The organism is Lachnospira rogosae (ex Hitch et al. 2025) (genome assembly GCF_040096455.1).
In the GTDB taxonomy this organism is placed as follows: domain Bacteria; phylum Bacillota; class Clostridia; order Lachnospirales; family Lachnospiraceae; genus Lachnospira; species Lachnospira rogosae.
Genome location: NZ_JBBMER010000001.1, coordinates 288,358 through 403,700, shown reverse-complemented (window position 1 = coordinate 403,700; position 115,343 = coordinate 288,358). Strand labels below are relative to the sequence as shown.

The following is a 115,343-nucleotide window of genomic DNA, read 5'->3' as shown; positions in this document are numbered from 1 at the left end:
GCTTCAATAATAAAGATAGGCATTGATGCGTTATCAGGAGAGGAATTTATATGAAATTAATCAGTTTACATATTGATAATTTTGGACAATTTAATAATTTTGACTATGTATTTGAAGATGGCATTAATCAGATTGTAGAAGAAAATGGCTGGGGTAAAAGTACGCTTGCAGCATTTATCAAGGTTATGTTTTTTGGTTTTGATAACACCAGTAAAAGAGATGATTATGTTAATGAAAAAAGGCGGTTTAAGCCTTGGCAGGGCGGCTTATATGGTGGAAGTCTTGCATTTGAGATTGATAATAAGCAGTATACAATATACCGTACCTTTGAAGCTAAAGATAAGGACGATACCTTTAAGCTTGTAGATACTATAACGAAATTAGATTCATTTGATTATACTTCTGATATTGGTAAAGAGATATTTGAAATTGACAGTGATTCTTTTGAAAAAACAGCTTACATTTTTCAGAATAATTGTGAAAGCGGCAGTACAGGCGATATAGCGGCACTTCTTGGCTGTGACGCCGTAGATGATGTAGATGTTAATAATTATGATGAAGTAATCGGACATATGAATGATAAGATTAATTCGCTTAGTCCCAAAAGAAAGACCGGGCAGCTTTACAAGATGAAAGAGGATATTGAACGGCTTAAGGCAAAGCTTATGGGAAAGAATGAGCTTGAACAGGCACTACAACAGACAATTTCATTAATCACTGAACAGAAGAAGGAATATAACAGGCTTGATAAAGAGCAGACGTCTGTTTCAGATATTCTTGATAAAGCTTCCAGACGGAAAGATCTTTTAGCCTTTAAAGAACAATATGATATATATAATTCGCAGCTTGCAGAACGCTATACAGCTTATAAGCAGTATGAGGAAGAATATAGCAAACTTCCGTCTGTTGAAAAGTTAAGTATACAGTTCAGCAACTTAGATGAGCTTAATAAAATATCCATCCAGTTAAAGCACATTGAGTTGAGTTCGTCAGAAAAAGAACGTCTTGACAGCCTTGAAGAGAAACTTTCTAATGTTACAGACAAAGAGATTGATTATTATATGAAAGCATATAATAAAATGTCTTCACTATATCAGGATATTAAAGATACAAGAGCACACCTTACTGCTAATTATGAAGCTGTATATGATAAGCCGAAGAAATCTTCGCCTGCTATTACTATTGCGGCAGCTATTATTGGAATTATATTAATTGCTGCAGGTATTATAATTCCTTCGCTGGCAGTTATTACTTTTTTACTTGGTATTGTATGTATAATGGGAGGTATTGCTTATGGTCTTGTTAACAAAGACCGATACAAGAATAATATGCGTACCTATAATATCCGTAATGAACAATATGATATTATAAAAGAAAAGCTGGATACTCTTACTAAACAGTATAACAAGCTTCAGCACGATATTGATGAATGGATATCAGCGATAGTGCCAGAACATAATATTGATGATACATATTATGAACTTATGCAGTTAAGCCAGCAGAAGAAAGAACTTTCAATGCTTAGGGACAGAGAACTTAAATATAATAAAAGGTTGAAAGAGTATAATGTAACAGCTATAATTGGAAGTATTAATACATTTATGTCTGATTATATGGAACATACCGCAATACCTGATATTCAGGGCTTTGATAATGCTATTAATGAATGTATATCAAAGCTTAACAGTATAAGACAACGGATTAATTATATTGAACAGTACAGAAAGTCTTATATGGATGCTGACAATGCATTTAAGCGTTTCAGGCAGAATAATGTTAATTATGAACAGCAGTTAAGTATGCTTCGTGAACTAGATGATATGCCTGATTATGATATTACTGAACTTAATGCACAGCTTAATAATATAAGGTCTGGTATGGAATTGTGCAGTAATACTATTAACGAATATAACAGCAGGCTTAATTCCAAGGAAAATGAGCTTGATGAGCTGAGTTCGTATGAGAGTCAGTTAAATGGACTTGAAGCAGACTATGAAACACTCCTTGCCAACTATAATAATCTGTTAAAAGCTAAAGATTATCTTGAAAAAGCAAGGATTTCATATGCAAAGAAGTATCAGGCACCTGTAAATGCTAAGTTTAAAGAGTATTTTGATATTGTGTCTGATAATACAGACAGCAATATGTATAGTTTTGATATACATAATAATCTTTTAAAGAATGAAGCTGGGCAGTACAGGGAGATTAGGTTCTTAAGTTCAGGCTGTAAGGATTTGGCTGGAATATGTATGCGTTTTGCATTTATTGATTCAATGTATAAAGATAAAAAACCGTTTATAATATTGGACGATCCATTTGTAAATATGGATACATTTTCTATTAATAATGCACACAGGCTGATTGAAAAGCTTGCGAAGAAGTATCAGATATTATATTTTACCTGTCATAACAGCAGAACTATGAAATGAATAATTACGATTTAAGAGGTGTATATGCAAGATTTATTAAGAGTTGGTGTTATAACATCGACACACGGAATAAGAGGGGAAGTTAAGGTATTCCCTACAACAGATGACCCTGACAGATTTAAGAAATTAAAGGAATGTATAATAGCGGGCAAGCGTGGCAATGTCAATGTTACAGTGCAGTCAGTAAAGTTCTTTAAACAGTATGTAATTGTGAAATTTAAAGAATTTGACAACATTAATGATATTGAAATCTATACAAAATGTGATCTGCTCGTAACACGTGATAATGCAGTAAAATGTGAACCAGGCGAATATTTTATATGTGATTTAATAGGACTTCGTGTAATTACAGATGAGGGTAAAGAATTAGGCAATCTGACAGACGTAATTGAAACAGGAGCTAACAACGTATACGAGGTTACTTCTGATACAGGCAAAATATATTATCTGCCAGTAATAGACCAGTGTATATTAAGCCATGATATGACTAACAGGACAGTTACAGTTCATATATTAAAAGGACTGCTTGATATTAATTAACAGTATATTGATTAATAATATAATACATATTTTACTTTTGAGATATATATGCTACAATAAGCACAAGTGGGTTAATATGAATTGACATAATATATACATATAGTAACCCACAATAATTTATATATGAGGAGGAATCACTATATGATTCAGAAACGAAACATTGCAATGTACATCATTCTCTCGATTGTTACTTGTGGAATTTTTGGCATTTACTGGTTTATATGTCTTACTGACGACTCTAAGCTGGCAGCCAATGATAATGAGAGTGCTTCTGGTCCGGTAGCGTTCTTGTTAACAATTGTAACCTGTGGAATATACAGCTGGTACTGGGCTTACAAGCTTGGTGACAGAGTTGACTACGCTGCTAATTCAAGAGGAATAGGAGATGGCTCAAGCAATTCCAAAATTCTTTTTATTGTATTACAGCTTTTGGGACTGGGAATAGTTAACTACCTTATTGCACAGGATAAGCTCAATAAAATCTCAGATTATGATTCATTCAACGGCAATGGTTATAATGGATTTAATGGCGGTTACAGCAATAACAACTATAATTCTGATAATAATTCATTCAACAATTACAATGCAGCTTCTGATAGCTCATACAGCGGTAATACAGATAATTACTCATCAGATAGCAGTTATGCTGATAATGTATTTAACAATGCCAATAATGACAGTTCATCATATGGAAGCTCTGCCAGTGAAGAACCAGGTAACAGTTATACAGGTTCAGTGAATAACGCACCTTATGGTAGTCCGTTTGATAATGACAAGTCAGATAACTAAAATTTTATAAATTAATTAAATTTTGGCCTTGCATATTATTAGTATATATGTTATCCTTATCAAGTTGTGAAAAAGAGAGATGGTCCTCTGTTGTGTATATCACATTAAGAACGTCGGAATAATAAGGAGGTCACACATGAATACAATTATTAAGAACATCGAAGATGCTCAGCTTAAGGCTGAAGTACCAGCATTTAATGTAGGTGATACAGTTAGAGTATCAGCTAAGATTAAGGAAGGAAACCGTGAAAGAATTCAGGTATTTGAAGGAACTGTTTTAAAGAAGCAGGGTACAGGAGTTCGTTCTACATTCACAGTTAGAAAGATTTCTAATGGTATCGGTGTTGAGAAGACTTGGCCATTACATTCACCTATCGTAGAGAAGGTTGAAGTTGTAAGACGCGGTAAAGCTAGACGTGCTAAGTTATTCTACTTACGTCAGAGAACAGGTAAGGCTGCTAAGGTTAAGGAATTAGTTAGATAATTATTATTATCTCATTATAAAGAATGTCACTTGTTATGTTAATAGTAACAGGTGACATTCTTTTTTTGACACATAAAGATGTATTTTGTATAATGAATAGAAATGTATATTTGTATACTAAATCATAGATTGGAGGAGAATATGATTTCATATCATAGAAGATATCAGGAAAATACTACTTTACTTAACCTTTTAAAATATATATTTGATATTTTAATGGTTATATTAACAGCTTATGTGCTTGTTTCATTCAGCTGCACAAGAACGACTATACTTGGAGGTTCTATGGAACCTTCGATTAATAACGATGATACTGTGCTTGTTAATAAATTTGCATATGCAATAAAAGGTCCTAAGCGTTTTGACTGCATAGCATTTGAACCAGATTCTATCGGCTCTTCCAAGTTATATGTTAAAAGAGTTATTGGACTTCCTGGAGAAACTGTCCAGATTAAAGAAGGACACATTTATATTAATGGAGAATTACTTGAGAATGATATTACTGATACATATATTGTAACAGCAGGTATGACAATTAATCCTGTAAAACTTGGAGATGATGAATATTTCTGCCTTGGAGATAATCGTAACAACAGTGAGGATAGCCGTTTTTCAAGTATAGGAATGGTTAAAAGAAAGCATATTATAGGAAAGACGTGGATGGTGCTTAGTCCATTTGAAGATATTAAATTTATTAAATAGCATTTATTAAGATTAAAGTATGGATACTAATCAAAGTATCGATATTGATATGATATTAACACTAATTATTCGTATTAATTGTAGAAATGAGGTATAAAATGAACTATCAATGGTATCCCGGTCATATGACCAAAGCCAAAAGAATGATGGAAGAAAATATTAAACTTATAGATCTGGTTATTGAGATTGTAGATGCAAGAATACCTATAAGCAGCCGTAACCCTGATATAGACAGCCTCGCGGTCAATAAAGCAAGAATTATTCTTCTTAATAAATCAGACCTTGCAGATGATAAGATAACTAACCAGTGGATTAATTATTTTAATGAAAATAATATATACTGCCTTAAGCTTAATTCAAGAAATAATTCAGGCATTAAGCAGGTCAACGGTCTTATAATGACAGCCTGTGCAGATAAGATAGAGCGTAATAAGCAGAGAGGAATATTAAACAGACCAATAAGGGCAATGGTTGTTGGAATACCTAATGTCGGAAAGTCAACATTTATTAATTCCTATGCTGGAAAAGCTAGTGCCAAGACAGGCAATAAGCCGGGCGTTACTAAGGGAAAACAATGGATAAAGCTTAATAAGAATGTTGAGCTTTTAGATACTCCGGGTATTTTATGGCCTAAGTTTGACAATCAGGAAGTCGGCAAAAGACTTGCTATGATAGGTTCTATGAATGATGAGATACTTAATGTCGAGGAGCTTGCTATCGATACAATAAAATATATATATAGTGAATATTCTGATAATGTTATTGAACGCTACGGTCTTGATAAAGAAAAGACTGCCGCAAGTTATGATGAAAATGCTATCAATCCAGATAATTCAGTAGCGTTATATATTATGGAACAGGCGGCTGTTAAGCGAGGCTGTATCAAGAAGGGCAATAATATTGATTACGAGAAAATATCTAATATTATTCTGGATGATTTCAGAAGTGGACGATTAGGACGAATATCATTAGAAACCCCTTAAAAGATGCTTAGAAGATACTTAGAAGATAATGGAGAGAACAATGTCAGATAAGATTAAGACAACCAAAGAAGAACGTGAAGCTAAAAAAGCATTAAAGCTTGCACAGGAAAAAGAACGTATTGAAAATATGTGCGTATATGAAAAGGAATATGAAGCATTTTCTTATATATGTGGTATAGATGAGGCTGGAAGAGGTCCGCTTGCAGGTCCTGTTGTTGCTGGTGCGGTCGTTCTTCCAAAGGATTGCAGGATATTATATGTGAATGATTCCAAGAAATTAAGTGAGAAAAAAAGAGAAATGTTATATGATGTGATACTTAATGAAGCCGTAAGTGTAGGCGTTGGAATTGTATCACCAGAAAGAATTGATGAGATAAATATATTAAATGCAACTTATGAAGCTATGAGAGAAGCTATTAATAACCTCACGGTTAAACCCGATATATTACTTAACGATGCAGTTACAATACCGGGTGTTGACATTGAACAAGTACCTATTATCAAGGGTGATGCAAAAAGTCTTTCAATTGCAAGTGCCAGTATAATTGCCAAGGTTACAAGGGACAGGCTTATGTACCATTATGATGAGTTATATCCTGAGTATGGATTTGCCAAGCATAAGGGTTATGGAACAAAACTTCACACAGATGTTCTTAAAGAAATCGGACCTTGTCCTATACATAGAAAAACATTTATTACAAAAATATGTCCTTAAAATAAAATGGAGGCTGGCTTATGGATATTAATATACAACAATTACTAAAAACAACTCTGGGACAGACGAGCCAGTCATATGATGTTAATAACAACAGGGTTGAGCAGAATACTGCCTCTAATATTAATCAGGCACAAAATATTACCAATAACAGCTCGCTTATCAAAAACCTTATTGCTGGAAGCGTGCTGACAGGCTTTATAAGTGAATTAAATGACTCTGATGCTGTTATAAGCCTTAATGATGGTTCGCTTCTTTCTGCAACTTTAGCCAATCAGGGGGCAGTTAAGCAGGGAGAAGTTGTTACATTTATAGTCAATCAGGTAAAGGATAATCAGATTTCATTAAAAGTACTGCCTGCTGATGAACAACAGAATATGTTCATTGATAAAGCACTTGAAGCGGCAGGTCTGTATCCTACTGAGGAGAATACAGCTATGGTCAAAGAACTGTTATCCCTTAATATGCCGGTTAATACAGATATGCTTAATACTGTCAATAAATATATGGCACAGTTTCCGGATAGTGACATTAAGACAATTGCCAATCTTGTACGTCTTGATATGCCTGTAACAGAGGAGAATATCAATCTTTATAAGGCATATGAAACATTTAATGCCAAGCTTGACGGACAGCTTAGTACTATGGAGAATGCACTGTCTGATAATATAATGCGTGCATTTAGCGATTTCTCCCGTGATGATATACAACAGCTTAATACTGTCATTAATAGTATGTATGGAAATGCAGATGATAACACAAATGTTACATCAAAACTGGTAACAGAAAGCTTTTCCAAGGATTTTATTAACGAATTATCAAGACAATTAACAGAAAGCTCTAACGGTGATATTGCAGAGAAATTAAATGACCCTTCAACGACTACTAAAGATATGCTCAACGCTATTCTTAATAATAATAAAATAACTGACCCTGCATTTCTTCCAACCAATAAAGCGACATTTGACAAGCTTTTACATCAGTTTATCAATGAAACTATGCGTATAACACCTAAAGATGTTGCAGACACTCCTGATACGCTCACCAATTATTACAAGCGTACCAAGAAAGTAATGGAAGATGTCGAAAATGTATTAAAGAGCAGTAAAGCAGATAATGATCTGGCTAAAAATATGTCTGACATAAAAAGCAATATTGATTTTATGAATGACCTTAATAAGAATATGACATTTTTCCAGATGCCGCTTAAATTCTCTGATAGCGAAGGCAATGGGGATTTGTATGTATTTACTAACAAAAAATCACTTGCTAACAATCCGGATGAAGTAAGCGCTATGCTTCATCTGGATATGCCTAATCTTGGATCTGTTGATGTATATGTAAAGCTTAATCATACTAATGTATCTACGAATTTTATTCTTGAAACAGCGGAATTGCTTGATTTTGTATATGCTCATATTAATGAATTAAATGAACGTCTTGAACAGCTTGGTTATTCAACACATTTTGAGATGACCTTGTCTAATAAAGAAAATGACTTTGATTTTAATACAGACTTTATAGAAAAAGATGTACATTCGGACAATGGCGGACAGTATGTATTTGATATAAAGGCTTAGATATATAAAAGTATAAATATATATAATCATATATATAGTCATAAATATCTATAAAGTCATAAAAGTCTATGAAAGAGGGGCGTGAAAATTTATTTTTGTGCAGAAATGAGGATTAGGATGGATAAGGATAACAACAAACCAAAGATTGCGGTTGCACTTCAATATGAAAAAGGTGAGCAGGCACCTAAAATCCTAGCCACAGGAAAAGGGTATCTTGCTGATAAGATTATTGAAAAAGCTAAGGAAACTGATGTTCCAACATATGAGGACAGCAAGCTTGCCAACACATTGTCTAATCTTGAAGTAGGAGATATGATACCACCTGAATTATATACAGTAGTTGCTGAAATACTTGTATTCGTGGATAAGACAGATAAATTACGAGGCAAAATTAATGGCTGATAAGTCTAAGAACAATAGTAAGTTTAAGAGTAGCAGCATACTTGATGATATAAGTGCATTGCATAATATAAACAAACCTAAAAACAGCAGGGCTACAGGCTCTGAATATGAAACATTAGCTGCTGCATTTCTTGAACAAAACGGACATACAATTATTACAAGAAACTATAGAACCAGATATGGTGAGATTGATATAATATCAAAATGTAATTCAACGCTTGTGTTTACAGAATGTAAATACAGAAGTTCTTCAAAATTCGGCGACCCGCTGGAGGCTGTTAATCTTCACAAACAGCAAAAGATATGTCATACAGCTATGAATTTCTGTGTAAAATACGGGTATGTCAATTATCCGTGCCGCTTCGATGTAATAGCAATATATAAAGACGGAACAATAAAACATATAAAAAATGCGTTTGAATACTCTTGAATTTTATGATTAATGAATTAATGGAGGTGTCTATGCCTTACAGCATATTCAATTTAAAAAGATTAAATACAAAAGAGTTGTATCATAAACTTATAGAAAAATATGGTAATGAAGATAATTTTACGGATACAATTATAACGAATGTTTCTGCTGATAATGTGCCATACCTTACATTTAAGCCTTTTGTGAACAATCCTTATATAAGGCAGGCATTCTCTACACGTCTTGGCGGTGTTAGCAGAGGTATGTATGAAAGTATGAATCTGACTTTCAATCCAGTAGGACAGTATAGTGCTGACAGCTATGAAAATGTACTTGCCAACTTTAAATTAATGGCTGATACTATTGATATACCTGTTGAAAATATGGTGTATACCAAGCAGACACATACTACAAACATCAAAATTGTCGATAATTCCAATAAAGGAATGGGTATTATAAAAGAACGTAATTACGATAATATAGATGGAATTATAACTAATACTAATAATCTTTGTCTTGTATCATCATTTGCAGATTGTATTCCTGTTACTCTTGTTGATGCTAAAAAAGGTGTTATAGCAGCACTTCATTCTGGCTGGAAAGGAACAGTTGGCAATATATCACAGAATGGCATTGAATGTATGAAGGAAAGCTTTGGCTGTAATGAAGCTGATATTATTGCATTTGTTGGTCCTGGAATATGTAAGAACTGCTATCAGGTAAGTGAAGATGTTGCCATAGAATTTATGAAGGTATATTCTGCCGAAGAGACAGAGCTGATATTAACACCAGATGATGACAATAAATATACAGGCAAATACCATCTGGATTTGATAGCTGCTAATTATATCAACCTTATTAATGCAGGACTTCTCCCACACAATATATATGTAGCTGATGTATGTACAAGCTGTAATAAAGAGCTGCTTTTTTCACACAGGGCGAGTGGTGGAAGACGTGGTATTATGTGTAATTTTATATATATGCGATTAATCTGATATAAAAATGGTTAATTAAAAAACTTTCCATTCATAAGGAATTATATAATATAAACGATTACAAATTATAAATATTGATTATAAAAAATGAGCTGCCAAGCAGATGATTTATTAAATGCTAATCATTTAATATTAACTAATCATTCAGCGTATCAGCTCATTTTTATAATTCAGGCTTATTTATTATGTGTTCTCTTATATTCTTCCCTTAATCGTGCTTCCTCATTAACTCTCTTAGCCCGTCCCTTAGGACCCACCTTGGTAATTACCAGTAATATTACAAGAAGTATAAGTATCGGAACACCAACCGTAATAATATTAGAGAGAGTTTCTGTAAATACGGCATTCTGCAAAGGTGAATTCTTTACTTTCTGGTATTTGGCTGAGTTAATTATGCTTACAAGGTTATTATTCATATCATCGCTTACTTTATCAGTCTTGGACTGTATTGCATAAGTGTATATATACCCTCTGACAACCGTATAATATTTTCTGGTGTATACAGTAACATCATTAGATAATGAATAAACATCTGTCACAAAATATGGAATATCATTGATTGTGACAATGCTGGAATTAAGCAGTTCCTCTTTAATATTATCATTGTTGATAGATGACTGGGAGGCAACATATTCTTTATATAATGAATCAAGTGAATCTTCGTCTAATTCATTAAAGCTGCTAAGACTGTTGGAAGCTGTATTGCCATATATAACAACTTCATAATTAACATCTTCTGGAACAGCTTCAAGATAGATCTTATTGGCTATCATATTATTAGTTAATACAGCAGCCTCATCAACCCCAAGCTTTTCGAGGTATGAATTATTGTTAGTTGTTGTTCTTGTAAAACATATAAGTTCTTTTGGAACATCTACGACTAAATCTATATCAGCAAATTTAAAATGATTGGTATCTGCGGCACTAACATATGCCGAAGATAATCCTGATACTGAAAACAGAGTGACTGCCGAAATAACAACTGCTGCCAGCTTTTTTATTAAACCTTTATTAAACACGAAAAACCTCCCATAAATTAAGCATTTTCAATATTCCGTATAATAGCATAGTGCTTTACAAAAAGCAATTAAACTGTTATTATATTTTAGATTATGTATGTTAATTTTTCATAAAATAAGAAATTAAATCGGAGGCAGATATATGAGTAAACCAATAGTCGCTGTAGTAGGACGTCCAAATGTTGGTAAGTCAACATTATTCAACGATCTTGCTGGACAGCAGATTTCTATTGTAAAAGATACCCCTGGTGTAACCAGAGATAGAATATACGCTGAAGTTACATGGCTTGATAAATCATTTACTTTAATTGATACAGGTGGTATTGAACCAGATACAAGTGATGTAATTCTTGCACAGATGAGAGAGCAGGCTGAGATAGCTATTGAAACGGCAGATGTAATTATATTCCTTACTGATGTTAAGCAGGGACTTGTTGATTCAGATGCTAAAGTAGCAGATATGTTACGCCGTTCAAGAAAGCCTGTTATTCTGGCAGTTAATAAGGTTGATAACTTTGATAAGCTTATGCCTGATGTATACGAATTCTATAACCTTGGAATTGGTGACCCGCATCCAATATCAGCAGCATCAAAGCTCGGTCTTGGTGATATGCTTGATGAGGTTATCAAGCATTTTCCGCAAGAGTCTGAAACTGAGGAAGAAGATGAGCGTCCAAAGGTTGCCATTATTGGTAAACCCAATGTTGGTAAGTCATCAATTATTAATAAGCTCCTTGGAAAGAACAGGGTAATTGTATCTAATATTGCGGGAACAACAAGAGATGCGATAGATACAACTATAACATATAACAAGAAAGAATATGTATTCATTGATACTGCTGGTCTTAGACGTAAGAGCAAGATAAAAGAAGATCTTGAAAGATACAGTATTATAAGAACTGTTGCAGCTGTTGAAAGATGTGATATAGCCATTCTTGTAATTGATGCAACAGAAGGTGTTACTGAACAGGATGCTAAGATTGCGGGAATAGCCCACGAGCGTGGCAAAGGTATAATTATTGCTGTCAATAAGTGGGATGCCATAGAGAAGAACGACAAGACAATATATGAATTCACAAGCAAGATAAAAGATACTCTTTCATTTATGTCATATGCAGAGATTATATTTATATCAGCACAGACAGGACAGCGTCTTGGAAAGATATATGAGCTGATTGATACTATAATCGACAGCCAGACTATGAGAATCCCAACTGGTGTTCTTAATGAAATTCTTACAGAAGCTGTTGCTATGAAACAGCCGCCTTCAGATAAGGGTAAGAGATTAAGAATATACTATATGACACAGGTTTCTGTTAAACCACCGACATTCGTAATGTTCGTTAATGATAAGGAATTAACACATTTCTCTTATACAAGGTATATTGAGAACCGTATAAGAGAAGCGTTTGGTTTCAGAGGTACTTCAATAAGGTTTATTAACAGGGAACGTAAGGAGAAAGAATAATGCTTAACAGATTGATATGTCTTATTCTAGGATATTTTATTGGTGCAATTATCCAGACAGGTTTCTGGATTGGCAAGTTTAATCATATTGATATAAGAGATTATGGCAGTGGCAATGCTGGAACAACTAATACTATGCGTACACTTGGAAAGAAAGCCGGATTTATAACATATTTTATGGATGCTTTTAAATCCTGCATTACTGCCATAATCATACATTTTATATATGGCAGTAATTCAGATATATCAGAAATGCTTCTTATCCTTTATGGCGGATTTGGAGTTGTCCTTGGACATAACTTTCCGTTCTACCTTGGATTTAAAGGTGGAAAAGGTATTGCTGCTACATCAGGATTAGTAATAAGTCTTATACTTTTTCCTAAATATTGCTTTATGTTTACAATATTTGGAATGGTAACATTTGGATTAGTAACCAAGTTCTCAAGATATGTATCATTAGGTTCTATTACCGGCATAATTGGTTTCTTTATAGAATTTGTAATATGGGGGCTTGTTGGATGGCTTCCACTTAACAATAATGAATTCATAGAGGCTTCTATAGTTGTGTTATTATTCGTTATTCTTGGTGTTGCACGTCACAGTGGTAATATTAAAAGACTTATTAATGGAACAGAACGTAAAATTGGAGAAAAAAAGTAATGCAGTAATGGAGGATTATTAATGGTAAAGATAGGTGTATTAGGAGCTGGAAGCTGGGGACTTGGTCTTGCTATGCTTCTTCATAATAATGGACATGATGTAACAGTCTGGTCAGTATTTCCAGACGAGATTAATGAGCTTAACGCCACACGAGAGAATAAAAAATGTCTTCCAGGTGTAATATTCCCAGAAAGCGTAAAATTCTGTGCTGACACAGAAAAAGTTGTAACTGAAAGTGATGTGCTTATACTTGCGGTTGCTTCTCCTTATACAAGGTCAACAGCTAAAATCGTCGCACCATATGTTAAAGAAGGACAGTATATCGTTAATGTCGGCAAGGGTATTGAGGAGGAGTCTTTAAAGACATTATGTGAGGTAACAAAGGAAGAAATTCCACAGGCTGTAGTTGCTGTGTTATCAGGTCCAAGCCACGCTGAGGAGGTTGGAAGGGGAATTCCTACAACCTGCGTAATTGGTACAGCTAACAAGAAAGATGCAGAATATTTGCAGAATATGTTTATGAGTAATGTATTCCGTGTATACATAAGTCCTGATGTTCTTGGAATATGTATAGGTGGTGCATTGAAAAATGTAATCGCGCTTGCTGCTGGTATTGCTGACGGCTTAGGATATGGAGATAATACTAAGGCTGCACTTATAACAAGGGGGATTGCTGAGATAACACGACTTGGTCTTGCTATGGGTGCGGATTTTGCTACATTTTCAGGCTTGTCTGGAATAGGCGACCTTATTGTTACCTGTGCGAGTATGCACAGCCGTAACAGACGTGCCGGAATTCTTATCGGCAAAGGCTATACAACTAAAGAAGCTATGGATGAAGTACAGATGGTTGTAGAGGGTGTATATGCAGCTAAGGCAGCTAAGAAGCTTGCTGAAAAGTACAACGTAGAAATGCCAATAGTTGAACAGGTAAATCAGGTGTTATTTGATGGCAAATCTCCAGCAGATGGCGTTAAAGACCTTATGTTAAGAGATAAGAAAATCGAAGCCGGCAATGTTGAATGGCACTAAATTATTAATATACGAGAGGTTAATCATATGCGAGTTATTGCAGGTTCGGCCAGAAGTCTTCCTTTAAAAACTATTGAAGGAACAGATACCAGACCAACTCAGGATAGAATTAAAGAGACATTATTTAATATGCTCCAGTCAGATATTCCAGGATGTAAATTTCTTGATTTATATTCTGGAAGCGGTGCAATTGGAATTGAAGCCTTAAGTCGTGGAGCGGCTAAGGCTGTGCTTGTTGAGAATTCAAAAAAGGCAGTTGAATGTATTAAGGATAATCTTACGTTTACCAAGCTTGCTGATAAAGCAGATGTTATGGAAATGGATGTATTATCTGCAATCAACAGGCTTAAGGGCAAAGATGTATTCTCAATCGTCTATATGGATCCACCATACTCTAATGATTATGAGCGTGATGTATTAGCAGCCCTTAGAAATTCAGATATTATAGATGAATATACAATTATAATTGTTGAGGAAAAGCTTGATGCTGACCTTGACTATGCTGACGAATGTGGTTTTGATATTTACCGGGTAAAAAAATATAAGACTAATAAACATTTATTCTTAAGACTGAAGGGAAGTGCAGACTAAATGAAAAAGGCTATATATCCTGGAAGCTTTGACCCTGTTACATTAGGACATCTTGATATAATAAAGCGTTCAGCAGCACTTGTTGACCACCTTATCGTGGGTGTGTTAAACAACAGTACCAAAACACCATTGTTTTCAGTTGATGAACGTGTTAATATGTTAAAAGAAGTTACGAAAGACATTCCTAATGTCGAGATTTTAAGTTTCAGTGGACTCCTTGTAGATTTTGCAAGAGAGCATAATGTACAGGCTATAATAAGGGGACTTAGAGCCGTAACTGATTTTGAATATGAACTTGCTATGTCTCAGACTAACAGAGTAGCCGCTCCCGATATTGATACAATATTCCTTAATACAAGTCTTAAATATGCTTATTTAAGTTCAAGTATCGTTAAAGAAATGGCTATGTATGGCGGCGATATAAGTAAATTCGTACCAGAGTCTATTGTAGATATAGTGAGAGAACGATACAGCAGTAGTTATAATATTAAGGCAAATGAAAAGGGAGATATAAAATGAGTAGAATCGAACAGCTTATAAGCGATATAGAAAGCTACATAGATAATTGTAAATTTCAGCCATTATCTAATACTAAGATTATTGTAAATAAAGAGCAGCTTGAAGATATGCTGGCTGAATTAAGATTAAAGACACCTGAAGAAGTTAAGAAATACCAGAAAATTCTTAACAACAAAGATGCCATAATTGCCGATGCAAAAGAGCAGGCAGAATCTATTATTAATGCTGCACAGATACAGACAGAGGAACTTATTAATGAACACGAGATTATGCAGCGTGCATATGCACAGGCTAATACCCTTATAGAGCAGGCAAGTGCACAGGCACAGGCTATTCTTGACAGTGCAACAGAAGATGCCAACAGCATACGTCAGGGTGCTATGGACTATACAGATGATATGCTTGAGAAGCTTCAGTATATAATCGAAAAGTCTATCCGTGACAACCGTGAGAAGTACGACTCTTTATTGTCTGGTCTTGAAAATGTTCTTTCGATTGTCAATAATAATCGTAATGAATTAAAAGCACCTGTTGTACAGGAAGAAGAGGAAGCTGTAGATAACGCACCTGACCAGCCTGAAGACAGCACAGATGACTATGGTTATGAAGAAGAATTTGAGGATGAGGATATCCTTGAATAATTATAATATAAATACAAAAATATAATACCAATACAAAATATAATATATATAGTAACAATATAAGGCTTATGTAAGAAATATAATTTGCTGTATAGATTATATTAATGAATTTATATAATGCTAATCAGAATACATATATCAGTAATAATGATATGCCGGCTGTTGCGAGGCTTAACATTATTTTCTGGTATATGTATTTTTTTATGTTTATCCCGTTATTGTTATTAGATGTTCCAGTAATTCCTATTGTCTGCATTAATGTAGATATTCCGCCAAATGCATTGGCTGTCAATATAAATGCAGCCTTAACTGAAGCACTGATATCACTTGAAGCGATAAGATATATGCCGTTAGTTATCTCTAACAGAGAACATATAATCATATTGATATAATTAAATCTTCCAAAAAGTACATCTGTCATAGAGCATATGCAGGAAAATATAACAATATATCCACACATTTTTAATACATTATCAATTGATTTTATTATGGCATTGTCTAATACATTGAAGAAATTCTTATGTGAATTTATAGTGTGTTGTCTGCCGTTATTACACATATTATCCGTATGTTGGATATTATATGAATTTAAGTTAACTTTGTATCTGGTATTAGATGTCCTATTATAAAATATTTTTGCTGTGCAATTATTAATTGGTTCTTTATTACTATTTTTATTATTATTGTTATTCACTGGATATTTAATAAGCTGTACAGCACACAGAATTATTACAGGAAGATATACAGCAATAAGGAATTTTATTATTGTTATGGAGTTATTTATGGTGCCATAATATATGTATCCGATAACGAATCCGGGGCTTGATATATTACAGTATCCTGTTATATTATCAATTATTCTGCTGTCTGATTGTTTCTTATAATTAATGCAGTTAATAGCACCTATTGGAAATCCACAGAGCACACTTATAAATATAATAAATACAAGTCCCAGACGGCTGTTCACTGGCATATAATAATTAATACAGCCGGTGATAATCATAGCCACCAGCAATCCCGGCATAACACTCAAAGCCCATAATTTGATACCTTTAAGCGTTGCATTAATAATAATGTGTGGTGAACAGACAGTTACAAGAAATATTATAAGCATTATAAGAAATATCACATTATGGCTGTATTTCTTATGGTTTATTTTAGACGAATAACTATTATCACATCTATTGATTAATGAAAGTGTATATGTGTTATTGTGATTATTATTTAATTGTGGAGAATAAGCAGAATTCTTGATTTTACCCATATATTTATTTCCTGATAAGAAAGTCTTATTTGTCCGTTTAATATAATTTATTCTATTCATTACAACAGCCTGTTAGACATATTATTTAGTGAATAATAAAGTGAAAATGGAAAATATGAATAAAACGGACATTATAAATAATAAAACGAATCTGCTTATTATCACAATAGTATGTGCCTTAATATGCAGTATTCATCTTAATATTATAAGACACTATACGCGCATTGCGGCATATACGACATTAACCGTATCAGATGATAACTTCCGTGCAATGCAGGTGGAATGTGATTTGCAGGATATTATTAATAAGGCAGAACAGATGAATGTAAACCCTGCTGAGTTATTTATTGTGCTGTGTTGTATGAATGAATGTCATATAACGGACAATGCTGTTAAGCGGCTTACCGTGTCTGATTTTGACAAGGTCAAAACAATCTTCTGTAAGGAAAATGCTGCTGAATTCAAGCTTTTAAAACAAACCGCAACAGGCATACTATATGATATGGAATATTTTCCTGTGCCACACTCTTCAAAGACAGAGCAGTGGGTTAACTATGTTAATTCGTGGAATTATGAAAGAACCTACAAAGGTAACAGAACACACGAGGGGACTGATATATGTGCTGATATTAATAAAGATGGATTATATCCTGTTGTGTCTGTATGTGACGGAACAGTAACTAACGTCGGCTGGTTAGAGCTTGGCGGTTACCGGATAGGCATAACGTCTGCTAATAAAATATATTACTATTATGCCCACCTTGATTCCTATGCCAAAGCTTATAAAGCAGGTGATATAATTCATAAGGGAGAGCTGCTTGGCTATATGGGAAGTACAGGATACAGCAAAGTAGAGGGTACATCTGGCAAATTTCAGACACATTTACATTTTGGGATGTACATAACTGATAATTCAGGCAATGAAGTGTCAATCAACCCATATTGGATACTAAAATCTAATCAAAATAAGACTTTAATTTATGGTTATTAGTATCGTTATGTGCTATAATTATCGTCGGCTAATAGTGAAAAGATTTAAAGAATTTATGAAAATATATAATAGAAACGAGGACTTATATGGAAATACAGATGTGGAAAGAAATCCTTAACCCATACGAGCTTGCGGTAGAGGAGCTTCAGGTTAAGTTTAATCATATGGTTAAAGAATACCGACAGGCAGGCATATATTCTCCAATTGAACAGGTTTTAGGAAGGGTTAAATCTATATCCAGTATCTTATTAAAAGCCCAGAAGCATAATATAGACCTTAATGAAATTGAAGGACATATTCTTGACATCGCTGGTATAAGGCTTATATGCCAGTTTACTGATGACATATATAATGTAGCTGACCTTATAAGGGCAAGAAGCGATATGGAAGTCATAACTGAGAAAGATTATGTCAAGAATATCAAGGAAAGCGGATATCGAAGCTATCATATTATAGTCCAGTATAAAGTTGAAACTGTAAAGGGGACTAAGATAATTCCAGTAGAAATCCAGATACGAACACTTGGAATGAACTTCTGGGCTATAATTGAACACTCTCTCCAGTACAAATATAACGGCAATATTCCAAAGCACGTAAGGGAACGACTTACATCAGCCGCCGATGCCATATATACGCTTGATAACGAGATGATGAGTATTCACGATGAAATTATTGATGCACAGAATTATGTATCTACCAAAGCTAACATTGTATCCGACATACTTAATAATATACAAAGCCTTTATAAAGTTGCTAACAAGCAGGAAATCATCAGAATTCAGGATGAATTCTATGAGATATACCAGACTGATGATGTTGCCAGACTGCAAAGATTCAGCAGGCAGGTAGATATGATTGCAGAGAATTATAAAGCACAGAGTATATAAAATGTATAAAGAAAGAGGATTTTATGAATTTACCAGAGAAATATCTTAATTCAATGAAAGATATGCTTAAAGATGATTTTGATGATTATCTTGAAAGCTTTAATGATAAAAGATTATATGGACTTCGTGTTAACAACCTTAAGATTTCAACAGAAGATTTTCTTAAGATAAGTCCATTTAAGCTTACACCCATACCTTGGATTGAGAATGGCTTTTACTATGAAGAAACAGATAAACCGGCAAAGCACCCATATTATTACGCCGGACTTTACTATATTCAGGAGCCTAGTGCAATGACACCAGCTAATGTACTTCCTATTGATGAGGGCGATGTCGTATTTGATATGTGTGCCGCACCGGGAGGCAAATCAACAGAGCTTGCGGCAAAGCTTAATGGCACAGGACTTCTTATAACTAATGACATAAGCAATTCAAGAACCAAGGCACTGCTTAAGAATGTTGAAGTATCTGGTGTTTATAACCTTTGTGTGCTTAATGAAGACCCAGCTAAGATATCAGGAAGATTCACAGAATTCTTTGATAAGGTTCTTATAGATGCACCTTGTTCTGGTGAGGGTATGTTCAGAAAAGATAACAAACTTATCAAGGCGTGGGAACAGAGCGGACCAGAAGTATATTCTGCAATACAGAAAAGCATTATAATACATGGTGCGAAAATGCTCCGCCCAGGTGGAATGATGCTTTATTCAACCTGTACATTTTCTTCTCTGGAAGATGAAGAGAGCATTAAATATCTTCTTGATAACTGTCCAGATATGAAACTTGTTGATATTAAACCATACGAAGGATTTACTAAGGGCTTTACTGATATTGATAATGATAATAAGTATAATCTTGACAAATGTGTGAGAATATTCCCACATAAAATGCATGGCGAAGGACATTTTGTTGCACTTCTTAAAAAGGATAATCCAGATGACATTAATAATGCACATTATACAAGAGGATCATTTAATACTAAAATTCCAGATGAGTTAAAGGATTTCCTTGCAAATGTATCAATGGATATCGACACTAAATATATTAATATAAGAGATAACCGCGTGTACTATATTTCCAGGTATATGGCTGATGAAAAGGGTCTTAGAATAATAAGAAATGGTCTTTTGCTTGGTGAACTTAAAAAGAACCGCTTTGAGCCAAGTCAGGCACTTGCTATGGCACTTACAATGAGACAGTATAATAACTGCATTAACCTTAGCGTAGACGATGAACGTGTTGTAAGATATTTAAAGGGCGAGACAATTGACGTTGATGATTTTGCTGACAGCAAGGGCTGGGCATTGCTTTGCGTTGACGGATATCCTTTAGGCTGGGGTAAATCTAATGGCTCGCAGCTTAAGAATAAATATCTTGCCGGCTGGAGATGGATGTAGAAGGAAAGGACTTTAATGGTTATTAGATTAGACAAATATCTTTGTGATATGCAGGCTGGAACAAGAAGTGCCGTAAAAGACATAATCAGAAAGAAAAGGGTTACAATCAATGGCGAAGTTATCACTCGTCCAGAGATTAAAGTCGATATAGACAAGGATGTTGTAGCTGTTGATAATAACGTGTTAGGCTATTCAGAATACGAATATTATATGCTTAATAAGCCAGCAGGCGTTGTGTCTGCTGTATCTGATAAGGATTTTAAGACTGTCGTTGAACTTATAACTGATAACAAACGTAAGGATTTATTTCCGGTTGGAAGACTGGATAAGGATACAGAAGGACTTCTTATCATAACTAATGATGGTGATATGGCACACAGGCTGTTATCACCAAAGCACCATATTGATAAGACTTATTATGTTGTAGCAAAAGGCAGTATAGACAATAAATATATTGATGAATTTAAAAATGGGCTTGTTGTTGATAAAGATTTTACAGCAATGCCAGCAAAGCTTGAGATACTTCAATATAACAATCAGGATGATACAACATTTTTAAATATAACAATTCAAGAGGGAAAGTTTCATCAGATAAAAAGAATGTTTAAGGCAGCCGGTTCAGAGGTGCTTTATCTTAAAAGATTATCAATGGGAAAGTTACAGCTTGATGAAACACTTGAACCTGGAAAGTTCAGGCCATTAACCGGTAGTGAAATTGATTTATTAAAAAGCTGGAATTAACATTTGTGTCTGTGTGCACTTGACACAAATCAACCAGATACCTGTTAGATACATTGCAGTTATACTGCATTAAAGTGTGCACAGAAATGAGGATATATATGATACACGATTTTCTCCCCGTTTGCAGGGAAGATATGGAAAAAAGAGGGTGGGAGCAATGTGATTTCGTCTATGTTTCAGGTGATGCTTATGTAGACCACCCATCGTTTGGACCTGCTATTATATCAAGGGTATTGGAATCCTTTGGATATAAAGTTGGAATAATAGCACAGCCAGACTGGAAGAATAAAGATTCCATAACAATACTTGGTGAACCACGTCTGGGATTTTTAGTGTCGGCAGGTAATATGGACTCTATGGTAAACCATTATACCGTCAATAAGAAAAGACGTCATTCAGATGCCTTTTCACCTGGCGGAGTTATGGGATTAAGACCTGATTATGCGACAATTGTATACTGTAACTTAATTAAGCATGTATACAAATCAACTCCTATTATATTAGGTGGAATTGAAGCTTCATTAAGAAGAATGTCGCACTATGATTACTGGTCTGACAAAGTAAAACATTCCGTTCTTATAGACTCGGGTGCAGATATAATCTCTTACGGAATGGGCGAACATTCTATTGTTGAGATAGCTGATGCACTTAATGCAGGAATTGATGTAAAAGATATAACTTATATCAATGGAACTGTATACAAGACTAAGACATTGGATAATTTATCTGACTATATAAATCTTCCATCCTATGATGAGATTGTAAAAGATAAAAGAATATATGCTGAAAGTTTTTATACACAGTATAAAAATACTGATCCATTTACTGCAAAGATACTTGTAGAAAAAGCCAAAGAAAAACTATATGTCGTACAGAATCCACCAGCAAAACCGCTTACTACTATGGAGATGGACGATGTATATGCACTTCCGTATATGAGAGATTATCACCCAATGTATAAAGCAGATGGCGGAATACCGGCTTTATCAGAGATTAAATTCTCAATAACAAGCAACAGAGGGTGTTTTGGAGGCTGTTCATTCTGTGCCTTAACATTTCATCAGGGAAGGATAATTCAGGTAAGAAGCCACGAATCCATTGTTGATGAAGCTGTTACTATGACTAAAGATAGAGATTTCAAGGGGTATATACACGATGTCGGAGGACCTACAGCTAATTTCAGGCATACTTCCTGCGAAAAGCAGCTTACTAAGGGCGTATGTATGAACAGACAGTGCCTTTTTCCGGCTCCCTGCAAGAATCTTACAGTTGACCATTCTGATTATATTAAGCTTTTAAGAAAGCTACGTAAAGTGCCTGGCGTTAAGAAGGTGTTTATCCGTTCAGGAATACGTTTTGACTACTGTATGTGTGATGCGGATGATACATTTATTAAAGAGTTATGTGAACATCACATAAGCGGACAGTTAAGGGTTGCACCTGAGCATATATCAGATAATGTCCTTACGAAAATGGGCAAGCCTTCCAATGATGTATATGAAAAGTTCTTACAACGTTATAAGCGCATTAATAATAAGACAGGCAAGCAGCAGTTCGTTGTCCCATATCTTATGTCAAGCCACCCCGGTTCGACTATGAAGGAGGCAATTGAGCTTGCAGAATATATAAGGGATCTTGGTTATATGCCCGAACAGGTGCAGGATTTCTATCCAACACCATCAACGCTGTCTACCTGTATGTATTATACAGGCTTAGATCCTGCTACTATGGAGAAGGTATATACTCCTGTAAGCCATCACGAAAAGGAAATGCAGAGAGCCCTTATACAATACCGTAATCCAGATAATTACGATCTTGTTAAGGAAGCCCTTATTAAAAATGGACGTACAGACCTTATAGGATTTGGACCAAAATGCCTTATTCCACCAAGAAAAATATCCCATAACACAGGAGGAAAGAACTTTTCATCACGCAAACATAAGACTGTTAAAAATACCACAGCTTATAACAATAAGGGAAAACATAATAGTGCTGGTGTGGGTAAAAGAAGTTCCAATAATAAATCAAAATCTACTAAAAAAGGACATAAGTTATGAGTAAAAAAGAAAAAGGTGAGTTTGGTTATCTTAAATACAAAAGAAGTTTTAACCTGCTTCTTACTATTATTGCATTTTTAATAATTGCCGCAGTATTTGTAACAGGTTTAATAATCTTTAAATCAAGAAATAATTATATGACACTTGTGGCAACTGTTCTTGTGCTTCCCGGTGCTAAAATAGCAGTTTCTTATTTTATATTACTGCCACATAAGGTATGTGATAAGGAACTATATACAAGCGTAGAAGCTGCAAAGGGAGAGTTATCAGCTTTATATGATGTAATTGTCAGCAATAACAAAAAGCCCATTGGCGTATGTGCTATGGTCATATCTGACAACACAATAATTGCATTAAGCCATGATAAAACTCCGGATAAGTCATTATTTGAGACAAGCCTTAAAGAATTCTTAAAGAATGACAAGTTAAATGTGACTGTCACTCTTTATACAGAAAATGATACATTTATTAAAAGAGCAGCTAATATGGCAGTTAATTACGACAACAGCGATACGAATAAGAACAACCGTATGAAGTATGTAACTGAAAGCTGCCTTAATATGTGCTTATAATATGTGGAGTGTTGAATGAAAGAATTAATAATAGATAAATTAGGCGACAACCAGAGGCTTGATAAGTATCTTTCAAAGTATCTGTCTGCCGCAAGTAAAAGCTTTATATATAAAATGCTTAGAAAAAAGAATATTACACTTAATGACAAGAAGGCTGACGGAAGTGAGAAATTACAATCAGGCGACTCTGTCAAAATATTTTTTTCTGATGAAACACTTAATAAGTTCAGTGAAGGCAAAAGCTGCATATCTAATGCTGGCAGCAGACAGACCAATAATATGACAGACAAAGCTGCTGATAACACTGCTAATGAACCTGCTGTAAGAACAGATGGCAAACATACAGACAGCACGGCTGATAAATATTCCTACACAGCTTCTAAAAAAGGTCTTTCTATTGATTATGAAAAAATATACAAACCGCTTGATATTGTGTATGAAGATGAGAATGTCCTGTTTATTAATAAGCCTGTCGGTATGCTGTCACAAAAGGCTGATAAAAATGACTGCTCTTTAGTAGAATATATTACAGCATACCTGCTTCATAATAATTCTCTTACATATGAAGACCTTGCTATGTTCACGCCGTCAATATGCAACCGCCTTGACAGAAATACAAGCGGCATAATTGCGGCAGGTAAGACGATGAAAGGCTTGCAGGAGCTTTCATCACATTTTAAGGAAAGAACACTTACCAAATATTATATATGTATCGTGGCTGGAAAGGTTGATAAAAGACAACTGATTAAAGGCTATCTTTACAAGGATAAAAAGCTTAACAAAGTTACAATATGCCAGACGCTGCCAAAGGGCAGGGATACAAGTGAATATCTTCCAATCGAAACGGAATATATCCCTGTTGCATATTCTGATAATGCCACGCTTCTAAAGGTTCATCTTATAACCGGACGAAGCCACCAGATACGTGCCCACCTTGCAAGTATCAATCATCCGCTGGCAGGTGATTATAAGTACGGAAAAGCTTCTTTTAACAGAAGGTTCACTGACAAATACAATTGTAAAAGCCAGTTATTACATTCTTATGAGCTTAATATACCTGATATGGATATCCATATACATACGGATATTCCAGATATATTTTTAAATATATTAAAAGGAGAAAATATATGGCAGCCTGGAATTCAAGAGGTCTTAGAGGCTCTTCATTAGAAGAATATATTAATATGACCAATGAGAAATATCTTCTGAACCATTTAGGACTTATACAGAAGATACCAACACCTATAACGCCTATTAAGATTAATCAGGAGACAAGACAGATTACACTTGCGTACTTTGAACAGAAGAGTACTGTTGATTATATAGGTGTTATACAGGGAATACCTGTATGTTTTGATGCTAAGGAATGTGCTGCAGATACATTTCCAATACATAATATACACGAACATCAGGTTGAATTTATGAAAGAATTTGAAAGGCAGGACGGAATTGCTTTTATAATATTATTTTTTTCAGCAAGAGATGAGTTCTATTATTTGCCATTTTCTGATATAATAAAATTTTGGGAAAGAGCTAAAGCTGGTGAAAGAAAAAGTTTTACTTATGATGAGATTGATAAAAGCTTTAGAATCAATTCTGGCAAAGGCATTATGATTCACTATCTGGAAACGATTCAAAAAGACTTAGACAGACGGGAGCAGTAATTATGAAACATAATTATCTTGACAATTATGAATTAGTCAATGGATATGCACTTATTGACACGGATTTTTCGATTATCACAGCTAACGAGAAAATGTACAAATTTCTTGGTGCTGTGCGAAAGGCAGCAATCTCTGATGCGATTCATCAGGTAGATATTGATGATTTTATTAATGTGTCTAATAACCTGCGTATTGGGCAAAGTAAAAGTATGGTTCTGCGTATGAAAAGAGTTGATAACTCATACAGATGGGTTCTTATGGATATAAAAAGACTTTATATGTCCAATAACCACAAGAAAGAATACCTTGAACTTAATATATCTGATGTCATTGGTCTTAAAAATCATACTAATCATCTTAATGAAGATATAGGAATATATAGGAGAGTGCTATCAATAAATGATAAATTAGTCTACACCTATGAATATGATAAAGATTTATTTACCATATATAATTATGTTAATGACGATGCCATAGCTGTAATATCTTCAACTATTGATGATGTATATGAAAGAATTCTAAAAAAAGGACTTATACCAGCTGAGTCAATAAAAGAATATACTGCATATTTTAATAATATAAAAAATGCTAAGAGTGTGTACGAGCACCATTTTAGTATAAATGTTAATTATGGTGATGGATTAAAGCCTACCGGCTCATATATAAATGGCTCAACAATATACTCACAAAGAAAACCAATACGTTCAGTTGGAACACTTAAGCTTCCAGATGCCAATAATGTATTTTCAAAGACTACATATGATTATGAAGACTGTAATAAAATGCTTGGACGTGAGGGACTTGAGAAATATACGCTTAACAATATTTCTTATAATAAAAATTATAGATTTGCATTTATCAAGGTTCATATTGATAATATTACTGAATACAAGGATACCCATGGCAAAAAGGCTTATAATACAATTCTTGACATAATCAAAGAAACATTATTAAAGGTTGTAGAATACCGGGGTGTGGCAGGTAATCCTGATAATGAAACAGAATACGTTGTTATAGTTAAAAATCTTTATAATGAATCAGAGTTAAGAGCATTTATCGAATATATGAGGTCGCGTATTATATGGGAATGTAAAGCATTTGATGTCTCATTTATGCCGTTATTCTCTATAGGAATTGGACGATATCCTGATAACGGAACAGATTTTAAGGTTATAACTGATAAACTGATAAAAGCCACAGATATTGCTATATCAAAGGGCGGTAACAGATATATAATCTACAAGGAAGACATTCATGGAGAACTATAATATTGTATACAATCAGGCTTGACAGCCTAAAAGTCATTATGTATAATCTCTTTAACATATTATCACGTTACTTTAGTAAAGTGACACTGGTATAAATTTTACACGAATCGAGGATGATTATGAAAAAAGATCTGCTTCATACACCTGAAGGTGTACGCGATATATACAGCACTGAATGTGTTGAGAAGAAAATAATAGAAAACAAGCTCCACGATGTATGCCGTCTTTACGGATATAACGACATCCAGACACCATCTATTGAATATTTTGATGTATTTAGCAAGGAACGAGGCAGTGTGCCTTCTAATGAAATGTTCAAGTTATTTGACAGATATGGCAATACTCTTGTGTTAAGGCCTGATATGACACCTTCTATAGCAAGAGCAGCAGCTAAATACTTTGAGGATCATATTCTTCCTATTAAACTCTGCTATGTCAGCAATACATTTATTAATGTCAGCAAGTATTATCAGGGCAGATTAAAAGAGAATACAGTTATCGGTGCTGAATTAATAGATGATGCTTCAATTGATGCGGATTACGAAATAATCTGTATGGTAATTGACTGTATGAAGAATGCTGGGCTTACTGAGTTTCAGGTAGAGCTCGGCAATGTAGCTTTCTTTAACGGATTATTAAAAGATGCAGGAATTAAAGGAGATACATACGAAGAACTTCTTAATCTTATTAATGAGAAGAATTATATCGGTGTAGAAGAAATTCTTAATAATCTTAATATTGATAAGAATACAGCTAAGGTATTATTAGAGCTTCCACAGCTTTTTGGACAGGCAGAGGTGCTTGATAAAGCCAGAAGCCTTACTAATATTCCAGAATGCATAGAGGCTGTTGACAGACTTACCAATCTTTATGAGCTTCTTAAGATTAATGGCTACGATAAGTATGTATCCTTTGACCTTGGTGAATTAAGTAACCATACATATTACACAGGAATTATATTTCACGCATTTACATTTGGAACGGGCGAACCAATTGCAAGTGGTGGACGATATGACAAGCTTCTTGGACAGTTCGGCTGTGACAAGGCTTCTATTGGTTTCTCTCTTATAATTGACAGACTTATGGCTGCAATTAACAGACAGAATATAGAGATTGAAGTTGAATACAGCGGTGTGCTTCTTGTATACAGTGAGGATAAGCTTCAGGATGCTGTCAAACGTGCTAATGAATTAAGAAAAGACGGCATTAATGTATGTATGATAAGAAAGAATAATAATAAGTCTGAAAGCCAGTATATTGAATATGCAAAGGCTTCACAGCTTTCAGATGTTGTTTATATTTAACATGCACAGATTTAATCTGCTCTATAAAGAACAAGAATGGAGATTAGTATGAGATACATAACTATTGCACTGGCTAAAGGCCGTTTAGCTAAAAAAGCACTTGAGATATTTGAACATATCGGTGTAACTTGTGATGAGATGAAAGACGAGAACACAAGAAAGTTAATATTCACTAATGAAGAGTTAGGTATAAGATTTTTCCTTGCAAAGCCTTCAGATGTTCCAACATATGTAGAATATGGTGCGGCTGATATTGGTATTGTAGGCAAGGATACACTGCTTGAGGAGGGACGTTCATTATATGAAGTATATGACCTTAAAATCGGGCAATGTAAAATGTGTGTATGTGGTCCAGCCTCAGCCAGGGAGAAATTACAGCACCACGAACTTATAAGAGTTGCTTCCAAGTATCCTAATATTGCCAAAGACTATTTCTATAACAAGAAGCACCAGACAGTAGAAATCATAAAGCTTAACGGTTCAGTTGAGCTGGCACCTATTGTAGGGCTTTCAGAAGTTATTGTTGATATTGTAGAGACTGGTGCAACACTTAGGGAAAATGGTCTTGAAGTTCTTGAAGAAGTATGCCCATTATCAGCACGTATTGTTGTTAACCAGGTAAGTATGAAAATGGAGAACGAAAGAATTACAAAGCTTATTAATGATATAAAGAATTACCTTGAGAATAAATAATCACTAATAATTGTTTATATTAAATAATAAAATATACATTCAACGAATGGGATGGAGGACTATATGAGAATAGTTAAATTAACAGATGAAACTAAGAATAATATCCTTGAGGATTTATTAAAAAGAAGTCCTAACAGCTACGGAAAGTTTGAAGCAGCAGTTAATGATATTCTTTTAAATGTAAGAACTAACAAAGACGAGGCTCTTTTTAAGTATACTAAAGACTTTGATAAGGCTGACATTAATGCTTCTAATATCGTTGTAACTAAAGAGGAGATTGAGGAAGCCTACACAAAGGTTGACCCAGCTTTAGTTGATGTAATAAGAAAATCTCTTAAGAATATTAAGGAATACCACGAAAAGCAGAAGCAGTACAGCTGGTTTGACTCTAAGCCGGACGGAACTATTCTTGGACAGAAAGTAACTCCATTAGCAAGAGCTGGTGTATATGTACCTGGCGGAAAAGCTGCTTATCCATCATCAGTTCTTATGAACGTAGTACCTGCTAAAGTAGCGGGTGTTGAACAGATTATTATGTGTACACCTCCAGACCACGAAGGAAAGGTATATCCTACAACACTTGTAGCAGCTAATGAGGCTGGCGTTGATGTTGTATACAAGGCAGGCGGTGCTCAGGCAATTGCAGCTATGGCTTATGGTACAGAGTCTATTCCAAAAGTTGATAAAATATGTGGTCCGGGTAATATCTATGTTGCCCTTGCTAAAAAAGCTGTGTTTGGTTATGTAAGTATAGACTCTGTTGCAGGTCCTAGTGAAATTCTTGTAATTGCTGATGAGACAGCTAACCCAAGATATGTAGCCGCAGATCTTTTATCTCAGGCTGAACACGATGAGATGGCATCAGCAATCCTTATTACAACAAGCAGTGAGCTTGCCAATAAAGTATCTGCTGAGATTGACGGCTTCTTAAAGGAACTATCAAGAAGTGAGATTATATCTAAATCACTTGATAACTATGGTTATATTCTTCTTGTAGATGATATCAATGAAGCTGTTTCAGTTGCCAACGATATAGCATCAGAACATCTTGAGATTGTAACTAAAGATCCATTTAATGTAATGACTAAGATTAAGAATGCAGGTGCAATATTCCTTGGAGAATACAGCTCAGAGCCTCTTGGAGATTACTTTGCTGGTCCTAACCATGTACTTCCTACTAATGGTACAGCTAAATTCTTCTCAGCATTAAGTGTTGATGACTTTATTAAGAAATCAAGCATAATATCTTATTCAAGGGAAGCTCTTGAAGCTATACATAATGATATTGAGAACTTTGCGTCAGCAGAACATCTTACTGCACACGCTAATTCAATAAAAGTTCGTTTTGAATAAATCGGACATTATATGTGATGTTATGGGTAGGATATCTTTTTTGCCCTGACATCTTTAATATATAATTATATCAGAATCGAGGACGTATATATGTCAAATATGCAGGCAAGACAGGCAACAATTCATAGAAAGACAAGTGAGACAGATATAGAGCTTTTTCTGTGCCTAGACGGAGAGGGCAATGCACAGGTAGATACAGGAATAGGCTTTTTTGACCATATGCTAAAAAGCTTCGCAAAGCATGGTATGTTCGACCTTAACTTAAAAGTTACAGGCGACTTAATCGTTGACTGCCACCATACTATTGAAGATGTTGGTATCGTGCTTGGAGAAGCTGTTAAAAAAGCTCTTGGTGATAAGAAGTCCATAAGAAGATACGGTGATATTATACTTCCTATGGATGAAGCACTTATATTATGTGCGATTGATTTATCAGGAAGACCATATCTTGTATTTGAGTCACAATTCACTTCCGATATGGTTGGATATTTTGATACACAGATGGTTAAAGAATTCTTCTATGCCATATCATACAGTGCAGGAATGAACCTTCATATAAGAAAGATAACCGGTGAGAATGACCACCACATTATTGAGGGAATGTTCAAGGCATTTGCCAAGGCTTTAGATGAAGCTTGTATGAAAGATGCAAGAATTAAATCAGTATTATCTACAAAGGGAAGCCTGTAAATATAAATATTAAGTAAAGATTGGAGCATACAATGAGATTATACCCAGCTATTGATATTAAAGACGGACAGTGTGTAAGATTAAAAAAAGGTCTTTTTAATGATGTAACAGTATATTCAGATAAGCCTTATGAAATAGCCAGGGGCTTTGAACAGGACGGCGCTAAATTCATACATACTGTTGACTTGGATGGTGCATTAAAGGGGCGTGGCGTAAATGCTGACACAATCAGAAAGATAGTATCAAGTGTCAATATACCTGTCCAGATGGGCGGTGGAGTAAGAACACTTGAGAATATTAAAGAAGTTCTCGACCTTGGTGTATACCGTGTAATTATTGGTACTAAGGCAGTTGAAAATCCTGATTTCATAAAGCAGGCAATTGATAAATTCGGACCTGAACATATTGTTGTTGGTGTTGATGCCAAGGACGGGCTTGTAGCCGTTGAAGGCTGGGAAAAGGTAAGTGACAAGACTGCTCTTTCTTTAGCTTTGGCTATGAAAGATATGGGTGTCCAGACAATTGTCTATACTGATATATCTAAAGATGGTATGCTTCAGGGTCCTAATATTGAACAGACTAAGCTTTTATCTGATAAGACAGGAATTAATATAATCGCTTCTGGCGGAATGTCCTGTGTGCAGGATTTAAAGAATATCAATGATGCAGGTATCCACGGAGCAATAATAGGAAAAGCCTTATATGAGAACAGAATTAACCTTAAAGACGCTGTTGATATGTTTGAATCTGGAAGTTCTGTAATTGAAGCTTCTAAAAAGCTTAATACAAGCCTTTCATTTTCTGATTTCAAGCTTAACTCAGATGGTTTAATTCCAGTAGTTGTACAGGACTATGTCAATAATGAAGTGCTTATGGTTGCATATATGAACGAAGAAGCCTATAACCATACTGTTAATACAGGGGTTATGACTTATTACAGCAGAAGCCGTCAGGAGTTGTGGATTAAGGGTGAAACTTCCGGACATTATCAGTATGTAAGTTCACTTGACATTGACTGTGATAATGATACAATACTTGCAAAGGTACGTCAGATAGGTGCAGCCTGCCACACTGGCAATAGAAGCTGTTTCTACCGTAATCTGTACCTTAGAGATTTATAATTCATAGATGAGAGCAGGATATGACTATTAAATATATCATTACACAGATTAACGATAATATAATATATTCAAAATATAACAACGATGGCTGTCTTAGTCTTAATGTAGTAGACAAAGGCAGCTTAGTTGGTAATATATACATTGGCAGAGTTGAAAACGTTGTTAAAAACATCAGCTCTGCTTTTGTTGAAATTGAAAATAAAATTAAATGCTATTACCAGCTTGAAAATAATAAGAATAATATATTTCTTAATACAAAGAATAATAAAGCTGTCAACATTGGTGATAAGCTTTTAGTACAGGTAAGCAATGATGCCCATAAGACAAAGCCTCCTACAGCGACTTCCAAGATAGATATATCAGGACAGTATATTGTAGTGTCAAGTGATGTCAAAGGTGTGTCAATATCTAACAAATGCAAGAAAGCTTCTGTATGTATAGAAGCTTCTTCTGTTCTAAAGGACTATATTAAAGAACATCTTACAGCTTTTAATGATAAACTTCAGGCTTCAGGTACATTTTCTTATGGAATAATTATAAGAAGCAGTGCCGCTAATGCAGATATTAATACAGTACTTAATGAGGCTTACTCTCTTATAGACCAGTACGAACATATAATACAGAATGCTGTATTTGGAACATTTTACACTAAGCTTTATGAAAAAGAGCCGCCTATGGTAAGCGAACTCAGGCATCTTAGTGCTGATAATACAATCGAAGTCATCACAGATATTCCATATTATTATGATTTGCTTAATACACATTTTAAAGATAACAGCAATATGAGTTTACGATTATATGAAGATGAATTACTGCCTCTATATAAGCTTTATTCTGTCGAAAAGACATTATCAGAAGCATTATCCAGAAAAGTATGGCTTAAATGCGGAGGCTACATTATAATCGAACAGACAGAGGCTATGAGTGTTGTCGATGTCAATTCAGGCAAAAATGTTACAAAAGCAAAAAAAGAAGCTGATAAAGAGAACAACATTTTAAAGACTAATATTGAAGCTGGAATTGAAATTATAAGACAGCTCCGCTTAAGAAATATTTCTGGAATTATTATTATTGATTTTATTAATATGGCACAGCAGGAAAGCAGGGATAAATTATTATCAGTTCTTAAGGAATACGCCCGATTAGAAAGTATCCAGACTAATGTGGTTGATATTACACCTCTTGGACTTGTTGAAATGACACGAAAGAATAATGGCAAGACATTAAAAGAATTAATCAAAACCGGAGAGTGAATTTATGTCAGAGAATAATTTAACGAGCTATGAAAAAAGATATAATGCTGTATACAATTACCTTGATACGCATAAGGCACTAAAGAACATTCTGCTCTTATTATATAAAGTGCTTCCGTATGTTACTGCACTATCGTATATGGTTCTTATTGTATTATGTGCCAGATCCAAATCAACAATCGCAACACCTGCAATTGCTCTAAGCGTAGATGCAACAGGTTATGTTGAAACATCTAATGTATTTATTACAGCTAAACTTATACTTGCACCATTAACTTCATTTATATTTGTATCATTTATAAGAAAATGTCTTGATTCACCAAGACCATATACAAAATATAATATAACACCTATTGTAAAAAAAGATAAAGAGGGAGAGTCTATGCCAAGCAGACATATATTCTCAATCACTATTATTGCAATGTGCTGGTTATATATATACCAGCCTGTCGGTATTATACTTTTAGTTATGACACTTGTGCTTGCAGTATTAAGAGTTGTTATGGGTGTGCATTTTATTAAAGATGTTATTGCCGGAATTATATGTGGAATTATATGCGGATTTATAGGATTGTGGATTTTATAATTTTTTTAGAATTATTTTTTTAAGACTATTGACATTTGTTTACTGATACTATATTATATTCTAGTGTGCCGCTCAGTTAGGACATAAGCAGGTATTTTACCTCTCCAAAACTGGCGAGTAATTATTTTAGGAGGTGCCATATGTACGCAATTATTGCAACAGGTGGTAAACAGTACACAGTTTCAGAAGGCGATGTAATCAAGGTTGAAAAGCTTGGTGTTAACGCTGGCGATACTGTTACATTTGACCAGGTTCTTTTCGTTAATAACGGTGAAGCTAAGGTTGGTGATCCTACAGTAGCAGGAGCAACAGTTACAGCAAGCGTTGTTGAAGAAGGTAAGGACAAGAAAGTCATCGTGTATAAGTATAAGAGAAAAACTGGATATCACAAGAAGAACGGTCACAGACAGCTCTTCACTAAGGTTAAGATTGAAAAGATTAATGCTTAATTATTAATCGGATGTGAGGTGTGTTATCCATGACTCATATAACAATCTACAAGTCGTCTGCTACGAACAGGACTGTAGGCTTTAAGTCAGCAGGACATGCTGGCTATGCAGAAGAAGGTAGTGATATTATCTGTTCTGCAATTTCTGTATTGACTATCAATACGATTAATTCGATTGAGCAATTCACGGATGCCGTATATGATATGTCGGTTGATGATGAGGAGGCTAGTATTGATTACATAGTCACTTCTAATATCAGTGATACAACACAGGTATTGTTAGATGCCTTAGAACTTGGTTTAAGAACTATGGCTGCTGATAATCCTGATTACTTATTGATTACCGTCAAGGAGGTGTAATGTTATGTTGAATTTGAACCTTCAGTTTTTCGCTCATAAAAAGGGTGTTGGTTCTACAAAGAATGGTAGAGATTCAGAATCTAAGAGATTAGGTGCAAAGAGAGCTGATGGACAGTTCGTTTTAGCTGGTAATATTCTTTACAGACAGCGTGGAACAAAGATTCATCCAGGTGTTAATGTTGGTCGTGGTGGCGATGATACATTATTCGCACTTGTTGATGGAACTGTTAAGTTTGAAAGAAAGGGCAGAGATAAGAAGCAGGTTTCTGTTTATCCTGTTGCCTCAGAGAACTAATTAGTTTTTATAAGCTCCAAATCTTCGGATTTGGGGCTTTTTGTGAATTAGAGGGGATAATTAATTAACTAATTAATATCTAATTATTGTTTTAACCTATAAACAGGCAATATTTCTTTTAATATATAATACAAATATTGCTATACGATATTTCAGATATGATATTTCAGATTGGCTTATTTATATATTTATGTAATATAACAAGCGGCTTTTAGCAGCGTTAGAATGGAGATTAATATGTTTTCAGATAAAGTAAGAATATTTATTAAATCTGGTAAGGGTGGGGACGGACACGTAAGTTTCAGACGTGAGCTTTATGTACCTGCTGGTGGACCAGATGGCGGTAATGGTGGACACGGTGGTGACATCATATTTCAGGTAGATAAAGGACTTAATACACTTGGTGATTTCAGACATAATAGCAAGTATATCGCACAGAGCGGTGAAGAAGGCGGAAAGAAAAGATGTACTGGAAAGAACGGAGAAGACCTTATAATCAAAGTTCCTGAAGGTACTGTAATATATGATGACGAATCAGGCAAGGTAATTGCTGATATGTCAGGCGATAATATGAAAGAAACTATCCTTAAAGGTGGACGCGGCGGAAAGGGTAATATGAACTATGCCACAGCTACAATGCAGGCTCCACAGTATGCACAGCCGGGACAGGAAGCTAAAGAGCTCTGGGTAAGACTTGAATTAAAATGTATTGCTGATGTAGGTCTTGTTGGTTTCCCTAACGTGGGTAAATCTACATTTTTATCAAGAGTAACTAATGCACGTCCAAAGATAGCTAACTATCATTTCACAACACTTAACCCTAATCTTGGTGTTGTTGATATAGATGGTGGTAAGGGCTTTGTAATAGCTGATATTCCAGGTCTTATAGAGGGTGCTTCTGAGGGCGTTGGTCTTGGACACCAGTTCTTAAGACACATTGAGAGAACTAAGGTTATTATCCATATTGTAGATGCAGCTTCTACTGAGGGACGAGATCCTATAGCTGATATTAAAGCTATCAATGCAGAATTAGAGGCTTACAATCCTGATCTTCTTAAAAGGCCTCAGGTAATAGCTGCCAATAAGATTGATGCCATATATGATGACGGCTCAGGAACTAACCCTGTAGAGCTTATAAAGGCCGCATTTGAGCCGGAAGGCATTAAGGTATACCCAATATCAGCCGTAACCGGACAGGGCGTTAAAGAACTTTTATACGCAGTAAGAGAGCTTCTTGATAACTTCCCTGATGATGTAGTTATATTTGAGAAGGAATTCGATGTTGACGAACTTCTTGATAACTCAGATGATAATTACAATGTATATATTGACGAGAATGGCGTATTCATCGTTGAAGGTGAACGTATTGATAAAATGCTTGGTTACACTAACCTTGAGTCAGAAAAAGGCTTTAACTTCTTCCAGAAGTTTATGAAGAGTTCTGGTGCTATCGACCGACTTGAAGAACTTGGAATTGAAGAGGGCGATACAGTACGGGTTGGCGATTATCTTGAATTTGATTATTATAGAGCTTAATAGATTTTATTATTATAGAGCTTACTTAATAGAAATAATGTATGACACTATAAATATTTCATTGCATAATCTTATCACTGACTATGCAATGAAACACATAAAAGAAAGGAATTAACTATGACAAGCAAACAGCGTGCATATTTAAAGGGACTTGCTATGACTATGGATCCAATATTCCAGTTTGGAAAGAATAGTCTTACACCAGAAAATACCAAGGCTATAGCCGAGGCATTGGAAGCAAGGGAGTTAATAAAGATTAATGTTCTTCAGAACTGTGCTGATGATCCTAAGGAAATCGCACAGATTGTAGCTGAGAGAACACACTCACAGGTTGTTCAGGTTATCGGAAAGAAGATTGTATTATATAAAGAGTCTAAGGATAACAAGAAAATTGAACTTCCTAAGGATAATAAGAAGAAGTAATATCAAATTAAATAAATCATATTACAGAATTAACATAATGAGTTTTTAAGGAGGCTATATGTCCGGCATAGTTGGAATAATGGGCGGTACATTTAATCCTGTCCACAATGGACACATTGCGATTGCCAAAGCGGCACACGAACAATTCAATATACCATATATTCTTGTTATGCCATCATATTCGCCGGCTTATAAGGACAACAGCAATATAGTTTCTGCCACACATCGCTGTAATATGGTCAGCCTTGCTATTAAAGATTATGACTATATGGAATTATCAACATTAGAGATAGAACGTGGTGGCAGAACTTATACAGCCGATACATTAAAACTGCTGAAAGACGATTATGATAAGATATACTTTATAATCGGTGCAGACTCATTATTTACACTTAATACATGGTATAAGCCTGATTATATATGTGCCAACTGTCATATACTTGCCGCTAACAGGGACGAACACCCACTCGATGAGCTTATAAAAAGACGTGACTGGCTTATAGATAAGTATAATGCACATATAGACTTAATATCTTGCGATGATTACCCATTCAGCTCAACATTTATCCGTGATGAAGCGGCGGCAGGTCACAATATTTCGCCGTTTGTTGGAAATGCGGTTGCTGGATATATAGCCGACAATGGATTGTATAATAAAAAATTTTTTACGGCTTAAAAATAAAAGATACTAATATCAAAAAGATTTTTGCTGCAAAATGGTAATTTATAAATATAAATATATATTTATATATCAATGCACAGTAAACCATTTAATTATTTTACTTCTTTATTAGTGTACTAGAATGGAGATAAATGGTATGGATAATTCATATATTGAAAGCCTTAGAAAAGATGTTAAACGTGCTTTAAAGAGTGATAAAATGCGTTTCAGACACACTATTGGTGTTGCAGATACATCTGCCTGTCTTGCATCAAGATATGGTGTAGATATGCAGAAAGCGTATATAAGCGGCCTGTTACACGACTGTGCAAAATGTGTTCCAGACGAACAAAAAATAACCGAATGTGAACAGAATAATATAGAAATAACTAAGTCAGAATACGAAAGCCCTTATCTTTTACATTCAAAGCTTGGTGCATTTTATGCAGATGTAAAATATGGTATTAAAGATGAAGACATACTTGGTGCTATCAAATGGCACACGACCGGACATCCTGATATGACTATGCTTGAGAAAATCGTATTTGTAGCTGACTATATTGAACCATATCGCAACAAAGCGGCTAATCTTGATACAATCAGATATCTTGCATTTACTGATATTGACAAAGCTGTTTTACAGATATTAGATGATACAATTAATTATCTTAACAAAAAAGGCAATCCGATTGACAGCATTACTCTGGATACCTATAAATTTTATAAATGCAAATAAACCTTAATAATAATAGAAAATGATAACAGAAAGGACTAAATATTATGATAAAAGATACTTCAAAACAGATGGCAAAAGTAGCTGTAGAAGCATTAAAGGAAAAAAAGGGATATGATGTAAAAGTAATAGATATAAGTGAAATATCTATTCTTGCAGATTATTTCATAATTGCCAACGGAAGCAATGCCAATCAGGTGCAGGCTATGGTTGACAATGTTGAAGAGCAGATGTACAAGGCTGGCTTTGATGACCCTAAGGTAGAGGGTTACAACAATGCTTCTTGGATTCTCCTTGACTATAATGATGTTGTACTTCACATATTTGATGAAGAAAGCCGTTCATTCTATAATCTTGAAAGATTATGGCGAGATGGCAAAGAAGTTGATATAGATACACTCTAAAAATAAAAAAGCAAAAATAAAAGCTGTAAATTTATGATTGTCGGTATTATTTATCTATAACCATTCATAAATTTACAGCTTTTATAGTATATATAATATCATCAAGTGTATTACGCTTGATGATATTATATACATTATAATTATGATACTATATACAGTGTGTATTATGTACTATATTATGTGCAGATAATTAATCAACCTGCCATCTTATCAGACCTATAACCTTACCGACTATTGAACAATCATCAACTATAATAGGATCCATAAAATCATTCTCTGGCTGAAGTCTTATATGTCCGTCTTCTTTGTAAAATCTCTTTACTGTTGCAGAATCATCTATAAGTGCTACAACAATATCTGAATTCTCAGCAGTATTACACTTCTTAACAATAACGTGGTCGCCATTGTAAATTCCTGTATTAATCATACTTTCACCCTGAACAGTAAGCATAAAACACTCTTCATTAGGCATAAATTCCGCTGGAATAGGGAAGTAGCCAGTTATATTATCAACTGCCAGTAAAGGCTCTCCGGCAGCTACACGGCCAAGAATAGGTACATTAACTACCTCTCTGCGGGCAAGATTAAAATTATCATCTATAATCTCTATTGTTCTTGACTTTGTTGGATCTCTTCTTATGTAACCATTCTTCTCAAGAGATTCAAGATGTGCGTGTACTGATGATGTTGACTTTAAATTAACAGCAGCACATATATCTCTAACTGATGGTGGATATCCTTTATTCAATATCTGTGACTTTATATATTCAAGTATCTCAGACTGTTTCTGTGTTATTCTGCCATATGCCATATATTTACCTCCAAATCATATAACTATATACAATATAATAACATACATCTGTCCATAACGCAAACGTATTTTCAGAACATTTTTTCTGAATTTATGTTCGATTGATATTGACAAACAACTGTTCGCAATTTATAATTACCAATATAAAGAACATATGTTTTAAATGCATCAGTTGGAGGTAATATTATGAACAATTCAATAGCAGTACATAGCCATACAGATTTAATCAATATATATAATAATGAATGTAATAACTATAGTGAAAGTGTTAATAATAGACAATACAATATTGATAAGCGTAATAGTGATAACATATTCAATATTAAACATAACAGCTTAGGGCATAATAATTCTGATAATATATATTGCATATGTAATAATATTTTATTAAAGCTTATAATTCCAGTAATTATTCTGGCTGTAATAACACTTGGCTCTATTATGGTTAAAGCCTCTGAGACAGATACCAGACCATATTTAAAGAAGTATTATACAAGTGTAGAAGTAACTTCTGATGATACATTATGGTCATTAGAAGCTGATTATAATAATGGACTGGAAGACCGTAATACATACATTAATAATATTATGCAGCTTAATAATATGACATCTGATACTATAATTACTGGTAATCATCTGTTATTATATTATTATTCATCTGAACACAATTAGACTTTTAACATCTAATCTGATAGAATAATATATTATAATACTATACAGAATGGAGATATATAAATATGTTATTTAAAGATATAGATAATATTGATACTAATGTTGTTTCAATACTTTCTCAGTCCGGCATAACAGATATGACAGATGTACAGGCTAAGACTTATAAGCATATATCTAACAATAAAGATGTAATTGTATGCTCAGGAACTGGAACAGGTAAGACTTTAGCTTATCTTTGCCCTATAATTTCACATATAACAGGCAATAATAATAGTTTCAAGAATAACAATGCTGATATTAGCTCTAAGAATAACAACGCTGGAAGCACTGTGAATAATAAGAACACCTATAATGGACATAAGCCTACTCATTCAAAGAATATTCAGGCTATAATCCTTGTTCCTAATGGTGAACTTGCTTCCCAGGTAAACCATCAGGCTGAACAGTTATTCTCATATGAGGGTTGTCCATATACATCTATGTTTGTAACTGGAGAGGGTAATATTAACAGACAGATTGATAATCTTAAGTCTAAGCCTTCAATTCTTATTGGAACACCTGCAAGAATATGTCAGCTTATCAATATGAAGAAGATTAAGGTACACGAAGTAAAGTCACTCGTATTAGATGAAGCTGACAAGCTTCTTGGAAAGACTTATATTGAACACGTTCATTCGATAAGAAAGTCACTTATGAAGTATACTCAAGTTCTTCTTTTTTCTGCAAGCATAGATAAGAAGACACGCAAAGAAGCTAACAACCTTACATTTAAACCTATAGACATTGATATTAATTCTATCAAAGCTTCTGAAAGTGTAATTCCTTCAACAATAAAGCATAACTATGTTATAACAGACAGACGTGAACGCATAGAAACTCTTAGAAAGCTTATTAAGGCGGTTAAACCTTCCAAGGCAATAATCTTTATTAACACCAAATATGACCTTGAAGAATCACTCCAAAAGCTCTTATATCATAATTATAATGTGGGTTACCTTTCAAGCAATGCAGATGCAACAACCAAGCGTAATACACTTGATAAATTCCGCTCAGGAAAGCTCCAGTTATTACTGGCCACAGATATAGCTGCAAGAGGACTTCAGATTGATGATATTGATGTTGTTATTAATGTAAATCTGCCTGAGGAATCAAAAGAATACATACACCGTGTTGGACGATGTGGACGTAACGGCAATCAGGGACTGGCTTTATCTATTATAACCGAGAATGAAACTAACAAGATAAAGAAATACCAGAAAGAATTCCATATTAATATGCTCCAAAAAAAGCTATATCAGGGAAGGCTTGTTGCTAAATAATCTATAAATAATTCAAAGCTATTGTTATATTATTGTTGTATAATGCCTACAGTAATTAACAATAGCTTTTATTATCTATAAAAATCCATAAAAAGAGCAGTATAAGTTAAACATATAACGCCGATAAATCTCAGTTTATCGGCGTTATATTGTATTTATTATATCTAATTACTTATTTTTAACTTCTTCAAACTTTTCAATAACTTCCTTTGATGGACCGCCTGTTGCATAACTTACAATAACTATAACAAGTAATGCAACAATGAATGCTGGAAGCAATTCATATATTGAGAATATTCCTCCAAGCTTAGATATTCCATATTTCCATACGAATATCATAATTCCACCAGATATCATTCCAGCAGTAATTCCATATTTATTAGCTTTTTTCCAGAATAATGCACATAATACAACAGGTCCAAATGTAGCTCCGAATCCAGCCCACGCAAATGATACAATTTCAAATACAGAACTGTCCGGATTTGATGCAAGAATAATTGAAATTACAGATATAATTACAACTGTAATTCTAGCTACATTCATAGATGCATTTTTAGACATTTTAATATGGAATACATCTGTAAGTATATTCTGTGAAATACTTGAAGCTGCTGCTAGTAACTGTGAATCTGCTGTAGACATTGTCGCTGCAAGAATTCCTGCTAATATAACACCAGCAATTATGGCTGTGGCAACTCCGTGTGTAGATAATAAATGAGCTATTTTTACAATTATCGTCTCAGAGTTACTTCCTGTAAGTGTTTCAATAGCACCTGCCTTAGTCATACTAAGACCAACAATACCAATAAATACAGCTACAGATAAAGAAATAACTACCCATATAGAAGCAACTCTTCTTGATAATTTAAGCTTTTCTTCGTCCTCTATAGCCATAAATCTCAATAATACATGTGGCATACCAAAGTATCCAAGTCCCCACGCTAACATAGATGCAATTTTAAGCAGGCTGTAAGGCTCTGCTGAATTAGTCGCTGCTGAATATGTATCAAATAATCCAAGATATCCTGGAAGTGCTTTGGAATTTTCCATAACCATATCAAAGCCACCTGCAACATTAACACCATATACAACAACTACAACCAGTGCTATTGTCATAACTATACTTTGAATTAAATCTGTCATACTAGCGGCAAGAAATCCACCTAATGTACAATATGCAACAATAACAATTGCACTTATTATCATTGCTGTTAAATAATTAAATCCAAAAAGACTTGAAAACAGCTTACCACAGGCGGCAAATCCTGAAGCTGTATATGGAATAAAGAATACTACAATAACTATAGCAGCTATTAATGTTAATATTCTCTTTTCATCTCCAAATCTCTTTGAAAAGAAATCAGGAATTGTAAATGAATCATATGCTTGTGTATATTTACGTATTCTTTTAGCTACAATCAGCCAGTTCACATATGTTCCTATTGCAAGACCTATAGCTGTCCACGCTGCATCCGCAACACCTGTAAGATAAGCAAGTCCTGGCAGTCCCATTAAAAGCCAGCTACTCATATCAGACGCTTCTGCACTCATAGCTGTAACAAATGGTCCTAACTTTCGTCCACCAAGATAAAAATCATCAACAGCGTTGTTCTTCTTTGAACATAGAACACCAATGTACACAACTGCGGCAAGATATATAATTATCGTTGCCATAATAATAATCTGTGACATAATTTTCTCCCTTTGTTAATTTTTGTTAATTTATGTAATTTTTATAATAACTTATAAAGTATATCACAAATTATGACCTTTAGTCAAAAATTGTCACAAAAAAAGTATCATATAATTCATCTTTATATTAAGACAAATTATATGATACTCATATTTATTCTTCGAGTTTATCAACATAGTTATATTTTTTAAATTCTGTTATATTAACTGAAGAAGGGATATCGAAATCATTCTCTATCTGCACCTGTGTATTAACACCGCAGTTATTATATATCCATTTGGCATCGGCAGGTGTCATATAGATTGAACCGCTTGAAGCACTTGTTCCCATTTTATTATATTCATCTATATTCATATTACCAACTGTCTTGGTAAAATATGCAGATGAACATATATATTCTGAATTATTAAGTCTTGTACTATAATGACCATATCCAGTAATATCAAGCTTACGCCACTCAGCCTTCTCTGATATAAATGTGTCACCAGTATTAATATTACTGTTAACAGATACATAAAAAGCCTTCACAACATTATCGAACCCATTATTAGAATTTATACTGTATATAATAGCAATGTTCCTGCTGACATTAATTCTAATCTTATACGACTGGTTCTTTGCTATATATGCAGACTCCTCTGTTGTTGAACCGGTATCTTCCTCTGTTGTATCTGCAGACTCATCACTATCTGATGATACATTATCATTATGCATACTGACTATCGTCTTAAATGCAAACAACAATATCAATAAAAGCAACAGTAAAATTAAAACATATACTATTAAATTACTGCCTTTGAACCATCTTTTAATATCTTTCTTCTTTATGCGCTTATAACCACGAATTTCCATATCAATTAACCATTATTCTGATTTTTCTCTTTAAGTTCTATGAACTTTAATATAAGCTCAATAGCTCCATCAATTCCTACAAGACCACTATCTATACATAAATCATAGCTCTTAGCTTCGCCCCACTTCTTACTTGAATAATAATTGTAGTAGCTTGCTCTCTTCTTATCTGTCTTCTGTATAAGATCAGCAGCCTTAGAATCATTTAGTTCATATAACTTCTTAATTCTCTTAATTCTTTCATCAAGACTTGCTTTAATCCATACACTTACTGCAAATGGATCATCTTCAAGTGCATAGTCTGCACAACGTCCAACAATCACACAAGACTCTTTAGCTGCAAGCTTCTTTATTGCATCAAACTGTGCCAAGAATACTTTGTGATTAATTGGCATATCAACATATGAATTAGAATAACCAAGTGAATATGTATCCATAACCAAAGAATAAAGGAAACTGTTAGTAGGCTTTTCATCCTGAGAGGCAAATAACTCCTCACACAATCCACTTTCCTTTGCAGCAACCTGAAGAAGTTCCTTATCATAACATTTAATTCCTAACTTCTCAGCAAGCTTCATTCCTATCTCGTGTCCGCCACTACCAAATTCACGACCTATTGTAATTACTGTTCTTTCATCCATAATACATTACCTCCCGGTTACCTAAATATTTCAAACAGCTCTTTGATTTAGTTGTATTATACATTAAATTGTATATAAAATCCAGCTATTTTATGCAAAATTCATTCATTTTACACAATATTTTTGATATTTATTAATAACCGCTGGACATCATCTTCTTAAGATAATCGGATATTTCTTTGCCATATCGGTTGGAAATAACGCTGAACTGGCTTGGGGTAACACAGACCAGGCGGATATTACTGTACCCTCTTGCTCCAAACATATATTTCTTTACAATGTTAGTCTTCTCTATCATAAGCTTTACATTATCATCAGGCTTATTTCTTGTAATAATTATAAATGAAATATACGAATACATATGATTTTTACAAGGAAGTTTGTTATCATTACGGACAAAATGCGGTTCTATCTGCTCAATCGTGAACTTAACAAGGTCCTTTAACTGTTCTTCATCAAGTGAATCACTGTTAATAAAGAATAAATGCTCAAAACATTTCATATCCCATAATTTTGCAGAATCAGTTGTCGAGAACTTATCCCTGTTCTTGTAATTATATGCGTATATGACAAATTTTCTATTGTTAAACCAATAATTATGATATATATCAAATGTATCCGAAATACCATTTAATATAGTATCAATAAACTCTTTCCTTCTCATAATCCTACTACCTGCTATAAATCCTGATATCTGTCATATTGAAGTGCCCAGACAATACTTGATATTTACTATATAAATAATTATATACTGTTATCTGCTTCTGTATAATATGACTTAACTGTTCCTTAACCGGCTAATAACCTTTTGAAAATATTCTGGCAAATCTGCACTATATTCCACATACTCTTTTGTTGTCGGATGTATAAAACCAAGAACACCTGCGTGCAGGGTCTGTCCACACAGATTAAATGGAGATTTGCCGCTTCCATATACATCATCTCCAAGCAACGGATGTCCTATGCTTGCCATATGAACTCTTATCTGATGTGTCCGTCCGGTTTCTAACTGACATTCAATGTAGCTGAATTTGCCAAATTGTTCTAATACTCTATAATGCGTTACTGCCCTTTTACCATTCTTTTTATCAACTGCCATCTTCTTTCTATCTGATGGATTGCGGCCAATCGGAGCATCTACAACACCCTCAGTGTTATTAAATTGATTATGTACTATGGCATAATATTTTCTTGTAATAGAATGAACACTTAACTGCTGTGCAATAAAATTATGTGCATAATCATTCTTGCAGGCAACGATAACACCTGTTGTATTCATATCAATTCTGTGAACTATTCCCGGTCTTAATACACCATTAATTCCCGATAGATTATCACGGCAATGATACATCAGGGCATTAACAAGCGTTCCACTATAGTGCCCTGCAGCTGGATGTACAACCATACCTTTTGGCTTATTAATAACTATTATGTCGTCATCTTCATATACTATATCAAGCGAAATATCCTCAGGAACAATTTCAGGAACTACAAGCTCAGGAATATGTACATTTATAATATCATCAGCCGCAACCTTATAATTGGATTTGACTTTGTTATTATTGACAGTAATCATACCCTCATCAAGCAGCTTCTGTATTCTTGAACGTGATACATCTGCCAGTTCATCAGAAAGATACTTGTCAATTCGTGTATTCTTATCATCAATATCTACAATAAATGTAGTATCTTCCAGCAAATTTTCTTTATCCGTATTTATTATTTCGTCAACCATAGTATTCTGCATTCTATTCCTCAATTCTAATAATAATCCAAGATTCATATAATTAATATATTGCCCTGCTTATTTCTTTAAAGATAAGAACGCAAAATCATCTTCATTCTTATATACAAAAAGAATAAGTATTATAAATATAATAACTGACACTGTAACATAACAATCTGCTATATTAAATACTGGAAAATTAATTATTTTGAAATATATAAAATCACGCACATATCCCAATCTCACCCTGTCTATAAAGTTTCCTATAGCTCCAGCAGCAAGTAAAATACAGGTTATGTATACAGGTATATATTTCCTGATTAATGGTGTCTTAAGAACTACGTATGTAATTAAACATATCATAATTACTGTAAGCACCAGAAAGGCATTAATTTTCCCGCTAAACATTCCAAATGCACTTCCGTTATTTCTAAGATATGTAAGATGAAGAACATCTTTAATAATTACAAAATCCGGCTTATTGTACAACCTTTGTTCAGCTATATACTTAGTTACCTGGTCTATCTGCGTAAGCACTGCTGTTATAACAATATATAAGACAAGGCTTAATATTCGTCTTTTCTTACTAATGCAGTTAAAATCCTGTTGTGCTGTGTTGATAATATCTGTATCTGACATATATTCTATTCTCCAATTATTATGTTCTCTTTATAAAACAGAATGTGCTTTGCACATTCACACGCCAAGCACGGTCGTTAGCGTTAAACCAGAGCTTCGTGCAAGTGTGTATCATCGTCACATAGTATTTTTATGTAATATGGTGTTTTATTGAAATTACCTATTACATAAAATAACATCTTTTAATGCTGCAAGCATCTCCTCATCTGTTACATCATAGTCAATATAAGCATTACCGATTTCTTTTAAAAGAATAAATTTAATCTTGCCTGCATCCATTTTTTTATCGCTCTTTGACACTTTGACAACATCTTCTGCTGTAATTCCTGTTACATTAAGAGGGAAATCATATAACTTGAACATATCTATTGCATCATTATATGCCTTCTCATCAATATCGCCTCTGTTGACTGATATTCTTAATGCGGCAATCATTCCAAGTGTAACACATTCGCCGTGATAGAGTTTGAAATCCATAAGCTTCTCTATTGCGTGTCCTAATGTATGTCCATAATTAAGAAGTGCCCTGTCGCCTTTTTCTTTAGGATCTTTTTCTACAACTTCTCTCTTTATATTGCAGCTTACATATATCATCTGCTCTAAGGCATCTGAATTTCTGCTCTTAATATTACTGATATTATCTCTTAACCATTCATAATATGCGGCATCTTTAATAAGGCCGTGCTTGATTATTTCACCAAAACCAGAATTGAATAATCTGTCTGAGAGGCTCTTAAGCACTGATATATTCATATATACAAGCTTAGGCTGGTAAAATGCTCCTACCATATTCTTGTATGCTCTGAAATCAACACCTGTCTTTCCACCAATACTTGAATCAACCTGTGCAAGAAGAGATGTGGGAACCTGTATAAAGCTTATTCCTCTAAGATATGTAGCTGCTGTAAATCCAGTTAAATCTCCAACAACACCACCACCAAGTGCTACAAGCATATCTTTTCTATCAAAATGGTTCTTAATAAGAAACTCATATACATCTTCAACTGTATCAAGATTCTTGTTAGCCTCGCCAGCTTCAAATACAAATGTAAATACCTTATTGCCAGTCTTTAATAACTGTTCTTCTATATGCTTCGCATATAAAGGTGCAACATTGCTGTCAGACACAATACAGAGTTTTCTTCCTGTAACTCCTAACTTATCAAATTCTTCTGCTAACTTATCAAAGCTCTGTTCAATAACAATATTATATAAAGGCTTTCCTTCGTATTTAACATTAATACACTTAGACATAATATTCTCCAATCCAATCTTAGTAATAACTAAACTGCCACTCCTTGCAAACCAAAGAGTGGCAGTAATATAAATTATCTAGAACTTTGTATCATTCTTAAATGATGTAAGATCAATACCACCAGCTACTATCTCAGGAATATCGCCTGAAATATCCACATTAGGAGGTGTAACAAGGAATATGTAATTGGTAATCTTCTGTAAATTACCTCTTATCGAATAACACGAGCCTGCCGAATAATCAATTATTCTCTGTGCAATCTCAACGTGAATTCCTTCAAGATTAAGTACAACAGCCTTACCACTTAAAAGCGTATCTGTTATCTCACTTGCATCTTCCATAGACTCTGGTCTGATAACAACTACTTCAAGACCTCTCGCTGTCTGCTTAATTGGAACAACCTTTCCTCTTGAGTTCTTAGGCTTGTCGCTCATTGTAAATGAAGTTGATGTATCTTCATCATCTGACTTCTTAGAACCTGAAAAAAGCTTCTTTCTTGCTGAAGGCTTATCATCATCTTCGTCATCATCAAATTCTTCATCGTAATCGTAATCATCATCAAATTCATCATCCTGAACCTTGAAAAGATTCAAAAATCCATCAACAAAACTCATAACATCTCTCCCTAATATATTATAATATTACATTAATTATAGTAACTAAAAATCTTATCCTTCTGTATCAACACACATATGTCTTTATCTTACGCATTACCATAATCTCTATGTCCGAATATAGCAGTACCAACTCTTATATGAGTAGCACCTTCTTCAACAGCTATAACATAATCATTAGTCATACCCATTGAAAGCACATCCATATTGATATTATCAATGTTTTTAGCATTAATGTCAACACATAATTGCTTTAATTGTCTGAAATAACACCTATTATCTTCGGGATTTTCTACATATGGAGCACTTGTCATCAATCCACGGACTCTAATTCCACTAAATCCACTAATTGCTCTAACAAACGCTTCAACTTCTTCTGGTTTAAAACCAAATTTATTAAGTTCGCCTGCAACATTTACTTCAATTAAAATGTCAGCTATAATCCCTTTTTTAACAGCCTCCTGATTAACAGCCTCTGCTAATCTTAATGAATCAACCGAATGAATCATAGAAGCCCTGCCAACAACATATTTAACTTTATTACGCTGTAAATGTCCTATCATATGCCATACTATATCTTTAGGAAGAGCATCAACTTTATCTACCATTTCCTGAACATAATTCTCTCCAAACTGGTGTTCACCACATTCATATATCTGCATTATATCTTCCTGTGGCTTAGTCTTGCTTACTGCAATAAGGCACACTTCACTCTTATCACGTCCGCTCCTCTCGCAAGCTGCTTTAATATTCTTCTTAACAGCTTCATAATTAGATTTTAGCATTTCATTATGATTATCCAACATAGCAATTCTCCATTCTGATTAATATATCATTTCATTTGGCTGGTATTTCAATGCGTCTAATATAATTCGGTCATACACTGATATTCCGTGTGTAAGATTTTGCTTGACAATATAATATTCATTATTCTCATCAATAATCTCAACCGGACAGAATATTGTATATCCGGTATTAACACAATATACACCTTTTAACTTCTTCGTTGCCCCGATAACATACCTTGATGCAGAGTCTGGCATTACAACCGCAATTCCTGATTCCCAGTCTGACTTGCTTACATACACATAATCATCAGTAAGCTTGTATATATCTGCTTCAACAAATGTAGTTATAAGATTACCATTATCATATTTCTCACATATAAATCCCTGATTACTGCTGTTACCACCTTTTGTAAGGTAAGACCTTGGAATTTCGTAGAATTCATTTTCTGTAACTGCTGACACAGGTATCTTCATACCACTCTTACCAGTTGTAACAAGCTCAATATCAAGAAATCTTTCCTGTGCATATCTTATCATATAGCTGTCTAGTGATAACTTTCCATAATAGCCATCGCTCTTCTCTATAATAGAAAAACCACATTTTACTGTCATATTATCTTTCTTAATCTTAATATTAAGGCTTTTCTTAGAAGCCAGTCCATACTCATCAATATCATCTTTAGATAACCTGATAAGCATATACCAGTCTTCACTTGTAACTATCTTATAAGCAGGATTACCTGATACAATAAGTGATTCACCTTTTAAATTATTCTTATTATAGTTATCTTTATTGAAATCATTAGTTGTTACATTGTTGTCATTAATCTGTTCGTATCCGTCAACCGCATATACAACAATACCATTGCTTTCAGCTGTTACTGTCTGGAAAAGGTTCTGGCTTCCTGTATTCTCTACAATAGAATCAAGGTTAGCAACAACATTTTCATTAATAGACTGTAATACAGTCACATTAAGGTCTGATTTCAGGTCATATACATATGTAAAATCACTTCCATCATAATCAGTCTTATAATTATTGAGTGTCGTCTTAATATCTGATAAATTCTTCTCTGAAAGTGAATTCTCACCTAATTTGTTATATGAAGAAAGTATCTCTGATACCCTGCCGGTTTCATCGACAGTATAAATGGTATCGCCCTTCTTAACTCTCGTCCCTTCCCGCTGGTAATAATTGACATTGCCAGAATAAGGCGAATTGTATACACTTTCCTCTCTTACTGCTAACGCTGTAAATACAGCATTATTCGTTAATGAACCTACGTTAACTTCATATGTCTGAACCTTTGCTTTGGTTGTATACAACACAAAAAAACATATTATATAAATAAGTACAAGGGCAAATATAAATGCCACAGCCCGTGGTCTTCTTTTATACCTGACTACTTTATTACCTGGCATAACTCCTCCCTTAATCATTAATAATACATCAAAAGCTACCGTTCTTGTTCAAACGGCAGCTTATATTTTAATAATTCTCACTGATTATTGATATATTTCTCTCCATTCCATATCGCCTCTTTCCAGCGACTTAATCAATAATTCTGCTGTGGCAAGATTAGTTGCTAATGGAATATTATACATATCACACAGCATACATATATTATTAGAATCTGGTTCATGAAGATTTGGTGATTCCACATCTCTTAGGAAAATGACAAGATCAAGCTGATTATGCTCAATCTGGGCACAAAGCTGCTGGTCACCACCAAGATGTCCTGCAAGGAACTTGTGTATAGAAAGATTAGTAACTTCTTCTACAAGTCTTCCTGTTGTACCCGTCGCAAATAACTGATTCTTGTTTAGAATTCCTTTGTATGCAATACAGAAATTCTGCATTAATTTCTTCTTTGAATTATGTGCTATTAAACCAATGTTCATAAGAACCCCCTATCTTATGCTGTTATTTTATCAAGATTGCATTTTAATGCTATGGCTTGTTACAGCCAATATCTTTAATACTTATCTATTATCCACGGAAATCATCTGCAAATATCTCATCATCTCTGTCGACATTTCTTTGCAGATTGATATTCAACACAATTCCCATTGCCGCAAATAAATTAACAAGTGATGTTACGCCACAACTAAAAAATGGAAGTGGCAAACCTGTATTAGGCAGAAGCTTTGTAACAACGCCTATATTAATAAACGTCTGGAATGCTATATACGCCGCTACACCGCAGCATATCAGCCGCCCTTCTAAGTCCTTAGCCCTTACTGCTGTAATTATACACTCTATTACGATAGTAAACAACAAAAAAATTGTAATTAAGCAGCCTACAAATCCAAGTTCTTCACCTATAACCGCAAATATAAAGTCATTCTGCGCTTCTGCTATATATCCGGCATTCTTAAGTGAAGATGGATCTTCATTATTAAGGCCTTTACCTGATAACTGTCCTGAACCTATTGCCTGAACCGCATAATTCTGCTGATATACACCAGCACTTACCGTTCCATCAGTAGAATCACTTCCGTATATGAAATCGACAATACGATTTCTCTGATATTGTTCCATAAATATAGGATCCGGTGTAGCAATAATGTATACAAGAAATGCTGCTATAAGTGGAACTACAACAAGCAGCACCATACCAATTATCTTATAACTTATCCCTGCACAGAATATAATAGTAACTACTATAAGAACAACCATAACAGTGGTAGATAAATCTGGTTCTTTAACTATAAGCAGTATAGGAACTAAAAGTACAAGTGCAATTATGACAAGAAACTTCCACGTATTAAGCCTGTCCTTATACATAGATATTACCTTAGCTAAGAATATGGCTATAATAAGCTTCATAAACTCTGAAGGCTGTATCTGAAAAGATGTACCTATGCCAAGCCATCTTTTCGCACCGTGGCTTGATTTACCTATAAGAAGTACAAGAACAAGCAGTATATTGCCTATTGCATACCAAAGCCAGTAATATTTAGTTATAAATTTGTAATCAACAAATGATATAAAAATCATCATTAAATATGCTGCAGCCATACCAGCACCCTGCTTTATGGTATAACTTGAATTAGCACTGTTTACAACCATTAACGCATATATACAGGTAATTGTTATCAAAGCAATAAGCCTGAAATTATACGATCTTAGTTTATATTTTTTAAACATAAATTCTCCACCACAATAATCCTTATTTGATTACACGTGATTATTTGTCACTATTTCTCATATCCTTAATTGGAATATTAGCATAGATTGCAGGTACAGAACCATTATCACCTTCTGATTCTGTAGATGTTATCTGGATATCAAGTCCTTCTGCATCTATTACCATGTATTTTGAAATAACTTTAATTATGTCATTTTTTATCATTTCCATAACTTCAGGAGAGCAATTAGCCCTGTCAGATACGAGCAAAAGCTTAAGTCTGTCTTTTGCTACATCACCAGAACCCTTCTTCTTAAATAAATCAAGTAAACTCATATCTTCTTCCATTCTGCCATATATGGCTCATATACTTAAGGCCTGAATTGGTCTTAGTTCTTTTTATCACCCTTAAAGAGTGATGATAACTTCTTAAAGAATCCACCCTTGCCATTAAGATCAAGGAAAGGTACATCTTCACCGAGAATTCTATGACATATATTCATATATGCCTGTCCAGCCATACTGCTGTCACCTACTAAAGGCTGACCCTTGTTAGTAGCAACTACAATATTCTCATCATCTGGAACAGCACCTATTACATTGAGCTGTAAAATGTCGTTGACATCTGCGATTGACATCATCTCACCTCTGTTGACCATATCCATTCTTATTCTGTTGACAATTAAATCCTCGCGGTCTTTTAAGCCATTAGCATCTAATAAACCTACAATTCTGTCAGCATCACGGATAGCTGAGACTTCTGGAGTAGTTACAACTAAAGCTCTGTCAGCTGCAACTATGGCATTCTGGAAGCCCTGCTCAATACCGGCTGGGCAATCAAGTAATATGTAATCAAAGTTCTCTGGATCTGCTTTAATCTCATCTACAAGCTTAATCATCTGTTCAGGTGAAATAGCTGACTTATCCCTTGTCTGTGCTGTTGGAAGAAGATACAGATAAGGGCATCTCTTATCTGTAATCATAGCCTGCTTTAAACGACAGTTACCCTCTACAACATCTACAAGATTGTATACAATTCTATTCTCAAGTCCAAGTACTACATCAAGGTTTCTAAGGCCTGTATCTGTATCAATCATAACAACCTTTTTTCCAAGCTTAGCAAGACCAGTACCTATATTAGCTGTAGTTGTAGTCTTACCTACGCCGCCTTTTCCTGACGTAACAACAATAACTTCACTCATTTTATTTCCTCCAAAATTAATATATTAAGTAAATAAATACACAATAAAATAATTATGCGTAATTTTGCTCATTAAATCAAGACTTTTTTTGAATTTATGAACATTTATTCTAAAATAAACCTGTTTACACATTCAAATTTATAAATGAATATCTTCAAGTACATCCTGTGCAAAATCTTCAACATATATATTGCCTTCAAATACATATGCTATCTTAGGCTGTACGCCTTTGACCTTACTCTTTAATCTCTTCTTTATAACAACAGGAGCATCTGAACTTCTGGCTATAACATCTGCAATCTTAATCTGCATAGGATCCATATCAAGAGCAACAACAAATGCATTCTCATTGCCATTGGCACCTGCATATATATTGCCTCTTAAGCTTCCTAATACGATAACATTGCCACACGCTATAACCTTGCCACCCGGATTAACATCTCCAAGTATTACTACACTACTCTCTGTTTCAAGAACTTGTCCTGATCTTAATGTTCCTTTATAGAACTGGCATAATGGCTGTGTAAGTGTATTATCTGTCGATACATCATCTATGCTGGCACTGGAAAATACACGGCTGTGCATAACCTCTTCATTTGTATTATCATATGGTACATCTGGCAATATGCCATCTCCGGCAACCTTGGCGATTGCTCTTGCGTACACTTCATCTTTATCCTTGTTGTGTTCCATCAGACACACAATGTTAATATCCGACTCCTCAGATATAATATCAAGAATTTCCTGCTCCTCGTTGTCAGTAAGATTTCTTCCTTCAAGTGATAATGCAAGATTGGCTTTTTCAAAGAATTTGGCTGACGCCGCAAATTTGGTTCTTATTCTGTCTTTGAGCTCGTCAAATCCAAGATTATCATCGAGTTTAACAGTAATTCCATTCTTACTTCCCTTGATTACTACTGAGTTATCCAACTATCTTCACCCCTTATTTAATATTATTTATAACTATTCCATTCCATAATATATCTTATACACATCTGCTGTCAAATCCATAGATGTTGTTGATGAGTATCCGTGCTGGATACATACTGATACACATATCTGCGGATCATCGTATGGAGAATATGTTACAAGTAATGAATGGTCTGGTTCGTTAGTATTTTCCTGTGCAGTACCTGACTTAGCTGCAATCTTTAAACCAAGCTTGGCTATTGTTGAATATGAATTACCTGCGAGCATCATACCCTCGTGTACTGTACTCCATATATTACTGCTTAGTTCAACCTGATGATCAACATCAGCGTGATTATCTTCAATAAGATTACCATCAGAATCTGTAATCTTATCTACTAGTGTAAGATTATAGCAGGTTCCTGATGTAGCTATAGTTGTTACATATCTTGCAAGGTTTAATGTACTGTATTTGTGGTTACCCTGACCGATAGCTGAAGCAACTGAGTTAGTATTAGAAGCCATTGGCTCACTTTCCTCAATTTCAACACCTGCTTTAGTCGATAAACCCAAAAGGTCTGAGTATTTCTGTAATATAGTTGTTCCGTAAGTACTGTTATAATTGCCATTCTTACTGCACGCAAGATTATAACCTACATTATAGAAGAATACATTACAGGAATCTCTTATCGCTGTTGCAGCCACTTCGCCACCATGTCCTGATAATCTCCAGCATTTTGGTGATGGTGTTACTTTATCAAATGAACCAGAACAATAAAATGTAGTTCCAGATGATATTATACCTGTATCCATACCTGCTATAGTTGTGCATGGCTTGTATGTTGAACCGGGTGCAGTAAATGACTGTGTTGCCCTGTTTAACATAGGACTTGCCTTATCATTAATAAGACTGTTGAAATACTTGGCATCAACGCTTCCTGACAGCTTGTTATTATCATAGCTTGGATAAGATACCATTGCTATGATATCACCATTCTTAGGATTTGTTACAACAGCAGATGCTGAACAAGGTTCTAATGCAAGCTGGGCAGGAGTTATTATTTTATTAGATATCGCATATGTCATAAAATCATATGCTCCAAGGCTTCCTGCTGCTAATGCTGAATATCTTGAATTCTCAGAATTCATATCAAGCACTCCCTGTTCATACAAAAGCATACATACCTGTCTTCCTGATATAGAACCAGAATTAATCATATATTTATACATTTTCTTATAAAATGAAGTATCTTCCCTTAAATATCCATCAATATAATCAAGAAGTGCATCATATGATTCTTGTAAACTTGTGTACTGTTCAGTAGAGAAAACATTAAGATTAATCCAATTCTTAGCTATTCCGTGTGTCAGAAGTTCTTTAAGACTTGTTCCATCTGCCTGTGTCCAGTCCTTATATACATCATCTGTTGTATCGACATTAGATGTATTAAATACCCCTCTGTCTTTAAGGCTTGTATACACATACCATATATAAAGCTGCTGTTCTTCGTTTAGCTTTCCATAAGGTGTATCACCGTCAGCTAACTCACTTCGTATCCAGTCCATTGTACTGTCCTGTTTTGAAAGAAAAGCTGAATAAACCTGTGCCTCCGTGTCTGTACTCTGTTCAGCGATATGCTTTATTGACACAATATTGTTATCAATAAGTGCAAAATATACTTCTTTAGCAAGAATGTATACAGTATCTACACTTCCGTTAGAAGTATATGAATACTTGGTATCACCACTTGTCATATAAGTAAGAAGTATCTGTACAAGTCTGTCCTCAATTGCATTATATAGATTTTTCTGAAGATTAATATCGATTGTAAGGTACACATCATTGCCAGTCTCCGGGTCTGTCTCACCAAGTACCTCTGTAATTCGTCCTACTGTATCTACATAAACCTGTCGTTCACCCTTAGTACCTGAAAGCACTGATTCCATACTCTTCTCAATGCCACTCTTACCCACAGTATCGTTACTGTCGTACTTATCTCCAAGTGTTTCTAACTCGCTTGTAGATACTGTACCTGTGTATCCTAATATCTGTGAGCAATATACACTGTCCACATATCTTCTTATATATTGTTCTTCTACTGTAACACCTGTCAGATCATCTGAACTCTCAAGTATTGCCGCAACAGTTTCATCTGATACCTCATTGGCAATTGTAAAAGAAATGTATCTGTTATATGAATTAGCAGACATATATCTTCTTAAATTAACAATCATAAGTGCATGGTCAACAGAAAAACCTGCTGCTTCTACCATATACCCCTGTGATTTAAGGAAACTAACTGTTGATGAAAGAACCGTTGCCTGATTTTTTGAACTATCAGACGCAACAACAACCTCATACTTTTCACATAACTGTCTGAAAAGCTCCTGTGCTGTTACATTTCTTTCTTCATCACTAAGCTCACTTATTGAACGTTTGCCATATATATCCCTTAAAAATCTTAAAAGTTCATTATCCTTTATATTGAATACATACTGTCCGTCTTCATATACAATAGGAAAATCATTAGAATATGTATCTCCCTTTGCCTCAATAATATCAAGTGTCTTATCTATTGAAGCATTAAGCTTTTCATTCTTCTCTGCGTTATTGTTATATTTACCGCTGTCACTTATTCTTACGGCATATGCAAGGTCATTATAAGCAAGAAGCACACCATTCTTGTCGAATATTCTTCCTCTTGTCGCCGCAACGCTCATATCTTTCTGTATAGAACTTGATAAATCTTTTACATAAGACTCTCCATTGATTATCTGCAATCCAAACAGCCTGTTAATAAGCACGCCTACCAATATGGCAAATACCAATATAAGTGGAAAAATTCTTGATTTGAAAAGACTTAATATATACTCAAATACTTCCTTCATCTAATATACCTTTTTTCCTTTTCTTCCATTGAATATCTAATATTGAATCGAACTTCATCAAAGGATAATACAATACCAATGCTACAACTAATGTATACACAACCTCCGGCATAATAAATCTTCTTAAAAAGAAGTCTACATTCAGCCTGTTGTGTAATAAGAAATTGCCTATATATGATAAAAATTCAAAAACAAAATCAGATGCCATTATCATTGCCAATGGAATAAGGACTTCAACCTTCTCATATTCTTTATAAAATATTCCCGAAAAATATCCTATGTATACAAAAACCAATGCTGAAAATCCAAACAGTGAAGAAAAGAAAAGATCATACATAACACCTGATAAGAAGCCTACTAACATTCCTTCATTCCTGCCTTTAAAAAAGCCAAACAGCACCGGCAGTATTATAAGCAGATTAGGTGTAATGCCACCTATTCCGATAGCATTGCCAAATGTAACCTGTATCAGATAAAATAATAATATTAAAATTATTTCTGCAACTTTCCTTTTCATAACACTCCTGCTTTAAATCACTGATTTTTCATTTCCGTTATAATAAGTACCTCTTGAAGATTATTAAAATCAACTGCTGGGACAAGATAACCTGACTGTGTCAGATTATTAGAGTCCGCTGTTACATCCTTTGCATATCCTATAAGAATTCCCTGAAGATATTTGTCGCTGATATTGGAAGTAACTATCTTATCACCATTTCTTACTGTTATATCAGCCTTAATATGGTTAAGATGTACAAGACCACTGTCAGAAAGCTCAATATCTCCCTCAACTATACAGGTATCATTAGTATCTATTAACATTCCACTTACTGAATTATTATCTTCAATAATTGTCTTGACTATGGAATAATTCTTTCCTACCTCAGCAACTATTCCAACAAGACCACCACTTGCAATAACATTCATATCTTTCTTAATTCCGTCATCAAGGCCTTTATCTACTTTAAATGCCTTAGACCAGTTATCTGTTGTAACACCGATAACTCTTGCACCTACTTTAGTATAGCCCGGATACTTCTCGTCAAGCTTATATAGCTCTCTAAGACGTGTAAGTTCATAGGAATCCTGTCTTAACTGGTTGTTCTCTTCTGTCAGATTATCTATCTGGTTCTTTAACTCATTATTCTCGTCTAATACAACTGAGATTTCCTGTAAAGTAGTAACTTTATCATAGGTCCAAAGTCCAAGATTATTCATTCCCTTCTGCAACGGAACAACAACCATAGAAACAGCATTTCTTAAAGGTGCTACAAGACTATCTGTAAAGAAGCTTGTTGAAACAAATATTATACATACAACCGTCACTGCAATAAGAATGTATCTTGATGTCATATATGAAGATAATTTTTTTCTCATATTACCTGTCCTTAATCATAATTTTTATCTTGTGGAGTATATGCAACCTTAGAAAACTGTGGGTTATTTACTACTCCTATAAGACCTCTTACAACACTTTCAGAAGGCTGGTCTACGATATTAACATTAAGATTAGTCTCCTGCTTTATAAACTGTTCAAGATTGTTAATCTGTGATGTACCACCTGATACATATACACCATTCTTAATAATATCAGCTGCAAGTTCTGGTGGAGTTCTCTCAAGTATAACTTTGATTGCATCCATAATTGAGTGAAGTGCATCAACAATCGCATTATAGACAACATCTGATGATACATCTACGCTTACAGGAAGTCCTGAAAGTACATTACGTCCAAAGCCGAGTGCAAATGTTTCTTCAACCTTTACCGCACTTCCAAGTTCCTTCTTTAAGCTTTCTGCTGTCTTGCTTCCTATTACAAGATTGTATACCTTTTTAACATTATTGATAATGCAGTCATCAAGCTTATTACCACCAATCTTGATTGACTTGCTTATTACAATACCACCTAATGACAATACAGAGATTTCTGTTGTCTCTGCACCGATATTAACCATCATAATACCTCTTGACTTAGTTACATCAAGACCTGCACCGATTGCATCTGCAACTGGCTTATCAACGATATATATATTCTTGGCTTTAACCTTTGAATCAGCAACAAGTTCATAAAATGCTCTCTTTTCTACTTCAGTAACATCAGTAGGAACTGCAATATAGAAATCATTATTGCCTGTATTCTTCTTATCTCCATTAACCTTATTAAAGAAATTAAGAAGCAAAGTCTGCATATTCTCAATATCTGCAATCACACCAAACTTAACCGGGAACGAAACATCAATATTCTCTGGTGCCTTCTCATACATTTCATATGCTTCATCACCAAATGCTAAAAGGTCTTTCTTATTAGCAATGGCTATAATGTTCTTCTCATTTAATATTGTATCTTTTTCTTTACAGCACATTTTAAAATTACTTGTACCAATATCAATTCCATATACGTTAGACATATTTTCTTCCTTTCCTGTAGCAACAATTCTATTGTCTCAAATAACCACATTCATTAAGACTTGTGAAATTATTATCTCCAATAATTATATGATCTATCAGATGTATTCCAAGAATAAGCCCCGCCTTTCTTATCTGCTCTGTAACACTTATATCCTGCGGACTTGGTGCTGGATCACCGCTTGGGTGGTTGTGAATAAGAACTATGCTTACCGCTTTGTTCTTACAAGCCTCACTAAACACCTCTTTAACTGAAACAAGTGAGCTGTTCACCGTTCCGATTGATATAACACTGTCCTTAATAAGATTAAGCCTGCTGTCAAGCATTACAAGAACAAGACGTTCTTTGGTTAAATGTCTCATATCCTGCATATAATACTCAGCAATAGCATATGGCGATGAAAAATCCAGTCTTTTCCCTGCTGACTGCTTGGCAAGTCTTCTTGACAACTCACAGATACACTTTAACTGTGCCGCCTTCGCAAGCCCTATTCCCTTGATATCCATAAGTTCATCAATAGACATATCAAATAGTCCTAACAATCCTTTGTTATGGGACTTGTCAAGAATATCCTTTGCAAGCTCTCCCGCAGGCTTTCCTGATACACCAGTCTTTATTATCGCTGCGATAAGCTCCGTATCAGTAAGCGACTGTTCACCAAGTGCTATACATTTCTCGTATGGTCTTAAGTCTTTAATACAATCTTTGTCACATATTAAATTGTCATTCATAAAATCTTAGATAAGATTTACCCTAAATAAATTTATATATAACAATTGCGAGTATAACGCCAATAATACTGGCAATTGTTATCTTAATCTGAATTGAAAATGTAAGAACAATAAATCCCAGATTAAGAATAACAGGACTCTCCATAAGTCCCGCCCCAAATGACTGGCCATATGAAAGCCAGCTAAGTGCTGGTATGCCCGATGTTATCTCAGCTATAAGCCCACCCAGCACAATACCTATAAGAATGAACAGTATAAGAAACCAGCCATTCTTGTACTTGGAAATACTACTCATATTCCTCCATTCTTGCGTATTAATATTAATAATACGCTAACATTTTATCAACTTTTTTATAAGAATACAATATTAACTATTCAATATATTATAATATTATTAAAAAACTGACTAATGTAGTATAACACAATTACTAAATCTTAAGAAGCCCTTTTTCATACATTTTCTGCATACTCATCATAATTCCAAGCTTAGCGTGGTACCATGTAAGACCACCCTGGAAATATACAGCATATGGTTCTTTTACAGGACCATCCGCACTAAGTTCTATTGATGACCCCTGTACAAATGCACCTGCTGCCATAATAACATCTGAATCATAACCTGGCATTGCCCAAGGCTCAGGTGTTACAAAGCTGTCAACTGGTGCTGCTGCCTGAATACCCTTACAGAAAGCTATAAGACCTTCCTCTGATTTTAACTCAACTGCCTGAATAATGTCATATCTTTCCTCTGTGGCATCAGGGACGCACTTAAATCCAGCCTTTTCATATACATTTGCTGCAAATACAGCGCCCTTAAGTGCACCGGCAACTACAGTTGGTGCAAGGAATAATCCCTGATAGAAATCTTTGTTGACACCAATTGTTGCACCAACCTCTTTTCCAAGACCCGGTGAAGATAATCTGTAAGCTGCCTGTTCAATGCAGTCTTTTCTTCCTGCTATATATCCTCCACAAGGTGCAAGTCCGCCACCTGGATTTTTAATAAGTGAACCGACAACCATATCCGCACCGACTTCTGATGGTTCAATCTTCTCAACAAATTCACCATAACAGTTATCTACCATACATATAACGTCTGGTTTGATATCTTTAATAAAATGTATAAGCTCGCCAATTCTTTCAACAGATAATGTCGGACGCGTTGCATAACCCTTAGAACGCTGTATGGTAACAAGCTTAGTCTTTTCATTAATAGCTTTTCTTATTCCATCATAATCAAAGCTTCCGTCATCTAACAGATCAACCTGTCTGTATGATATATTGTATTCTGCAAGACTTCCCTTTGATGGTCTTATTCCTATAATCTCATCCATAGTATCATACGGCTTTCCAACTGGTGATAAAAGTTCATCACCTGGTCTTAAATTAGATGAGATAGCTACATTTAAAGCATGTGTTCCACATATAATCTGTGGTCTTACAAGTGCATCCTCTGTCTTGAATATATCTGCATATACTCTCTCAAGAGTATCTCTTCCCTCATCATTATATCCATATCCGCTAGTACCTGAAAGGTGCATCTCTGCAACCCTGTTCTTCTGCATAACTGCGATAACCTTTAACTGATTATACTCAGCCACTTCATCAATAGCTTCAAATCGTTCCTTTAAATTTTCAAGTACATTATTGCCATAATTGTATACAGCTTCATCAATTCCAAGCTGTCCGCAATACATTTCCTTCATTATCTTTCTCCCTGATTGTTAATTTTGCATTACTTAATAATACCACTATCTTTAAGCTTATCAAGCATATAATCCATAATTTTAACGCAATCATAATCATATTCGTTAATATTAATCCAGTCAATAACTTTTTCTCTCCTGAACCACGTAAGCTGTCTTTTTGCAAAATGTCTTGTATCACCTTTAATCTGTTCCTTTAATAAGGCGATACCATTTTCATCAATAGTGCTTCCATAAGGCTTACCTGAGGTATCCCAGTAATCAAGAATTTCTTTATAGCCTATGCCCTGCATAGAAGTATTATCCCTGCCTATGCCCATTTTGGTAAGCAACTGCATTTCATCAATAAGACCATCATCGAACATAATATCAACTCTTTTATTAATCCTCTCATAAAGATTATCCCTTATGTCATTAAGAACAAAATATTTATAATTATATGGTGAATCTTTTTTTCTCTGCTCCTCGTTGTGTTCAGATATTCTGTTGCCAGTCTGCTTGTAATATTCCAGTGCCCTTACAACTCTTTTTACATTTCTGTAATGTATGCTCTCTGCTGATTTAGGATCCACATTTTTTAACATCTCATAAAGATACACAGCACCTTTTTCTTTTTCAAGCTGGTATAACTCCTGTCTATACGATGTATCCGCATCGTTGTCTTCAAATTCTATATCATACAATAAAGCCTGTATATAAAATCCTGTACCACCTACAATCATAGGTATATAGCCGTCATTTCTTATCTGTTCTATAGCCTTTAGTGCTTTTTCTTTAAATATTGTGACATTAAACTCCTCTGTAGGTTCTATTTCGTCTATAAGATAATGCTTTACGCCTTGCATTTCAGAAGATGTAATCTTAGCAGTTCCTATGTCCATATGCCTGTATACCTGCATAGAGTCTGCACTTATTATCTGTGCCCCAATCTTTTTTGCAAGTTTAATAGAAAGTGAAGTCTTTCCGACAGCAGTTGGCCCTGTAAGTATAATTAAAGGTTGTTTACACATACACTATTCCCCTTTTACACTATTCGTTTAAATTTCTTTTCTATATCATATTTACTCATAACTATAAGCGTTGGCCTGCCGTGTGGGCAGTTATATGGATTGTCAGCTTTCATAAGTTCTTCCATAAGTTCCTTTGCTTCTTCATATGATATTTCATTATTGCCCTTAATAGCCGCCTTGCACGACATAGACGCTACCTTTTCTGTAAGTATATCCATATCTGTCATTCTGCCATCCTGCATAAGACCATCTATAAGGTCAGTTAGCATCTGCCTGTAATCAAGCTTCGGAAAACCTGCCGGTATTCCTGTTACTTTATATTCATTGCCGCCAAATTCTTCTATCTCATATCCAAGCTTATTAAATATTGACATATTCCTTTTAAGTACTTCTTCCTCATTCATATTAAGAGTAAGAATAATAGGCGGCATAAGCATCTGTGTATCAATTTTTTGAGTTCTCAATTTATTCATCGTCTTCTCATAAAGAACTTTTTCGTGTGCCGCGTGCTGATCCATCATATAGAATCTGTCCTCAAATTCTATTAGCCAGTATGTATCAAATAATTGTCCTATTATCCTGTAATTATTCTTATTCTTCTCATCTAGAAGCTTATCCTCAAATAAAGATATCTGCCTGCTCTCCTCTGCTTTTCTTGAATTATACTGCACAATATCTTCTTTAATAAGTTTATCAGACCTCACGGTTTCAAATGGCTCTGGAAGCCTTGTTTTATTCATAATCGAAGATTCATTAGCGATAACCTTATTCTCATTTATAGCACCTGAACCTGCCGGTACACCATATTGCTTGACCGTAGCACCTGAGCCTGCCGACATATTATGTTGCGTATCCGCAGCACCTGAACCTGCTGGTACATTTTGCTGTACTCCCGTTGCACTATACCCAGCCATCTGCTTCTGTTCTTCTGCCTTCTTTTGCTCCAGCTCATCATTATGAATTTTATTCATAAACTGTCCATCTGGTTCAACTTTTGCCACAAGTTCTTTTCCCTTAAGCGTTGATAATATTGAATCATATACGAAATTGTATACATACTCGTTATTCTGAAATCTCAATTCCATCTTGGTAGGGTGGACATTCACATCAATTATATCCGGACTTATCGTAAAATGTATTACAGTGAACGGATAATTATGAGGCATTATAAAACCTTTATAAGCTTCCTCAATTGCCTTATTAATTATATTGCTCTTTATATAACGTCCGTTAATGTAATAATTCTCGTAAGTCCTGTTACCTCTGTTAATAAAAGGTTTCCCTATATAACCCTCAATCTTAATATCCTGTGTCTTTGCATTAATATCATACAGATTAGCAGTTATATCACGGCCATACACATTATATATAATATCCTTTAATTTCATATTTCCTGATGTATGAAGCTTATTCTGGTTATTATTAATAAATCTGAATGAAACCTCAGGATGTGATAAAGCCATATACTGCATTAACGCATTAATGTATCCTGCCTCTGTCATCGCTGACTTTAAGAACTTTCTTCTGACTGGTGTATTAAAGAACAAATTTCTTATAATAAATGTTGTTCCATCAGGTGCACCGATATCTTCAACAGATATAACCTCGCTGCCCTCTGACTGATACCTCGTTCCTGTTATATCATCCTTAGTCTTGGTTATTAATTCAATCTGCGATACTGCCGCTATACTCGCAAGTGCCTCACCCCTGAAACCAAGTGAGGATACAGTTAAAAGGTCTTCAATTGACTTAATCTTACTTGTGGCGTGTCTTTTAAATGCAATATCTATCTCATCTTTCTTAATACCTGAACCATTATCCGTAACCCTGATAAATGAAATTCCGCCTTCCTTTGCTTCGACAGTTACAGCAGTCGCCCCGGCATCTATTGCATTTTCAACAAGCTCTTTTACAACAGAAGATGGTCTTTCTATAACTTCTCCTGCCGCTATTTTATTAATTGTATTCTGATCAAGTAACTGAATTCCCATATTAACCCTCACTTCACATTAATTCTCATTAACAAAGTATCTGTTCTTAACCTTGCCCTGAAGCTTATAAAGAATATTAAGCGCATCGATTGGTGTCATATTGCTTATATCAAGCTCTTTTATATCCTTTATTATATCATCGTCCTTTACAGTATCAAAAAGTGTCATCTGCTTTACTTCCAGTTCATTGACCTTCTTATAACGGTCATTCATCTTCTCCACTTTCTTTGAATACTGTGCAATATCCTTTGCCTTTTGTGATATATCTGCATCACTGAGTTCTACAACAAGTTCCTTAGCCCTGTTTAATACATTTTCTGGAACACCTGCTAATTTGGCCACCTGTATTCCATAGCTCTTATCTGCACCACCTTTTATAATCTTTCTTAAAAATACGATGTCATCCCCGCACTCTTTAACTGCTATACAGTAATTATTAACGCCGTCAAGTGTTCCTTCAAGTTCTGTCAATTCATGGTAATGAGTTGCAAACAATGTCTTTGCTCCTAATATCTTAGTGTTTGCAATGTGTTCGACAACCGCCCACGCTATACTAAGACCGTCAAATGTACTTGTGCCTCGTCCTATCTCATCAAGAATTATAAGGCTATTAGATGTCGCATTACGGAGAATATTAGCAACCTCTGTCATCTCAACCATAAATGTAGACTGTCCGGAAGCCAGGTCATCAGATGCACCTACTCTTGTAAATATCCTGTCTACAATACATATATTAGCAGAGTCTGCAGGGACAAAGCTTCCTGTCTGTGCCATAAGGACAATAAGAGCTGTCTGCCTCATATATGTTGACTTACCAGCCATATTAGGTCCTGTTATTATCGCAACCCTGTTGGAATTATTATCAAGATATGTATCATTGGCTATGAACATATCATTGCTTATCATCTTCTCGACTACCGGATGTCTTCCATTCTTTATATCAATTACACCCTTATCGTTAATCTTAGGCCTTACATAATTATTCTGTGTCGCAACAACTGATAATGAAGCATATGCATCTATCATAGCAACCGCTTTTGCTGTACCCTGTATGCGGACTACCTGCGAGGCAATACGCTCCCTTACCTCGCTGAAAAGGTCATATTCCAAAGAATAAAGCTTATCCTCTGCACCAAGAATTACATCTTCAAGATGTTTAAGCTCATCTGTTGTATAACGCTCTGCATTAGTCAATGTCTGCTTTCTTACCCATTCAGGAGGTACTTTGTCCTTAAATGAATTTGTCACCTCAAGATAATAGCCAAACACTTTGTTATATTTAACCTTTAATGTCTTAATTCCTGTTCTTTCTTTCTCTCTTATCTCAAGCTCAGACAGCCATTCCTTTCCTTTTATCTTGGCATCTCTTAACTCGTCAGCCTCTTTTGAATAGCCCTCTTTTATAATACCTCCATCTCTTACTGATATTGGTGGTTCTTCAACTATAGCTGAATTAATAAGCTCGTACAAATCAGCAAGGTCATCAAGCTTATCATAGCAGGCTGCAAATTCCTCTGAATGGAAATTACCTATAATCCTCTTAATATGTGGAAGCATTTCAAGTGTATTCCTGAAAGCTATTAAATCCCTTGGATTGGCTGTCTTACAGCTTATCTTAGTCATAATTCTTTCTATGTCATACACTGGATTAAGGTATTCCCTTAATTCTTCCCTGTCGATAAGGCTGTCGCCCAATTCTTGTATACAGTCCTGTCTTTTAATTATATCATCTTTGTTAATAAGCGGCTGTTCAATATAAGAACGTAACATTCTTGCACCCATAGCTGTCTTAGTCTTATCAAGCACCCACAGAAGCGAACCCTTCTTCTGCTTTTCTCTCATTGTCTCAACAAGCTCAAGATTTCTTCTTGATGAGCTGTCAATAAGCATATATTTGCCTGACGAATAAGGAAGAAGTGTTGTGATATGAGGCATATTGCTTTTCTGTGTCTCATATAGATAAGTCAGGAGTGCACCCGAAGCTATTATTCCAACTGTATAATCTTTTAAACCAAGTCCATCTAACATCTCCATATGAAAATGTTCCAGAAGCCTTTTCTTACAGGTCTCCTCGTTAAAATACCAGTTATCAAGCGTTGACATAGCTATTCCAAGTTTTGTATTGACAGTATCAAGATTAATTCCACTCATTGCGAAGTATTCATTAACAATTATCTCTGATGGCACGAACTTATTAATCTCATCTATAAGCTCACTTCCACCGGCTAACTCTGTCACAAAGAAATCGCCCGTTGAATAATCCGCTATTGAAACTCCAAGATTATCACCAAGATATACTATACTCATCATATAGTTGTTCCTTGTTTCATCAAGTCCAAGTGTATTAATATTAGTTCCCGGTGTTACCACCTTTATTACTTCTCTTTTTACTATGCCCTTTGCCTGCTTAGGGTCTTCCATCTGCTCACATATTGCAACTTTATAGCCTGCCGATACCAATCTGTTAATATAAGTCTCCGCAGCATGAAAAGGAACGCCGCACATAGGTGCACGTTCCTTTTGTCCGCAATCTTTTCCTGTGAGAGTAAGCTCTAATTCCTTAGATGCAACTACAGCATCATCAAAGAACATTTCATAAAAATCACCAAGTCTGTAAAACAGTATACAATCCTTATATTCATTCTTTGTAGCAATGTAATGCTGCATCATTGGTGAATACTCAGCCATCTTTATCCTCCAGTCATCCTGCTTATAATATTAATCGTTCTTTGTTCCCATATAATAGAAGCCTTTACATTCATCAAGATGTACATTGACTATACTTCCTATAAGTTCTTTGTCACCCTTGAAATGGACTAAAATATTATTAGTCATTCGTCCTGTTACAAATGTATTATCGTGGTCATCTATATCCTCAACCAATACATCCATATCCATACCTTCATATCTCTTGATATGTTCGTGGCTCACCTCAGATACAGTTGCTAACAATCTGTTAAATCTGTCTTTTACTATATCTTCACTGACCTGTCCGTCCATCTTGGCAGCAGGTGTTCCAGTTCTCTTAGAATATATAAATGTGTAAGCACTGTCATACTTTGCTTTTCTTACAACATCAAGTGTATCCTCAAAGTCTTCCTCTGTTTCACCTGGGAAGCCTACAATTATATCTGTTGTAATAGATATATCTGGGATTGTATTTCTTATCTTGTCTACCAGTTCAAGATAATGCTCCTTAGTGTACTGTCTGTTCATAAGCTTAAGAAGACGGCTGCTTCCTGACTGTAATGGAAGATGTATATGGTTACATATCTTGCTGTTATCTCTTATTGCCTCTATAAGCTCATCTGATAAATCCTTTGGATGAGGTGTCATAAATCTTATTCTCTCAAGTCCGTCAATCTTGGCAATCTCTCTTAAAAGCTCGGCAAATGTAACATTATCGTCAAGTGTCTTGCCATAAGAATTAACATTCTGTCCAAGAAGCATTACTTCCTTTACACCGTCACTTACAAGTCTTTCAATCTCTCTTATTATCTCTTTTGGCTCTCTTGATTTCTCCCTGCCTCGTACATATGGAACAATACAATATGTACAGAAGTTATTACAGCCAAACATAATATTGACACCAGACTTAAATGGATACTTTCTTGAAGTTGGAAGCTCCTCAACAACCTCCTTAGTAGAATCCCATATATCAATAACCTGTTCATCACCTGTAAAGCACATATACATAAGCTCTGCAAGCTTGAAAATATTAAATGTACCAAACACAATATCTACGAATTTGTAAGATGTCTTTATCTTTTCTACAACTTCTGGTTCCTGCATCATACAGCCGCACATTGCAATAATCATCTCGCCATTGGCTCTCTTAACCTTTTTTAACTGTCCGAGACGTCCGTATACCCTTAAGTTGGCATTTTCTCGTACTGTACAGGTATTGTATATTACAAAATCAGCATTTTCTTCATCGTCTGACTCCTGATAGCCGATATCCTTTAATATTCCAAGAAGCTTTTCTGAGTCCCTTGCATTCATCTGACAGCCAAATGTTGAAACTACAGCAGTAAGTGGTCTGTTAAGTGCTTCTGACTTTTCCTTAACAATCTTTCTGCAGGCCTTTAAATAGTAATACTGTCTCATCGGCTCGTATTCTGGAACCGGAGCAGATAAATCTATGCTGTTAATCATATTCTCAATTGTTGTATCCATTATTTATATATTACCTCTTTATTCTTTCCTGTTGTTTAATCATTCTGCAAAATTCAACGTCTTTGACAGGTTTGCCGTAATAATACCCCTGTATATAATCAGCCTCAAGCTTTGTTACAGCCATCAATTCATCTTTTGTCTCAACACCCTCAACGCATATTTTAACACCCATCTCGTGTGCCATTTTTATAATAAAGCTGACAAGTATTCTGTTGTTATCTGTAAGATGTATATCAGTAATAAATGCCCTGTCTATCTTTAAGATACCAAACATCTTATCCTTCATATATTCAAAATTAGAATATCCGGTTCCAAAATCATCTATTGCAAGTAAAAAGCCATTATCCACGAATTCTTTAAGAACTCTTTTTATCGCAATATTAGAATCCATCTGTATGCTTTCAGTAATCTCAAATACAAAATGTTCATTTCCAGCATCATATTTGTTTATATTCTCAATTACATCTTTTATAACATTGCTCTTTGCAATCTGTACAAACGAAAGATTAATATGCATAACAAACTGGGGTATTATCTTTACCCATTCGTTGCATTGGGCAGCAGCTGTATCTATAATCCATCTTCCCAATGGTATAATAAGCGAGCTTTCTTCAAGCAGTGGAATAAACTCTACAGGCGACATAAAACCATATTGGTCACTTTTCCATCTTAAAAGTGCCTCTGCACCCTCAATCCTACCTGTATCAGCATCAACAATCGGCTGGTAAAACAATTCAAATCCTTTGAAATTATCATTAACACTAGACCTTAACTCGCCCTGAATTTCAAGCCTTTTTATATAATTAGCATAATCAGCCTTATCAAAAAATTCAAATCTGTTCTTTCCGTTAAGCTTTGCTTTATGCAGGGCAAAACGGGTATTCTTAATAATATCTTTATAGGTATCTGTATTAGTATCAAACGCATACGCACCTGCTGATATATTAAAGAATACATCATATCCTCTGTCATCAATAACACTGTCTATATCTTCTCTTATAGTCTTGTATAACATCTTGGCATTTTTCTTAATATCACCGCTCATATCAAGGGATACTATTATGAACTCGTCTCCTCTTGTCCTATATACAGAAAATGTCTGTTCTTTGGATTGTCTGACAAGAATGCCTGCCAATATTGCAAGCACCTCATCGCCTGTCTTAGTGCCATATTTCTCATTAATTTCTTTGAAATTATCAATCCCTATCTGCATAATACAACCTGTATGACCATCGCTCTTTACAATATCGTCATACCTGTCTTCAAGAATTAAATCTGTATATATGCCGGTTACATTATCATATCTGTTCTTTTTTCCAATCTCTGATACACGGCCTATCATATAATTAATGCCATTTCTTCGTACCAGCTGTCCGCGGCAGCTTATAAATACATATCCGTTCTTTCTTGATTTCCAGCGGTATTCCATATTATGACAGCTTATATGTCCATTCTGAAGTTCACTAATATTATTAAATACAGCTTCATAATCATCTGGATATATTACATCCTTTAACTTTCTTCCCGCATTACTGAATTCTGCAACATCGAGTTCAAAATCCTTTGTTATAGAACTACTGTATACCGCATAATCATTACTTAAGTCATATATGTATAGATAATCATCTGTGCATTTAGATATTATAGATAAAAAATATTTCCAGTCTGCTATATCTTCTCCCATTTGTCCCATAATATTCAAGCCCTATTCTCTAACCTGTCCATTGCCATATATTATATATTTACTTGTTGTTAACGCCTCAAGTCCCATAGGTCCTCTTGCGTGTATCTTCTGTGTACTTATACCTATCTCTGCTCCAAATCCAAATTCAAAGCCGTCAGTAAATCTTGTAGAAGCATTTACATATACACAAGCCGCATCTATCTCATTAAGAAACTTCTGTGCATTATTATAATCTTTAGTTATTATTGACTCTGAATGACCCGTATTGTACCTGTTGATATGTGCAATTGCCTCATCTATATTATCTACTACTTTAACAGATATAATATAATCAAGATATTCACGTCCCCAATCCGTATCATCTGCCTTTATTATTCTGTCATCTATAGATAAAGCTTTCTCATCACCACGTATCTCTACATTCTTGGTCTTTAACTTATCTACTATTACCGGAATAGCTTCACCTGCAATATTCTTATGAACAACAAGCGATTCGCACGCATTGCATACGCCAATTCTTTGTGTCTTGGCATTGTATATTATATTCACCGCCATATCTATATCTGCATATTCATCTACATATATATGGCAGTTTCCTGTTCCTGTCTCTATTACAGGGACTGTGCTGTTATTGACAACATTTTTAATAAGACCTGCTCCACCTCGTGGTATAATTACATCTACATACTCATTAAGGTGCATAAGCTCATCAACATACTTTCTATCTGTTTCAGAAATGTAACTTATGACATCAGGGTCTATTCCAAGTCCTTTTAATACATCTGTTATAACATTCACAATTGCTATATTAGAATTAACAGAATCGCTCCCGCCTCTTAATATGCAGGCATTAGCTGACTTAAAGCAAAGTCCGAAAGCATCTGCTGTAACATTAGGTCTTGATTCATATATAATCGCAGCAACTCCTAATGGAACAGTCTTTTTACCAATCATAAGTCCATTAGGACGTGTCTTCATTGACTTGACCTCGCCTATTGGATCGTCAAGTCCTGCAAGAACTCTTAAGCCGTCAGCCATTCCTTCTATTCTGCTCTCTGTAAGCATAAGTCTGTCTAAAAGAGCTGTGCTCATATTATTCTTCTTGCCATTAGCAAGGTCAATAGCATTAGCTTCTCTTATGTAATCACTTCTTTTTACAAGGGCATCAGCAACCTTTAATAAAGCATTATTTCTTTCCTTAATGCCAAGCTTTGCAAGATATGTGGACGCTTTCTTTGCATCACTGCCCATCTGTGTTAATGTCTTCATATCAATCCTCACTTCCGTGCATAACTGCACTAATACTTAATAACTAATTATCATTTATAAGTATTTTTACAACTCCTCAATATCCATATCTCTTTATTAATTACAGCTCCTGAGCTGTTATAATTCTTTTATCAGTTATAATCATATCTGGTCTTATGTCGAATTCCTCTGCCGGTATATCATCAAGCACCTGATAATCAAAGCATATGGCTGTCTTATAATATCTGTCGCCATTCTTAACAAGATATCTGTCATAAAATCCACCGCCGTAACCTATTCTGTTAAGCGTAACATCAAAAGCAAGCCCCGGCATAACAAGAAGTCCGTCCTGTGGAATTTCATAGTCGTCAGATACAGGTTCTTTAATTCCCATATATCCATCCTGCAAGTCATCATAAGAATTAATTCTTACAAATTCCATATATTTATCTGACCTGTCTTCTTTATTAATTATAACCTTAGGAACATACACTTTTTTGCCACGTTCAAGGCTTTTATTAATAATACCCGATGTTTCGACTTCCTGATTATAGCTTACATATATAAGTATATTATCATTGTCCTGATATTCCTTTGACAACTCAAGTCTGTCTGTAATTATTCTGCTTCCTGCAGTTATTTCTTCAACAGACATAGCCTTTTTCTTATTAGTTATTAATGTTCTGATTTCTTTCTTATTCTGCTTTACTGTCATTATTCTTCATCTTCTCATCATGTCTTTGCTTTACATCTATAATAGAACCATCTGGATTTTGTATCTTTATTGTCTCTAATGTGCCTCTTAAATTATTACGGAATGCCGCAACATATTCTTTTCTTAATCTAATCTGTTCTTCGGCTTCTTCCTTTGTAAGACCTTCACCCTTAGACTTATGATAGAGTTCATTTATTCTTTTAATTGTATTCTCTGTTACCATATTTTCTCCATTCTTATTATATCAACTTCCTACAATGTAAATACAAGCAGGTCATCTCCATTTACCATACAGGTATTAAATTGTGCTTTCTTCTTAAGAAGTGCGTGGTGTATATCCGGAAACTTGTAGGCTTCAATATACTCTGAACCTTTTTTGATAAATGGTATTCTGTGCTTTATATGGGTGACAAGAATTACATCATTACATACATATTGTATCTGCATATTAGAAGGAATCTGATATTCCTCTTTCTGCGTATTAAGATTAATAAGATATGTCACATCCTTGTCCTTCTTTATTGTGTAGGGATTGCCCTCAATAACATATGTATAACTAAGGTCTGATGCTTCCTTAATATCATTATTAATTCTTATCTGCTTTACTTTATTCTCAAAATCATAAAGCACAACTTCTTCTGACATCGCACTTATATTAAACTTTGAATATATAACCCGGTTCTCAGAACGCTTCATATATGCAAATGTCTTGTCCGTATCCGCTGTATCTAATATATCCATAGTAATCTCTGCTGGATTTAACATCATCTCAGATACAAACTGCTTGGTATTAACAATACCTATATATTCCTGATTATGCTTTTCTTCATTAATATCTGTGCCATCGAAGTCTTTTCTACTGCCGAGCTTTAACACACTGTTATTGCCCTCTAACGGAATAATATTATAAAGTCCAAGTCTTTTAAGCAGTGACCCTTCTGTTGATATTTCCCTGTCAGAATTAAAATCCCGAAGCACTACATTAGTCACTTCATTATCTTGTCCGATTTCTTCAATTATTGCAAAATCATATTCCAATACATATATATGTATATGACTTTGTCTGATTTTCTCAAGTTCATCAATCTCATATCTATACACAAGTGTACTCTCGTTATCATCAAATGAATATCTGTACAGCAATATATCTGCCTTGCTGTCTGTAATCTGTTCCGCAGATACATAGAACACATAATCGTGCGTATTATGGGCATAAATAATACTGGCTATATTATATTTCTTGATTTCTGGTGAGATTTCATACCTCTCATTCGTAATAGAATTAAGGATATACAATTTCTTACCAATAAAATCAAGAAACTTATAGTTATCATCCACCATCTGTAACACAAGCCCGTTATTGATTGGTTTGAACACGGCATCTTCTGTATTCCTTATAAGCTTTATGTCCATCAGCACCTCCCCTTAGCCTATGAATTTGACAAGGTCAAAATTCTCGTCTTTACAGCTTACAAAAAGTGTACCGACATCTGCACCTGACATTATCTTAGCAATATTATCAATATCATTGCCATTTGCTATAACCATATCTGCACCTGAGCTTACAGCTATTCCTGCTGCCTTAAGCTTAGTTGCCATACCACCTGTTCCAACACCGCTTCCTGATGTACTCTTGCCCATATTAAGAAGCTTGTCATCTATGACATCTACCTGATTAATAAATCTTGCATCCGGGTTAGAATTAGGGTCGTCTGTATACAATCCGTCTATATCTGATAACAATATAAGGAGGTCTGCATCAATAATTGAAGTAACAATTGCTGAAAGCCTGTCATTATCTCCAAAAGTCTGAACCTGTTTAATCTCGTATGTAGATACTGTATCATTCTCATTAACAATAGGAACTGCACCAAGATTTAACAGCTCATTAAATGTATTCTGTGCATTTCTTCTGCTCTTATCATTCATAACTGTAGCCTTAGTCATTAATACCTGTGCCGCTGTAGTACTGTACTCAGCAAATATCTTCTGATATACCATCATAAGCTTTGCCTGTCCAATAGCCGCACACGCCTGCTTTACAGGGAGTTCATCAGGCTTCTCATTAAGCCCTATTGCCATTCTTCCAACAGCGATAGCTCCTGATGAAACAAGAACAACATCCTTGCCAGAATTCTTAATATCCACTATTGTACGCACCAGCTTTTCTATCTTTCCAAGATTAAGCCTGCCTGTTTCATTGTGCATAAGCGAAGAAGAACCTATCTTAATTACTATTCTCTTCTTATCCTTAACTGCTTCTCTTATATTCATTATTATTCCTCACTCCCGCCAGCCTGACTTAGCATAAGCTTATCTGACTTTCCTATATGGTTAAATACCTAATAAAGTATTGTACTATACCTCTTTAAAAAAGTCTATATTTGCCGCAATTTTCTCTGCAATCTTAATTCCGTCAACCGCCGCAGAAGTTATTCCACCGGCATATCCTGCTCCTTCTCCACAAGGATAAAGACCAGCACAGCCAACCGACATCAGCTCATCATTACGTGTTATTCTTACAGGGCTTGAAGTCCTGCTCTCAACGCCTGCAAATACAGCATCGTCCATATCAAAGCCTTTTATGTATCTAGAGCAGCCTGTAACTCCCTCACACAAAGCCTCTGATATATATTCAGGAAGTACATTTCTTATATTGGAAAGCTTGTACTGTCCCTTAATGCAAGGTGTTACCCTGCCTAACCCTGTTGATGTAACATTTTCCTTAAAATCAGCAAATAACTGCACAGGTATCTTTCCAACCCCTTCTTTATATGCAGCCCTTTCAAGCTTTCTTTGGAATTCCACGCCGTCAAGCACTCCATTTCCGAAATCATCTGGTGTAACTGTTACTATCATTGCACTGTTCGCGTTAGCTGAGTCACGCCCAGAATAGCTCATACCATTAACTGCAAGCATATTCTCCTCTGAGCTTGCATTAACAACATATCCGCCAGGACACATACAGAACGAATACACACCACGTTCTTTTCCTGTGCTTACTGATTTGTATGTAACCTTATAATCTGCTGTTGGAAGCTTGTACTCACACTTTCCATACGCATTTTCATTGATGAATTCCTGTGGGTGCATTATTCTTAACCCTACTGCAAATGACTTCGGCTCCATCATTATATCTTTGCTATCAAGCATTTTAAATGTATCTCTTGCACTGTGTCCGATTGACAGGCATACTTGTCTGCACTGTCTTTCAAAATATATATCATTCTTGATATCGTACACTTTTATTGAGCTTACTTTCTTATCACTTATATTAATGTCATCTATTCTATGATTAAAATTAATCTGTGCACCAAGACTCTCACAATACTTTCGTATATTGTATACAACATTCATCAGCACATCTGTACCGATATGCGGCTTGTTAGAATATAATATCTCTGATGAAGCGCCAAATCTTACGAACATTTCAAGAACATTTCTTATTCGTCCTGTAGGATCTTTTATTACTGTATTAAGCTTTCCGTCTGAAAATGTTCCTGCTCCGCCTTCACCGAACTGCACATTTGACTGTGTATCAAGCTTTCCTGTATTCCAGAACTCATCAACCTTTCTGTGTCTTTCTTCAATACTGTCCCCACGCTCATATACAACAGGCATAAGTCCAGCCTCGCTAAGCTTAAGTGCCGCAAACATTCCCGCTGGTCCAAAGCCGATTATAACAGGCCTGTCTTCTTCCTTAATTCCTGCGCCCTCATAATTATTAATTCTGCCATATGGAAACTCATATATAACCTTCTCATTATATGTAATATTATTATTGGCTGTTTTCTTTGCAAACGCTTTCAAATCCGTATCTTTATTATTGATAACAAGCTTCTTCACATCAACACTGTATACATACATAATGTCAGGCTTATGTCTTGCATCTATAGACCTCTTTATAATGTCGGACTTTATATCACAGTTATTCTTTAACCTGAGTGCTTTCTTAACTGCCTTTAAAAGCTCAGCCTCTGTGTGGTCTGGTTTTAATTTTATATTATTAATTCTTATTACTTTTTCCTGTTTCAATTATTTATCCTTTCCTTTACTCCTGCCGCCGCTAAGTATGCCGAACTCCACGCCCATTGCAGGTTATAGCCACCGCATTTGCCGTCAACATCAACAACCTCACCAGCAAAGAACACACCCTTTACCTTTTTACATTCCATATTACTTATGTCAATGTCATCAAGAGCAACTCCGCCCTGACACACCTGACCATAATCAAATCCTTTATCACCTGTTATAACAAATCCAAAATGTGTCATAGTTTCAATAATATGTCGCATTTTTTCAATATCAATATCTGCTATGTGCTTACTTTCGCTTATTTTGCATCTTGCCGCTATCATAGCAACAAGCTTTTTATTAATAAGCCCTTCAAAGAACTGCTCTAACGTCTTATAACCTTCTGCTATAATTCGCCTGTTGAAAATATCTTCTATATCACTATCTGTTATATCAGGTATCATATTAATAACAGCCTTGACTTCCCTGTTCTCATCTATAGCTTTTACTGCAAATCTGCTTACCTGAAATACCGGTATTCCTGATATTCCATAATCTGTATACTGGATTTCTCCTGTATCATTTGCTACGCACTGTCCGTCAACCCAAAGCTCTATGCTTCCATAGCTTCTTACACCTGCACCAAGCTTACATACAGCTTTGTCACCGCATACAAGCTGTACAAGTGCGGGAAGTGGCTTTACAATATCAATTCCAAGCTGTCTTACAAGCTCATAACCCGAACCATCTGAGCCTGTCTTTGGCGAAGCCTTTGAACCTGTTGCAATAATTACTGTATCTGCTATAAAGTCTATACCGTCACATTCAAGAACGAACACATCCTTTCCATCAGCTTCTTTCTTATAAATCTTATTAATGACAGTATCCATATTAACCTTAATGCCAGCGTTCTTTATTGCCAATCTTAATGCATTCTGTAATGAAGCGGCTGTCTTAGAATGTGGATATACATAACCATCCTTTTGTGTATAATATACGCCTATACTTTTAAAGAATTTAAGCGTATGCTGTACATCAAACTTATCAATAACTTCCATAACAAGTCTGTTATCTTTATTCTGATACATTTCACTGCTCATATTAAGATTAGTAAAATTACACTTGCCATTGCCTGTCTGTAATATCTTGCTTCCAATCTTTCCTGTGTGTTCTATTATGCAGTTATCTATTCCATAACCTGCAAGCTGTACTGCCGCCATCATTCCAGCCGCACCGCCGCCGATTATGACACATTCGTGCTTTTTCACATATTTGCTTTTCATATATCACTATCCTTATTACTGTTATTCTATGCTGTATGCCTGTATAAAATCATACAGCTGCTGTTCTCCATTTAAACCAAGCCCGTCTGTACATTCTTTCTTTATGCTTTCTGGCAGCAGTTCAATATCAATTTGGGCATAATCGTAGAATTCATATTCAATGTCCGAATTCTTCAATACACCCCTGTATATTACAGCCTGTCCGTCCTGTAACTGCAACAGATAATTATCCGTATATGTCTTATTCTGCTGTGATACCCCTACTGTCTGCTGGGACGTCACCTGTTCTGTGCCAGCTCTTTTATTCTGCATATCTTCATACTTAACTCTGTCCTTCTGTATGTCATCTATATGCTCATCGCCTGTATTGCTGCGTGACAGAAATACTATTGTTAATATTACAATTACAGCCGCCACAACACATATTGATATAACATTTCTTCTATTAAATATACCATTTTCCATTCTTTTGCACCTTCCTTGCAATATGAATTTATATGGTAATTATTTGCAAAATGTTATATTTTATACATTTCATTTTACTATTTATTACAATTTAAAACTATCAGGCAGTAAATAATCAATAGTATATTTAATTATCTCTCCAGCATTTTCAAGAATTATCTGCTCATTACCCTTAAAGAATTCACTCATAACCTGCCTGCATATTCCACACGGATACGTCTTTAAACCTGAAGATGACACTATGGCAATCTTAGCGAATTCTTTTCTACCCTCACTTACAGCCTTGAATATTGCTGTCCTTTCTGCACAGTTAGTCGCACCAAAGCTTGAATTCTCTATATTACAGCCTGTATAAATATGTCCGTCCTTTGTAAGTACGCAAGCCCCGACCTTAAACCTTGAATAAGGTGAATACGAATAAACCATTGCCTCTTTTGCTTTATCTAAAAGCTCTCTATCTGTGTATTCCATTATACCTATACCTCTCACCCGCGATTTCTATATTCTTATAACTGCAATATATAACCTCAATGTTGTCATTTTATAGTTAACTACAATATTATCATTCTTATAATTGTAATATATCCAATATAATTATCTTGTAATTCCTATATTATCAAGGACTTCTCTCTGCTTAGCTTCCATAACCTTGCTTTCTTCTTCTGTCATATGGTCATATCCAAAAAGGTGCATCATACTATGTGCAACTAAGAATGCAAGTTCTCTCACTTCACTGTGTCCATATTTTTCAGCCTGTTCAGCCACCTTCTCTACTGATACAACTATATCACCAAGCATAAGTTCACCTGTATCCGGATTAAAATAGTCCTCTGTGTTATTCTCAAATTCGTCTTCAAGTGACTCAAAATCAGATGGTGCTTCATAATTAATCATAGGAAATGAGAGAACATCTGTAGGTGCATCAACTTCCCTGAACTCTTTGTTAATCTGATGTATCGCCTCATTATCCGTCAATGTGACATTAACCTCTATCTCATATGGACATTTCTCATATGCAGCTGCCTCATTAACAACCTCATTAATTATCTTCTCATAATCTAAATCTAACTTTTTATCTGTTTCATATTCTATATTAATTGTCATTCTTTCTTGTTCCTTTCTCTTTCTTACCCTGTCTGCTGTCGTAATTCTTTTTTGACCTGCCATCAGATTCTTTCCTATTCCGCCTGTCAAATTCTTTCTTGTTCTGTCTGTTCTCATATTCCTCATAAGCTTTTACAATCTTCTGTACAAGAGGGTGTCTTACTACATCGTGGTTAGTAAGCTTTACAAAACCTATCTCATCAACCTTTGAAAGCACCTTCATAGCAACGTCCAGACCAGATGTTACATCTCTTGGAAGATCCTTTTGTGTCTGGTCTCCAGTAACTACTACCTTAGAACCGAAACCTATTCTTGTAAGGAACATTTTCATCTGTGCAGGCGTTGTATTCTGTGCTTCATCTAATATTATAAACGCATTATCAAGAGTTCTTCCTCGCATATATGCAAGCGGTGCTACCTCTATAAGTCCCTTTTCCATATTAGCATTAAAGCTTTCTGCACCCATAATCTGAAAAAGTGCATCATATAAAGGGCGAAGATATGGGTCTACCTTGCTCTGTAAATCACCCGGAAGAAATCCAAGCTTTTCTCCTGCCTCTATCGCTGGTCTTGTAAGAATTATCTTATTAACCTCATTAGACTTAAATGCCTGAATAGCCATTGCCATTGCAAGATATGTCTTTCCTGTACCAGCAGGGCCTATTCCAAATACAATCATTTTATCCCTTATCTGGTCTACATAATTCTTCTGGCCTAATGTCTTTGGCTTAATTGGCTTTCCTGCTATAGTCCTGCATACTGTATCGGAGTCTATCTCTAACATAGTATCCTGCTTATCATCAAATGATAACGATATTGCATAATCAACACTCTGTCTACTTATCTGGTTACCTCTTCTTGCAAGCTCTATAAGATTATCAAGCACGCCTCTTGCCCTTATAACATTAGCTTCTGCTCCTATTATCTTTACAACTCCGTCCCTTGCTATTAATTCTATATTAAGATTACTCTCTATTGCCTTGGCATATTCATCAAACTGTCCAAACACCATACTGCTGTATTCTGCTGGCATATCAATAACAACTTCTACTTCACTCATTAATATTAATCCTCTTTCTATTAATATGTATATCAATTAGTAACCGGAAGAAGTACTTCCAATTCTCCAGTACAGCTTCCTCTGTCATCAGTTGTATCTATATTAACACGACAATCCATTATTTGCACTCCTTTTTGTTCCATATGTGAAATATACATCTGTAATCTTTCATTAAGAATATCTTCTAACTGGACATCATTATACCTGTCATTCATAACTTTATATTCTTTTCTGTTCTCTACCCCAATAACAATTCCAGTATCTATCCCTCCTGCAACAATCAATGGATATTTCTGCGTTATTATATCATACTGCTCTATCCGCCTGTGCGGCTTGGTCAGCTTAATTAAGCCGCTGTTATTTTCTATAATTAACGAAGAATATCTCCTCTTGGTATACTGTCTGTATCCGTATTCTCTTTCCAGTATATCATCATAAGCAATTACTGTATGAACTAAAATGTCTGCATCAGGACATACATCTACCTGATACAGCTCCGTTCCTGAGTCATCAGTAACAGCCACCCTGCCAGATACTAACACCTGCCCCTCCTGAACCTCATCACCGCAGGCTACTAGTGGTGTACCACTTCTTGTAATTATCTTCTTAACAACACCCTGACAACTGCTTACTATATCTTCACCGTCACTATACACAGACTTCACTGCTTCTTTATTCATAGAATAATTTTCTTTTATGTATACATTAACCATTGAGCCTTTTATCTCAACACTCGCCCATGTAACATCAAGATCATTTCTTATGCACTCTTCAATATACGCACAGTCAATATTTTTAAGCATATTTCCATTATAAACTTTCATATCCTTTATATAACTTTTCAAATACTCATCTGTGTATACATAATTACCATTAAAATTCACTTTCCATACGAACATTCCCAGAAGCTTTATTATAACAAATGCAATAAGCACCCCGTAGGCAAACGAATAATGCTGTCTGTATCTAAATATGTAATATCTTGGATAAGCCTTTTTGATAACTTTAATATGCACCCTTGCCGCCTTAACAAGATTTTTTATCATAAAGAAATCATTTCTTGCTATCCTGGCACGCACAGCATTATTGCCAGTTTTAATATGCTGTACATCAAAAAATATTATATCTTTTTTTCTGCACATATTAAAAAATGTATTTATACCATCCCCGCTTATTTCCAGTTCAATATAAAAAATATGCTTCAATCCATCTTTAATACCCAGTTTCATATTATACACAGCACCCCATTAACCATATTACTCAAATGTAATCTCTTTAATCCTCCCTTTTATGGATATTTCATCCATATCCAGATATCCTATATCAAGGTCACTTCCCTTAACGTGTACAATTCCACGCCTTGTAATGACTTTGACACTATCACATTCATACTCCATTATTGATTTAAAATTCTCTATATACATTTCCTTATTGCCAATAACTGTAAGAATCGGCATAGTAACAGACTGCGGCATAACAACCGAACGCACATCTTTCGCACACCTAAACTTTCCCATATCTTACCCCAGCATAACAACTTACGCTTATATATAAAATATGCAAAAAAATCCCGATGTATTCTAAAATACACCGGGATTAAATATTTCGCTATCAAATTAATTGAACTTACGTTTTCTAGCAGCTTCTGACTTCTTCTTGCGTCTTACGCTTGGCTTTTCGTAATGTTCTCTTTTACGAATTTCCTGCTGAATGCCTGCCTTTGCGCAGTTTCTCTTGAATCTGCGTAATGCGCTATCTAAAGACTCGTTTTCTTTAACGATGACATTTGACATACCTTTTCCTGACCACCCTTCTGTTGCGTAATTGTGCTGGGCAATACATATAGGGTTTTACCTAATCGCACAACAGATATTATATCACAGAAATCACCTAAGTCAACAGAAATTTTGCGATTTTAGCACAATTTGTTAAATTAATATTATAACCAATATCATAGTGGTTATTATTACTATTATAATTAAAGCTGCTCTGCAAGCACTTCTGGTGCCTTCTTTAATAGCTCATCAATACCAGAAGCATTCTTACCACCAGCCTGAGCCATATTAGGACGTCCGCCACCGCCGCCACCAACAAGTGAAGCAACAGACTTAATAAGATTACCAGCATGAGCACCCTTAGCAACAACATCATCTGTAGCCATCGCTATCATATTAACCTTATCAGCCGCAAGTGCACTTACAACAAGTACAACACCTGAACCAATCTCTCCCTTTAACTTATCGCCAAGGTTTCTAAGTTCATTCATATCAACATTATCTACCTTAGTTGCAAGAAGCTTAACACCCTTAACATCAACAACATTATCTGTCACATCACCTAAAGCATTATTAGCAAGCTCTGCCTTAAGCTTATCATTCTCAGATATAAGTGCCTTAATCTCATCATTCATTGTATGAATTCTTTTTACAAGCTGTGTGCTCTCTGCCTTAGCTGCTATTGAAGCTTCTTTTACAAGAGTTTCAAGGTTATTAAAGAACTTAAGAACTCCCTTATCCGTAAGAGCTTCTATTCTTCTTACTCCTGCAGCAACACCTGACTCAGATACAATCTTAAAAAGTCTGATGTTAGCTGTGTTGGCAACATGTGTACCACCACAGAACTCCTTAGAGAAGTCACCCATACATACAACTCTTACCTTCTCACCATACTTTTCACCAAAAAGTGCCATAGCACCTGTGTTCTTAGCTTCTTCGATTGTCATAATCTTTGTCTCTACTGGAATTGCCTCAGCAATCTTTTCATTGACAATATCTTCGACCTTCTTAATCTCCTCTTCTGTCATACTCTGGAAATGTGTAAAGTCAAATCTTAATCTTTCAGGATCTACATAAGAACCCTTCTGTTCAACATGGTTACCAAGTACAGTTCTTAATGCTTTCTGTAAAAGGTGTGTTGCACTATGATTCTTGCATGTATCTGCTCTGTATTCTGAATCTACAGTAAGAGTAACTGTATCGCCAGCTTTGAGCATACCCTTTGTCATAGTTCCAACGTGGCCAATCTTGCCGCCTTTAAGCTTGATTGTTGTATCAACCTTAAATTCGCCCTCAGAAGTTGTGATATAACCTTTATCACCTTCCTGACCACCCATTGTTGCATAAAATACTGTCTGATCAACGATAACTGTTCCCTTATCTCCTTCTGAAAGAGCTTCTACAACATCTTCTTCTGTTGTAAGAACTGTTACCTTGGAATCATTAGACAGCTTGTCATATCCAACGAATTCACTTGTGATAGCTGGATCAATCTTATCATATACAGTTGCATCAGCACCCATATAGTTAGTTGTCTTACGAGCCTTACGTGCTTTCTCACGCTGCTCATTCATACATTTAATGAAGCCGTCTTCATCAATAGTTATGTTCTTTTCTTCTAAGATTTCCTTAGTAAGATCAATAGGGAAACCATAAGTATCATAAAGCTTGAAAGCATCTTCCCCAGAAAGAACGCTCTGGTTCTTCTCCTGAAGTTCCTTTTCCATATCTGAAAGAATACTTAATCCCTGGTCAATAGTCTTATTGAACTTATCCTCTTCCTCAGATATAACTTTAGTAATGAATTCCTTCTTTTCTTCAAGTTCTGGATATCCGTCCTTAGAACCTTCTATAACTGTTTCGCAGAGCTTTGATAAGAACTTTCCTTCTATCCCTAAAAGTCTTCCATGTCTTGCCGCTCTTCTTAAAAGTCTTCTAAGTACATAGCCTCTGCCTTCATTAGATGGCATAATACCATCACTTACCATAAATGTTACTGAACGTATATGATCTGTGATAACACGGATAGATACATCCTGCTTCTCATCTTCCTTATACTTAACACCAGCCATCTCGCATACCTTATTACGGAGTGCCTGTAATGTATCAACATCAAATATAGAGTCAACGTCCTGAACAACAACTGCAAGTCTTTCGAGACCCATACCTGTATCAATATTCTTCTGGATAAGGTCTGTATAGTTACCCTTACCATCATTATTAAACTGTGAGAATACGTTATTCCATACTTCCATATATCTGTCACAGTCACAGCCTACCGTACAGCCTGGCTTTCCGCAGCCATACTTTTCGCCACGATCATAATAAATCTCAGAACATGGACCGCAAGGTCCAGCACCGTGTTCCCAGAAATTATCTTCCTTACCAAATCTGAATATTCTCTCAGGTGCAATACCTATCTGTTTATTCCAGATTTCAAAAGCTTCATCATCCTCCTCATATATTGATGGATATAATCTATTGGCATCAAGTCCTACAACTTCTGTAAGGAACTCCCAAGACCAATGAATAGCTTCTGTCTTAAAATAATCGCCAAAAGAGAAGTTACCAAGCATTTCAAAGAATGTACCGTGTCTTGCCGTCTTACCAACATTTTCAATATCACCTGTACGGATACACTTCTGACAAGTAGTCACTCTTCTTCTTGGTGGGATTTCCTGACCTGTAAAATATGGCTTTAATGGAGCCATACCTGAATTGATGATAAGCAGACTGTTATCATTATGTGGAACAAGTGAGAAACTCTTCATCTTTAAATGTCCCTTGCTCTCAAAAAAGTCAAGATATAATCTTCTTAATTCGTTAACGCCTCTGTACTGCACTTTATTCTTCCTCCTGTTTAGCTGCCTTTTTAGCATCTAATCCTTTTCTAATCTTACCACCGGCAAATACTGCAAGAACTAAAAGTCCAAGCATAACTACAAACTTTACCGCTTCAAATATTAATTCCGAAACTAATGTTAATCCTACCATAAGCCTTCCTTTCTGCTACTGCCGGCTTTGCAGCAGCTATAAACAACATAGTATTTTACCATAGCTCATATCAATTTTCAACATTCCACTTTCCATTATTAAGAAAATAGCCCGCACTTCTCTCAGCCGCATTAATAATAGTGCTGTCATAACCTATAGTCTTTAACAGCTTTATTGCATTTCTTGTGGTTGCAGGTCCTGTATACAGCTTGAAATCAAATACAACCTCATCATCTGTAACCTCCTCCTGAAAATGATAATTATCATATTTTCCTCTAAGAAGTGATGTAAGCTCTACATCGTGTGTTGCCGCAAACACAAGTGCTTTATCAGTCCTTATGCTCTTTAGTATCTCTGATGATGCCGCAATACGCTCAACCGTGTTAGTTCCACGAAGCACCTCATCAACAAACATAAGAACAGGATGTCCCTCTTTAGAAGCCGCATCCAACATCCTCTTAAGTGACTTGATTTCCACTATATAATAGCTGTTGGAACTGCTAAGGTCATCTCTTAATGCCATTGACGAATATATTCTGTATACAGGTGCTCTGTAGTATTCCGACACACTCGTATATATTGTCTGTGACAAAAGTGCATTAATCGCGATTGTCTTAAGAAATGTCGATTTTCCAGAAGCGTTAGATCCTGTCAGAAGTACATTATGCTTAGTATTTATAGAGTTGGCTACAGGCTTTGTTATAAGCGGATGATATACATTTCTTACTTCAAGCTGCATATCATTATCCTTCCTGAACTCAGGAACGCACCAGCTGCCAAGCATACATCTGAATGAAGCAACTGATATGGATGCCTCTATAAAACCAAGTGTATCTATAAGCTCATATATATAATCTTCTTTATCATTAAAAAGCTTTATAAGATTATTAAACTTTATAAGGTCAACGTGTGTCAACATTCTTAGGTAATCAAGCAAAATCTCGGCTATAGAACCATCAACATTACCCGTTTCAAGAAGCCATGACCTCTTTGTTATATCTGAAAGCTCCTCTGATATATTCTTTAACTTATCGTTATACTCACCAAGAAAATCAATATTAAGTGCTGTTATCTTTTTCGCACCCATAAGCAGTTTCACAATATGATTAACACATATGAAGTACCTATCAACAGCAGCCTTATATTTATAATACGTTATTATCGAAAATGCGATAGCTGCGATACAAAGCCATATTCCAAGCACCGGGCTTATGGTGCAGGTAAATATAATTGCTGCAAGAATAAAAAGCATTGAAGCATAATGAAGAACGTTGCTTTTTTTCTCAAGTCCTACCACAACATCGCAGTAATCACTTATTGATATATGCTTTGCACGTCCTATCCATACAAATATTTTCTGTATGTCAAGTCTTTTAGCAGCATTTTTATCAAAGTCAGAGGCAAGCTTATCAAGCTTTTTAAGCGACTGGATATCCGCATTGGGACATCTTAACATCTTATATAGATATTCCTGTCCTGCAGATGAATTCGTATTATTCATCATACAAAATACCGCATCCATACCAAGATCATTCCATGTTATATCATCTATAGAGTTCTCATCTTCATTTCTTTTAAAGTAATGTGATATGCACTCATAATCTTCACCGGAATACTTTCTTTGTGACGGTTTTCCCCAGCCATTTTTCAGCTTTTTAATAATTAAATTCTGCTTTCTTCTATTATTCGTAACTGTGACATATACAGCAATAATAATAACAAGTGCAAAAAATACAAGTATCTGTATACTTGTCATATCTGTATAACCCGACTTGTCCATTATACGCCTCCCCCGATATTATACAATCTTGCAGTTTCAAGTGAAAGCTTTATCATATCATCAAAGCCCTCCTGTCTTTCCTCAACCGATAATGACTGTCCATTCATAAGATTATCACTTATAGTAAACATAGCAAGAGCATTCTTTGAAAGACGGGCGGCATTCATATAAAGTGCCGCTGATTCCATTTCAACAGCAAGCACACCCATATTACTCCACGCCTTATTATATTCTGGATTATCATTATAAAAAACATCTGTTGATACGACATTCCCAACCTCAGCAGCAATACCATAAAGCTTCGACTGCTCATATGCACAGTTTAAAAGCCCGAAATCTGCCACAGGTGCATATGTTCCAGGAAGATTATACTGCTTAGCATAGTTAGAGTCAGTACTTGTACCGATAGCTAACACAATATCCCTTAAGTCAACCTTGTCAGATATACTTCCTGCCGACCCTATTCTTATAATATTATCGACATCATAGTACTTAAATAACTCGTAGCTGTATATGCCCATAGAAGGCATACCCATACCACTAGCCATAACGGATATATCAACATCCCTGTATACACCTGTATAACCATATATATTTCTTACATTGTTAAACCTGACTACATTATCAAGATAAGTATCAGCTATATACTTCGCCCTTAAAGGATCACCCGGCATTATAACTGTCTTAGCTATATCACCTGTATTCGCTGTGTTATGTGGTGTTGGCATAACATCACCCCTTCCATATCCAAACAAAGGCTGCATCCTGTCAGAAAATCCCACTAAGGCACTCTGAAGCAAACATACAGCCCTCATTATTATTTTACTTTCCAGCGTACTTTATAACTGCGTCAACATCATATCCGCTAAGCTTTTCCCTGCCCTTAAGCCCCTCAAGCTCAATAAGGAATATAATCTTTACAACTTCACCACCAAGCTGTTCAATAAGCTTGATAATAGCTTCTGTTGTTCCACCTGTTGCGATTAAGTCATCTACAATAACAACCTTCTGTCCCGGTACTATGGCATCCTTATGCATCTCGATAGTTGCTGTGCCATATTCAAGCTCATAATCCTGTGAAATAGTTTCACAAGGAAGCTTACCTTTCTTTCTTACAGGAACAAAGCCTTTGCCATTAGCATATGCAACTGGAACTCCGAATATAAATCCTCTTGATTCTGGTCCAACTACAACATCATAATCAACGCCTTTAAGCTTTTCATTAATTCCATCTATAGCAAGCTTTAATCCCTCTGGACTCTGGATTACTGTTGTTATATCCCTGAATATAATTCCTTTCTCTGGAAAATCTGGAATACTTCTTACATAATCTTCAACCTTTTTCATATTGTCCTCCTATTTGCCTTTTATTGTGCAAAGTACATTAATTACAACTAATTTTATCAGAATTCTCTCTTACAATCAAGCACTCAGCTACACAATCAGGCAGACAAGTCCCGAATTCTCATTCATAACCTTTTCTATAGTCTCCCCAATCTTATCCATATTATCTTTAGTTATATTATGTGTCTTTTCGTATATCCCATCATTAACAATCTGTTCTATCGTCTTTCCAAATATATTAGTATCCCATATGCCGTCCGGATTATCCTTTGTATTATCTTTAATATAATTAATCAGATCCTCTGCCTGGTTTTTAGTTCCGACTATAGGTGCAATCTCAACATTAATCTGTGTCTTTAACATATTCACTGACGGAACTTTAGCCTTAATCTTAACGCCATATTTGTTACCATTTTTTATAACAACTGGTTCTTCTAATTCTATTGCACTTCTTACAGGCGTTACAACACCGAAGCCAGACATATTAACATCAGTTACCGCATCAGATACACTTTCATATTCCTTCTTTCTTAACGCCAGATCTCTTATTGTACTTATAAGCTCATATTCATTTAATATCTTAGTTCCGGTAAGCTCGCTTAAAATGCCATAATAAATATTAGCATCTACAGACATCTTCACACTCACCCTTCCCTCCGAAAGTGACACATCTGTAACATCAAGCTTCTTTATGTATTCATTATCTGCACTATATTTATAATTATCAGCATCTTTTATTGTATTAATGCCTTCTAACACCTCTCCAGCCACCTGCATAAGCTCTTTTTTTAGCCAATGCTCATCAGGAAGCACCTGTGTCCATTCAGGTGCAAAAAAGTCAATCTGTGTCACTGCAAACTGCTTAAGCACCTCTTTAAGAATATTATTAACATCTTCATTCTTTAACTGGTCACAATTAACAGGAATAACAGGAACTTCATAATCAGCCGACATGCTAACGGCAAGCTCCCTGGTCTTTGTGGCATAAGGTTTATCACTGTTTAATATTACAACGAACGGCTTATTTATTTTTTTCAACTCGTTAATAGTCTTTTTCTCTGCCACTATATAATTCGTTCTGTCAATTTCTGTAAAAGAACCATCTGTAGTCACAACAATACCTATTGTTGAATGGTCATTTATCACTTTCTTAGTACCTATCTCTGCCGCCTTGGAAAATGCTATTTCCTTAGTATCCCACGGTGTCTTAACCATTCTCTCTTTTCCATTATCAAGATGCCCATTAGCCCCTTCAACCATAAAACCGACACAGTCAACAAGCCTTACCTTCATATTAATTCCCTCAAATGGACTTATAAGTGCTGCTTCACTCGGAATAAATTTAGGCTCAACTGTCATAACTGTAGTTCCACCTGACGACTGTGGGAGTTCGTCCTGTGCCCTCTTTCTTTTATTATCATCTTTCATAGAAGGAAGGACACACAATTCCATAAATCTTTTGATAAAAGTTGACTTACCGGTTCTTACAGGTCCTACAACACCAAAATATATTTCTCCATTGGTTCTTTTCTTAATATCCATATATACATCATACGCTGCACCTGATACAAGCTCTTTTCCATCCATATATCTAACCTCCATATATACGCATATAAATGTATATTCCCTTCAATAAAAAAATATGCCAGACGAACACCTCCATTCCTGCCTGTGTGGCAGAAAATGTACAGCTTTCATCTGACATACATATTAATCACATAACCCTGTAATTATATTCATCGCATAATCTTAACGAATTAAAAATACATATTCTGTGACGAATTAGAATTTAATTATATTAAACTGTGCCAATGTGTAGAACACAAGAATAATAAGCAATAATACCGGTGCTATATACTTAATCATAACGCGGTATATTTTCTCACGCTTAAAAGCTTCTCCATTCTTGGTAGCTTCTCCAATAATATAGTCAGCACCCGTTGACCAGCCTATCATAAGGCAGGTAAAGAAGGCTACTATAGGAAGCAGAAGACTGTTGCTTATAAAATCGAAGAATGTAAGGAAATCCATTCCAAGTATTGTAATGTGTGACCATACCCCATTACCAAGTGAACAAGGTATTCCAAGGGCAACCGAGAATATAATAACACCAAGGCACGCTTTAATTCTGCTTATATGAAATCTGTCTATAAGCATTGAAACTATTGCTTCCATAACGGATACCGAACTTGTAAGTGCCGCAAAAAACACAAGCACAAAAAACAATCCGCCTATAAATCTTCCAGCAGTCATCTGTGTGAATACCTTAGGAAGCGTTACAAACATAAGTCCTGCACCACTCTGTGATGTTCCAGCTTCACCGCTGAATATATACACTGCCGGAACAACCATCATTCCTGCAAGAATGGCAATTCCTGTATCAAATATCTCTATCTGGTTGACAGATTTTACAATGCTCACCTCATCTTTAGTATATGAACCATAAGTTATCATAATTCCCATTGCAAGACTCATTGAATAGAACATCTGTCCCATAGCTGCACACACCGTCTTAAATGAGAATTTAGAGAAATCCGGCAGAAGATAATATTTAATTCCTGCTGATGAACCTGGAATTGTAATTACATATATACATATTATAACGGCAAGCACAATTAGTGCTGGCATAAGATAACTGCTCACCTTCTCAATTCCTTTTTCTACACCCGATATTACAATAAGTGATGTAAGCCCAAGGAATATAATAAAAAATATAAGTGGTGCATATTCCCTTCCAATAAAGTTACCAAAAAATGAGTCTTCGGCAGCAGCTATATTCTGTCCTGCCGCAAATACTGTGACATATTTTGTAACCCATCCTCCTATTACACAGTAATATGGCAGAATGATAACCGGTATTATAAATGCAATCGGCCCAATAAATCCAAACTTAGAATCAACCTCTTTATACGCCCTTGTCGGACTTAACTTTGTCTTTCTTCCTATAGCAATCTCTGTTGTCATAAGAGTAAAGCCAAATGTAAGTGCAAGTATAATGTATACAAGAATAAATATTCCTCCGCCATATTGTGCCGCAAGATACGGAAATCTCCACAGATTACCCAGTCCAACAGCACTTCCCGCAGCCGCAAGTACAAATCCTATTTCTCCCGTGAAACTGCCCCTTTTCTTCTTTTCCATTAGTTATTCCAAACCTTTCCTTATAAATCATTTAATGTTTAATATTCAATATTTAATTATACATATTATTAATATATTTTCAATCTTCAAATTCCGCAAGCACATAATATCCTCTGCTTGTCTCTCCGACTTCTTTAACAACTCCATGTCTTGACTTAAGCCTGTCAGGAGTTGAGTAATTGCCTGACATAGCAACTGCTGGCTCAATAGTATAATAATAACTGCTTGGAAGCTTTCCCTCAGTTATCTCAACCTCATCACCCTGCTTAACAAGATTAGGCCTGCTCATTGTAAATTCCATCTGTCTCATAACCAGTCTCCTTTATAAATTGATTTTCTCCAGACATTTTCTCGTATAGTCATCAACCTTTTCCTTAAGATATGTGTTAGCACCATCCTCTATGTCAAAGCCGCTATCCATCATCTCTTTAGCCGCATCTGAGGCTTCTTTTAAAGTCTTGGCATCTGTGAATACGTCTGCTATTCCGAAATCAAAATCACCACTCTGTCGTACCCCAAAGAAATCTCCCGGACCACGCTGTTTCAAATCTTCCTCTGCTATCTTAAAACCATCATTGGAATATTGCAGTATATCCAGCCTGTCCTTTATCTTCTTGGATTTATTGCCAGTAACAAATATACAATACGACTGGTACTTTCCTCTTCCGACACGTCCTCTTAACTGATGAAGCTGTGCAAGTCCGAATCTTTCAGCATTTTCAACCATCATAACCGTGCTGTTAGGAACATTTACCCCAACCTCAATAACTGTCGTAGATACAAGCACATCTATCATTCCGCTGGCAAATCTTTCCATAATCTCATTCTTATCGACTGGACGCATTTTACCGTGAAGATACTCAATTCGCACGCCTTTAAGTTCAGCTCTTAACTTATCCGTGTAATCTATTACATTTTCCGCTTCAATATTCTCGCTATCCTCAACCATAGGACATATTACATAGCACTGTCTGCCCTCGCTGACCTGCTTTTTAATAAATGCGTATGCCTTTGGCCTGTATGAATCATCCACAACACAATTCTTTATTGCAAGTCGGTCTGATGGCATTTCATCTATAATAGATATATCCAAATCGCCATATAATATAATCGCAAGAGTTCTTGGAATTGGTGTTGCACTCATTACAATTATATGCGGATTGTTCCCCTTATCTGACAACTGTTTTCTCTGGTTGACACCAAATCTGTGCTGTTCATCTGTTATTACAAGTGCCAGATTATTATATTCAACCTTCTCCTGAATAAGTGCGTGAGTACCAACTACTATATCAATAGTACCATTTTTTATATCATCATACACTTTTCTCCTGGCAGATTGTGTCATAGAACCTGTAAGAAGTCCAACATTAATATCTATACCGGCATTGGCGAACATATTTCTTATAGACTCATACTGCTGCCTGGCAAGTACCTCTGTAGGAACCATCATTGCCCCTTGATACCCTGCAAATGCTGTATTCATAAGCGCAAGCACAGCGACAATCGTCTTACCAGAACCAACATCTCCCTGTATAAGACGACTTGTAAGATGCTTTCCACTCATATTATTCTTAACCTCTTCCCATGTTCTTAGCTGTGCATGAGTAAGCTTAAACGGAAGCTGGTTAATGAACTCTCTTGTCTTTACATTATCAGGGATAACATAGCTATTAGGTATTCTTTCGTTAGAAGCTTTCATATTAAGAGTTGCAAGCACGAACAGAAAAAATTCCTCAAATGCAAGCCTATGCCTTGCAATAATATAATCATCCATACTCTGCGGAAAATGTATATTAACCATCGCATAATTATGCTCTGCAAGATTATACTTTTCCCTTATATATTCCGGTATATATTCCTTTTCCAACCCGATTTTATATTTATCAAGTGCCTGTGTTACTGCTTTTACAACAGTCTTGTTAGATAATCCTTTCGTCAGAGGATATATAGGCATAAGCTGACCTTTAACCTCATTGTACTGAGCCATTGTATACATCTGCGGCTGTTCTAATATATAACTGTCTTTCTTATGGTTCACTTTTCCCCTGAATACATAGTGTGTTCCTATTCTTAATGATGCTTTCAAAAATAGCATATTATACCATACACATTTTATCGCACCGCCTTCTGAATCCTTAATGATAACAGACAGCATTTTAAGCCTTCCATTACCATATATATCAGGGCTTCCAACTACCGTTCCCTCTATAGCAGCAATCTCTGTATCATCATCAATTGAACTAATAAAAACAGGCTCTTCATATACATCGTAATCTCTCGGATACAGCTTTACGAGATCTTCTACTGTGTATACAGAAAGCCTGTTTAGATTGTTAGCAGTTACAGCCCCTACTCCTTTTAATTGAGTAATATCCATACATCTACTCCATATCTGACAGCTTATACGCGTGTCATCATCAATTAAATAAAGGGCTAATATCTTTAATTATTATTCAACAGATACTATATAATAGTATACTGGCTGGCCACCATACTGAAGTTCCACATCAACACCGTCAAACTTCTCTTCTATCTGTGATACAAGTTCGTTGGCATCATCTTCCTTAATATCCTGTCCATAGTATACGCTTATAAGTTCTGAGTCATCATTCACAAATGTATCAAGCATATCTATAAGTGTTGTATTCATATCTGTTCCAACAGCCGCAAGTCCCTTGTCACCAAGTCCAAGGTAATTGTCCTTCTTAATCTCTTTGCCGTCAATTGAAGTATCTCTTACAGCATATGTTAATTCACCTGACTGTACAGTTGAAAGTGAATCAAGCATAGCCATCTCGTTCTCTTCTGCACTTCTTGTCATCTCAAAGTTAATCATAGCTGTAATTCCCTGAGGAATTGTCTTTGTTGGAATAACAACAATCTTCTTATCCTCAATAATTGATGCAGCCTGATTAGAAGCAAGAATAATATTGCCATTGTTAGGAAGAACAAATATAGTATCTGCATTAATCTTCTCTGCGGCATTAAGAATATCCTCTGTTGATGGGTTCATTGTCTGTCCACCCTGTATTACTTCATCAACACCAAGACCCTTGAATATCTCTGCTATACCTTCACCAGCAGCTATTGTAACAAAACCGAAATCTTTCTTAGATTCCTGTTCCTTCTTCTCCTGCTCGTGCTTCTTCATAGCATCTGCGGCAATAGCTGACTGCATCTCTGACTGTGCCACAACCTTCTGGTTATGTTCTTCTCTCATATTGTCAACCTTCATCTTAGTCAGCTGACCGTATTCAAGCCCCTTTTCAAATGCCTGACCAGGATGGTTAGTATGAACATGAACCTTAACGATATCATCAAGATTAACGCACACAATTGAATCACCGATTGATGAAAGAAATGCCTTAAAGTCCGCCTCTGTCTTTTCATCAAATGACTTTTCAAGCATAATTATAAATTCTGTACAGTAACCAAACTTAATATCTACATCTTCAATAGCAGCACCTTTTCCAGGCATACTAGAACCAGATTTAAACTCAGCATTAGGTTCTGTAATTGTGAAATCTGTAACCTTTCCAGTAAGGGCATCTAACATTCCCCTAAGAACAACTACAAGTCCCTGTCCACCTGAATCTACTACTCCAGCTTCCTTTAATACTGGTAACATCTCTGGTGTCTTAGCAAGCACTTCCTCTGCATAATCAATAATCACTGATAATGCTTCTTCTAAATCTGTCACATTCCCTGCAACCTCTGCCGCTTTATCAGATACACCCTTTGCAACTGTAAGGATTGTTCCTTCCTTTGGCTTCATAACAGCCTTATAAGCTGTCTCTGTCGCTCTCTGTGTTGCAACTGCGAGTGTCTCAACAGTTATCTCACTAACGTGTGATATTTCCTTAGTAAAACCTCTAAGAAGCTGAGAAAGAATAACTCCTGAATTACCTCTTGCTCCTCTTAATGAACCTGTAGAAATAGCTTTAGAAAGACTCTCCATTGTTGGATTGGCAATTGCACTTACCTCTTTCGCCGCTGACATAATTGTAAGAGTCATATTAGTTCCTGTATCACCATCTGGTACTGGAAATACGTTAAGGTCATTAATCCATTCTTTCTTTGATTCAAGATTCTTAGCTCCTGCAAGAAACATCTTCTGCACAAGTGCTGCATCTATTGTAGTAGTAGCCACTTTATTTCCTCCATTCTGCCATAAACAAGGCCCGTCAATCTACTTTATAAAAACAATTAATCTATAACACGAACGCCTTCAACATATATGTTAATCTTTTTAATTTCAAGGCCTGTGAATTCAGATACTTTGTACTTTACATTCTCAATAAGGTTGTCAGCAACTGTTGAAATGCTTACACCATAAGAAACTATAACGTGAAAATCAACTTCTATTCTATTGTCACTGTCTATCTCAACCTTAATACCTCTTGTAAGACTATCACCTTTTAACAGCTTAACAAGACCATCTTTCATACTTACTGCCGCCATTCCGACAATTCCGAAACACTCAACTGCTGTTGAACCAGCATACTGAGCAACAACATCACTTGAGATGGATACTTTTCCTAATTTGTTGTTTAATGTTCCATTCATATCTAGCCTCCATACTGCGACTTGTATTTTAAGGAATCTATGCAAAGCCTCTTATGAAGCATATTTGCAAGAAGTTTTGCGCAGTCAAACTTTCCCCACATATAAAGTATATTTTCATTATACTATCAAAGCTAAAATAAATAAAGTGAATTACGCAATTTTATTAAATTGTGCAATTCACTTTAATGTACTGATATAAATTTTCGAAAATTAATAGCATTAGGCACGCTCAACTTTACCTGAACGTAAGCAAGAAGTACATACATACATCTTCTTTGTTGCTCCATTAACCTTAACTCTAACAGACTTAACGTTAGAATTCCAAATCTTATTAGATCTTCTATGAGAATGACTCACTGCATTACCAAAGTGAGCACCTTTTTCGCAAACTGCACATTTAGCCATATCAATTACACCTCCTTACCGGTATTGGGTAAATTTACCCACAACAGAAATTATTGTATCAGAACATATTACATTTTGCAACACCTTTTTACTAAAAATATTACATTTTAATGACAAAACATATTATAACCTATAATAATAAGAGCAATTATTATAACTATATGCCAGAACATACTACCTGTAAAGATTAACCCTATAATCATTCCAACCGCAATCCAGAACATAATAAAGCCCAACATTCTGCACATAACAATCCTCTTCTTATGTACACTGCCCTTATCTTTATGATGTTATCAATACATATGGCGCAGATATACATATTATCCATTTTGTAAATGTATATGCTGTATACTCATTTTTTATAATCTATTCTTCATCTGTAACATCACTGATAGCTTCATCAATATCATCATCCATCTTTACATCACCAAACTTGCCAGTTATTCTGTCAACCACATCTGGAACCATATCCAAAATCTTAGTTACAGTATCCTGATTTTTGATATTAACAAGCTTAGTTGCACCATTCTGGATAACAAGAACAGCACTTGGAGACATCTTGCCTCCCATACCACCGCCGGCGTTATTCTTCTTATCACCAGCAAATGCACCGGCCCCAACACCAAACGATACATCAACTAATGGAAGTATAATTGTATCATTAACGTGTACCGCTTCCCCAACAACTGTCTTAGCTGATAAAAAGGAATCCATACCCTTAAAAAGCGATGCAACAGTTTCATTAAAATCATTCTTATTCTCTGCCATATTAATCCTCCATTACTAACCCTTATTAAACACAAGCTTTCTAAACCTGTTGTTTTTATATATTCTTAAAGCTATCAAAAGCAGGCGGTATATTCTTACCCTGCCTTTCATATATATATCCCCTTCCAGCACTTTCTGTTCAAATTCAGGGGTTATATTAAACTGAACACCTGTAATTCCATATATAACCGCAATCACTCCTAATATCCTGCCTGTCATATATGGTTCTTCACAACCATAGCGCACATTAACATCATACTTAACCGGTGTTATTTCTCTTATAAGTTCTTTAAGTTCCTTCTTAATAAGCCTTACAAGTTCTTTATTCTCTTCATCATTAATAATTACTTTTAAATCATTAATCTTCTGCCAAGCACTTCGCTTCTTATCCACAATGGCTTTTAAAAGCTTTTTAAACTTGCTTTTTATGCTTATAAGCTTATCTTTCACACTATTAAGTGCTGCTTTCAGCCTGCCAATGAGGTCTTTTTTCTTATGAGGCTGGCTGACTGACTGCCTATTATGTTTATCATCCTCATTATGCTGGTTATTACTTCTGCTTTCTATATGTTGCTTTATGTCAGCTTTTTTATGAATTTCTTCCAGCCTTTCTTTAGAAGAACTCCTTGAGGCTTTTTCATCTGTCTTTTCTAAAGCTTCATCTGCCACCATCTTTTTATCAGCAACGGCTTTTTCAGCTTCTAATGATTCAACCTGCACAGCAGTATCCTGACTATTGCCAGCACCACTTGTTTCATTCTGTCTACCAGCAGCGTATTGTCCGGCAGTTTCCTGACTGCTGTCCGCCACATACATATCATCAATGCACTTATCGCCTTCTTTATTCTTTTGCTTCTTCTCCTTATCCGAATTATTATCGAATATTTTAAAGAACATAGCATATGCCTTAACCGATAAGTCATTAGCATATGATGCTTTTAGCCTAAGAACATTAAGAAGCCAGCTTATCTTAATATTTGCCGTAAGCCTGCTATGATAATCAGCACTAATATTATATCTTACCGGCACGAATAAAACCATAAGCACCAGCAGAATTAATATTCCAAGCAATGATAGAAGCACTATTCCTGCTATTTTAAGAATTAATAATATAATATGAACCATTAATGCCCCCATTATTATTTATTGCCAAATCCAAGATATTCTCTTATATCAAATCCACCTGTAGCATTATACACTTCATCAATTATATCTCTCACAAGATTAAGTGCCTCATCACGTCCTTTAGCAAGTCCAACTACATATATTTCTTCGTTTACATTTTTATTCTTAAAATGTGGTTGTAAAAGCATATTAGCCGAATATATATCCAGAATATTGCAAGTGTTAGAAGCAAGTGTTATCAAAAATGTATCTGCACAAAATCTGTTCTTTCTTATATGTCCAAATACTTTATATTTATCTTTCTTTGCATTCTCACCAATATACAGCTTTCTATACCACTTCACAATATTCCTCGTTTCCAAGCAGTACAAGACCGCTTAATATACATTTATTGTCCGGCAATAATCATTCTTACTACTTCAACAACAGCCTTCTTCTCAGCTTCATCACTGCACTGTATTAATGAACTGTTGATATAATCCTGAATTTCTTCCGTATTATTAAAGAACACTGGAAGCATTGATAATACAGCCGCCATAACTGCTCTTTTAACACTTTGCTGACAGTCTGTAAATAACCTATCAAGCTCTGTAATAAGCTTTTCTGCCGCCATATCAGCATATGAATCATCAGGAATTTCATCAAAATATTCTTTAGGCGATATATCAACAAAGTCACTTCCTGACTGAAGCTTGCCGATTGCTTCAAGCGAGCTGTACATATCTGACAGTGCAAGTTCATCTAATGTATCATTAAGGTTGGCAGCAGCATACTGTGTTGCAAAATCAGCCGCCATTACAGTTTCTAATATACGCTCCTGTTTGCCCTCAAAAGCTGTAAAGAGTTCTGCTATCTCATCAAGCTCCTGCTCATCTTCAAACAGGCTCTTAGACTTAAGAATAATATCTTTAGCAACATTTACCTCTGTATTATCCCCTATTGTATTATTATCAGATAATATAATTGTATACAAATCATTAATTATCTGGGCAAGAAGCACATATATATCAGCTGCATTGTTCATCTTCTCTGTAGCTATATCAAGTGCACCCCTTAAACGTGTGTACTCACTGCTGTCAAGATTTTTATAATCTGCATTCTTTAACGTTACATAGAAATCATTCATATCCTTAAAGAACATTGAGTCTTTATCAGCATCTTTTAACATCGCACTTGTACTTAACGAATAATAGAAATCATCAATTGTCTGTTTCTGTGCTCCGTGATACAGCGTAAATGCATCTTTAATATGATCATAAAATCTTGCTTTTGACATTCTTATCGGAAGCTGGCCAACCATTTCAGATATTCTTCCATTGATAGATACATTATCTTTATCAGATAAAATGTAGTGCATTATGTCATTAGTCATATATGTATTATAGTATTCCTCATCAAGTTCATCATCCTTAAAGCGGTATTCTACTCTGTTCAATACATATTCGTATATCTTAAACTTGTCAACATAATCAGTTATGCTTTCCATAATAGCTATAAGACGGTTTCTTAGCGAACTAATCTTGTCTGTAAGAACATCTTCACTGGCAACAGCTGAATCTATGGAAGAAATCTCTATTATCTCATTGACACCCTGGAACATTTCAAGAAACAGCTCATCATCTATCTCATTATCCTTAATCATATTAAGAATTGTATAATAATTCATAGACATCTTAATATAAGCAAGACCATTATATAATGATGACAATCCCTTTCCATATTTAACAAGATTATCTGATAAATTCTTACCCTTTGTTATCTCACTGGCAATATATCCTAAATTCTTCATATACCTATTTCCAATCGTTAATTTTAATCAATGATTAATTTAAATTAAGCTTATCAAGCTTATCGCAGAAATCAAATGTTGCGAAATAATCTTTTGGTGTCTCTGCTCTTCTTATCATCTGTACACTTCCATCTTCCTTAAGCAGAAGCTCTGCTGATCTCAACTTACCATTATACTGGTACCCCATAGAATAACCATGTGCTCCAGTATCGTGAATAATGAGATAATCTCCCATATCAATCTTTGGCAGCATTCTGTCAATTGCAAATTTATCACTATTCTCACAAAGTGAACCTGTTACATCATACTTGTGGTCGCAAGGCTCATTTTCCTTACCTGCTACTGTAATATGATGATAAGCACCATAGATAGCTGGCCTCATAAGATTTACTGCACATGCATCAACACCAATATACTCCTTATAAATGTGCTTCTCGTGGATAGCCTTTGTTACAACACAGCCATAAGGTGCAAGCATAAATCTTCCAAGCTCTGTATATATCGCAACATCCCCCATACCAGCTGCTGTAAGAATTTCATCATATACCTTATGAACGCCAGCACCGATAACAGCAATATCATTAGGTGTCTGGTCTGGCTTGTATGCAACACCAACTCCACCAGAAAGGTTAATAAACTTAATATCAGCTCCTGTCTTATCACGAAGTTCTACAGCAAGCTCAAATAAACTCTTGGCAAGTGTTGGATAGTATTCATTAGAAACTGTGTTACTTGCAAGGAATGAATGTATACCAAAATGCTTAACACCCTTGCTCTTTAATATCTTAAAGGCTTCAATAATCTGATCGTGTGTCATACCATACTTGGCATCACCCGGATTGTCCATAATTGATGTTCCAAGCTGGAAATATCCGCCAGGGTTATATCTACAACTCATAGTTTCCGGAAACTTTCCATCAAGTATTTTATCTAAGAATTCAATGTGTGTAATATCATCAAGATTAATTGTTGCACCAATCTCATTGGCATAAGCATATTCTTCTGCTGGTGTATCATTAGATGAGAACATAATCTCACCCGGCTTATAATCAAGTGCATACGCCATCATAAGCTCTGTCTCAGATGCACAATCAACTCCACAGCCGTACTCCTTTAATATATTTAATATGTATGGATTAGGGGTAGCTTTTACCGCGAAATACTCTCTATAACCTTTATTCCATGCAAATGCTTCTTTTAATCTCTTTGCATTATCTCTTATTCCCTTCTCATCATAAAGATGATAAGGTGTAGGATATGTCTTATCAATCTCCTTAAGTTGCTCTAATGTTACAAATGTCTTCTTTTCGCTCATCTTACTCTCCGTTCCACATTCCTGTTACGTATTAAAGTCTGTACTTTTAACAGATTTCATTGAATGTAATTTATATATTTTTCCACGTTGAATTGTATATTAGTTATGACAATTCGTCAAGTACGGTTATTCTAACTTATCATTGTCCTGATTTAATACAAAATGGCAGGAAGCTGTAATCTGCTGGCTGTGCACCTCTCCCTCACACGCCATATATACCGCTCCTGCCATATTATTAATATTAAAACCACAAATTAATATGTAAGATTAGCACATCCCTTAAATGATGTAGGGTCAATCTTTACATCTTTGCCATACTGTGCACTCTTAAGATTAAAGCAGTTAAGAAATGCTTCACTTTCAATTCTTTCAAGTGTCGATGGAAATTCTACTTTCTCCAGCCTCTGGCAGTTCTCAAAAGCATTGTTGCTTATAACCTTAACACCTTCCGGAAGCACAACCTCCACAATGTCATCTCTATTAGCAAATAATTCTTCTGGAAGACAAGTAAAGTCACTCATATCTATCTCTTTATATGTTCTGTTGTATAATGTAACCTTAATTCTTTTATTGTTCATAATCTTTCCCTCACATTCTACATTGCTATCAATTGCAAAGCGGCAATGTTCGCTGTCTATTTAAACCAGCAGTGTTAATGCTGGTTATAATCTTTAATTCATATTAAGCATTTTAAGGACTGCCTGACTTGTGCTAAGCAGACCATTCTTATAGTATCCTAAAGCACTGTTATCATCACTGTAATTATTGTATGCTGTATTATATGTATTACTATCATCACTTGTATTAATAGTCGATGATACCGCTAACAGCTTTGATAATATTGCTTTATATGTATTAATTACATATTTGTAATCATCATAGCTGAACAGCACATTGGAACTGCTTGTTCCTGATGATGCACGGCTCTTTAATACTGCATCAGATATATTGTACTTATTAGCTGTTATCTGGTTTCTAAGTGCTGAAAGCTCCTGGTTATTCTCTCCCTGCTGGCTGTTATTCTGGGAATCAACCATTATTCCTGTATCGCCAACACATATACTCTGTGAAAGATCTGTAGCACCAGCTCCATCAATTGTTGTTGAATCGGAAGAAAGTGCTCCACCTAATATATCATTAATTCTGTCTATATATCCTAATGTCTCTTTATATGGAGGAACTCCACCATATTTGCTTACAGAACCACTTCCAGCATTATATGCAGCAAGGGCAAGTGTAACATTACCATTGTAATCATCTAAAAGATACGCAAGCATCTTCGCTCCACCTGTAATATTCTGTCTTGCATCAAATGGATCTTCAACGCCTAACGATTCTGCCGTTGTCGGCATAAGCTGCATAATCCCCTGTGCCCCACAATATGATACTGCTTCTGTATCAAAATCCGACTCTGCCTTTGCAACCGCCTTTAACAGGTTAACATTGACACCATATTCATTGGATACTTCATTAAATATATCATCTAATGACTCGCTTCCTGAACTTATGTTGTTAATTACATTATCAAAATCAGTTGCACCAGCCGGTTTAATATTATCTCCCTGACTTACAAGATATACATTACCATCTAACATATTAACTGAATCTACTACCATTACTCACCAGTTTCCTTCTTTTCTTAATTGTCTATACATTGTATAAGCATCTGAAAGTATCTGTTTCTCATTCGGATATTCCAGAAGATGATACGCCTCGTGATACTTATAGTAACCTGCATCGTAAAAAAATTCTTCTTTCTGAGGCACACAGTCATAGCTGTCGGATTCACACAGATACCAGTGAACGATCTTATCGATGTTCTTGTGTCCAGCCTTAAATGAATAATTCGTACTGCCAATGTAAGCTCTTATTCTTACATCAGCACCTGCCTCCTCATTCACTTCACGCACAGCTGTCTGTTCATAAGTTTCTCCCTTTTCGACTGTCCCCTTTGGAAGTACCCAGCCATCTCGTGAATTCATAAAATTCTTATATAATACAAGAACTTTGCCTCTGAATATTACAACTCCTCCACAGCTTACTGCTTCTGACATATCGTTTCCTCCAATCCATTATACAATGCTGATATTTTTTTATCAAGGCTAAATGTTTGACATAGCGTGCTGTTTTCTGACATTTTTCGCAATCTCTTATATATATGACGTCATCAACAAATAAGCTCCTGCCAAACATATTAACATATTATTGAAAATACGCATCAAATACAGCCTTCGCTATATACTGTGCACTTGATACACCTGAATAGCCACCCTCAAGCACAACACTTACTACAATCTCTGGTGTCTCTGCCGGAGCAAATCCAACAAACCACGAATGTACATTATCACTATTATCGTATTGTGCCGAGCCAGTCTTACCAGCAGCATTATATGATGACCATCTCATTGAACCACCTGTACCTGAATCAACAACCTCTTCCATACATTCTGTAAGATACTGTGCTTCGTCACTTGTCATAAGCTTGTCAATAACTGTTGGTTTATTCTGTTTTACTACTCTGCCATAAGCATCTTCTATTCTGTCAACCAGATATGGTGTCATCATTGTACCATCATTAGCCACTGTTGCAGCTATCATAAGATTATGGAGTGGACTTATCATAGTTTTTCCTTGTCCAATTGCAGTTTCCTGTGCTTCACTTATGCCTGACTCCTCACTCAGTGCAAATGAACTTTTATTATATTCAAATGCGACCGGTATATTCTTATTAAATAAAAATGAGGTGCATAGATTCTTAAATGAGGTCAGCTTAAGTCCTGCACCTATATGCGAAAAGGCTGAATTACAGGAATTAGCAAAAGCATCTACAAGATCTTGCTTTCCATGTGCTTTTCCATCTGCACATGGAATTGTTGTTCCACCTTCCTCATAATCACTTCCGTCGCATACATACATAAATGAATTATCTGTACCATTTTCCCTTATATACTCAAGTGTTGTAAGTATCTTAAAGGTTGAACCCGGTGCATACAATCCTTGTGTAGCCCTGTTTAAAAGAACCGACTCTGAACTATCATAATTAATCCATTTATCGTAATCTTTATCTACCAGATTAGGGTCAAAATCAGGCTTGGAAACCATTGCCAGTATCTTTCCTGTAGAACTTTCCATAACTATCACAGCACCTTTGTTACTGCCAAGTGCCTTATATGCTGCCTTCTGCAAGGTTGTATCCAATGTTGTATACACATTATGTCCCTTTGCCTTATCGCCTGTTAAATCATTGGATATCTGATCAAATATATTATCTGTCTCAGATAACAGATAATAATTCTCTGTTGACTCAATTCCCATCTTCGTCTTGGAATTATATCCTATGACGTGGCCAAAAAGCTTTTTCTGTGGATACACTCTTGTCTCTGTACCGTCATCTGCCGTATCAGTCGTTGCAAGCACTGTTCCATCAGAAGCATATATATCGCCTCTCACAACCTTATCAGCCTGATTATCTATTCTTTTATTATATGGATTGTTAATAACATCTTTGGCATCTTTGATATTAAATACACAAAGATATACTATCATAATTGCAAATAAGCCTATAAACACAAAAGATATTATATTAGTTTCCCTGTTTCTAAGGCCTTTTTTACTTCCTTCTACAATATCCGTTTCTTTTTCTTTACGCCTGATGTTTCTTCGGCGTTGTTTTTGCTGTTGATTGTTTTTTTGCATTTTTACCTTTTCTGTCATCTTCATACTCGCTTTCATCAAGTCTCATATTATACATTCCATTAATCAGTGCAAACATCACTAACGAACTTATTATAGAGCTTCCTCCATAACTTACGAACGGCAGTGTTACACCAGTCATCGGAATAAGCTTTATTGCTCCTCCAACTGTAAGGAACACCTGAAAGCCATATGTAACTCCAAGTCCAACTGCGACAAGCCTGTAAAACAATGTCTTACATCTTGATGCAATGTTCATCATAAGTATAAGATTATTAAGGCATACCAGTAATAACGATATAGCAAATATTAATCCAAACTCCTCTGAAATAGCTGAGAACATAAAATCCTTTTCTGCAACAGGAATTTTATCCGGCATACCCTGGCAAAAACCATATCCAAACCACGAACCCATTCCTATTGAAAACAGCGACTGGCATACCTGATAACCACTATCATCAATATGGCTCCACGGATCTTTCCATATTATAACTCTTTTTCTTACATGAGAGAAAAGCTTATAGGCGATAACACCTGCAACTCCTCCACCCATAATGCCTGCACCTGCATATAACACATTCTTGGTTGCAATATAAAGCATAGCAATATAGACCACGAAAAATATAAGTGCTGCTCCAAGATCTGTTGACAGCACAAGTATTATAACATGAAGTGCGGCAAATGCTGTAACTACAGCAGTCTGTCTGAATGTTGTTGCTTTATTAAACATCGAAGCTACAAACATTACATATAATATCTTTACGAATTCTGCCGGCTGTACTGACACAGGTCCTATTGTAAGAACAAGATTAGCTCCATATATCTTATTGCCAAGAAGAACTGCCAGCAGAAGCACAAGTCCTGTGCCACAATATATCCATCCCATCTTTCTGAAGCTTTTCACAGTCTTTAACAACCACGGAATGGCAAGCGTAAGCAATGTGCCCGCAACCGCTATAGCAAACTGCTTTACGCATTTGGTATAACTTAATCTTGCTATCATAACAAAGCCAACCGCCATCAGCATACACATATTATTAACAAGCAGTCTTGATGCTTTAGGATAAAATACCATATAAAGCATAATAACTGCACCAAGATATACCAGCTGTGCAAAATACAGATATATATAATTCATATCATCATACGCAACATACATTATAAGATAACCAGTAAAATGTACAATTACCATTATAATATTCTGTATCCGGTATATCTTTTTTCTTTTATCTTCATTTCTTATTACTGCACCCCTGTATGCCGCGAGTGCATAGAAAGCCATAAGAAATGCAAGTACATATTTTGATAATTCCAAACAAACTGTCTGCATAATTAATTGACTCCTCTATAGAAATGTCCCTTATATGGCGATACCCCCTCAAAGCTTAAAGCTTTCTTTATTGTAAAAGTATCTTCATCTATGAACTCAAATCTTAACGACCTAACACCAAGGTCATTTCTTTTAAGTTCTTCTGTTAAATCAAATGTGCCTGCCCACGTCACTGTGTAACAATAACTGCATACGCTCTCAACTATGTAGCTTACATCACTACCCTGCTTTAAAAGAGTTGTACTACACTTCTTATCACATATTCCATAAGTCTTTCTAACACACGATTTAGATACCATAGCAGGTATTTTTCCATACACAATAATCTCACTTCCAGCAGTCAGAGTATCCTGTAACTCAGAATTATTAAGCTCAAGCGGAAGTGTGTGGGATAGCAGCCTTACCCCCGCCTTATCAGCAATATCTTTCAATTCATAACCTGCATACTTATTAAATACATACAGTCCTGTATCAGTAATTATATCTTTAACTTTAGACTTTCTGCTTCCTATAAGTCCGATTTCTTCAATATTTCTTACAAGATAGCCGTCTATTATTATTCCAGTATTATGTTCTATATCATCAAGCATAGCCGAAAGCTGTCTTGCCCTGCTCTGTTCAAGAATATAAGGAAGTGCTATAAACAGCTTAATTCCCATTTTGTTGATTTTTTCACACACTTTAATAAATCTCTGCCGGTCGCTGTAATACATTCCAAAATCAAGATATATTCTTCCAACTGCAATATCCAGCTTATTATCAGGACTGCTGACTATATCAATCACCGAGCTGACAATATCAAAGGAATGACAATATACTGTACATAACATCTTGCCTGCATTATCTGACACATCATTATATTGACTTTCAATACCTGTGCAATTATTGTTATGCTCATTATGTGCATCACAATCCGAACTTAATATGCTATTATCCTGCTCGTTATATGTCATACAGCAGGGATTTATTATACTATCGTCCGGCTCTTTATATGTCCTGCAATATGAACTTAATATATTATTATCAAGCTGTGCTATAACTTCTCTTCTTAGCTTCTTTAATTCTCCAACCGATAAGAACACATCATTATCCATATGAAGTTCTATGCCAGACACTTTATATCCGGTGTTACCTGTCATTATAAGCTTGCTCTTAACATCTTCGTAATCGGCTGGCTGTTTTAAAGCTTTAGTCACCTCACTGCCTGATATGCTTGCACTGAATTGACCAGTCACAGCGGTAAGACTTAATGGTGAGCCTTTCACAGCCTCCATATACATATCAATATCTCTTTCAAAGCTTGTCTGCACATACTTTTCTTTTACAAGTCTTTCAAGAGAAGAATTCTTCATTCTGTTAATAATTCTGTCCTTGTACAGATTATATTTTCTTGGAAGATTGACCACTAAAGTATTACCCGCCTTAACAAACGAGCCACTCTCAAAGCTGTGTTCCTTGTCAATCTCGAATACATCCTGTGGATTGATATCCTTTAATGCTTTAAATGTAACCCTTCCCTTATCATTACTAACGACCTTTAATGCTTCACTCCCCCTATGATTAGGACGTTCATACGACATCATCTCCTTACCCTTCTTGCTGTTATAAAACCCTGTCGTAAAAGAGCCTCGGTTATATATATCACATAGATTATCTATATCTTTCTTAGTTATTTTATAGCCTTTTCTTCCATATTTAATGTATTCATCAACATAATGCCTATATATAGAAGTAACATATGCGGCATAGGTCACATTTTTCATTCTTCCTTCTATCTTTAACGAATACACACCAGCTTCTATTATATCTGGAAGTATAGGCAGGGCACACATATCTTTAGGACTTAATGCAAAGGAATTATCTTTGTCGTTAATCTGACTGTCATTATCATATACTTTATAAGAAAGCCTGCAGGGCTGTGCACATCTTCCCCTGTTGCCGCTTCTTCCACCTCTGAAACTGCTCATAAGACATTGTCCCGAGTAACAATAACACATAGCACCGTGAACAAAGCTTTCAATCTCCATATCCGGACAATCTTTATGAAGCTGTGCAATCTCAGTTAATGTCATCTCTCTTGAAGTGACAACACGCTCTGCACCCATATCCCACAGAAGCTTAGCACCAAGACTGCCTGTCTGTGTCATCTGTGTGCTTGCGTGTATGTCCATATCTGGAAAATGCTTCTTTATAAGCCGCATAACTCCTAAATCCTGAACAATAACCGCATCAAGTCCGTGTTCATAAAATGGTCTTATATATGAAATCAATTGTCCTTCTATCTCTTTGTGCTTAAGAAGTGTATTAACTGTAAGATATATTCTGCACCCAGCTCTATGTGCATAGTCAAGTGCTTCAAGCATCTCTTCATTATTAAGATTGCCTGCGTATGCCCTTGCGCCGAACATATCTCCTCCAAGATACACCGCATCTGCCCCTGCATTAATAACAGCCTTACATATTTCAAGAGAACCTGCTGGTGCAAGAACTTCTATTCTGTTGTAGTTGTTACCATGTGTTAATTCCATAATATATCATTTATCCTCATTCTATAATACTTATTAATCAAATCGGGACTGTAGCACATTGTCCCCAGCCCCGCTAAATATAATTATTTCTTTGAATCATTAAGTTCTGTTTCAAGCTTTACAATGGTATTTTGAAGCTTCTCTATGTTACCCTTCAATTCCTCAATCTGCTTATCAGCAGACTCAGACTTTATCTGTGCTGCAATAAGTTCGTGCTTAAGGTCATAGATTTCCTTATCTTTATTCTCAATCTCTAAAGATAAACCATCACCAAGCTTCTTTGCCTTAAAATAATCATCGGCAACATTAAGATACATAAGATTAGCTCTTATCTCTGCTGACTGCTTTCTAAAATTCTCGTCTTTACCGAACTCAGCAAGTTTATTATTAATATATGATGCTATCTTCTGAAGATATTCTTCACTTTCATATCCTCCCAAAGTAAATACTTTTCCACCTATGATTACCTCTGTTGTATTCTTTGATGACATCTGCATCCTCCTGACCTGCTTAACAATAATATATAGTAAGTATACAATATCTACTCTCTTAGTTCAATACCAAGATTATCATATGCTTTCTTTGTTGCAACTCTTCCTCTAGGTGTCCTGTTAATATAATCATTCTGTATAAGATATGGCTCATATACATCTTCAAGCGTTCCCGAATCTTCACCAATAGAAGCCGCAAGTGTCTCTATTCCAACAGGTCCTCCGTCAAATTTCTCTACAATTGTAGAAAGAATAAGCCTGTCATTCCTATCAAGTCCGTCCCTGTCAACATCTAAAAGATCAAGTGCATAATCAGCAACATCTTTAGTTATATTACCGTCATATTTTACCTGTGCAAAATCCCTTACCCTCTTTAATAATCTGTTGGCAAGTCGTGGTGTTCCCCTTGATCTTCTTGCAAGCTCATATGCACCATCATCATCAATATCAACGCCAAGAACCTCTGCTGACCTTACTATAATCTTCTTTAATTCATCACAATTATAGAATTCAAGATGATTAACAACTCCAAATCTATCTCTTAAAGGTGCAGATAAAAGTCCTGCTCTTGTCGTTGCACCAACAAGTGTAAAATGCGGAAGGTCAAGTCTTATCGACCTTGCAGTAGCACCTTTTCCAATCATTATATCAATCTCATAATCTTCCATTGCTGGATACAGTACTTCCTCAACCTGTCTGTTAAGTCTGTGTATCTCATCAACGAACAATATATCTCCCTCACTAAGATTATTGAGTATTGCTGCCATTTCTCCAGGTTTCTCTATAGCCGGACCAGAAGTTACCTTTATATTAACTCCCATTTCATTAGCTATAATTCCAGCAAGTGTTGTCTTACCAAGTCCAGGAGGTCCATAAAATAAGACATGGTCTAGTGAATCTCCTCTCTCCTTTGCTGCCTTTATATATACTTTAAGGTTTCTTTTAACCTTTTCCTGTCCTACATAATCATCAAGCTTTAATGGTCTTAACGAATTCTCTATCTTTGCATCTTCCGTAAGGATTTCTGTGGATATTATTCTTTTTTCCACGTTGTATTTCACCTCCTCATAATTAAATACCCTTTTTATAACTAAGCACTATTTTATAATCAAATGCTCTCTTATATTCAAATATTCTTTTATTTTACCTATAAAGTTGCAAGGCTTTTAAGAGCCTCCTTAAGTATTGCCTCTGAATTCTTCTTATCAATATCATCAACCTTCTTGACAGCCTTAATCGCATCCTTACTGCTATAGCCAAGTGATACAAGTGCCTCAACTGCATCATTCATAACAATAATAGAATTATCCTGCTCTGCTGCCGCATTTGCCTTATTTCTGTTATTAAGTGCCATCTCAAAGGCTTCCTCAACCTTTAACTTATCCTTAAGTTCAATAATAAGCCTCTGTGCTGTCTTAGCACCAACACCCGGACAGCTCTTTATAAGATTAACATCATCTGACAGTACTGCAAATCTTAAATCATCTGTGCTGATTGCTGATAATATTCCAAGTGCCCCCTTAGGACCTATTCCGTTGACATTTATTAATAATTTAAATACGTTAAGTTCATCTCTTGTAAGAAATCCATACAGGCTCATATCGTCTTCTCTTACGTGCAGATATGTATACACCTTTACAAATTCACCCGATTTAGGTATATTTTCAGCTGTAAGGGACGATGTCTTAATGTCATAGCCAATCCCATTATTCTCTATAACTATCCCTTCTGGTGTCATCTCAACAAATTCACCTATTATATATGAATACATTATTACTCTCCGCTCTTATATTTAAAATACTATTTATGATTTTATTTTGTTGTTTTTATCCTATTTTTCAAAATGCTGTTTTATAATATCATTATTTTACATATAAATATTACTTCCGCATTCCAAGACAATGGTTAATAAACTGCTGTGCGGTTCTTCCTGATATGCCTCCGTGGCTTAATTCCCACTTATTAGCCTCAGCCATAAGTTCTTCTTCTGACATATCAAGTCCATTTTTCTTGGCAAGTCCTATTACAATATTATAATATTCCTTATTAGATGGTTTAGAATAGCTTATCTGACACCCAAATCTATTAACAAGCGACATCTTTTCTTCAATCGTATCTGATCTGTGAAGTCCGTTAGAAGATTCCATATCATTTCTGTCGTTCCATGTTTCTTTGATAAGATGTCTTCTGTTAGATGTCGCATATATAAGAATATTGTCAGGCTTAGTTTCAACGCCACCCTCAATGACTGCCTTTAAGAACTTGTACTCAATCTCAAATTCTTCAAATGATAAATCATCCATATATATAATGAACTTGTAGTTTCTGTTCTTAATGGCCGCTATTACATTTGATAAATCCTTAAACTGATGCTTATATATCTCTATCATTCTTAAGCCCTGGTCATAATATTCATTAACGATAGCCTTGATACTTGTAGACTTACCAGTTCCGCTGTCACCAAATAAAAGAGCATTATTGGCTTTTCTGCCCTGAACAAAGTTCTCTGTATTCTCAACAAGCTTCTTTTTTTGTATCTCATATCCAATAAGATCATCTAATACAACCTTATCCATATTATTAATAGGGTTAAATGTAAGCTTTCCATTCTCTGTTGCAGATATTCTGAACGCCTTGTTAAGTCCGAACATACCTACGCCATATGCTTTATAGAATTCTGTAACTATATCAAAGAATTCATCTGCATTAGCAGCTTTGGCAAGCTTTTCGCTTAATGCCTGAACCTTTTCACTTACATTTTTATTATACATCAGCTCCTTCTTAACGATTGCCTTATAATCAGAGATTATAGAGAAACAGTCAATGCCGAGTTCTTTCTCTATAAATGAAAAATCATAATGGAAAAGATTGTAGAATACTTTAAAGTCATTCTTTGCAAATACATTAACACTTCCGTCATTAGCTCCTACCTTTTCACAGGTAATGCTGAATGGATTCTCATTAGTAATAAGAAAATATGTAAGATAATTCTGCCATAAATTCTTATCGAAACCATAATCTGTTGCAACTTCTAAAATTCTTTTTACCTGAGTATATATATCTGTAACCAGCTCTTCTTTTGATGATAATTTGTTATCAAAACGATTGAATATATCTGCCATTGATGATAAAATAGAACTGTTATCGAGATTTCCATACATAATTAATTGAGATATTTCTTTATACATTTTAGTATTCCTTTCGCCAATGTGTATATGTAACTTTTATATAATAACACATATAATATCACATTGAGAGCGAATTTTGTCACTTTTTTTAGAAATATTAGTTCGATTAACTATTGACAGCTAACGAACTAATGATATAATCTGTAAAGAACTTTGCAAAAGTTTGTAAAAGTTTTAACAGACTTTTATTTTTTAATGATTAGTGAGGATTTCAAATGAAAATCGTATCAGATATCAACGCATTTGTGTATATTGTATTGACCATCTTCTATTGTTATCAGGGAATATACGTTATTATCGCATTGCTTGGTAAAAAGAAAAAAAAGAATTACAACACCGAAGCTAAGACACTTCACAAATACGCATTTATTATTGCCGCACGTAATGAAAATGCCGTTATTGGCAATTTAATTGACAGTATTAAGAACCAGAATTATCCTTCAGAGCTTATTGATGTTATCGTAGTAGCTGATAACTGTACTGATAATACTGCGGAGATTTCAAGACAACACGGTGCCATTGTTTATGAGCGTTTCAACAATATACTTATTGGTAAAGGCTATGCTATGGACTATGTCTTTAATAAGATATGTGAAGAACGTGGTGATTACACTTGTTATGACGGTTATTTCGTATTCGATGCAGATAATATTATCGATGTCAATTACGTCAGAGAGATGAACAAAGTATTCGACAGTGGGTACAAAGTTGTCACAAGCTATCGTAACTCTAAGAATTATGACACTAACTGGATTACAGCCGGTTATTCTTTATGGTTTATAAGAGAAGCTAAATATCTTAACAACCCACGAATGATGATTAAGACAAGCTGTGCTGTATCCGGAACTGGCTATCTTGTAGACAGCTCTATTATCAAGAAGAACCACGGCTGGAAATGCAATCTTTTAACAGAGGATATTGAATTTACTGTAACTAATATTCTTGATGGCGAAAAGGTTGGTTATTGCGAAGATGCTATGTTCTATGATGAACAGCCAACAACATTTAAACAGTCTTGGAATCAGCGTATGCGTTGGACAAAAGGCTTCTATCAGGTATTATTTAAGTATGGCAGAGACTTATTCAGGACAATGTTCAAGGAAAAGAGAATGTTCGTATCCTGCTATGATATGATAATGACACTTGCACCTGCTACTTTATTTACACTTGGAACAATACTTCTTAATGTAATAATATTATTATGTGGTGGTCTTAATCCTACATTATTCAAGCAGATTGCTGGTCCAACTGTTCAGGCTATTTTACTTGGTTTCTTTAATTTCTATATGATGCTTTTAGTAATAGGACTTATAACTTTAATAACTGAGTGGAAGAAGATTCTTGCACCTGCAAGAAAGAAGATTATGTATCTTTTCTCTTTTCCTCTCTTTATAGCTACATATATTCCAATCTCAATTGTAGCGTTATTTAAGAAGGTTGAATGGAAGCCAATTCCTCATACTGTTGTTAAGACTATTGATGATTTATCAATGACACAGTATAAGCAGTAATTCTATTAAAAATTTAAACTAAATAATGATATAAAAAAAGGGGCTGTCGCACTAAGAAATTAGTGCGATGCCCCTTCTTTTATGTTAAGGCGGTATATAATCTAAAAAAATAAATCCCAGGCTTCGAAAAACCTGGGATTTATAGTAAAATATTAGTATGCTATTACATAATAAATTACAAAAAGATTATACTTTAAATCA

Annotated in this window: 117 protein-coding genes and 1 pseudogene (2 of these 118 only partly in view); 46 read left to right on the top strand and 72 right to left on the bottom strand. The window is 35.3% G+C overall.

What is annotated here, in order from left to right; all coding sequences use genetic code 11:
• From WMO14_RS01860 to pgeF, 12 genes are all read left to right on the top strand, one after another.
• Positions 1-54, top strand: the 3' portion of a protein-coding gene (locus WMO14_RS01860; protein ID WP_055306616.1) for a metallophosphoesterase family protein. 1,056 nt of this gene lie to the left of the window's left edge; only the last 54 of its 1,110 coding nucleotides appear in the window; the start codon falls outside the window, past its left edge; the stop codon is at positions 52-54.
• Entirely contained in the window at positions 51-2,429 is a 2,379-nt protein-coding gene (locus WMO14_RS01855; RefSeq protein ID WP_090139971.1) for an ATP-binding protein, read from the top strand. Before WMO14_RS01860 ends, WMO14_RS01855 begins: the two co-directional genes overlap by 4 nt.
• A gap of 24 nt (positions 2,430-2,453) precedes the next feature.
• The gene (gene rimM / locus WMO14_RS01850) at positions 2,454-2,969 is read left to right on the top strand and encodes a ribosome maturation factor RimM (RefSeq protein ID WP_349153169.1); all 516 of its coding nucleotides are present in this window, start codon (positions 2,454-2,456) and stop codon (positions 2,967-2,969) included.
• Between the two features lie 141 nt (positions 2,970-3,110).
• Positions 3,111-3,758 carry a DUF4234 domain-containing protein gene (locus WMO14_RS01845; RefSeq protein ID WP_022501727.1) on the top strand — a complete coding sequence of 216 codons (648 nt, stop codon included), beginning with the start codon at positions 3,111-3,113 and terminating at the stop codon, positions 3,756-3,758.
• A 136-nt stretch (positions 3,759-3,894) separates the two neighbouring features.
• A complete protein-coding gene (gene rplS / locus WMO14_RS01840) occupies positions 3,895-4,242 on the top strand; it encodes a 50S ribosomal protein L19 (protein ID WP_022501728.1) in 348 nt (115 codons plus the stop codon).
• A 141-nt stretch (positions 4,243-4,383) separates the two neighbouring features.
• Positions 4,384-4,944 (top strand): signal peptidase I, encoded by a 561-nt coding sequence (gene lepB / locus WMO14_RS01835; RefSeq protein ID WP_022501729.1) that lies wholly within the window; start codon positions 4,384-4,386, stop codon positions 4,942-4,944.
• Positions 4,945-5,042: 98 nt separating this feature from the next.
• Positions 5,043-5,927 (top strand): ribosome biogenesis GTPase YlqF, encoded by an 885-nt coding sequence (ylqF, locus tag WMO14_RS01830; protein WP_022501730.1) that lies wholly within the window; start codon positions 5,043-5,045, stop codon positions 5,925-5,927.
• 40 nt (positions 5,928-5,967) lie between these two features.
• Positions 5,968-6,642: a ribonuclease HII gene (rnhB, locus tag WMO14_RS01825; protein ID WP_055174792.1), complete on the top strand. Its 675-nt coding sequence runs from the start codon at positions 5,968-5,970 to the stop codon at positions 6,640-6,642.
• 20 nt (positions 6,643-6,662) lie between these two features.
• The gene (fliK, locus tag WMO14_RS01820) at positions 6,663-8,222 is read left to right on the top strand and encodes a flagellar hook-length control protein FliK (RefSeq protein ID WP_349153168.1); all 1,560 of its coding nucleotides are present in this window, start codon (positions 6,663-6,665) and stop codon (positions 8,220-8,222) included.
• 117 nt (positions 8,223-8,339) lie between these two features.
• Positions 8,340-8,624, top strand: coding sequence for an EscU/YscU/HrcU family type III secretion system export apparatus switch protein (locus tag WMO14_RS01815; protein ID WP_022501733.1), 285 nt, complete (start codon positions 8,340-8,342; stop codon positions 8,622-8,624).
• The gene (locus WMO14_RS01810; protein ID WP_022501734.1) at positions 8,617-9,054 is read left to right on the top strand and encodes a YraN family protein; all 438 of its coding nucleotides are present in this window, start codon (positions 8,617-8,619) and stop codon (positions 9,052-9,054) included. Before WMO14_RS01815 ends, WMO14_RS01810 begins: the two co-directional genes overlap by 8 nt.
• Before the next feature lie 32 nt (positions 9,055-9,086).
• Complete coding sequence (gene pgeF / locus WMO14_RS01805) at positions 9,087-10,034, top strand: peptidoglycan editing factor PgeF (protein ID WP_022501735.1); 948 nt, start codon at positions 9,087-9,089, stop codon at positions 10,032-10,034.
• A gap of 176 nt (positions 10,035-10,210) precedes the next feature.
• Here pgeF and WMO14_RS01800 read toward each other — a convergent pair whose 3' ends face one another.
• Entirely contained in the window at positions 10,211-11,053 is an 843-nt protein-coding gene (locus WMO14_RS01800) for a hypothetical protein (RefSeq protein ID WP_022501736.1), read from the bottom strand.
• A 142-nt stretch (positions 11,054-11,195) separates the two neighbouring features.
• On the opposite strand from WMO14_RS01800, the gene der reads away from it, so the two are divergent.
• The 6 genes from der to WMO14_RS01770 are packed head-to-tail and all read left to right on the top strand — an operon-like array spanning position 11,196 to position 15,963.
• Positions 11,196-12,521 (top strand): ribosome biogenesis GTPase Der, encoded by a 1,326-nt coding sequence (gene der / locus WMO14_RS01795; RefSeq protein WP_022501737.1) that lies wholly within the window; start codon positions 11,196-11,198, stop codon positions 12,519-12,521.
• Positions 12,521-13,180, top strand: coding sequence for a glycerol-3-phosphate acyltransferase (locus WMO14_RS01790; RefSeq protein ID WP_055306613.1), 660 nt, complete (start codon positions 12,521-12,523; stop codon positions 13,178-13,180). Before der ends, WMO14_RS01790 begins: the two co-directional genes overlap by 1 nt.
• 21 nt (positions 13,181-13,201) lie before the next feature.
• On the top strand, positions 13,202-14,212 hold the full coding sequence (locus tag WMO14_RS01785; protein WP_055174776.1) for an NAD(P)H-dependent glycerol-3-phosphate dehydrogenase: 1,011 nt from the start codon (positions 13,202-13,204) through the stop codon (positions 14,210-14,212).
• Between the two features lie 9 nt (positions 14,213-14,221).
• A complete protein-coding gene (rsmD, locus tag WMO14_RS01780; protein ID WP_278320339.1) occupies positions 14,222-14,803 on the top strand; it encodes a 16S rRNA (guanine(966)-N(2))-methyltransferase RsmD in 582 nt (193 codons plus the stop codon).
• A complete protein-coding gene (coaD, locus tag WMO14_RS01775; protein ID WP_055174771.1) occupies positions 14,804-15,322 on the top strand; it encodes a pantetheine-phosphate adenylyltransferase in 519 nt (172 codons plus the stop codon).
• On the top strand, positions 15,319-15,963 hold the full coding sequence (locus WMO14_RS01770; RefSeq protein ID WP_349153167.1) for a F0F1 ATP synthase subunit B family protein: 645 nt from the start codon (positions 15,319-15,321) through the stop codon (positions 15,961-15,963). Before coaD ends, WMO14_RS01770 begins: the two co-directional genes overlap by 4 nt.
• A 124-nt stretch (positions 15,964-16,087) precedes the next feature.
• Here the strand turns inward: WMO14_RS01770 and WMO14_RS01765 are convergent, their stop codons facing one another.
• Positions 16,088-17,227, bottom strand: a complete 1,140-nt coding sequence (locus tag WMO14_RS01765) for a hypothetical protein (RefSeq protein ID WP_349153166.1) — start codon at positions 17,225-17,227, stop codon at positions 16,088-16,090.
• Between the two features lie 115 nt (positions 17,228-17,342).
• On the opposite strand from WMO14_RS01765, the gene WMO14_RS01760 reads away from it, so the two are divergent.
• From WMO14_RS01760 to rsfS, 24 genes are all read left to right on the top strand, one after another.
• On the top strand, positions 17,343-18,218 hold the full coding sequence (locus WMO14_RS01760; RefSeq protein ID WP_349153165.1) for a M23 family metallopeptidase: 876 nt from the start codon (positions 17,343-17,345) through the stop codon (positions 18,216-18,218).
• A gap of 86 nt (positions 18,219-18,304) precedes the next feature.
• On the top strand, positions 18,305-19,105 hold the full coding sequence (locus WMO14_RS01755; protein ID WP_055306609.1) for a GTP pyrophosphokinase: 801 nt from the start codon (positions 18,305-18,307) through the stop codon (positions 19,103-19,105).
• 23 nt (positions 19,106-19,128) lie between these two features.
• Entirely contained in the window at positions 19,129-20,502 is a 1,374-nt protein-coding gene (locus tag WMO14_RS01750; protein ID WP_055174759.1) for an RsmF rRNA methyltransferase first C-terminal domain-containing protein, read from the top strand.
• 15 nt (positions 20,503-20,517) lie between these two features.
• The gene (locus WMO14_RS01745; protein WP_055306607.1) at positions 20,518-21,243 is read left to right on the top strand and encodes a pseudouridine synthase; all 726 of its coding nucleotides are present in this window, start codon (positions 20,518-20,520) and stop codon (positions 21,241-21,243) included.
• Positions 21,244-21,341: 98 nt separating this feature from the next.
• A complete protein-coding gene (locus WMO14_RS01740; protein WP_349153164.1) occupies positions 21,342-23,300 on the top strand; it encodes a YgiQ family radical SAM protein in 1,959 nt (652 codons plus the stop codon).
• A complete protein-coding gene (locus WMO14_RS01735; protein WP_349153163.1) occupies positions 23,297-23,872 on the top strand; it encodes a hypothetical protein in 576 nt (191 codons plus the stop codon). Before WMO14_RS01740 ends, WMO14_RS01735 begins: the two co-directional genes overlap by 4 nt.
• A gap of 15 nt (positions 23,873-23,887) precedes the next feature.
• Complete coding sequence (locus WMO14_RS01730) at positions 23,888-25,042, top strand: RluA family pseudouridine synthase (RefSeq protein WP_349153162.1); 1,155 nt, start codon at positions 23,888-23,890, stop codon at positions 25,040-25,042.
• A complete protein-coding gene (locus WMO14_RS01725; RefSeq protein WP_022501751.1) occupies positions 25,000-25,536 on the top strand; it encodes a Holliday junction resolvase RecU in 537 nt (178 codons plus the stop codon). The genes WMO14_RS01730 and WMO14_RS01725 overlap by 43 nt, the downstream gene beginning before the upstream one ends.
• 2 nt (positions 25,537-25,538) lie before the next feature.
• The gene (locus WMO14_RS01720; protein WP_349153161.1) at positions 25,539-26,804 is read left to right on the top strand and encodes a diguanylate cyclase domain-containing protein; all 1,266 of its coding nucleotides are present in this window, start codon (positions 25,539-25,541) and stop codon (positions 26,802-26,804) included.
• Positions 26,805-26,923: 119 nt separating this feature from the next.
• Positions 26,924-28,108 carry an ATP phosphoribosyltransferase regulatory subunit gene (gene hisZ, locus WMO14_RS01715; protein ID WP_349153160.1) on the top strand — a complete coding sequence of 395 codons (1,185 nt, stop codon included), beginning with the start codon at positions 26,924-26,926 and terminating at the stop codon, positions 28,106-28,108.
• Positions 28,109-28,156: 48 nt separating this feature from the next.
• Positions 28,157-28,801: an ATP phosphoribosyltransferase gene (hisG, locus tag WMO14_RS01710; RefSeq protein WP_055174745.1), complete on the top strand. Its 645-nt coding sequence runs from the start codon at positions 28,157-28,159 to the stop codon at positions 28,799-28,801.
• Between the two features lie 63 nt (positions 28,802-28,864).
• Positions 28,865-30,154 (top strand): histidinol dehydrogenase, encoded by a 1,290-nt coding sequence (gene hisD / locus WMO14_RS01705; RefSeq protein WP_055174742.1) that lies wholly within the window; start codon positions 28,865-28,867, stop codon positions 30,152-30,154.
• Between the two features lie 90 nt (positions 30,155-30,244).
• Entirely contained in the window at positions 30,245-30,844 is a 600-nt protein-coding gene (gene hisB / locus WMO14_RS01700; RefSeq protein ID WP_082421569.1) for an imidazoleglycerol-phosphate dehydratase HisB, read from the top strand.
• Between the two features lie 32 nt (positions 30,845-30,876).
• Positions 30,877-31,965: a 1-(5-phosphoribosyl)-5-[(5-phosphoribosylamino)methylideneamino]imidazole-4-carboxamide isomerase gene (hisA, locus tag WMO14_RS01695; RefSeq protein ID WP_022501757.1), complete on the top strand. Its 1,089-nt coding sequence runs from the start codon at positions 30,877-30,879 to the stop codon at positions 31,963-31,965.
• Between the two features lie 20 nt (positions 31,966-31,985).
• Entirely contained in the window at positions 31,986-33,218 is a 1,233-nt protein-coding gene (locus WMO14_RS01690) for a ribonuclease E/G (RefSeq protein WP_349153159.1), read from the top strand.
• 4 nt (positions 33,219-33,222) lie between these two features.
• Positions 33,223-33,804, top strand: coding sequence for a phosphatase PAP2 family protein (locus tag WMO14_RS01685; RefSeq protein ID WP_349153158.1), 582 nt, complete (start codon positions 33,223-33,225; stop codon positions 33,802-33,804).
• A 140-nt stretch (positions 33,805-33,944) separates the two neighbouring features.
• Positions 33,945-34,253 (top strand): 50S ribosomal protein L21, encoded by a 309-nt coding sequence (gene rplU, locus WMO14_RS01680; RefSeq protein ID WP_022205377.1) that lies wholly within the window; start codon positions 33,945-33,947, stop codon positions 34,251-34,253.
• A gap of 29 nt (positions 34,254-34,282) precedes the next feature.
• Positions 34,283-34,612 carry a ribosomal-processing cysteine protease Prp gene (locus WMO14_RS01675; protein ID WP_022501760.1) on the top strand — a complete coding sequence of 110 codons (330 nt, stop codon included), beginning with the start codon at positions 34,283-34,285 and terminating at the stop codon, positions 34,610-34,612.
• Positions 34,613-34,616: 4 nt separating this feature from the next.
• Positions 34,617-34,907: a 50S ribosomal protein L27 gene (gene rpmA, locus WMO14_RS01670; RefSeq protein WP_022205379.1), complete on the top strand. Its 291-nt coding sequence runs from the start codon at positions 34,617-34,619 to the stop codon at positions 34,905-34,907.
• A 237-nt stretch (positions 34,908-35,144) separates the two neighbouring features.
• Positions 35,145-36,443, top strand: coding sequence for a GTPase ObgE (gene obgE, locus WMO14_RS01665; RefSeq protein ID WP_022501761.1), 1,299 nt, complete (start codon positions 35,145-35,147; stop codon positions 36,441-36,443).
• A gap of 117 nt (positions 36,444-36,560) precedes the next feature.
• The gene (gene yhbY / locus WMO14_RS01660; RefSeq protein WP_022207054.1) at positions 36,561-36,866 is read left to right on the top strand and encodes a ribosome assembly RNA-binding protein YhbY; all 306 of its coding nucleotides are present in this window, start codon (positions 36,561-36,563) and stop codon (positions 36,864-36,866) included.
• A gap of 58 nt (positions 36,867-36,924) precedes the next feature.
• Positions 36,925-37,542, top strand: coding sequence for a nicotinate (nicotinamide) nucleotide adenylyltransferase (gene nadD, locus WMO14_RS01655; protein ID WP_055174734.1), 618 nt, complete (start codon positions 36,925-36,927; stop codon positions 37,540-37,542).
• A 142-nt stretch (positions 37,543-37,684) separates the two neighbouring features.
• Positions 37,685-38,263, top strand: a complete 579-nt coding sequence (gene yqeK, locus WMO14_RS01650; protein WP_055174732.1) for a bis(5'-nucleosyl)-tetraphosphatase (symmetrical) YqeK — start codon at positions 37,685-37,687, stop codon at positions 38,261-38,263.
• A 44-nt stretch (positions 38,264-38,307) separates the two neighbouring features.
• Entirely contained in the window at positions 38,308-38,664 is a 357-nt protein-coding gene (gene rsfS / locus WMO14_RS01645) for a ribosome silencing factor (RefSeq protein WP_318295450.1), read from the top strand.
• Positions 38,665-38,854: 190 nt separating this feature from the next.
• On the opposite strand, the gene lexA is transcribed toward rsfS, so the two are convergent.
• Entirely contained in the window at positions 38,855-39,475 is a 621-nt protein-coding gene (gene lexA / locus WMO14_RS01640; RefSeq protein ID WP_022501765.1) for a transcriptional repressor LexA, read from the bottom strand.
• A 186-nt stretch (positions 39,476-39,661) separates the two neighbouring features.
• Here lexA and WMO14_RS01635 point away from each other — a divergent pair, with 186 nt between their 5' ends.
• Positions 39,662-40,147, top strand: coding sequence for a LysM peptidoglycan-binding domain-containing protein (locus tag WMO14_RS01635; protein ID WP_116443411.1), 486 nt, complete (start codon positions 39,662-39,664; stop codon positions 40,145-40,147).
• A 65-nt stretch (positions 40,148-40,212) separates the two neighbouring features.
• Positions 40,213-41,466: a DEAD/DEAH box helicase gene (locus WMO14_RS01630; protein ID WP_022501767.1), complete on the top strand. Its 1,254-nt coding sequence runs from the start codon at positions 40,213-40,215 to the stop codon at positions 41,464-41,466.
• 168 nt (positions 41,467-41,634) lie between these two features.
• Here the strand turns inward: WMO14_RS01630 and WMO14_RS01625 are convergent, their stop codons facing one another.
• The 69 genes from WMO14_RS01625 to WMO14_RS01285 all read right to left on the bottom strand — a co-directional run bounded on the left by WMO14_RS01625 (position 41,635) and on the right by WMO14_RS01285 (position 113,631).
• Entirely contained in the window at positions 41,635-43,158 is a 1,524-nt protein-coding gene (locus tag WMO14_RS01625) for a sodium/proline symporter (RefSeq protein ID WP_349153157.1), read from the bottom strand.
• Positions 43,159-43,312: 154 nt separating this feature from the next.
• Complete coding sequence (locus WMO14_RS01620) at positions 43,313-43,873, bottom strand: L,D-transpeptidase family protein (RefSeq protein ID WP_147581239.1); 561 nt, start codon at positions 43,871-43,873, stop codon at positions 43,313-43,315.
• A gap of 143 nt (positions 43,874-44,016) precedes the next feature.
• A complete protein-coding gene (locus tag WMO14_RS01615) occupies positions 44,017-44,652 on the bottom strand; it encodes a cytidylate kinase-like family protein (RefSeq protein ID WP_022501770.1) in 636 nt (211 codons plus the stop codon).
• Between the two features lie 133 nt (positions 44,653-44,785).
• Positions 44,786-45,316 (bottom strand): DUF8052 family protein, encoded by a 531-nt coding sequence (locus WMO14_RS01610; protein WP_022501771.1) that lies wholly within the window; start codon positions 45,314-45,316, stop codon positions 44,786-44,788.
• 114 nt (positions 45,317-45,430) lie between these two features.
• Positions 45,431-46,387 carry an RluA family pseudouridine synthase gene (locus WMO14_RS01605; protein WP_082437129.1) on the bottom strand — a complete coding sequence of 319 codons (957 nt, stop codon included), beginning with the start codon at positions 46,385-46,387 and terminating at the stop codon, positions 45,431-45,433.
• 69 nt (positions 46,388-46,456) lie between these two features.
• Positions 46,457-47,017: a signal peptidase II gene (gene lspA / locus WMO14_RS01600; RefSeq protein WP_349153156.1), complete on the bottom strand. Its 561-nt coding sequence runs from the start codon at positions 47,015-47,017 to the stop codon at positions 46,457-46,459.
• A gap of 156 nt (positions 47,018-47,173) precedes the next feature.
• On the bottom strand, positions 47,174-48,271 hold the full coding sequence (gene aroB / locus WMO14_RS01595) for a 3-dehydroquinate synthase (RefSeq protein WP_090140011.1): 1,098 nt from the start codon (positions 48,269-48,271) through the stop codon (positions 47,174-47,176).
• A 78-nt stretch (positions 48,272-48,349) separates the two neighbouring features.
• Positions 48,350-48,886, bottom strand: coding sequence for a cell division protein SepF (locus tag WMO14_RS01590; RefSeq protein ID WP_022501775.1), 537 nt, complete (start codon positions 48,884-48,886; stop codon positions 48,350-48,352).
• A gap of 89 nt (positions 48,887-48,975) precedes the next feature.
• Positions 48,976-49,671, bottom strand: a complete 696-nt coding sequence (locus WMO14_RS01585) for a YggS family pyridoxal phosphate-dependent enzyme (RefSeq protein ID WP_090140047.1) — start codon at positions 49,669-49,671, stop codon at positions 48,976-48,978.
• A gap of 39 nt (positions 49,672-49,710) precedes the next feature.
• Entirely contained in the window at positions 49,711-51,096 is a 1,386-nt protein-coding gene (locus tag WMO14_RS01580; RefSeq protein ID WP_022501777.1) for a biotin/lipoyl attachment domain-containing protein, read from the bottom strand.
• A gap of 84 nt (positions 51,097-51,180) precedes the next feature.
• Positions 51,181-51,576, bottom strand: coding sequence for a methylglyoxal synthase (locus WMO14_RS01575; protein WP_022501778.1), 396 nt, complete (start codon positions 51,574-51,576; stop codon positions 51,181-51,183).
• Between the two features lie 88 nt (positions 51,577-51,664).
• On the bottom strand, positions 51,665-52,825 hold the full coding sequence (locus WMO14_RS01570) for an FtsW/RodA/SpoVE family cell cycle protein (protein ID WP_055306595.1): 1,161 nt from the start codon (positions 52,823-52,825) through the stop codon (positions 51,665-51,667).
• Positions 52,826-52,865: 40 nt separating this feature from the next.
• On the bottom strand, positions 52,866-53,141 hold the full coding sequence (gene minE / locus WMO14_RS01565; RefSeq protein WP_022501780.1) for a cell division topological specificity factor MinE: 276 nt from the start codon (positions 53,139-53,141) through the stop codon (positions 52,866-52,868).
• A gap of 53 nt (positions 53,142-53,194) precedes the next feature.
• Complete coding sequence (minD, locus tag WMO14_RS01560) at positions 53,195-54,007, bottom strand: septum site-determining protein MinD (RefSeq protein WP_022501781.1); 813 nt, start codon at positions 54,005-54,007, stop codon at positions 53,195-53,197.
• A 138-nt stretch (positions 54,008-54,145) separates the two neighbouring features.
• Positions 54,146-54,937, bottom strand: coding sequence for a septum site-determining protein MinC (minC, locus tag WMO14_RS01555; protein WP_022501782.1), 792 nt, complete (start codon positions 54,935-54,937; stop codon positions 54,146-54,148).
• Between the two features lie 33 nt (positions 54,938-54,970).
• Entirely contained in the window at positions 54,971-57,805 is a 2,835-nt protein-coding gene (locus WMO14_RS01550; protein WP_055174712.1) for a penicillin-binding transpeptidase domain-containing protein, read from the bottom strand.
• Positions 57,789-58,322: a rod shape-determining protein MreD gene (gene mreD / locus WMO14_RS01545; RefSeq protein ID WP_022501784.1), complete on the bottom strand. Its 534-nt coding sequence runs from the start codon at positions 58,320-58,322 to the stop codon at positions 57,789-57,791. Before mreD ends, WMO14_RS01550 begins: the two co-directional genes overlap by 17 nt.
• A gap of 17 nt (positions 58,323-58,339) precedes the next feature.
• Entirely contained in the window at positions 58,340-59,182 is an 843-nt protein-coding gene (gene mreC, locus WMO14_RS01540; protein ID WP_022501785.1) for a rod shape-determining protein MreC, read from the bottom strand.
• Between the two features lie 11 nt (positions 59,183-59,193).
• Complete coding sequence (locus WMO14_RS01535; RefSeq protein WP_055174709.1) at positions 59,194-60,213, bottom strand: rod shape-determining protein; 1,020 nt, start codon at positions 60,211-60,213, stop codon at positions 59,194-59,196.
• A gap of 28 nt (positions 60,214-60,241) precedes the next feature.
• The gene (radC, locus tag WMO14_RS01530; protein ID WP_022501787.1) at positions 60,242-60,943 is read right to left on the bottom strand and encodes a RadC family protein; all 702 of its coding nucleotides are present in this window, start codon (positions 60,941-60,943) and stop codon (positions 60,242-60,244) included.
• A gap of 22 nt (positions 60,944-60,965) precedes the next feature.
• Entirely contained in the window at positions 60,966-61,238 is a 273-nt protein-coding gene (locus tag WMO14_RS01525) for a DUF4321 domain-containing protein (protein ID WP_022501788.1), read from the bottom strand.
• Positions 61,239-61,371: 133 nt separating this feature from the next.
• Positions 61,372-62,649 carry a methionine gamma-lyase family protein gene (locus WMO14_RS01520; protein ID WP_349153155.1) on the bottom strand — a complete coding sequence of 426 codons (1,278 nt, stop codon included), beginning with the start codon at positions 62,647-62,649 and terminating at the stop codon, positions 61,372-61,374.
• Positions 62,650-62,678: 29 nt separating this feature from the next.
• Positions 62,679-63,659, bottom strand: a complete 981-nt coding sequence (gene miaA, locus WMO14_RS01515; protein ID WP_349153154.1) for a tRNA (adenosine(37)-N6)-dimethylallyltransferase MiaA — start codon at positions 63,657-63,659, stop codon at positions 62,679-62,681.
• A 14-nt stretch (positions 63,660-63,673) separates the two neighbouring features.
• Positions 63,674-65,650 (bottom strand): DNA mismatch repair endonuclease MutL, encoded by a 1,977-nt coding sequence (gene mutL, locus WMO14_RS01510; RefSeq protein ID WP_349153153.1) that lies wholly within the window; start codon positions 65,648-65,650, stop codon positions 63,674-63,676.
• 18 nt (positions 65,651-65,668) lie between these two features.
• Positions 65,669-68,338 carry a DNA mismatch repair protein MutS gene (gene mutS / locus WMO14_RS01505; RefSeq protein WP_022501792.1) on the bottom strand — a complete coding sequence of 890 codons (2,670 nt, stop codon included), beginning with the start codon at positions 68,336-68,338 and terminating at the stop codon, positions 65,669-65,671.
• Positions 68,339-68,368: 30 nt separating this feature from the next.
• Positions 68,369-69,826, bottom strand: coding sequence for a tRNA (N6-isopentenyl adenosine(37)-C2)-methylthiotransferase MiaB (gene miaB / locus WMO14_RS01500; protein WP_055306589.1), 1,458 nt, complete (start codon positions 69,824-69,826; stop codon positions 68,369-68,371).
• Between the two features lie 10 nt (positions 69,827-69,836).
• Positions 69,837-71,519 carry a sensor domain-containing protein gene (locus WMO14_RS01495; protein ID WP_318295535.1) on the bottom strand — a complete coding sequence of 561 codons (1,683 nt, stop codon included), beginning with the start codon at positions 71,517-71,519 and terminating at the stop codon, positions 69,837-69,839.
• Positions 71,520-71,531: 12 nt separating this feature from the next.
• A complete protein-coding gene (locus tag WMO14_RS01490) occupies positions 71,532-72,779 on the bottom strand; it encodes a glutamate-5-semialdehyde dehydrogenase (RefSeq protein WP_349153152.1) in 1,248 nt (415 codons plus the stop codon).
• Positions 72,780-72,879: 100 nt separating this feature from the next.
• A complete protein-coding gene (locus tag WMO14_RS01485; protein WP_055174688.1) occupies positions 72,880-73,473 on the bottom strand; it encodes a 5-formyltetrahydrofolate cyclo-ligase in 594 nt (197 codons plus the stop codon).
• The gene (locus WMO14_RS01480) at positions 73,454-73,696 is read right to left on the bottom strand and encodes a DUF896 domain-containing protein (protein WP_055174685.1); all 243 of its coding nucleotides are present in this window, start codon (positions 73,694-73,696) and stop codon (positions 73,454-73,456) included. Before WMO14_RS01480 ends, WMO14_RS01485 begins: the two co-directional genes overlap by 20 nt.
• Positions 73,697-73,725: 29 nt before the next feature.
• Positions 73,726-74,886 (bottom strand): hypothetical protein, encoded by a 1,161-nt coding sequence (locus WMO14_RS01475; RefSeq protein WP_022501798.1) that lies wholly within the window; start codon positions 74,884-74,886, stop codon positions 73,726-73,728.
• A 12-nt stretch (positions 74,887-74,898) separates the two neighbouring features.
• A complete protein-coding gene (proB, locus tag WMO14_RS01470; protein WP_022501799.1) occupies positions 74,899-75,747 on the bottom strand; it encodes a glutamate 5-kinase in 849 nt (282 codons plus the stop codon).
• Positions 75,748-75,831: 84 nt separating this feature from the next.
• Positions 75,832-77,508 (bottom strand): NAD(P)/FAD-dependent oxidoreductase, encoded by a 1,677-nt coding sequence (locus tag WMO14_RS01465; protein WP_090140020.1) that lies wholly within the window; start codon positions 77,506-77,508, stop codon positions 75,832-75,834.
• Positions 77,505-78,770 (bottom strand): aminoacetone oxidase family FAD-binding enzyme, encoded by a 1,266-nt coding sequence (locus WMO14_RS01460; RefSeq protein WP_055174680.1) that lies wholly within the window; start codon positions 78,768-78,770, stop codon positions 77,505-77,507. Before WMO14_RS01460 ends, WMO14_RS01465 begins: the two co-directional genes overlap by 4 nt.
• A 21-nt stretch (positions 78,771-78,791) precedes the next feature.
• Entirely contained in the window at positions 78,792-79,235 is a 444-nt protein-coding gene (locus WMO14_RS01455; protein ID WP_349153151.1) for a hypothetical protein, read from the bottom strand.
• Positions 79,236-79,319: 84 nt separating this feature from the next.
• The gene (gene cdd, locus WMO14_RS01450; protein WP_055306585.1) at positions 79,320-79,706 is read right to left on the bottom strand and encodes a cytidine deaminase; all 387 of its coding nucleotides are present in this window, start codon (positions 79,704-79,706) and stop codon (positions 79,320-79,322) included.
• 123 nt (positions 79,707-79,829) lie between these two features.
• Positions 79,830-80,339, bottom strand: coding sequence for an rRNA maturation RNase YbeY (gene ybeY, locus WMO14_RS01445; protein WP_055306584.1), 510 nt, complete (start codon positions 80,337-80,339; stop codon positions 79,830-79,832).
• Positions 80,329-81,399 (bottom strand): PhoH family protein, encoded by a 1,071-nt coding sequence (locus WMO14_RS01440; protein WP_090140024.1) that lies wholly within the window; start codon positions 81,397-81,399, stop codon positions 80,329-80,331. Before WMO14_RS01440 ends, ybeY begins: the two co-directional genes overlap by 11 nt.
• A gap of 32 nt (positions 81,400-81,431) precedes the next feature.
• Positions 81,432-82,628 carry a sporulation protein YqfD gene (locus WMO14_RS01435; RefSeq protein ID WP_116443423.1) on the bottom strand — a complete coding sequence of 399 codons (1,197 nt, stop codon included), beginning with the start codon at positions 82,626-82,628 and terminating at the stop codon, positions 81,432-81,434.
• 27 nt (positions 82,629-82,655) lie between these two features.
• Positions 82,656-82,916 carry a YabP/YqfC family sporulation protein gene (locus WMO14_RS01430; RefSeq protein WP_022501807.1) on the bottom strand — a complete coding sequence of 87 codons (261 nt, stop codon included), beginning with the start codon at positions 82,914-82,916 and terminating at the stop codon, positions 82,656-82,658.
• A gap of 99 nt (positions 82,917-83,015) precedes the next feature.
• Positions 83,016-83,192, bottom strand: a complete 177-nt coding sequence (gene rpsU / locus WMO14_RS01425; protein WP_005539624.1) for a 30S ribosomal protein S21 — start codon at positions 83,190-83,192, stop codon at positions 83,016-83,018.
• Positions 83,193-83,377: 185 nt separating this feature from the next.
• Positions 83,378-86,053, bottom strand: a complete 2,676-nt coding sequence (alaS, locus tag WMO14_RS01420; RefSeq protein ID WP_349153150.1) for an alanine--tRNA ligase — start codon at positions 86,051-86,053, stop codon at positions 83,378-83,380.
• Entirely contained in the window at positions 86,019-86,168 is a 150-nt protein-coding gene (locus WMO14_RS01415; RefSeq protein WP_022501810.1) for a hypothetical protein, read from the bottom strand. The genes alaS and WMO14_RS01415 overlap by 35 nt, the downstream gene beginning before the upstream one ends.
• A gap of 70 nt (positions 86,169-86,238) precedes the next feature.
• Positions 86,239-87,948: a MutS-related protein gene (locus WMO14_RS01410; protein ID WP_349153149.1), complete on the bottom strand. Its 1,710-nt coding sequence runs from the start codon at positions 87,946-87,948 to the stop codon at positions 86,239-86,241.
• Positions 87,948-88,676 carry a purine-nucleoside phosphorylase gene (deoD, locus tag WMO14_RS01405; RefSeq protein WP_349153207.1) on the bottom strand — a complete coding sequence of 243 codons (729 nt, stop codon included), beginning with the start codon at positions 88,674-88,676 and terminating at the stop codon, positions 87,948-87,950. Before deoD ends, WMO14_RS01410 begins: the two co-directional genes overlap by 1 nt.
• A gap of 94 nt (positions 88,677-88,770) precedes the next feature.
• On the bottom strand, positions 88,771-89,295 hold the full coding sequence (locus WMO14_RS01400) for an adenine phosphoribosyltransferase (protein WP_022501813.1): 525 nt from the start codon (positions 89,293-89,295) through the stop codon (positions 88,771-88,773).
• 87 nt (positions 89,296-89,382) lie between these two features.
• A complete protein-coding gene (gene spoIVA / locus WMO14_RS01395) occupies positions 89,383-90,879 on the bottom strand; it encodes a stage IV sporulation protein A (protein ID WP_349153148.1) in 1,497 nt (498 codons plus the stop codon).
• A 195-nt stretch (positions 90,880-91,074) separates the two neighbouring features.
• Entirely contained in the window at positions 91,075-92,433 is a 1,359-nt protein-coding gene (locus WMO14_RS01390) for a sodium-dependent transporter (protein ID WP_090140030.1), read from the bottom strand.
• A 79-nt stretch (positions 92,434-92,512) separates the two neighbouring features.
• Positions 92,513-92,743, bottom strand: a complete 231-nt coding sequence (locus tag WMO14_RS01385) for a hypothetical protein (protein ID WP_022501816.1) — start codon at positions 92,741-92,743, stop codon at positions 92,513-92,515.
• Between the two features lie 12 nt (positions 92,744-92,755).
• Entirely contained in the window at positions 92,756-94,810 is a 2,055-nt protein-coding gene (gene recG, locus WMO14_RS01380) for an ATP-dependent DNA helicase RecG (protein ID WP_090140032.1), read from the bottom strand.
• A 72-nt stretch (positions 94,811-94,882) separates the two neighbouring features.
• Entirely contained in the window at positions 94,883-96,583 is a 1,701-nt protein-coding gene (locus tag WMO14_RS01375) for a DAK2 domain-containing protein (protein ID WP_349153147.1), read from the bottom strand.
• 56 nt (positions 96,584-96,639) lie between these two features.
• On the bottom strand, positions 96,640-96,999 hold the full coding sequence (locus WMO14_RS01370; protein WP_022501819.1) for an Asp23/Gls24 family envelope stress response protein: 360 nt from the start codon (positions 96,997-96,999) through the stop codon (positions 96,640-96,642).
• A gap of 219 nt (positions 97,000-97,218) precedes the next feature.
• On the bottom strand, positions 97,219-97,404 hold the full coding sequence (gene rpmB, locus WMO14_RS01365) for a 50S ribosomal protein L28 (RefSeq protein WP_022205439.1): 186 nt from the start codon (positions 97,402-97,404) through the stop codon (positions 97,219-97,221).
• A 107-nt stretch (positions 97,405-97,511) separates the two neighbouring features.
• Positions 97,512-97,652, bottom strand: coding sequence for a hypothetical protein (locus WMO14_RS01360; RefSeq protein ID WP_022501820.1), 141 nt, complete (start codon positions 97,650-97,652; stop codon positions 97,512-97,514).
• Between the two features lie 118 nt (positions 97,653-97,770).
• Positions 97,771-98,172 (bottom strand): GerW family sporulation protein, encoded by a 402-nt coding sequence (locus WMO14_RS01355; protein WP_022501821.1) that lies wholly within the window; start codon positions 98,170-98,172, stop codon positions 97,771-97,773.
• A gap of 15 nt (positions 98,173-98,187) precedes the next feature.
• Positions 98,188-99,297 (bottom strand): DUF2953 domain-containing protein, encoded by a 1,110-nt coding sequence (locus tag WMO14_RS01350; RefSeq protein WP_022501822.1) that lies wholly within the window; start codon positions 99,295-99,297, stop codon positions 98,188-98,190.
• A 14-nt stretch (positions 99,298-99,311) separates the two neighbouring features.
• Positions 99,312-99,641, bottom strand: coding sequence for a hypothetical protein (locus WMO14_RS01345; RefSeq protein WP_022501823.1), 330 nt, complete (start codon positions 99,639-99,641; stop codon positions 99,312-99,314).
• 44 nt (positions 99,642-99,685) lie between these two features.
• Positions 99,686-101,086 (bottom strand): hypothetical protein, encoded by a 1,401-nt coding sequence (locus tag WMO14_RS01340; RefSeq protein WP_022501824.1) that lies wholly within the window; start codon positions 101,084-101,086, stop codon positions 99,686-99,688.
• A gap of 34 nt (positions 101,087-101,120) precedes the next feature.
• On the bottom strand, positions 101,121-102,401 hold the full coding sequence (locus WMO14_RS01335) for a diaminopimelate decarboxylase (protein WP_349153146.1): 1,281 nt from the start codon (positions 102,399-102,401) through the stop codon (positions 101,121-101,123).
• A gap of 254 nt (positions 102,402-102,655) precedes the next feature.
• Complete coding sequence (locus WMO14_RS01330) at positions 102,656-102,979, bottom strand: leucine-rich repeat protein (protein ID WP_022501826.1); 324 nt, start codon at positions 102,977-102,979, stop codon at positions 102,656-102,658.
• Between the two features lie 93 nt (positions 102,980-103,072).
• Positions 103,073-104,017, bottom strand: a complete 945-nt coding sequence (locus tag WMO14_RS01325) for a lytic transglycosylase domain-containing protein (RefSeq protein ID WP_090140039.1) — start codon at positions 104,015-104,017, stop codon at positions 103,073-103,075.
• Between the two features lie 3 nt (positions 104,018-104,020).
• Entirely contained in the window at positions 104,021-104,455 is a 435-nt protein-coding gene (locus WMO14_RS01320; RefSeq protein WP_022501828.1) for an NUDIX hydrolase, read from the bottom strand.
• Between the two features lie 148 nt (positions 104,456-104,603).
• Positions 104,604-106,121 carry a penicillin-binding transpeptidase domain-containing protein gene (locus tag WMO14_RS01315; RefSeq protein WP_318255807.1) on the bottom strand — a complete coding sequence of 506 codons (1,518 nt, stop codon included), beginning with the start codon at positions 106,119-106,121 and terminating at the stop codon, positions 104,604-104,606.
• Complete coding sequence (locus WMO14_RS01310) at positions 106,045-107,424, bottom strand: FtsW/RodA/SpoVE family cell cycle protein (protein WP_349153145.1); 1,380 nt, start codon at positions 107,422-107,424, stop codon at positions 106,045-106,047. The genes WMO14_RS01315 and WMO14_RS01310 overlap by 77 nt, the downstream gene beginning before the upstream one ends.
• Positions 107,425-107,426: 2 nt before the next feature.
• Positions 107,427-109,952, bottom strand: a complete 2,526-nt coding sequence (locus tag WMO14_RS01305) for a peptidase U32 family protein (protein ID WP_349153144.1) — start codon at positions 109,950-109,952, stop codon at positions 107,427-107,429.
• A gap of 83 nt (positions 109,953-110,035) precedes the next feature.
• A complete protein-coding gene (locus tag WMO14_RS01300; protein WP_022501832.1) occupies positions 110,036-110,443 on the bottom strand; it encodes a cell division protein ZapA in 408 nt (135 codons plus the stop codon).
• A 50-nt stretch (positions 110,444-110,493) separates the two neighbouring features.
• The gene (gene ruvB / locus WMO14_RS01295; protein ID WP_055174640.1) at positions 110,494-111,492 is read right to left on the bottom strand and encodes a Holliday junction branch migration DNA helicase RuvB; all 999 of its coding nucleotides are present in this window, start codon (positions 111,490-111,492) and stop codon (positions 110,494-110,496) included.
• Positions 111,493-111,590: 98 nt separating this feature from the next.
• Complete coding sequence (ruvA, locus tag WMO14_RS01290; RefSeq protein WP_022501834.1) at positions 111,591-112,214, bottom strand: Holliday junction branch migration protein RuvA; 624 nt, start codon at positions 112,212-112,214, stop codon at positions 111,591-111,593.
• A gap of 109 nt (positions 112,215-112,323) precedes the next feature.
• Positions 112,324-113,631 (bottom strand): ATP-binding protein, encoded by a 1,308-nt coding sequence (locus WMO14_RS01285; RefSeq protein ID WP_022501835.1) that lies wholly within the window; start codon positions 113,629-113,631, stop codon positions 112,324-112,326.
• Positions 113,632-113,846: 215 nt separating this feature from the next.
• Between WMO14_RS01285 and WMO14_RS01280 the strand changes: the two genes are divergently transcribed.
• Together WMO14_RS01280 and WMO14_RS01275 are read left to right on the top strand one after the other, a co-directional pair.
• Positions 113,847-115,142: a glycosyltransferase family 2 protein gene (locus WMO14_RS01280; protein WP_022501836.1), complete on the top strand. Its 1,296-nt coding sequence runs from the start codon at positions 113,847-113,849 to the stop codon at positions 115,140-115,142.
• Positions 115,143-115,299: 157 nt separating this feature from the next.
• Positions 115,300-115,343 (top strand): annotated as a pseudogene (locus WMO14_RS01275) (transposase); its annotated part runs 237 nt beyond the window's last position; the annotation flags it as partial.

Excerpts from the sequence above, each read along its gene's own strand:
- aroB (WP_090140011.1), bottom strand. The coding sequence starts at position 48,271 with ATGTCTAAGTGTATTAATGTTAAATACGAAGGAAAGCCTTTATATAAT.
- WMO14_RS01625 (WP_349153157.1), bottom strand. The coding sequence starts at position 43,158 with ATGTCACAGATTATTATTATGGCAACGATAATTATATATCTTGCCGCA.
- WMO14_RS01720 (WP_349153161.1), top strand. The coding sequence starts at position 25,539 with ATGAAACATAATTATCTTGACAATTATGAATTAGTCAATGGATATGCA.
- WMO14_RS01325 (WP_090140039.1), bottom strand. The coding sequence starts at position 104,017 with ATGGTAGTAGATTCAGTTAATATGTTAGATGGTAATGTATATCTTGTA.
- hisB (WP_082421569.1), top strand. The coding sequence starts at position 30,245 with ATGTCAAATATGCAGGCAAGACAGGCAACAATTCATAGAAAGACAAGT.
- WMO14_RS01385 (WP_022501816.1), bottom strand. The coding sequence starts at position 92,743 with ATGAGACAGATGGAATTTACAATGAGCAGGCCTAATCTTGTTAAGCAG.
- mutS (WP_022501792.1), bottom strand. The coding sequence starts at position 68,338 with ATGGCTGAGTATTCACCAATGATGCAGCATTACATTGCTACAAAGAAT.
- fliK (WP_349153168.1), top strand. The coding sequence starts at position 6,663 with ATGGATATTAATATACAACAATTACTAAAAACAACTCTGGGACAGACG.
- WMO14_RS01590 (WP_022501775.1), bottom strand. The coding sequence starts at position 48,886 with ATGAGTTTTGTTGATGGATTTTTGAATCTTTTCAAGGTTCAGGATGAT.
- WMO14_RS01810 (WP_022501734.1), top strand. The coding sequence starts at position 8,617 with ATGGCTGATAAGTCTAAGAACAATAGTAAGTTTAAGAGTAGCAGCATA.
- nadD (WP_055174734.1), top strand. The coding sequence starts at position 36,925 with ATGTCCGGCATAGTTGGAATAATGGGCGGTACATTTAATCCTGTCCAC.
- rpmB (WP_022205439.1), bottom strand. The coding sequence starts at position 97,404 with ATGGCTAAATGTGCAGTTTGCGAAAAAGGTGCTCACTTTGGTAATGCA.
- WMO14_RS01580 (WP_022501777.1), bottom strand. The coding sequence starts at position 51,096 with ATGCCAGGTAATAAAGTAGTCAGGTATAAAAGAAGACCACGGGCTGTG.
- WMO14_RS01620 (WP_147581239.1), bottom strand. The coding sequence starts at position 43,873 with ATGCATAATGATAATGTATCATCAGATAGTGATGAGTCTGCAGATACA.
- miaA (WP_349153154.1), bottom strand. The coding sequence starts at position 63,659 with ATGTGTAAACAACCTTTAATTATACTTACAGGGCCAACTGCTGTCGGA.
- hisD (WP_055174742.1), top strand. The coding sequence starts at position 28,865 with ATGAGAATAGTTAAATTAACAGATGAAACTAAGAATAATATCCTTGAG.
- WMO14_RS01480 (WP_055174685.1), bottom strand. The coding sequence starts at position 73,696 with ATGGTAACAGAGAATACAATTAAAAGAATAAATGAACTCTATCATAAG.
- WMO14_RS01605 (WP_082437129.1), bottom strand. The coding sequence starts at position 46,387 with ATGGTTGACGAAATAATAAATACGGATAAAGAAAATTTGCTGGAAGAT.
- WMO14_RS01355 (WP_022501821.1), bottom strand. The coding sequence starts at position 98,172 with ATGGCAGAGAATAAGAATGATTTTAATGAAACTGTTGCATCGCTTTTT.
- spoIVA (WP_349153148.1), bottom strand. The coding sequence starts at position 90,879 with ATGGATGGAAAAGAGCTTGTATCAGGTGCAGCGTATGATGTATATATG.
- WMO14_RS01285 (WP_022501835.1), bottom strand. The coding sequence starts at position 113,631 with ATGTATAAAGAAATATCTCAATTAATTATGTATGGAAATCTCGATAAC.
- WMO14_RS01320 (WP_022501828.1), bottom strand. The coding sequence starts at position 104,455 with ATGTCAGAAGCAGTAAGCTGTGGAGGAGTTGTAATATTCAGAGGCAAA.
- mreC (WP_022501785.1), bottom strand. The coding sequence starts at position 59,182 with ATGAGAAAAAAATTATCTTCATATATGACATCAAGATACATTCTTATT.
- WMO14_RS01765 (WP_349153166.1), bottom strand. The coding sequence starts at position 17,227 with ATGGGTAAAATCAAGAATTCTGCTTATTCTCCACAATTAAATAATAAT.
- der (WP_022501737.1), top strand. The coding sequence starts at position 11,196 with ATGAGTAAACCAATAGTCGCTGTAGTAGGACGTCCAAATGTTGGTAAG.
- WMO14_RS01690 (WP_349153159.1), top strand. The coding sequence starts at position 31,986 with ATGACTATTAAATATATCATTACACAGATTAACGATAATATAATATAT.
- ruvA (WP_022501834.1), bottom strand. The coding sequence starts at position 112,214 with ATGTATTCATATATAATAGGTGAATTTGTTGAGATGACACCAGAAGGG.
- mreD (WP_022501784.1), bottom strand. The coding sequence starts at position 58,322 with ATGAAAAGGAAAGTTGCAGAAATAATTTTAATATTATTATTTTATCTG.
- hisZ (WP_349153160.1), top strand. The coding sequence starts at position 26,924 with ATGAAAAAAGATCTGCTTCATACACCTGAAGGTGTACGCGATATATAC.
- WMO14_RS01300 (WP_022501832.1), bottom strand. The coding sequence starts at position 110,443 with ATGTCATCAAAGAATACAACAGAGGTAATCATAGGTGGAAAAGTATTT.
- rnhB (WP_055174792.1), top strand. The coding sequence starts at position 5,968 with ATGTCAGATAAGATTAAGACAACCAAAGAAGAACGTGAAGCTAAAAAA.
- yqeK (WP_055174732.1), top strand. The coding sequence starts at position 37,685 with ATGGATAATTCATATATTGAAAGCCTTAGAAAAGATGTTAAACGTGCT.
- WMO14_RS01845 (WP_022501727.1), top strand. The coding sequence starts at position 3,111 with ATGATTCAGAAACGAAACATTGCAATGTACATCATTCTCTCGATTGTT.
- WMO14_RS01615 (WP_022501770.1), bottom strand. The coding sequence starts at position 44,652 with ATGGATGAAAGAACAGTAATTACAATAGGTCGTGAATTTGGTAGTGGC.
- WMO14_RS01460 (WP_055174680.1), bottom strand. The coding sequence starts at position 78,770 with ATGAAAAGCAAATATGTGAAAAAGCACGAATGTGTCATAATCGGCGGC.
- mutL (WP_349153153.1), bottom strand. The coding sequence starts at position 65,650 with ATGGGAATTCAGTTACTTGATCAGAATACAATTAATAAAATAGCGGCA.
- WMO14_RS01350 (WP_022501822.1), bottom strand. The coding sequence starts at position 99,297 with ATGGTTCATATTATATTATTAATTCTTAAAATAGCAGGAATAGTGCTT.
- WMO14_RS01815 (WP_022501733.1), top strand. The coding sequence starts at position 8,340 with ATGGATAAGGATAACAACAAACCAAAGATTGCGGTTGCACTTCAATAT.
- WMO14_RS01535 (WP_055174709.1), bottom strand. The coding sequence starts at position 60,213 with ATGTCTAACGTATATGGAATTGATATTGGTACAAGTAATTTTAAAATG.
- alaS (WP_349153150.1), bottom strand. The coding sequence starts at position 86,053 with ATGCTAAAAAGGCAGCTAAACAGGAGGAAGAATAAAGTGCAGTACAGA.
- WMO14_RS01370 (WP_022501819.1), bottom strand. The coding sequence starts at position 96,999 with ATGAATGGAACATTAAACAACAAATTAGGAAAAGTATCCATCTCAAGT.
- WMO14_RS01785 (WP_055174776.1), top strand. The coding sequence starts at position 13,202 with ATGGTAAAGATAGGTGTATTAGGAGCTGGAAGCTGGGGACTTGGTCTT.
- WMO14_RS01735 (WP_349153163.1), top strand. The coding sequence starts at position 23,297 with ATGAGTAAAAAAGAAAAAGGTGAGTTTGGTTATCTTAAATACAAAAGA.
- WMO14_RS01525 (WP_022501788.1), bottom strand. The coding sequence starts at position 61,238 with ATGAGTAGTATTTCCAAGTACAAGAATGGCTGGTTTCTTATACTGTTC.
- WMO14_RS01490 (WP_349153152.1), bottom strand. The coding sequence starts at position 72,779 with ATGAAGACATTAACACAGATGGGCAGTGATGCAAAGAAAGCGTCCACA.
- coaD (WP_055174771.1), top strand. The coding sequence starts at position 14,804 with ATGAAAAAGGCTATATATCCTGGAAGCTTTGACCCTGTTACATTAGGA.
- WMO14_RS01330 (WP_022501826.1), bottom strand. The coding sequence starts at position 102,979 with ATGAACAATAAAAGAATTAAGGTTACATTATACAACAGAACATATAAA.
- WMO14_RS01310 (WP_349153145.1), bottom strand. The coding sequence starts at position 107,424 with ATGCAGACAGTTTGTTTGGAATTATCAAAATATGTACTTGCATTTCTT.
- WMO14_RS01390 (WP_090140030.1), bottom strand. The coding sequence starts at position 92,433 with ATGGAAAAGAAGAAAAGGGGCAGTTTCACGGGAGAAATAGGATTTGTA.
- recG (WP_090140032.1), bottom strand. The coding sequence starts at position 94,810 with ATGGATATTACTCAATTAAAAGGAGTAGGGGCTGTAACTGCTAACAAT.
- WMO14_RS01630 (WP_022501767.1), top strand. The coding sequence starts at position 40,213 with ATGTTATTTAAAGATATAGATAATATTGATACTAATGTTGTTTCAATA.
- lspA (WP_349153156.1), bottom strand. The coding sequence starts at position 47,017 with ATGTCAGATACAGATATTATCAACACAGCACAACAGGATTTTAACTGC.
- WMO14_RS01410 (WP_349153149.1), bottom strand. The coding sequence starts at position 87,948 with ATGGACAAGTCGGGTTATACAGATATGACAAGTATACAGATACTTGTA.
- WMO14_RS01430 (WP_022501807.1), bottom strand. The coding sequence starts at position 82,916 with ATGGGAAAGTTTAGGTGTGCGAAAGATGTGCGTTCGGTTGTTATGCCG.
- WMO14_RS01725 (WP_022501751.1), top strand. The coding sequence starts at position 25,000 with ATGGCAGCCTGGAATTCAAGAGGTCTTAGAGGCTCTTCATTAGAAGAA.
- rplS (WP_022501728.1), top strand. The coding sequence starts at position 3,895 with ATGAATACAATTATTAAGAACATCGAAGATGCTCAGCTTAAGGCTGAA.
- hisG (WP_055174745.1), top strand. The coding sequence starts at position 28,157 with ATGAGATACATAACTATTGCACTGGCTAAAGGCCGTTTAGCTAAAAAA.
- WMO14_RS01475 (WP_022501798.1), bottom strand. The coding sequence starts at position 74,886 with ATGGACATAAAGCTTATAAGGAATACAGAAGATGCCGTGTTCAAACCA.
- cdd (WP_055306585.1), bottom strand. The coding sequence starts at position 79,706 with ATGGAATACACAGATAGAGAGCTTTTAGATAAAGCAAAAGAGGCAATG.
- rimM (WP_349153169.1), top strand. The coding sequence starts at position 2,454 with ATGCAAGATTTATTAAGAGTTGGTGTTATAACATCGACACACGGAATA.
- WMO14_RS01855 (WP_090139971.1), top strand. The coding sequence starts at position 51 with ATGAAATTAATCAGTTTACATATTGATAATTTTGGACAATTTAATAAT.
- WMO14_RS01435 (WP_116443423.1), bottom strand. The coding sequence starts at position 82,628 with ATGAAACTGGGTATTAAAGATGGATTGAAGCATATTTTTTATATTGAA.
- WMO14_RS01485 (WP_055174688.1), bottom strand. The coding sequence starts at position 73,473 with ATGACAGTAAAGCAGAATAAGAAAGAAATCAGAACATTAATAACTAAT.
- WMO14_RS01315 (WP_318255807.1), bottom strand. The coding sequence starts at position 106,121 with ATGAAGATGACAGAAAAGGTAAAAATGCAAAAAAACAATCAACAGCAA.
- WMO14_RS01730 (WP_349153162.1), top strand. The coding sequence starts at position 23,888 with ATGAAAGAATTAATAATAGATAAATTAGGCGACAACCAGAGGCTTGAT.
- rpsU (WP_005539624.1), bottom strand. The coding sequence starts at position 83,192 with ATGTCAAATGTCATCGTTAAAGAAAACGAGTCTTTAGATAGCGCATTA.
- WMO14_RS01440 (WP_090140024.1), bottom strand. The coding sequence starts at position 81,399 with ATGAGTGAAGTAGAAGTTGTTATTGATATGCCAGCAGAATACAGCAGT.
- WMO14_RS01335 (WP_349153146.1), bottom strand. The coding sequence starts at position 102,401 with ATGAGCGAAAAGAAGACATTTGTAACATTAGAGCAACTTAAGGAGATT.
- WMO14_RS01760 (WP_349153165.1), top strand. The coding sequence starts at position 17,343 with ATGAATAAAACGGACATTATAAATAATAAAACGAATCTGCTTATTATC.
- WMO14_RS01575 (WP_022501778.1), bottom strand. The coding sequence starts at position 51,576 with ATGAACATTGGTTTAATAGCACATAATTCAAAGAAGAAATTAATGCAG.
- minE (WP_022501780.1), bottom strand. The coding sequence starts at position 53,141 with ATGAGTTTACTTGATTTATTTAAGAAGAAGGGTTCTGGTGATGTAGCA.
- yhbY (WP_022207054.1), top strand. The coding sequence starts at position 36,561 with ATGACAAGCAAACAGCGTGCATATTTAAAGGGACTTGCTATGACTATG.
- WMO14_RS01585 (WP_090140047.1), bottom strand. The coding sequence starts at position 49,671 with ATGCTAAAATCTAATTATGAAGCTGTTAAGAAGAATATTAAAGCAGCT.
- obgE (WP_022501761.1), top strand. The coding sequence starts at position 35,145 with ATGTTTTCAGATAAAGTAAGAATATTTATTAAATCTGGTAAGGGTGGG.
- WMO14_RS01520 (WP_349153155.1), bottom strand. The coding sequence starts at position 62,649 with ATGAAGGAAATGTATTGCGGACAGCTTGGAATTGATGAAGCTGTATAC.
- WMO14_RS01455 (WP_349153151.1), bottom strand. The coding sequence starts at position 79,235 with ATGGAAAATGGTATATTTAATAGAAGAAATGTTATATCAATATGTGTT.
- WMO14_RS01280 (WP_022501836.1), top strand. The coding sequence starts at position 113,847 with ATGAAAATCGTATCAGATATCAACGCATTTGTGTATATTGTATTGACC.
- WMO14_RS01635 (WP_116443411.1), top strand. The coding sequence starts at position 39,662 with ATGAACAATTCAATAGCAGTACATAGCCATACAGATTTAATCAATATA.
- WMO14_RS01740 (WP_349153164.1), top strand. The coding sequence starts at position 21,342 with ATGATACACGATTTTCTCCCCGTTTGCAGGGAAGATATGGAAAAAAGA.
- WMO14_RS01305 (WP_349153144.1), bottom strand. The coding sequence starts at position 109,952 with ATGGAATTAACACATGGTAACAACTACAACAGAATAGAAGTTCTTGCA.
- WMO14_RS01750 (WP_055174759.1), top strand. The coding sequence starts at position 19,129 with ATGAATTTACCAGAGAAATATCTTAATTCAATGAAAGATATGCTTAAA.
- WMO14_RS01770 (WP_349153167.1), top strand. The coding sequence starts at position 15,319 with ATGAGTAGAATCGAACAGCTTATAAGCGATATAGAAAGCTACATAGAT.
- WMO14_RS01745 (WP_055306607.1), top strand. The coding sequence starts at position 20,518 with ATGGTTATTAGATTAGACAAATATCTTTGTGATATGCAGGCTGGAACA.
- WMO14_RS01610 (WP_022501771.1), bottom strand. The coding sequence starts at position 45,316 with ATGAGAAGGAAAGAGTTTATTGATACTATATTAAATGGTATTTCGGAT.
- pgeF (WP_022501735.1), top strand. The coding sequence starts at position 9,087 with ATGCCTTACAGCATATTCAATTTAAAAAGATTAAATACAAAAGAGTTG.
- ylqF (WP_022501730.1), top strand. The coding sequence starts at position 5,043 with ATGAACTATCAATGGTATCCCGGTCATATGACCAAAGCCAAAAGAATG.
- WMO14_RS01550 (WP_055174712.1), bottom strand. The coding sequence starts at position 57,805 with ATGAAGGAAGTATTTGAGTATATATTAAGTCTTTTCAAATCAAGAATT.
- WMO14_RS01675 (WP_022501760.1), top strand. The coding sequence starts at position 34,283 with ATGACTCATATAACAATCTACAAGTCGTCTGCTACGAACAGGACTGTA.
- WMO14_RS01570 (WP_055306595.1), bottom strand. The coding sequence starts at position 52,825 with ATGTTTAAAAAATATAAACTAAGATCGTATAATTTCAGGCTTATTGCT.
- hisA (WP_022501757.1), top strand. The coding sequence starts at position 30,877 with ATGAGATTATACCCAGCTATTGATATTAAAGACGGACAGTGTGTAAGA.
- proB (WP_022501799.1), bottom strand. The coding sequence starts at position 75,747 with ATGAATATAAGAGAAGCAGTTAAGGATAAGAAGAGAATAGTAATTAAG.
- ybeY (WP_055306584.1), bottom strand. The coding sequence starts at position 80,339 with ATGACAATTAATATAGAATATGAAACAGATAAAAAGTTAGATTTAGAT.
- lexA (WP_022501765.1), bottom strand. The coding sequence starts at position 39,475 with ATGGCATATGGCAGAATAACACAGAAACAGTCTGAGATACTTGAATAT.
- lepB (WP_022501729.1), top strand. The coding sequence starts at position 4,384 with ATGATTTCATATCATAGAAGATATCAGGAAAATACTACTTTACTTAAC.
- WMO14_RS01360 (WP_022501820.1), bottom strand. The coding sequence starts at position 97,652 with ATGTGCAGAATGTTGGGCTTTATTATGTTCTGGATTGCGGTTGGAATG.
- WMO14_RS01685 (WP_349153158.1), top strand. The coding sequence starts at position 33,223 with ATGTCAGAGAATAATTTAACGAGCTATGAAAAAAGATATAATGCTGTA.
- WMO14_RS01400 (WP_022501813.1), bottom strand. The coding sequence starts at position 89,295 with ATGAAAAAGGTTGAAGATTATGTAAGAAGTATTCCAGATTTTCCAGAG.
- rsfS (WP_318295450.1), top strand. The coding sequence starts at position 38,308 with ATGATAAAAGATACTTCAAAACAGATGGCAAAAGTAGCTGTAGAAGCA.
- deoD (WP_349153207.1), bottom strand. The coding sequence starts at position 88,676 with ATGCCAACACCACATAACACAGCGAATACAGGTGATATAGCTAAGACA.
- radC (WP_022501787.1), bottom strand. The coding sequence starts at position 60,943 with ATGAATGACAATTTAATATGTGACAAAGATTGTATTAAAGACTTAAGA.
- rplU (WP_022205377.1), top strand. The coding sequence starts at position 33,945 with ATGTACGCAATTATTGCAACAGGTGGTAAACAGTACACAGTTTCAGAA.
- WMO14_RS01415 (WP_022501810.1), bottom strand. The coding sequence starts at position 86,168 with ATGGTAGGATTAACATTAGTTTCGGAATTAATATTTGAAGCGGTAAAG.
- WMO14_RS01790 (WP_055306613.1), top strand. The coding sequence starts at position 12,521 with ATGCTTAACAGATTGATATGTCTTATTCTAGGATATTTTATTGGTGCA.
- WMO14_RS01340 (WP_022501824.1), bottom strand. The coding sequence starts at position 101,086 with ATGAAGAATTTAGGATATATTGCCAGTGAGATAACAAAGGGTAAGAAT.
- rpmA (WP_022205379.1), top strand. The coding sequence starts at position 34,617 with ATGTTGAATTTGAACCTTCAGTTTTTCGCTCATAAAAAGGGTGTTGGT.
- WMO14_RS01495 (WP_318295535.1), bottom strand. The coding sequence starts at position 71,519 with ATGGGACAAATGGGAGAAGATATAGCAGACTGGAAATATTTTTTATCT.
- WMO14_RS01755 (WP_055306609.1), top strand. The coding sequence starts at position 18,305 with ATGGAAATACAGATGTGGAAAGAAATCCTTAACCCATACGAGCTTGCG.
- minD (WP_022501781.1), bottom strand. The coding sequence starts at position 54,007 with ATGAGTGAAGTTATTGTTGTTACGTCAGGAAAAGGCGGCGTAGGTAAG.
- miaB (WP_055306589.1), bottom strand. The coding sequence starts at position 69,826 with ATGGATACAACAATTGAGAATATGATTAACAGCATAGATTTATCTGCT.